Origin of the sequence: Streptosporangium jomthongense (assembly GCF_042650425.1) — a bacterium.
In the GTDB taxonomy this organism is placed as follows: Bacteria; Actinomycetota; Actinomycetes; order Streptosporangiales; family Streptosporangiaceae; genus Streptosporangium.
Genome location: NZ_JBHSBC010000021.1, coordinates 1 through 113,779, shown reverse-complemented (window position 1 = coordinate 113,779; position 113,779 = coordinate 1). Strand labels below are relative to the sequence as shown.

Annotated in this window: 103 protein-coding genes and 1 pseudogene (1 of these 104 cut by a window edge); 55 read left to right on the top strand and 49 right to left on the bottom strand. The window is 69.5% G+C overall.

Going from position 1 to position 113,779, the window contains the following annotated elements; all coding sequences use genetic code 11:
• The 8 genes from ACFOYY_RS21345 to istA all read right to left on the bottom strand — a co-directional run.
• A protein-coding gene (locus ACFOYY_RS21345; RefSeq protein ID WP_386191178.1) for a transposase crosses the window boundary here: on the bottom strand, nucleotides 1-435 show its 5' portion. It extends 165 nt beyond the left edge of the window; the window shows 435 of its 600 coding nt (coding positions 1-435); it begins with the start codon at nucleotides 433-435; the stop codon falls past the left edge of the window.
• On the bottom strand, nucleotides 360-905 hold the full coding sequence (locus tag ACFOYY_RS21340) for a helix-turn-helix domain-containing protein (protein ID WP_386191175.1): 546 nt from the start codon (nucleotides 903-905) through the stop codon (nucleotides 360-362). The genes ACFOYY_RS21345 and ACFOYY_RS21340 overlap by 76 nt, the downstream gene beginning before the upstream one ends.
• A 68-nt stretch (nucleotides 906-973) precedes the next feature.
• Nucleotides 974-1,180, bottom strand: coding sequence for a transposase (locus ACFOYY_RS21335; protein WP_386191172.1), 207 nt, complete (start codon nucleotides 1,178-1,180; stop codon nucleotides 974-976).
• 260 nt (nucleotides 1,181-1,440) lie between these two features.
• Nucleotides 1,441-1,680, bottom strand: coding sequence for a helix-turn-helix domain-containing protein (locus ACFOYY_RS21330; RefSeq protein ID WP_386191170.1), 240 nt, complete (start codon nucleotides 1,678-1,680; stop codon nucleotides 1,441-1,443).
• Nucleotides 1,681-1,977 carry a helix-turn-helix domain-containing protein gene (locus tag ACFOYY_RS21325; RefSeq protein ID WP_386191167.1) on the bottom strand — a complete coding sequence of 99 codons (297 nt, stop codon included), beginning with the start codon at nucleotides 1,975-1,977 and terminating at the stop codon, nucleotides 1,681-1,683. It abuts the gene before it with no gap.
• A gap of 236 nt (nucleotides 1,978-2,213) precedes the next feature.
• Nucleotides 2,214-2,594: a hypothetical protein gene (locus tag ACFOYY_RS21320; RefSeq protein WP_386191165.1), complete on the bottom strand. Its 381-nt coding sequence runs from the start codon at nucleotides 2,592-2,594 to the stop codon at nucleotides 2,214-2,216.
• Between the two features lie 106 nt (nucleotides 2,595-2,700).
• Nucleotides 2,701-3,522, bottom strand: a complete 822-nt coding sequence (gene istB, locus ACFOYY_RS21315) for an IS21-like element helper ATPase IstB (RefSeq protein ID WP_386191162.1) — start codon at nucleotides 3,520-3,522, stop codon at nucleotides 2,701-2,703.
• Nucleotides 3,522-4,757: an IS21 family transposase gene (istA, locus tag ACFOYY_RS21310; protein WP_386191159.1), complete on the bottom strand. Its 1,236-nt coding sequence runs from the start codon at nucleotides 4,755-4,757 to the stop codon at nucleotides 3,522-3,524. Before istA ends, istB begins: the two co-directional genes overlap by 1 nt.
• Before the next feature lie 541 nt (nucleotides 4,758-5,298).
• Between istA and ACFOYY_RS21305 the strand changes: the two genes are divergently transcribed.
• The gene (locus ACFOYY_RS21305; RefSeq protein ID WP_386191156.1) at nucleotides 5,299-5,958 is read left to right on the top strand and encodes a YdcF family protein; all 660 of its coding nucleotides are present in this window, start codon (nucleotides 5,299-5,301) and stop codon (nucleotides 5,956-5,958) included.
• A 132-nt stretch (nucleotides 5,959-6,090) separates the two neighbouring features.
• Nucleotides 6,091-6,573: a nuclear transport factor 2 family protein gene (locus tag ACFOYY_RS21300; protein WP_386191153.1), complete on the top strand. Its 483-nt coding sequence runs from the start codon at nucleotides 6,091-6,093 to the stop codon at nucleotides 6,571-6,573.
• Nucleotides 6,574-7,314: 741 nt separating this feature from the next.
• Here ACFOYY_RS21300 and ACFOYY_RS21295 read toward each other — a convergent pair.
• Both ACFOYY_RS21295 and ACFOYY_RS21290 read right to left on the bottom strand, forming a co-directional pair.
• Nucleotides 7,315-8,142 carry a hypothetical protein gene (locus tag ACFOYY_RS21295; RefSeq protein ID WP_386191150.1) on the bottom strand — a complete coding sequence of 276 codons (828 nt, stop codon included), beginning with the start codon at nucleotides 8,140-8,142 and terminating at the stop codon, nucleotides 7,315-7,317.
• Nucleotides 8,143-9,805: 1,663 nt separating this feature from the next.
• Nucleotides 9,806-10,177, bottom strand: a complete 372-nt coding sequence (locus ACFOYY_RS21290) for a YciI family protein (RefSeq protein WP_386191147.1) — start codon at nucleotides 10,175-10,177, stop codon at nucleotides 9,806-9,808.
• 1,649 nt (nucleotides 10,178-11,826) lie between these two features.
• Here ACFOYY_RS21290 and ACFOYY_RS21285 point away from each other — a divergent pair.
• The 6 genes from ACFOYY_RS21285 to ACFOYY_RS21260 are packed head-to-tail and all read left to right on the top strand — an operon-like array spanning nucleotide 11,827 to nucleotide 18,202.
• Nucleotides 11,827-13,521, top strand: a complete 1,695-nt coding sequence (locus tag ACFOYY_RS21285) for an ABC transporter substrate-binding protein (protein ID WP_386191145.1) — start codon at nucleotides 11,827-11,829, stop codon at nucleotides 13,519-13,521.
• Nucleotides 13,508-14,437 (top strand): ABC transporter permease, encoded by a 930-nt coding sequence (locus tag ACFOYY_RS21280; RefSeq protein ID WP_386191142.1) that lies wholly within the window; start codon nucleotides 13,508-13,510, stop codon nucleotides 14,435-14,437. Before ACFOYY_RS21285 ends, ACFOYY_RS21280 begins: the two co-directional genes overlap by 14 nt.
• Nucleotides 14,434-15,420 (top strand): ABC transporter permease, encoded by a 987-nt coding sequence (locus tag ACFOYY_RS21275; protein ID WP_362917408.1) that lies wholly within the window; start codon nucleotides 14,434-14,436, stop codon nucleotides 15,418-15,420. Before ACFOYY_RS21280 ends, ACFOYY_RS21275 begins: the two co-directional genes overlap by 4 nt.
• The gene (locus ACFOYY_RS21270; RefSeq protein ID WP_362917410.1) at nucleotides 15,413-16,447 is read left to right on the top strand and encodes an ABC transporter ATP-binding protein; all 1,035 of its coding nucleotides are present in this window, start codon (nucleotides 15,413-15,415) and stop codon (nucleotides 16,445-16,447) included. The genes ACFOYY_RS21275 and ACFOYY_RS21270 overlap by 8 nt, the downstream gene beginning before the upstream one ends.
• Nucleotides 16,444-17,343 carry an ATP-binding cassette domain-containing protein gene (locus tag ACFOYY_RS21265; RefSeq protein WP_352012887.1) on the top strand — a complete coding sequence of 300 codons (900 nt, stop codon included), beginning with the start codon at nucleotides 16,444-16,446 and terminating at the stop codon, nucleotides 17,341-17,343. The genes ACFOYY_RS21270 and ACFOYY_RS21265 overlap by 4 nt, the downstream gene beginning before the upstream one ends.
• Nucleotides 17,344-17,353: 10 nt before the next feature.
• Nucleotides 17,354-18,202 (top strand): alpha/beta fold hydrolase, encoded by an 849-nt coding sequence (locus tag ACFOYY_RS21260; RefSeq protein ID WP_352012888.1) that lies wholly within the window; start codon nucleotides 17,354-17,356, stop codon nucleotides 18,200-18,202.
• On the opposite strand, the gene ACFOYY_RS21255 is transcribed toward ACFOYY_RS21260, so the two are convergent.
• Both ACFOYY_RS21255 and ACFOYY_RS21250 read right to left on the bottom strand, forming a co-directional pair.
• Entirely contained in the window at nucleotides 18,189-19,151 is a 963-nt protein-coding gene (locus ACFOYY_RS21255) for a LysR family transcriptional regulator (RefSeq protein ID WP_362782421.1), read from the bottom strand. The genes ACFOYY_RS21260 and ACFOYY_RS21255 overlap by 14 nt on opposite strands.
• Before the next feature lie 247 nt (nucleotides 19,152-19,398).
• Nucleotides 19,399-20,133 carry a LysR family substrate-binding domain-containing protein gene (locus tag ACFOYY_RS21250; protein ID WP_386191136.1) on the bottom strand — a complete coding sequence of 245 codons (735 nt, stop codon included), beginning with the start codon at nucleotides 20,131-20,133 and terminating at the stop codon, nucleotides 19,399-19,401.
• A gap of 55 nt (nucleotides 20,134-20,188) precedes the next feature.
• On the opposite strand from ACFOYY_RS21250, the gene ACFOYY_RS21245 reads away from it, so the two are divergent.
• Nucleotides 20,189-20,563 carry a DUF5997 family protein gene (locus ACFOYY_RS21245; RefSeq protein ID WP_352012891.1) on the top strand — a complete coding sequence of 125 codons (375 nt, stop codon included), beginning with the start codon at nucleotides 20,189-20,191 and terminating at the stop codon, nucleotides 20,561-20,563.
• Nucleotides 20,564-20,584: 21 nt separating this feature from the next.
• On the opposite strand, the gene ACFOYY_RS21240 is transcribed toward ACFOYY_RS21245, so the two are convergent.
• The 3 genes from ACFOYY_RS21240 to ACFOYY_RS21230 all read right to left on the bottom strand — a co-directional run bounded on the left by ACFOYY_RS21240 (nucleotide 20,585) and on the right by ACFOYY_RS21230 (nucleotide 23,082).
• Nucleotides 20,585-21,040 carry a hypothetical protein gene (locus ACFOYY_RS21240; protein WP_386191132.1) on the bottom strand — a complete coding sequence of 152 codons (456 nt, stop codon included), beginning with the start codon at nucleotides 21,038-21,040 and terminating at the stop codon, nucleotides 20,585-20,587.
• Between the two features lie 219 nt (nucleotides 21,041-21,259).
• Nucleotides 21,260-22,336 (bottom strand): ParB/Srx family N-terminal domain-containing protein, encoded by a 1,077-nt coding sequence (locus ACFOYY_RS21235; protein WP_352012893.1) that lies wholly within the window; start codon nucleotides 22,334-22,336, stop codon nucleotides 21,260-21,262.
• A gap of 182 nt (nucleotides 22,337-22,518) precedes the next feature.
• A complete protein-coding gene (locus ACFOYY_RS21230) occupies nucleotides 22,519-23,082 on the bottom strand; it encodes a hypothetical protein (RefSeq protein WP_386191128.1) in 564 nt (187 codons plus the stop codon).
• 223 nt (nucleotides 23,083-23,305) lie between these two features.
• Here ACFOYY_RS21230 and ACFOYY_RS21225 point away from each other — a divergent pair, with 223 nt between their 5' ends.
• Both ACFOYY_RS21225 and ACFOYY_RS21220 read left to right on the top strand, forming a co-directional pair.
• Complete coding sequence (locus tag ACFOYY_RS21225) at nucleotides 23,306-23,998, top strand: DUF6461 domain-containing protein (protein ID WP_386191126.1); 693 nt, start codon at nucleotides 23,306-23,308, stop codon at nucleotides 23,996-23,998.
• A 313-nt stretch (nucleotides 23,999-24,311) separates the two neighbouring features.
• Nucleotides 24,312-25,928 carry an RICIN domain-containing protein gene (locus ACFOYY_RS21220; RefSeq protein ID WP_386191123.1) on the top strand — a complete coding sequence of 539 codons (1,617 nt, stop codon included), beginning with the start codon at nucleotides 24,312-24,314 and terminating at the stop codon, nucleotides 25,926-25,928.
• 148 nt (nucleotides 25,929-26,076) lie between these two features.
• Here the strand turns inward: ACFOYY_RS21220 and ACFOYY_RS21215 are convergent, their stop codons facing one another.
• The 5 genes from ACFOYY_RS21215 to lgt form a co-directional block, all read right to left on the bottom strand.
• Complete coding sequence (locus ACFOYY_RS21215) at nucleotides 26,077-26,514, bottom strand: nuclear transport factor 2 family protein (protein ID WP_386191120.1); 438 nt, start codon at nucleotides 26,512-26,514, stop codon at nucleotides 26,077-26,079.
• Between the two features lie 351 nt (nucleotides 26,515-26,865).
• Nucleotides 26,866-27,594, bottom strand: coding sequence for a dienelactone hydrolase family protein (locus ACFOYY_RS21210; protein WP_386191117.1), 729 nt, complete (start codon nucleotides 27,592-27,594; stop codon nucleotides 26,866-26,868).
• A 145-nt stretch (nucleotides 27,595-27,739) separates the two neighbouring features.
• On the bottom strand, nucleotides 27,740-30,589 hold the full coding sequence (locus ACFOYY_RS21205) for an ABC transporter permease (protein WP_386191114.1): 2,850 nt from the start codon (nucleotides 30,587-30,589) through the stop codon (nucleotides 27,740-27,742).
• Complete coding sequence (locus tag ACFOYY_RS21200; RefSeq protein WP_386191112.1) at nucleotides 30,586-31,347, bottom strand: ABC transporter ATP-binding protein; 762 nt, start codon at nucleotides 31,345-31,347, stop codon at nucleotides 30,586-30,588. The genes ACFOYY_RS21205 and ACFOYY_RS21200 overlap by 4 nt, the downstream gene beginning before the upstream one ends.
• A gap of 546 nt (nucleotides 31,348-31,893) precedes the next feature.
• Entirely contained in the window at nucleotides 31,894-32,895 is a 1,002-nt protein-coding gene (gene lgt / locus ACFOYY_RS21195) for a prolipoprotein diacylglyceryl transferase (protein ID WP_386191109.1), read from the bottom strand.
• Nucleotides 32,896-33,123: 228 nt separating this feature from the next.
• On the opposite strand from lgt, the gene ACFOYY_RS21190 reads away from it, so the two are divergent.
• From ACFOYY_RS21190 to ACFOYY_RS21180, 3 genes are all read left to right on the top strand, one after another.
• Nucleotides 33,124-34,473, top strand: a complete 1,350-nt coding sequence (locus ACFOYY_RS21190; RefSeq protein ID WP_386191106.1) for a hypothetical protein — start codon at nucleotides 33,124-33,126, stop codon at nucleotides 34,471-34,473.
• Between the two features lie 75 nt (nucleotides 34,474-34,548).
• Entirely contained in the window at nucleotides 34,549-35,787 is a 1,239-nt protein-coding gene (locus ACFOYY_RS21185) for an AAA family ATPase (protein WP_386191104.1), read from the top strand.
• Nucleotides 35,784-37,025: a vWA domain-containing protein gene (locus ACFOYY_RS21180; protein ID WP_386191101.1), complete on the top strand. Its 1,242-nt coding sequence runs from the start codon at nucleotides 35,784-35,786 to the stop codon at nucleotides 37,023-37,025. Before ACFOYY_RS21185 ends, ACFOYY_RS21180 begins: the two co-directional genes overlap by 4 nt.
• Before the next feature lie 88 nt (nucleotides 37,026-37,113).
• Here ACFOYY_RS21180 and ACFOYY_RS21175 read toward each other — a convergent pair whose 3' ends face one another.
• From ACFOYY_RS21175 to ACFOYY_RS21165, 3 genes are all read right to left on the bottom strand, one after another.
• Complete coding sequence (locus tag ACFOYY_RS21175; RefSeq protein ID WP_386191099.1) at nucleotides 37,114-38,343, bottom strand: cytochrome P450 family protein; 1,230 nt, start codon at nucleotides 38,341-38,343, stop codon at nucleotides 37,114-37,116.
• 183 nt (nucleotides 38,344-38,526) lie between these two features.
• Nucleotides 38,527-39,108, bottom strand: a complete 582-nt coding sequence (locus ACFOYY_RS21170; protein ID WP_362917440.1) for a signal protein — start codon at nucleotides 39,106-39,108, stop codon at nucleotides 38,527-38,529.
• A gap of 130 nt (nucleotides 39,109-39,238) precedes the next feature.
• Nucleotides 39,239-40,003 carry an IclR family transcriptional regulator gene (locus ACFOYY_RS21165; RefSeq protein WP_352012907.1) on the bottom strand — a complete coding sequence of 255 codons (765 nt, stop codon included), beginning with the start codon at nucleotides 40,001-40,003 and terminating at the stop codon, nucleotides 39,239-39,241.
• Nucleotides 40,004-40,283: 280 nt separating this feature from the next.
• Between ACFOYY_RS21165 and ACFOYY_RS21160 the strand changes: the two genes are divergently transcribed.
• The 10 genes from ACFOYY_RS21160 to ACFOYY_RS21115 all read left to right on the top strand — a co-directional run bounded on the left by ACFOYY_RS21160 (nucleotide 40,284) and on the right by ACFOYY_RS21115 (nucleotide 51,998).
• Nucleotides 40,284-41,435, top strand: a complete 1,152-nt coding sequence (locus tag ACFOYY_RS21160; protein ID WP_362917442.1) for an ABC transporter ATP-binding protein — start codon at nucleotides 40,284-40,286, stop codon at nucleotides 41,433-41,435.
• 50 nt (nucleotides 41,436-41,485) lie between these two features.
• Nucleotides 41,486-42,595, top strand: a complete 1,110-nt coding sequence (locus tag ACFOYY_RS21155; RefSeq protein WP_386191096.1) for an ABC transporter substrate-binding protein — start codon at nucleotides 41,486-41,488, stop codon at nucleotides 42,593-42,595.
• Between the two features lie 45 nt (nucleotides 42,596-42,640).
• Nucleotides 42,641-44,434 carry an ABC transporter permease subunit gene (locus ACFOYY_RS21150; protein ID WP_386191093.1) on the top strand — a complete coding sequence of 598 codons (1,794 nt, stop codon included), beginning with the start codon at nucleotides 42,641-42,643 and terminating at the stop codon, nucleotides 44,432-44,434.
• Nucleotides 44,431-45,447 carry a hypothetical protein gene (locus ACFOYY_RS21145; RefSeq protein WP_386191090.1) on the top strand — a complete coding sequence of 339 codons (1,017 nt, stop codon included), beginning with the start codon at nucleotides 44,431-44,433 and terminating at the stop codon, nucleotides 45,445-45,447. Before ACFOYY_RS21150 ends, ACFOYY_RS21145 begins: the two co-directional genes overlap by 4 nt.
• The gene (locus tag ACFOYY_RS21140) at nucleotides 45,444-46,517 is read left to right on the top strand and encodes an alcohol dehydrogenase catalytic domain-containing protein (RefSeq protein WP_386191087.1); all 1,074 of its coding nucleotides are present in this window, start codon (nucleotides 45,444-45,446) and stop codon (nucleotides 46,515-46,517) included. The genes ACFOYY_RS21145 and ACFOYY_RS21140 overlap by 4 nt, the downstream gene beginning before the upstream one ends.
• On the top strand, nucleotides 46,514-47,392 hold the full coding sequence (locus tag ACFOYY_RS21135; RefSeq protein ID WP_352012913.1) for a sugar phosphate isomerase/epimerase family protein: 879 nt from the start codon (nucleotides 46,514-46,516) through the stop codon (nucleotides 47,390-47,392). The genes ACFOYY_RS21140 and ACFOYY_RS21135 overlap by 4 nt, the downstream gene beginning before the upstream one ends.
• A complete protein-coding gene (locus ACFOYY_RS21130) occupies nucleotides 47,389-48,411 on the top strand; it encodes a Gfo/Idh/MocA family protein (protein WP_362782472.1) in 1,023 nt (340 codons plus the stop codon). Before ACFOYY_RS21135 ends, ACFOYY_RS21130 begins: the two co-directional genes overlap by 4 nt.
• A 39-nt stretch (nucleotides 48,412-48,450) precedes the next feature.
• Nucleotides 48,451-49,329, top strand: coding sequence for a BKACE family enzyme (locus ACFOYY_RS21125; protein WP_352012915.1), 879 nt, complete (start codon nucleotides 48,451-48,453; stop codon nucleotides 49,327-49,329).
• A gap of 8 nt (nucleotides 49,330-49,337) precedes the next feature.
• On the top strand, nucleotides 49,338-50,294 hold the full coding sequence (locus ACFOYY_RS21120; protein ID WP_386191083.1) for a fumarylacetoacetate hydrolase family protein: 957 nt from the start codon (nucleotides 49,338-49,340) through the stop codon (nucleotides 50,292-50,294).
• Nucleotides 50,295-50,630: 336 nt separating this feature from the next.
• Nucleotides 50,631-51,998 (top strand): glycerate kinase, encoded by a 1,368-nt coding sequence (locus ACFOYY_RS21115; protein ID WP_386191080.1) that lies wholly within the window; start codon nucleotides 50,631-50,633, stop codon nucleotides 51,996-51,998.
• 297 nt (nucleotides 51,999-52,295) lie between these two features.
• Here the strand turns inward: ACFOYY_RS21115 and ACFOYY_RS21110 are convergent, their stop codons facing one another.
• The 4 genes and pseudogenes from ACFOYY_RS21110 to ACFOYY_RS21095 all read right to left on the bottom strand — a co-directional run bounded on the left by ACFOYY_RS21110 (nucleotide 52,296) and on the right by ACFOYY_RS21095 (nucleotide 57,135).
• Nucleotides 52,296-53,069 (bottom strand): hypothetical protein, encoded by a 774-nt coding sequence (locus ACFOYY_RS21110; protein ID WP_386191077.1) that lies wholly within the window; start codon nucleotides 53,067-53,069, stop codon nucleotides 52,296-52,298.
• Between the two features lie 4 nt (nucleotides 53,070-53,073).
• Nucleotides 53,074-55,278, bottom strand: coding sequence for a hypothetical protein (locus tag ACFOYY_RS21105; RefSeq protein ID WP_386191074.1), 2,205 nt, complete (start codon nucleotides 55,276-55,278; stop codon nucleotides 53,074-53,076).
• Nucleotides 55,238-56,035 carry a hypothetical protein gene (locus ACFOYY_RS21100; RefSeq protein WP_386191071.1) on the bottom strand — a complete coding sequence of 266 codons (798 nt, stop codon included), beginning with the start codon at nucleotides 56,033-56,035 and terminating at the stop codon, nucleotides 55,238-55,240. The genes ACFOYY_RS21105 and ACFOYY_RS21100 overlap by 41 nt, the downstream gene beginning before the upstream one ends.
• Before the next feature lie 360 nt (nucleotides 56,036-56,395).
• A pseudogene (locus ACFOYY_RS21095) lies at nucleotides 56,396-57,135 on the bottom strand (transposase family protein).
• A gap of 890 nt (nucleotides 57,136-58,025) precedes the next feature.
• Between ACFOYY_RS21095 and ACFOYY_RS21090 the strand changes: the two are divergent.
• Nucleotides 58,026-59,483 carry an MDR family MFS transporter gene (locus ACFOYY_RS21090; RefSeq protein ID WP_352012918.1) on the top strand — a complete coding sequence of 486 codons (1,458 nt, stop codon included), beginning with the start codon at nucleotides 58,026-58,028 and terminating at the stop codon, nucleotides 59,481-59,483.
• A 94-nt stretch (nucleotides 59,484-59,577) separates the two neighbouring features.
• Here ACFOYY_RS21090 and ACFOYY_RS21085 read toward each other — a convergent pair whose 3' ends face one another.
• Nucleotides 59,578-59,841 (bottom strand): ABC transporter permease, encoded by a 264-nt coding sequence (locus ACFOYY_RS21085; protein ID WP_352012919.1) that lies wholly within the window; start codon nucleotides 59,839-59,841, stop codon nucleotides 59,578-59,580.
• A 4-nt stretch (nucleotides 59,842-59,845) separates the two neighbouring features.
• Here ACFOYY_RS21085 and ACFOYY_RS21080 point away from each other — a divergent pair, with 4 nt between their 5' ends.
• From ACFOYY_RS21080 to ACFOYY_RS21070, 3 genes are all read left to right on the top strand, one after another.
• Nucleotides 59,846-60,031 carry a hypothetical protein gene (locus tag ACFOYY_RS21080; protein WP_386191068.1) on the top strand — a complete coding sequence of 62 codons (186 nt, stop codon included), beginning with the start codon at nucleotides 59,846-59,848 and terminating at the stop codon, nucleotides 60,029-60,031.
• Nucleotides 60,032-60,289: 258 nt separating this feature from the next.
• Nucleotides 60,290-61,993: a tetratricopeptide repeat protein gene (locus ACFOYY_RS21075; RefSeq protein WP_386191065.1), complete on the top strand. Its 1,704-nt coding sequence runs from the start codon at nucleotides 60,290-60,292 to the stop codon at nucleotides 61,991-61,993.
• Nucleotides 61,994-62,172: 179 nt separating this feature from the next.
• Entirely contained in the window at nucleotides 62,173-62,568 is a 396-nt protein-coding gene (locus ACFOYY_RS21070) for a hypothetical protein (protein WP_352012922.1), read from the top strand.
• Between the two features lie 117 nt (nucleotides 62,569-62,685).
• Here ACFOYY_RS21070 and ACFOYY_RS21065 read toward each other — a convergent pair whose 3' ends face one another.
• The 3 genes from ACFOYY_RS21065 to ACFOYY_RS21055 form a co-directional block, all read right to left on the bottom strand.
• Entirely contained in the window at nucleotides 62,686-64,035 is a 1,350-nt protein-coding gene (locus ACFOYY_RS21065) for a hypothetical protein (protein WP_362917464.1), read from the bottom strand.
• A 58-nt stretch (nucleotides 64,036-64,093) separates the two neighbouring features.
• Nucleotides 64,094-65,326: an RNA-guided endonuclease InsQ/TnpB family protein gene (locus ACFOYY_RS21060; protein ID WP_386191057.1), complete on the bottom strand. Its 1,233-nt coding sequence runs from the start codon at nucleotides 65,324-65,326 to the stop codon at nucleotides 64,094-64,096.
• A gap of 364 nt (nucleotides 65,327-65,690) precedes the next feature.
• Nucleotides 65,691-65,885: a hypothetical protein gene (locus ACFOYY_RS21055; RefSeq protein WP_352012925.1), complete on the bottom strand. Its 195-nt coding sequence runs from the start codon at nucleotides 65,883-65,885 to the stop codon at nucleotides 65,691-65,693.
• 84 nt (nucleotides 65,886-65,969) lie between these two features.
• Between ACFOYY_RS21055 and ACFOYY_RS21050 the strand changes: the two genes are divergently transcribed.
• Nucleotides 65,970-66,404: a hypothetical protein gene (locus ACFOYY_RS21050; protein WP_386191054.1), complete on the top strand. Its 435-nt coding sequence runs from the start codon at nucleotides 65,970-65,972 to the stop codon at nucleotides 66,402-66,404.
• 185 nt (nucleotides 66,405-66,589) lie between these two features.
• On the opposite strand, the gene ACFOYY_RS21045 is transcribed toward ACFOYY_RS21050, so the two are convergent.
• On the bottom strand, nucleotides 66,590-66,985 hold the full coding sequence (locus ACFOYY_RS21045; RefSeq protein WP_352012927.1) for a ChaB family protein: 396 nt from the start codon (nucleotides 66,983-66,985) through the stop codon (nucleotides 66,590-66,592).
• Nucleotides 66,986-67,121: 136 nt separating this feature from the next.
• Between ACFOYY_RS21045 and ACFOYY_RS21040 the strand changes: the two genes are divergently transcribed.
• Nucleotides 67,122-67,985 (top strand): SDR family oxidoreductase, encoded by an 864-nt coding sequence (locus ACFOYY_RS21040; RefSeq protein WP_352012928.1) that lies wholly within the window; start codon nucleotides 67,122-67,124, stop codon nucleotides 67,983-67,985.
• 10 nt (nucleotides 67,986-67,995) lie between these two features.
• Here the strand turns inward: ACFOYY_RS21040 and ACFOYY_RS21035 are convergent, their stop codons facing one another.
• Nucleotides 67,996-68,904, bottom strand: a complete 909-nt coding sequence (locus tag ACFOYY_RS21035) for a hypothetical protein (RefSeq protein WP_386191051.1) — start codon at nucleotides 68,902-68,904, stop codon at nucleotides 67,996-67,998.
• Nucleotides 68,905-68,986: 82 nt separating this feature from the next.
• Between ACFOYY_RS21035 and ACFOYY_RS21030 the strand changes: the two genes are divergently transcribed.
• From ACFOYY_RS21030 to ACFOYY_RS21010, 5 genes are all read left to right on the top strand, one after another.
• Nucleotides 68,987-70,492, top strand: a complete 1,506-nt coding sequence (locus ACFOYY_RS21030; RefSeq protein WP_386191048.1) for a histidine kinase — start codon at nucleotides 68,987-68,989, stop codon at nucleotides 70,490-70,492.
• The gene (locus ACFOYY_RS21025) at nucleotides 70,482-71,144 is read left to right on the top strand and encodes a response regulator transcription factor (protein WP_352012931.1); all 663 of its coding nucleotides are present in this window, start codon (nucleotides 70,482-70,484) and stop codon (nucleotides 71,142-71,144) included. The genes ACFOYY_RS21030 and ACFOYY_RS21025 overlap by 11 nt, the downstream gene beginning before the upstream one ends.
• A 121-nt stretch (nucleotides 71,145-71,265) precedes the next feature.
• Complete coding sequence (locus ACFOYY_RS21020) at nucleotides 71,266-71,973, top strand: ABC transporter ATP-binding protein (RefSeq protein WP_352012932.1); 708 nt, start codon at nucleotides 71,266-71,268, stop codon at nucleotides 71,971-71,973.
• Nucleotides 71,970-72,770 carry an ABC transporter permease gene (locus ACFOYY_RS21015; RefSeq protein WP_386191044.1) on the top strand — a complete coding sequence of 267 codons (801 nt, stop codon included), beginning with the start codon at nucleotides 71,970-71,972 and terminating at the stop codon, nucleotides 72,768-72,770. The genes ACFOYY_RS21020 and ACFOYY_RS21015 overlap by 4 nt, the downstream gene beginning before the upstream one ends.
• 139 nt (nucleotides 72,771-72,909) lie before the next feature.
• On the top strand, nucleotides 72,910-73,635 hold the full coding sequence (locus ACFOYY_RS21010; RefSeq protein ID WP_386191041.1) for a hypothetical protein: 726 nt from the start codon (nucleotides 72,910-72,912) through the stop codon (nucleotides 73,633-73,635).
• Between the two features lie 6 nt (nucleotides 73,636-73,641).
• Here ACFOYY_RS21010 and ACFOYY_RS21005 read toward each other — a convergent pair whose 3' ends face one another.
• Nucleotides 73,642-74,319 carry a hypothetical protein gene (locus ACFOYY_RS21005; RefSeq protein ID WP_352012935.1) on the bottom strand — a complete coding sequence of 226 codons (678 nt, stop codon included), beginning with the start codon at nucleotides 74,317-74,319 and terminating at the stop codon, nucleotides 73,642-73,644.
• Nucleotides 74,320-74,348: 29 nt separating this feature from the next.
• On the opposite strand from ACFOYY_RS21005, the gene ACFOYY_RS21000 reads away from it, so the two are divergent.
• From ACFOYY_RS21000 to ACFOYY_RS20970, 7 genes are all read left to right on the top strand, one after another.
• A complete protein-coding gene (locus tag ACFOYY_RS21000) occupies nucleotides 74,349-74,498 on the top strand; it encodes a hypothetical protein (RefSeq protein WP_386191038.1) in 150 nt (49 codons plus the stop codon).
• 445 nt (nucleotides 74,499-74,943) lie between these two features.
• Nucleotides 74,944-75,075 carry a lasso RiPP family leader peptide-containing protein gene (locus tag ACFOYY_RS20995; protein ID WP_352012936.1) on the top strand — a complete coding sequence of 44 codons (132 nt, stop codon included), beginning with the start codon at nucleotides 74,944-74,946 and terminating at the stop codon, nucleotides 75,073-75,075.
• Nucleotides 75,076-75,235: 160 nt separating this feature from the next.
• Complete coding sequence (locus tag ACFOYY_RS20990) at nucleotides 75,236-76,999, top strand: asparagine synthase-related protein (protein ID WP_386191035.1); 1,764 nt, start codon at nucleotides 75,236-75,238, stop codon at nucleotides 76,997-76,999.
• Entirely contained in the window at nucleotides 76,996-77,268 is a 273-nt protein-coding gene (locus ACFOYY_RS20985) for a PqqD family peptide modification chaperone (protein WP_352012938.1), read from the top strand. Before ACFOYY_RS20990 ends, ACFOYY_RS20985 begins: the two co-directional genes overlap by 4 nt.
• Nucleotides 77,265-77,411, top strand: coding sequence for a hypothetical protein (locus tag ACFOYY_RS20980; protein WP_386191032.1), 147 nt, complete (start codon nucleotides 77,265-77,267; stop codon nucleotides 77,409-77,411). The genes ACFOYY_RS20985 and ACFOYY_RS20980 overlap by 4 nt, the downstream gene beginning before the upstream one ends.
• Nucleotides 77,408-77,821: a lasso peptide biosynthesis B2 protein gene (locus tag ACFOYY_RS20975; RefSeq protein ID WP_362782530.1), complete on the top strand. Its 414-nt coding sequence runs from the start codon at nucleotides 77,408-77,410 to the stop codon at nucleotides 77,819-77,821. The genes ACFOYY_RS20980 and ACFOYY_RS20975 overlap by 4 nt, the downstream gene beginning before the upstream one ends.
• Before the next feature lie 43 nt (nucleotides 77,822-77,864).
• Nucleotides 77,865-79,664 carry an ABC transporter ATP-binding protein gene (locus ACFOYY_RS20970; RefSeq protein WP_386191028.1) on the top strand — a complete coding sequence of 600 codons (1,800 nt, stop codon included), beginning with the start codon at nucleotides 77,865-77,867 and terminating at the stop codon, nucleotides 79,662-79,664.
• Nucleotides 79,665-79,706: 42 nt separating this feature from the next.
• Here ACFOYY_RS20970 and ACFOYY_RS20965 read toward each other — a convergent pair whose 3' ends face one another.
• Both ACFOYY_RS20965 and ACFOYY_RS20960 read right to left on the bottom strand, forming a co-directional pair.
• Nucleotides 79,707-79,889 (bottom strand): hypothetical protein, encoded by a 183-nt coding sequence (locus tag ACFOYY_RS20965; RefSeq protein ID WP_386191025.1) that lies wholly within the window; start codon nucleotides 79,887-79,889, stop codon nucleotides 79,707-79,709.
• A gap of 89 nt (nucleotides 79,890-79,978) precedes the next feature.
• Nucleotides 79,979-80,803 carry an SDR family oxidoreductase gene (locus ACFOYY_RS20960; protein WP_386191022.1) on the bottom strand — a complete coding sequence of 275 codons (825 nt, stop codon included), beginning with the start codon at nucleotides 80,801-80,803 and terminating at the stop codon, nucleotides 79,979-79,981.
• Between the two features lie 153 nt (nucleotides 80,804-80,956).
• Between ACFOYY_RS20960 and ACFOYY_RS20955 the strand changes: the two genes are divergently transcribed.
• The 8 genes from ACFOYY_RS20955 (at nucleotide 80,957) to ACFOYY_RS20920 (ending at nucleotide 87,698) form a co-directional block, all read left to right on the top strand.
• Complete coding sequence (locus tag ACFOYY_RS20955; protein WP_386191020.1) at nucleotides 80,957-82,135, top strand: low temperature requirement protein A; 1,179 nt, start codon at nucleotides 80,957-80,959, stop codon at nucleotides 82,133-82,135.
• Between the two features lie 118 nt (nucleotides 82,136-82,253).
• Nucleotides 82,254-83,015 carry an SDR family oxidoreductase gene (locus tag ACFOYY_RS20950; RefSeq protein ID WP_386191017.1) on the top strand — a complete coding sequence of 254 codons (762 nt, stop codon included), beginning with the start codon at nucleotides 82,254-82,256 and terminating at the stop codon, nucleotides 83,013-83,015.
• A gap of 3 nt (nucleotides 83,016-83,018) precedes the next feature.
• A complete protein-coding gene (locus tag ACFOYY_RS20945) occupies nucleotides 83,019-83,441 on the top strand; it encodes a cupin domain-containing protein (protein ID WP_362917494.1) in 423 nt (140 codons plus the stop codon).
• A 61-nt stretch (nucleotides 83,442-83,502) separates the two neighbouring features.
• A complete protein-coding gene (locus ACFOYY_RS20940; protein ID WP_352012947.1) occupies nucleotides 83,503-83,733 on the top strand; it encodes a hypothetical protein in 231 nt (76 codons plus the stop codon).
• Nucleotides 83,726-85,477: a ferritin-like domain-containing protein gene (locus ACFOYY_RS20935; protein ID WP_386191012.1), complete on the top strand. Its 1,752-nt coding sequence runs from the start codon at nucleotides 83,726-83,728 to the stop codon at nucleotides 85,475-85,477. Before ACFOYY_RS20940 ends, ACFOYY_RS20935 begins: the two co-directional genes overlap by 8 nt.
• Nucleotides 85,478-85,568: 91 nt before the next feature.
• Complete coding sequence (locus tag ACFOYY_RS20930; protein ID WP_352012949.1) at nucleotides 85,569-86,474, top strand: RNA polymerase sigma-70 factor; 906 nt, start codon at nucleotides 85,569-85,571, stop codon at nucleotides 86,472-86,474.
• Nucleotides 86,467-87,216 carry a hypothetical protein gene (locus ACFOYY_RS20925; protein WP_386191009.1) on the top strand — a complete coding sequence of 250 codons (750 nt, stop codon included), beginning with the start codon at nucleotides 86,467-86,469 and terminating at the stop codon, nucleotides 87,214-87,216. Before ACFOYY_RS20930 ends, ACFOYY_RS20925 begins: the two co-directional genes overlap by 8 nt.
• A complete protein-coding gene (locus tag ACFOYY_RS20920; RefSeq protein WP_352012951.1) occupies nucleotides 87,213-87,698 on the top strand; it encodes an Ohr family peroxiredoxin in 486 nt (161 codons plus the stop codon). Before ACFOYY_RS20925 ends, ACFOYY_RS20920 begins: the two co-directional genes overlap by 4 nt.
• 463 nt (nucleotides 87,699-88,161) lie before the next feature.
• Here the strand turns inward: ACFOYY_RS20920 and ACFOYY_RS20915 are convergent, their stop codons facing one another.
• Genes ACFOYY_RS20915 through ACFOYY_RS20900 form a run of 4 tightly spaced genes read right to left on the bottom strand, consistent with a single transcriptional unit; the run spans nucleotide 88,162 to nucleotide 89,631 of the window.
• On the bottom strand, nucleotides 88,162-88,683 hold the full coding sequence (locus tag ACFOYY_RS20915) for a peptidoglycan recognition protein family protein (RefSeq protein ID WP_352012952.1): 522 nt from the start codon (nucleotides 88,681-88,683) through the stop codon (nucleotides 88,162-88,164).
• Nucleotides 88,661-88,906 (bottom strand): hypothetical protein, encoded by a 246-nt coding sequence (locus ACFOYY_RS20910; protein ID WP_386191005.1) that lies wholly within the window; start codon nucleotides 88,904-88,906, stop codon nucleotides 88,661-88,663. Before ACFOYY_RS20910 ends, ACFOYY_RS20915 begins: the two co-directional genes overlap by 23 nt.
• A complete protein-coding gene (locus ACFOYY_RS20905; RefSeq protein WP_352012954.1) occupies nucleotides 88,903-89,220 on the bottom strand; it encodes a hypothetical protein in 318 nt (105 codons plus the stop codon). The genes ACFOYY_RS20910 and ACFOYY_RS20905 overlap by 4 nt, the downstream gene beginning before the upstream one ends.
• Nucleotides 89,221-89,631 (bottom strand): hypothetical protein, encoded by a 411-nt coding sequence (locus ACFOYY_RS20900; protein WP_352012955.1) that lies wholly within the window; start codon nucleotides 89,629-89,631, stop codon nucleotides 89,221-89,223.
• A gap of 239 nt (nucleotides 89,632-89,870) precedes the next feature.
• Here ACFOYY_RS20900 and ACFOYY_RS20895 point away from each other — a divergent pair, with 239 nt between their 5' ends.
• A complete protein-coding gene (locus ACFOYY_RS20895) occupies nucleotides 89,871-90,467 on the top strand; it encodes a TetR/AcrR family transcriptional regulator (RefSeq protein WP_352012956.1) in 597 nt (198 codons plus the stop codon).
• On the opposite strand, the gene ACFOYY_RS20890 is transcribed toward ACFOYY_RS20895, so the two are convergent.
• The 4 genes from ACFOYY_RS20890 to ACFOYY_RS20875 all read right to left on the bottom strand — a co-directional run bounded on the left by ACFOYY_RS20890 (nucleotide 90,454) and on the right by ACFOYY_RS20875 (nucleotide 94,618).
• Complete coding sequence (locus tag ACFOYY_RS20890; protein WP_352012957.1) at nucleotides 90,454-90,801, bottom strand: VOC family protein; 348 nt, start codon at nucleotides 90,799-90,801, stop codon at nucleotides 90,454-90,456. The two genes, ACFOYY_RS20895 and ACFOYY_RS20890, sit on opposite strands and share 14 nt — an antisense overlap.
• Nucleotides 90,802-90,838: 37 nt before the next feature.
• Nucleotides 90,839-91,633, bottom strand: coding sequence for a GntR family transcriptional regulator (locus ACFOYY_RS20885; RefSeq protein WP_352012958.1), 795 nt, complete (start codon nucleotides 91,631-91,633; stop codon nucleotides 90,839-90,841).
• 106 nt (nucleotides 91,634-91,739) lie between these two features.
• Nucleotides 91,740-93,215 (bottom strand): protein kinase domain-containing protein, encoded by a 1,476-nt coding sequence (locus ACFOYY_RS20880; protein ID WP_386190999.1) that lies wholly within the window; start codon nucleotides 93,213-93,215, stop codon nucleotides 91,740-91,742.
• A gap of 8 nt (nucleotides 93,216-93,223) precedes the next feature.
• Complete coding sequence (locus ACFOYY_RS20875; RefSeq protein WP_386190998.1) at nucleotides 93,224-94,618, bottom strand: DUF4407 domain-containing protein; 1,395 nt, start codon at nucleotides 94,616-94,618, stop codon at nucleotides 93,224-93,226.
• 236 nt (nucleotides 94,619-94,854) lie between these two features.
• Between ACFOYY_RS20875 and ACFOYY_RS20870 the strand changes: the two genes are divergently transcribed.
• Genes ACFOYY_RS20870 through ACFOYY_RS20855 form a run of 4 tightly spaced genes read left to right on the top strand, consistent with a single transcriptional unit; the run spans nucleotide 94,855 to nucleotide 101,103 of the window.
• A complete protein-coding gene (locus ACFOYY_RS20870; protein WP_386190995.1) occupies nucleotides 94,855-96,276 on the top strand; it encodes a hypothetical protein in 1,422 nt (473 codons plus the stop codon).
• Nucleotides 96,277-96,312: 36 nt separating this feature from the next.
• On the top strand, nucleotides 96,313-97,332 hold the full coding sequence (locus tag ACFOYY_RS20865; RefSeq protein WP_352012962.1) for a hypothetical protein: 1,020 nt from the start codon (nucleotides 96,313-96,315) through the stop codon (nucleotides 97,330-97,332).
• The gene (locus tag ACFOYY_RS20860; protein WP_386190992.1) at nucleotides 97,329-99,314 is read left to right on the top strand and encodes a hypothetical protein; all 1,986 of its coding nucleotides are present in this window, start codon (nucleotides 97,329-97,331) and stop codon (nucleotides 99,312-99,314) included. Before ACFOYY_RS20865 ends, ACFOYY_RS20860 begins: the two co-directional genes overlap by 4 nt.
• A 7-nt stretch (nucleotides 99,315-99,321) precedes the next feature.
• Nucleotides 99,322-101,103 carry a hypothetical protein gene (locus tag ACFOYY_RS20855; protein ID WP_386190989.1) on the top strand — a complete coding sequence of 594 codons (1,782 nt, stop codon included), beginning with the start codon at nucleotides 99,322-99,324 and terminating at the stop codon, nucleotides 101,101-101,103.
• 4 nt (nucleotides 101,104-101,107) lie between these two features.
• Here ACFOYY_RS20855 and ACFOYY_RS20850 read toward each other — a convergent pair whose 3' ends face one another.
• The 5 genes from ACFOYY_RS20850 to ACFOYY_RS20830 form a co-directional block, all read right to left on the bottom strand.
• The gene (locus ACFOYY_RS20850; protein WP_386190987.1) at nucleotides 101,108-106,882 is read right to left on the bottom strand and encodes an aminotransferase class III-fold pyridoxal phosphate-dependent enzyme; all 5,775 of its coding nucleotides are present in this window, start codon (nucleotides 106,880-106,882) and stop codon (nucleotides 101,108-101,110) included.
• A complete protein-coding gene (locus tag ACFOYY_RS20845) occupies nucleotides 106,879-108,774 on the bottom strand; it encodes an AMP-binding protein (protein WP_386190984.1) in 1,896 nt (631 codons plus the stop codon). Before ACFOYY_RS20845 ends, ACFOYY_RS20850 begins: the two co-directional genes overlap by 4 nt.
• Before the next feature lie 4 nt (nucleotides 108,775-108,778).
• A complete protein-coding gene (locus ACFOYY_RS20840; RefSeq protein WP_352012967.1) occupies nucleotides 108,779-108,955 on the bottom strand; it encodes an MbtH family protein in 177 nt (58 codons plus the stop codon).
• Complete coding sequence (locus ACFOYY_RS20835) at nucleotides 108,952-113,355, bottom strand: amino acid adenylation domain-containing protein (protein ID WP_386190981.1); 4,404 nt, start codon at nucleotides 113,353-113,355, stop codon at nucleotides 108,952-108,954. The genes ACFOYY_RS20840 and ACFOYY_RS20835 overlap by 4 nt, the downstream gene beginning before the upstream one ends.
• 1 nt (nucleotide 113,356) lies before the next feature.
• Nucleotides 113,357-113,779, bottom strand: a 423-nt coding sequence (locus tag ACFOYY_RS20830) for a phosphopantetheine-binding protein (protein WP_386190979.1), incomplete at its 5' end; no start/stop codon positions are given.

Below are 113,779 nucleotides of genomic sequence, written 5' to 3'. Positions count from 1 at the left end.
GGCCGGGTTCAACTCCGGGGCGTAGGCGGGCAGTCGGAAGACCGTCAGCCAGGCCCGCGCCTCGATCGCGGCGCGCATCGCCCGTGACAGGTGACGGCGGTCGTTGTCCCACACCAGCACCAGCCGCCCGCCGAGTTGAGCGTGCGCGGCATCCAGCAACCTCGCGAACTGCGCAGGCCCGAAGCCCTTGACCTCACCCGGCTGCCCGCGCCGGACCAGGACCCGGTACATCAGCCGGGTACGCTGCCCCGGCTTGGCGCACACCAGCCCGACCACCGCCACCCGGCCGTACCCCTTGCCGGTCACCGTGACCACCGGAGTGCGGCCGCACGGCGCCCAGGTCCGTGCCTGGGGCGGTCTCAGGTTCTGCCCGCACTCGTCTTCCCAGTACAGCCAGGTGCCCAGGTCGAGCGCCGCCCTTTTATCGCCGGCCACTCCTCGGCGACCCACGAGGTGATCACCCCCTCGCTGCGCTCAACGGCCCGCTGCACGGGGATCTGCGGACTCCAGCCCAGGCGGTGTAGCAGATACGACATCTCACGCAAGGTGTAGCGGACGTGAAACAACGCCGCGATCAGGTCGGCGATTCGGGCCAGCGTCCAGCGCTGGTCCTCCAGATATCCATGCGCGGCCGGACCGCGCTCCAGCTCGGCCCGCAGCCGCTGCAGGCGCCGCGCATCCAACCGGCATTTCTCCCCGCCCGGTCCCTTGGAGGCCAGTGCCTCCGGCCCGCCGTCCTGCCGGGTGCGGTACCAGCGATTGGCCGACATCCGGCTTACCCGAAACCGTCGCGCCACTTCCGGGGCCGGTACTCCTTGTGCGAACAGCTCCGTGGCCTCGAAGCGCAACCGCTCCCGCCGGGCGCGTTCCGCGGCGGTCAGCCCGCCGCCCTCGGCATACCTCATACCTCTGGGATAACCGATCGCCGTAAGCCATCACCGGCCGACCCCGTCGTAACACCGGCCTTTCAAGCTCAGATGCGTTTGAGCCGGTGCTTGATCAGGACGGTGAGCTCGTCGATCCCGTGGACGGCGAAGTTGAGCAGTGCGGCGCGCAGGCTGGACCAGATCGCCTCGACCGGGTTGAGATCGGGAGTGTAAGCGGGCAACTGGTAGACCAGCAGCCAGTCGGCGTGCGCTGCGATCCACTGCCGCATCCGGGCGCTGACGTGCTTGGGCATGCCTGTCCCACACCAGAGAGATCGGGCCGCCGAGCTGAGCATGAGCCGCCTGCAACAGCGCCGCGAAGTCCGCCGCGGTGAAGCCCTTCCGTTCGCCCTTGCGCTGGTGATACGTGATCGTGCGGTAGATCAACCGGACACGCCCGCCGGGCTTGATGCAGATCAGGGCGGCGATCGAGACCCGGCCGCGATCACCGTAGGACACCGGCAACACCGGGGGTCGCCCCCCCGGGGTGCCCAGGTTTTGCCTTTGGGCGGTCTCAGACTCTGGCCGGACTCGTCGGCGAACACCAGCTACGATCCCCAGGTCGCCCGGGTGCTTTTATCGCCGGCCACGCTCGCCTGCCCCATTCGGTGACCCGCGTCTCGTCGCGCCGGACGGCACGGTGGGCCGGCACCTGGAACGACCAGCCCAGCCGCCGCAGCAGATAGGACACCCCGCGCGAGGTGTAGGAGATGTGGAACGTCTCGGCGATCAGTACGGCCACGCGCGGTGCCATTCAGCGCTGGTTGTTCCATCCGTGAGCGGCGGCGCCCTCCTCCAACTGGATCAGTTGCTCCTCGGACAACTTGCCGCCGCCCCCCGCGGCACCTTCGGAGGCCAGGGCGGCCTTGCCTCCGGCCTGCCAGGCTCGATGCCACTCATAGGCCGACTTGCGCGTCACTCCCAGTAGTTGCGCCACTCGGGGCGGGCTGATGCCTCCGGCGAACATGTCCGCCGCCCGCAGCCGCAGCCCCTCTCGCCAGGCCCGGACCCGCGCAGACAGCCCCCGCTTCTGTCTGAATACCTCATACATCCAGGCTGTCATCTGCGGAAAAGGCCTGACAGGTGAGAGGCGAACTCGTCACGCCCACATTTCTCGCTCAGTACAGCAGCTCCATACAGCAACACCGTTTGACACGATCACGCGCCACTGACCCGCATCTACCGCCTGACCAGGGCGGGAGGGCGCTGGCGAGGCGTCTGCCCCTGCCTACGGATCAGAAGGTTAGGGGTTCGAGTCCTCTCGGCCGCGCAAGAAAAAAGCCCAGCTCACCACCCGGTGAGCTGGGCTTTTTCATGCCCCGAGTCAGGCAACGGTGTCCGGCTGCGTCCGCCCCTGACCGGCTGCGTCGGCTGGTTCTTCCCAATGCTTTCCCGCGGGGAAGAGCGCAAGACTTCGGAGATTCGACGCATGGCGATCTTGCCGTGATCGGTGAGGCACTTCTCATAGGTCCGGTGGAGAACCTCGGTGTTGTTGCCCGCCCACTCGGCGACCTGCTTCGGCGCGACACCGGCGTTGAGCCACGTGGGCAGGCAGGCATGCCGCAGGTCGTAGGGACGCCTGGCCAGCGGTGAGGCGTACTCCTCAGGGCTCAGGGCTTTCTTCCGCGCCTGTCGCCAGATCCGTAGGACTGTGCTCTTGGCCAGCACACCGCCGTGTGCTCCGTAGAACACGCGTCCATCGGGGTGTCAACGGCGGCTGAACCTTGACCCCCTGGCGTCGCCTGAATTCTGACCCCCTTGATGTGCTTGATCATTACTGCTCGTTGCTGTGGCCGGTCGCGGGGACACGGCCCAGATCACGGTTCTTGAGGCGATAACTGTCTCCCTTGAGACTGATGACCTCGGCGTGATGAACCAGGCGATCGATCATCGCTGCGGCCACCACATCGTCGCCGAAGACCTCTCCCCACCGGCCGAACGGCTTGTTACTCGTGACGATTACGCTCGCTCGTTCATAGCGGCTGGAGACCAGCTGGAAGAACAGATTGGCGGCCTCGGGCTCGAACGGGATGTAGCCGACCTCGTCGACGACCAGGACCGGGATGCGCGACAGCTTGGTCAGCTCGTCTTGGAGTTTCCCGGCGGCATGAGCCTCGGCCAGGCGGTCGACCCACTGGGCGGCGGTGGCGAACGCGACCCGGTGCCCGGCCTGGCAGGCACGAATACCCAAACCGATGGACAGGTGGGTTTTGCCGGTGCCGGGCGGGCCGAGGAAGACCACGTTCTCCCGGGCGGCGACGAAGTCCAACGTCCCCAGATGAGCGATGACCTCACGCTTGAGAGAGCGCTGATGGTCATAATCGAAGTCCTCCAGCGCTTTGCGGGCCGGGAACCGGGCGAACCGGATCCGGGCCTCGCCGCCATGGGATTCACGGGCCGATACCTCTCGTTGCAGGCAGGCGGCCAGGAACTCCTCATGACTCCAGGATTCGACCCGGGCCCGCTCGGCCAGCCGGTCGACGGCGGCGGCCAGTGACGGCGCTTTGAGCACCCGGGTGAGATAAGCCAGCTCAGCACCGATGTTGCGGGAGGCAGCGGTGGATGGCCTGCCCGTCGCGGGCATCACCTCACCCATTACGCCACCCCCTCGATGCCCAGCACGACGTCGTAATCGCTGAGCCGGCGCTGCTCGACGTCGGTATCAGCCAAGCTGGCGGTCGCGGCGGCCGCCATTGGCAGGCGCGTGCCGCGCAGCAAAGCGGCGGCGTGTTCATGGGCGGGGTCGGTGATGGTCTGATGTGGTGCCCAGCATCGCTCATGCCGGGCAACCACCTGCCCGGCACAGGTCACCCTGACCTGCCCCAGATCGGCGACAACCTCGACCATCCGGCCGATCACCGAAGGGTGCACCGAGTAGTCACACGAGGCGATCCGCACGTAGTGATCGCGCGGCAGCCGGACCGAGGCGCGCCGTCCAATCGCAGGGGCGACGGGCGGCAACGCCACCATCGCCGCCAGATCCGCGCCCAGCCGGTCCGCGGGCCGACACTCCAAGCGTCGATGATGACGGCTGTTGGCCTTGGCCAGCCAATCGGCGAGCTGAGCGTTGAAGTCCTGCGGGGAGGCGAAGCTGCGGCCGGGCAGAAAGGAGGTCTCCAGATAGCCGTTGGCTCTTTCCACCAGCCCCTTGGCTTCGGGGTCACCGGGCCTGCACTGGGCAATCCGGATGCCCAGAGCGCCGCGAAACGCGGTGGCGTCGGCGGTCAGCCGGGGTCTGCCGTGCTTCCACTGGCCGATCGCCGACTCGTTGTCCCAGATCAGCGTCTTGGGTGCCGCCCCCAGGTGCGATAGCAACGCCCAGTGCCCGGCGAACAGGTCCCCGGCCGTGCGAGAGGGCAGCATCCGGGCCATCAGCCAGCGTGAATAGCCCGACACCATGACCAGTACCGGTGGGCTGGCCCGGTGCCCGGCGCCGAGGGGGATCTTCACCGGCGGGAACCACAGATCGCATTGGGCCAGTTCCCCGGCCTGGTAGGTCGTCCGGGACGACGGGTCGACCGGTTTGTAGTGCGGCCGAAGCAGCCGCACCCGCTCCTTGAGCACGGTCAGCGACCGCTGCCAGCCGATCCGTTCAGCGATCACCGTCGCGGGCATGTCCGGGAACTCGGCCAGTAACTGCCGGATTCGCGGCTCGACCGCGTCCACGATCGAGCCTTTGCCGGCCCGTCGGTACTTCGGCGGTGTGTCGGCCGCCAGCGCGCTTTTCACGGTGTTCTTCGAGATGCCCATGCGCCGGGCGATCGCCTTGATCGGCATCGCTTCGGCTCGGTGCAACCGGCGGATCTCCGCCCAGTCCTCCACCTTGATCACCCTCCAGAGTGACTGAAGGGGGGTCAGTTTTCGGCCGTCGCCACAGGGTCAGTTTTCACCCGTCGCTGACACGGGGCCGGTGCCGTTCTCCGCGAGGTGCCTGCGCAGGATGGCGACCAGCTCGGGCGGGCAGGATCCTCGCCCTCGGCGCGGGGCTTCAGGCAGGTCTACGAGCGCGCACGGTTCGTCAAAGAAGGGAACTCCCACACATGCCTTGACGAGCTACTACCGCCCGGAGGATGTCCAGGGAACGCCGCTCGTGGATCCGACGCCTGGCCCTGCGGGCCGCAGAGGAGGTTTCGCGGTCCTTACCCTTCAAAGGCTGGAACCGGACAGTATGACCGAGACGATTCACGCGCGCATGCCGACACCGGATGATTCCGAGATGCTGGCGCTGCCAGCCGGCGAGCCGGTTGATCCTCCAGCGGCGCATGTTCACCCGTGAAGGCCGCCTGGTCGGGTTCGCCCGAGGCGTGTACGCCTCGTCGCGCTTCGCATGTTCTACACGTTCAAGATTCCCGACTGAGGACAGGTAGAAGCCATGGCTACCAGTGCCTCTGTCCCTGACGTGCTCCGTGCTGACGTCGAGACGTTGTGGGACTACCACGACATGCACCACACCGTACGGCCAGCGGGCGTCGGCATCGGCCTGGGAAGTCATGACCTCGGGGTTGCCACCCATGCCGCCGATCTCTACTTGCGAGGGTTGTTCCCGCTGATCGTGTTCACGGGGGCCAATGCCCCCACCACGGTCAGCAGGTTTCCGCGCGGCGAGGCCGTTCACTACAAAGAGCATGCCGTCGAGCGGGGTGTGCCCGATGGGGTGGTGCTGGTCGAGCCGCGAGCGACGAACACGGGAGAGAACTTCACCTACACCCGCGATCTTCTGGCCCAGCATGGGATCACCATCACGTCGGCGGTGCTCATCTCACGCCCCTACCAGCAACGGCGCGCGTACGCCACGTGCAAAAAGATCTGGCCGGAGATCGAAGTCACCTGCGCGTCGCTCCCACTTTCGCTTGACGACTACGTCGAGAACATCGGGGATGTGGATCGCGTGATCAACATGCTGGTCGGTGACACCCAGCGGATCACGGAGTACGCCAAGAAGGGCTTCGCCGTCGAACAGCCGTACCCGGATGAGGCCCGGGCGGCCTTCGAGCGCTTGGTGGATGCCGGGTACACGAGTCGTCTGATCTAATCCTCCGCGCCTGGTTGAGGCAGTGAACGCGAAGGGGCGGACTCCATCCAAGTCGGCCCCTTCGCCATGTCCAGTCCTCAATTGTCCGATTTCCGCCGGGTGCATCCGGTCCGGGGTGAACATGATGAGCGCATGATGGCAGAAGCAACGACGAATGACTGCCCGGCTTCGGAGGGCGACGAGGGCAGGAGCTCATTGGCAGTGCTGGAGAGGTTCTACCGGGCGGAAGTTGCCTATATCGCCGCAGGGGGCCTCGGCAAGGCCGATTTCGGCGAGCTTGCTGAGTGCCTGGACCCAGAGGTCGTGATGTATCAGGCGGACTCCCTGCCCTACGGGGGCACCTGGCGTGGACCGAGCGGCATCGAGCAGTTCATGGCCGCCATGAGCGAGGCATGGCAGTCCCTGGAGTTCCTGGAGCAGAAGTATGTGGTCGACGGCGGCAGCGTCGTGGTCTGGAACCGCGGCATCCTGCGCGCCCGCGCCACCGGCCGGGCCTTGGAGACCTCGGTGATGCAGCTGATGACGATCAAGAATGGTCGCATCGCCGAGATACACCCGTTCTACCTGGATACTTCTGCGGTCCTGCACGTCCTACGCCCGGACGGCGACGTCTAACCTGGCTGTGGAATGAGCAGCACGACCTCGGCTCGTGCAGTCTCAGTTCACCCCGTACGGAGGTGTTGGCCGAGGGCAACATGAGAGCCGACGCCATAGCTGGAGACCTCGACGACCTGCGGTGAACGACGGTCCGCAGACTTGGAAAGCATGATGGGGTAGTCCCCTCAAGAGTGAGAAGGGGCAAGTCGCAGCTTTTCCCAATGCCTTCCCACCTTTGGTAGTGGGGCGTGTTGTGTACAACATCCATGTTGGCGGCGTGCTGAACCTTCCTCTACAGATCAGAAGGTCTGGGCATTGAGTCCTCTTGGCCGTGTACAACGGAAGCCCTGATCAGCAGTGATGATCAGGGCTTTTCGCTTGGAGATCATGTTTCGGTGTTTGGCGGTTGTTGGGTGATGTCGGCTGATCGTCTCCAGTACCGCCCCGCACTCGGGATCCGGGTCTCGTTGGTCCGCCCGCTTGGCGAGGCCCCGTGAGGGCCTTTCTCGTGGGTTCTGTGAAGGACCTCCACACGCTCGGACCTGCTTCGACGGAATGCCCGCGTTGAGCCATGCGGAGAGGCAGGCAGTGAGGCGTGGTCCTCGGTTCTCCGAGCCGTCTCGCTGACCTTCGCCGGATCCGCAGGGACTGGCTCGGCCATGGATGAGAAGGCTCAGTGCCTCTCCGAAGGGGGCGCCGCTCAGATGGGAAGGACGTACACGGGTTCGCCTGGCGACGTCGGCCCCTTCTTGGCGTAGGTCAGAAGGGGCCGTCCTCCGGGTAGCCGGCCTTTGTGACGGCCTTGCGGGTCTTCGCGTTGAGTTTCTTTTCGCTGATGACCTTGCCGGCTGCCGGTGCGGAGATCTTCACCTTGGTGCCCCAGCCCGAATACCTGGTGTCGGTGTGGAAGGCCATCTGGTCATAGGCCGAGCTGCCGCTGTCCGGGTAGGCCGTCGTGTCGACGACCGTGCGGGTGAGCAGGTTGTGTTCGTCGAAGTACAGGTGGAACTCGACGTCGCCTTCCCCGGCGGACTTGTCGTGCCGGAAGTCGGTGAGTTTGGCGGTGCCCTGATATTCGCCGGTCGCCACTTCTGATGCGTTGTCCAGCATGAACTTCAATTCCGCTGGGGTGACGCCCAAATTAAGGATGGTGTTTTCGCGCTCACTGGTCTTCGACTGGATCCAGGAACGACCGGAGGGCAGTGCCTTGGCGATGTCGGCGTTGGTCACGTAGGCGTTTCTGCCTTCGGTGATGACGCGGTAGGGAGGTTTGGACCCTTTCAGGCGTGAGGACGTGCGGACACGGAGGTCGGCAGCCGCTATGTTGCCTTTGCCGAAAGCCACGGTGCCGGTCGAGCTGGTGTTCACCTGTACCTGCATGGCCTGGTCGTCGACGGTGAAATCGAGGGTGATGCCACCTGATTCGGTGATCTTTACGCCCTTGCCCGGGACCAGTTGGGCCTTCAGGGCTTTCACCGGGTCCACCGGAGCGGCCTGCACGGTTGTGGCGGATGCCGCCTGAGCGGGTATGGCCACCGCGCCCACGGCCGCGGCTGTCGCCACGATGCCTGCGAAGAAGAGTTTCATCAACGTCCTTGCTTAGGGGGATACAGCAGGGAAAAGAGTAGAGGGTGATGCAGATGAGACAAGGGATATGATGTAACAATCTTTGCAGGGCGGTGACCACCAAGCGGTGACGGCCCTCGATGAAGGCGGTCGGGGTGGTTCTTGCGTCCACTCTCGTGTTTTCGGTTAACCCAATCTCTCCCACGGGCTGACCTTGCCTTCCTCAGTAGATGAAGGGGCATTTCGCATCGTTGGCGGTGCTTATCGTGCGCGCGCAGTCCGATGTCTCGCGTTTGCCTGCCGAGTTCCGCCGCCCGCGCCCTCAGTTGGAGCATGCGCGCCACGATGACGGCCGCTCCCGCCGGCGCGGTTGCCAACGACGGGCCTGGAAACTGATGGACGTTCGTAGAACGTGATTGCGGCGAAGGCATCAATGAGCAGGCGTTTCTGACACTGGTAGACGCGGGCGGACGTTCTCGGACCGGCTACGGATCAGAAGGCGTTTTCTCGGCCGCGCAGCAGGTCGGAGCCCTCTGCACCCTCCCGGAAAGCCTCTTTCCTGTCCGTGCGGCAGCGGGACACGGCAACGCGGTCTCACACAGAGAACCATCCGTGGGTATCACGTGTTGAGGCTGGGGTTTTTTCAGGGCTGAGGATGCGAGGTCAGACTTCCGAGATCATCTCGGAGACGGCGGATCCACTCGATGGGGAAGGCCTGATCGAGTCGCTCCTTGCTGATCCACGGTGTCCCCTTCTTCGCTGGCGGGAGGCCACACCGTTCTGTACCGTCAGGTGGTTTCCAGGAGCCGGGCAGGTCAGTACGGCGAGGCGTTGGCACGTCCGGTGCGGCTTCTCGGCTCCGCTCGCTGGTGTGGATCACGCCCTTGATGGGCTTCCGTGCTGTTCGTACGGTGAGAGCCGCGAACGCTTCGAGAAGCGCCTCTCGCCTTTCCGGGATTCGAGGGTGACCGCTGTCGCGTACTCGGGTGTTCGGTCTGCGGTCTTGGAGGACCTCTCGATCAGGCCGGGCACCTCCAAGCTCGTCCGGCCGCGGCGTGGCCGGGTGCGAAGGCCGGCCGGATCGCCTCGTATGCGATGCCGGGGCGCGGCGGCTGGTCCTCGACGCGGTCGTTGGCCCCTTGGAGAAGATCGTGTAGGTGGCTTGGGCGTGCCGTCCACCCGCTCTCGGTGGCCGGCGGCAGCTTGGACGGCGCAACGGCCGTTCTCGTCCCGGGTGACGCGGGCCGGTGCGGGGAACGCGCGGGCGATCTCCTCGCTGGGCAGGCCACCGATCACGCGTGGGGTCGGCCCGCCCGGCCCCGGGGAAGAGCACGGGGCGGTAGCCGACGAACGTCGGTGCCGACACGCCGTCATCGGTCTTGCCGGGATCGGTTCTTCGTTGATGGCTGAGTTGACCGTCGAGTCGGCCGACGGCGGGGCGCATCGATTCTGGAAGGTGGTCGGATGGCGGAGCGGGTCGATCCTCCACGGTCCAGTTGGTCGGCCGGGTTCGCCGGAGGGGCGAGCGGCCATGACGTCACCGTCTCCCGGTCGAGGCTTCGGTCGGCTCGAAGTCGCCGGTGAACCGGGCCGACTCGACGACAGTCCGTGCCGACCAACCCGTAGGGCGGCCTCGGTGCCGGTCATGCCCATAGGATCCGGCCGCCGGTCCAGATCTGGGTGGTCAATCGTTGGTCTGCGGGACCTCGTCGTCCCCGGGTACCCGCCGAACCTCGATCTTGGACCCGCGAGCCACCGGGACCCGCTTGGCCCATTCGATCGCCTCCTGTTTCGAGGCGACGTCGAGCATGAAGAAGCCTCCGAACAGTTCCTTGGTCTCGCCGTACGGTCCGTCCGTGACCACCGGGGTCTCGCCGCTGAAGTCGACCACGACGCCCTGGCCCGGATCGTCCAGCCCTTCCGCCGCCAGGAGAACACCGGCCTTGACCGCGTCCTCGATGAATAGGCGGGTCGTGGCCATCATCTCGTCGATATCGGCCATCATGGCCGCGTTCGACTCGTCGGTGCCCCGCATGATCAGCAGGTACTTCGACATCGCGTTCTCCTCGTCCGTCGGGGCCGCCTCTCGACTCCCTCATCTACACGTCGAATGAGCGGCCCGCGAATCGACACGGCCTCGGGGAAATCTCTCACCGTGACGTGGCTGATCTTTCCGGTCCGCGTTTCACCCGCCGAAGTGACCCCTGCGCGATGGCCGCGGTGATTGAGCCCCGGTTTTCGGGGTGGGAATCCGCGAGCACAGCAGGATGCGCATCGCGACAGCGGGGGCGGCCAGGAGCGACGTGAGGGTGGCCGGAGGCGACGCGGGGGTGGCCAAGAGCGACGAAGGGACAGCCAAAGGCGATGCGTGGGAGTGATCGGAGATGAGGCGCGGGCCGGGTGGTGTGGGGATGGCCAGGAACGACGAGAGGGCAATTAGGAATGACACGAGGATGGCGGGGGTGCATCGGATGGTATGGGGTAGCCAGAGTGAGGCGCAGATGCGCCGGGTGGTGCGGGGGTGGACAGAAGTGACGCAGGGGTGACCAGGGGTGATGTGGGGGCGGTTGGGAGTGAGGCGCGGCGCGCCGGGCGGTGTGAGGGTGGACAGGGGCGATTGGTCAGAGACGAGGCGTGGGCCGGATGGTGTGGGGACGGCCAGGGGAGACGAGAAGGCGATCAGGAGTGACACGAGGGTGACCAGGGGCGACGTGGAGGCGATCAGGGGCGATGCGGGATTGGCTGAGCGAGGCGCAGGCGCGCAAGGTGGTGTGGAGGCGCAGGCGCGCAAGGTGGTGTGAGGGTGGCTAGGAGCGATGAAGGGACGGTCAGGGGCGATGCGTGGGGTGATCAGAGATCGGGTGGTTGCGTCCACGGACGTGGTGTATGAGTTTCCCCAGCTAGATGGCGTGGCGCCGTGAAATGAGGACGGCCAGAGGCGACGTGGACGTGGCCAGGAGCGACGCGAGGGTGACCAAGGGCGACGTGACCAGGGGTGTCGAGAGGGCGGTCAGAGGCGACGTGGAAGTGGCCAGGGGTGCCGCGAGGGTGTGTCGGATAGTGCGGGGTAACCAGGGATGAGGCGCAGGGCGCCGGGTGGTGGGCTTGGGTCGTTGGGCTGCTCGTCCGGGGGTAGTTGATTTTGAAGTTCTGGTTAAAGTTCTGCGGTTTCATTGGCTGCTGTTCCGCTTGGTGAAGACGGTGTCGCCGCTCCTGGTGGTCCTGTGCACGGCCTGTACGTGCCTGTGGTCACTTCATGGCAGGCCTGGATTTAAATATGGTTTTCACCATATTGGGGCATAGTTCACTATCTGCGTATTTAACTGCTTTATCCGGCGAATGAACGTGTCGTGAGGATGAGAACGGCATGACAGAAGCCTGACAACGGTATGAAAACAGCCCAAATATCGCTACAGGCAGGCGCGGTTCCATGGTCCAGCGCAGGGGGTCGGTGCGCGGAGGAGAGGATCCCGCCCGCGGGTGTGCGTCGTGATCTTCCAGCCACCCGGAGAGGGGGGTATCGTGGGTGTCACACGCGCAGGTCTCCGCGATCTATCAGATTTTCTTAAAGATCCCGTGTAGAACTCCTCGATGGACGGGTGCTCTCGCCCGCCAACAGACTCCCTTCCTGAGATCCAGCAGCGGACCCGAACGATTGGGACCGCCTCACAGGAAGCGCGATCTATGGCGAATCGATCCCGGAGAGTGGCGCCCGTAGGGCTCGCGCTCGTCCTGGCCCTCGTGACGGCGGGCTGCAACGCGAACTCGCAGTCCAGCTCGCAGTCCGCCGAGCCGACGAAGGACAAGAACGCGACGGCGCTTGAGTCCGTGCCGAAGGGCCAGACTCTGCACTACCTCTCGCGGCGCGCGAACGAGTCCTTCGAGACAGCCAACGCGCAGATGGTGCCGACCAGCCGGTTGCGGTGGGTGCACCGCGGGCTGACGTCGTGGCAGACGTTCCCGGACAAGGACACGGTCCTCGTGCCGGACCTCGCCACCGACACCGGTACGACGGACGACGGCGGCAAGACGTGGACCTTCACGCTGAAGGAGGGCCTGAAGTTCTCCGACGGCAGCCCGATCACCGCGCAGGACGTGAAGTACGGCATCGAGCGGTCGTTCGCGCCGATGTTCCAGGGCGGCCTCGGCTACCACAAGACGCTGCTGGTCGGCGGCGCCGACTACGACGGCCCGTACGACGGCAAGAAGCTCGACTCCATCGAGGTCGTCGACGACCGCAAGATCGTCTTCCGTCTGGCGCGCCCGTTCGGCAACTGGCCGTGGATCGTCAGCATGCCGGCCTTCGCGCCGGTGCCCGCCGCGGCCGACACCAAGCCGGAGACGTACGGCGAGCGCCCGGTCGCCAGCGGCCCGTACCAGGTGACGAGCTTCCGCAAGGGCTCGCAGGCCGTACTGGAACGCAACCCGAACTGGAAGGCCGACACCGACCAGGTACGGCTCGCCGGTCCGGACAAGATCGTCCTCGACATGGGCCTGAACAACGACACGATCGTGCAGCGCCTCATCGACGACAAGGGTGCGGACAAGAACGCGATCAGCAACGCGCTCATCTCGCCGTCGCAGTTCCAGCGGATCGAGTCCGACCCGTCGATCTCCAACCGCATGGCCAACAGCCCGTCGGGCTACTTCCGCTACCTCGCCATGAACGTCAAGCGCCCGAGCCTCTCCGACGTCCGCGTCCGGAAGGCGATCAACTACGCGATCAACAAGGCCGAGCTGCAGAGCGTGTACGGCGGTCCGAAGTTCGGCGGCCAGATCACCTCGACCATCATGACGCCCGGCATCCCCGGCCGCACCGAGTACAACCTGTACGACGGCGGCGAAACCGGCAACGTCGACAAGGCGAAGGAGCTGCTCACCGAGGCCGGGGTCTCCGACCTGAAGCTCACGCTCACCTACCCGACCGACGTGAGCGCGATCGAGGAGAAGGAGGCCCAGAGCATCAAGAACTCGCTGGCGCGGATCGGCGTCAAGGTCGAGCTCAAGGGCCTCGACGGAGACACCTGGTTCGAGCTCATCTCTTCCGGCGACGGCGACTACGACATGACGACGAACGGCTGGGGAGCGGACTTCCCGAGCGGCATGAGCACCATCCAGCCGCTGTTCGCGTCGAGTGAGATCGGCGACGGCGGCGGCAACGCCTCCAAGTACTCCAACCCCAAGGTGGACGCCGCGATCGACGCCGCCGTCGCGGAGCCGGACCTCGGCAAGGCCGCCACGATGTGGGCCGCGATCGACAAGCAGATCATGGAGGACGCCCCGATCGTGCCGATCCTCGTGCAGCGCACGCAGGCCCTGGCCGGTTCGAAGATCATGAACTACTTCATCCCCGCCTACCCACCGTTCGCGAACGAGTTGGTCGTCGGTGTCGGCAGCTGAGATCCGGCAGGCGGAGGGCCGGGGCACGCCGGCCCTCCGCCGCTTCCTCAGGAAGCGGTCCGGCGTCGCCGGCCTGGTCATGCTGGTCGTGCCGCTCGTCGCGGGACTCTGCGCCCCGCTGCTCGTGTGGATCGAGGGACAGGACCCGAGCACCCTGCACACCGACCTGCTCGACCCGGACGGCGGCCGTCCGCTGGGCGCCTTCGGCGGCGTCAGCGCCGACCACTGGTTCGGCGTCGTCCCGGTGACGGGTGTCGACCTGTTCGCCCAGATCGTCTACGGCATCCGCTCGTCGCTGTTCATCGCGTTCGGGGCGAGCATCCTGTCGATCGCCTTCGCCGCAGTCCTCGGTACGGCGATCGGCTACTTCGGCGGCTGGTTCGGCGCCGTCGCCGGGCGGCTGATCGACTTCATGTTCGGCTTCCCCGGCCTGATGTTCGTCATCGCGATCATGGCGATCGTGCCCGAGGAGATGCCTCGGGGCCTGGTCCTCGTGCTGGTGCTGGCCTTCTTCGGCTGGACGGTCCCGGCCCGGATCATCGGCGCCCAGGCCGGAGCCGTCAACGCCCGCGCCTTCGTCGAGGCGGCGCGCGCGACCGGGGCCCCGCCCTGGCAGATCATCCGCCGCGAGATGCTGCCGCACCTCTTCGGCCTGGTCGTCGTCCTGTTCGCGATGTCGCTGCCCGGCAACGTCAGCGTTGTCGCGGGGCTGTCGTTCCTCGGCGTCGGTCTGCGTGGTGATGTCCCCGACCTGGGCAAACTGCTCTCGGACTCGCTGCCGTGGATCTACAGCGGCGCGGACGTCTGGTACATGCTCTTCCCGGGAGCCGTGGTGTTCCTGATCGTGTTCGGCGCCACGCTCGCCGGTGACGCGCTCCGCGACGTCCTCGATGTGCGCACGGAGGATGCCGCATGATCGTCTACATAGCCCGCCGCATGGTCACCGCGGTGTTCATGCTCCTCTCGATCGCCTTCGTGACGATCTGTCTCTTCTTCGGGGCCTCGAAGGACCCGGCCCGCTCCATGTGCGGCAAGCCGTGCCCGCCCGAGACCCGGGCCAAGGTCAGCGCCTACATGCAGACCGACCAGAGCGTGCTGTGGCAGTACACCGAGTTCGTGAAGGGCCTCTTCGCCGGCCGTACGTACGGCCAGGGCGCCCAGCAGGTGCACTGTCCCGCGCCCTGCTTCGGCTACTCGTTCCCGAACCGCAGCGACGTCACGACGCTCATCGCCGAGCGGCTGCCCGTCACGTTGTCGCTCGCGCTCGGCGCGGCCGTCCTGTGCCTCGTCGTGGGCATCGGCCTCGGCGCGTTGTCGGCGATACGCAAGGGCGGGGTCGTCGACCGGTTCTCGACCGGTTTCGCGATGTTCGGGCTGTCGGTGCCGACCTTCCTCGTCGGTCTGCTCGTCCTCCAGGTCTTCGGTTTCATGCTCAACGCGCTGCCGTACTCCGGCTTCGTGTCGTTCTCGGAGTCGCCGGCGGACTGGGCCTGGCACCTGATCGGCCCGTGGATGGTGCTGTCGTTCATCCTCGCCGCCGGATACATCCGGGTCACCCGTACCCAGCTCCTCAACGAGCTCTCGGCCGACCACCTCGTCGCGATGACCGCGCGCGGCGCGTCGAACCGGCAGGTGAACCGGCACGCCGTCCGCGGTGTGATGGTGCCGGTCGCGGCGATGTTCGCGCTCGACGTCACCGCGCTGCTGGGCGGATCGGTGATCGCGGAGAAGGTGTTCAGCCTGCACGGGCTCGGCGACCTGCTGTTGTCCGGCGTGAACGAGTCCGACCTGAGCATCGTCGTCGGGGTGACGCTCTTCTCCGCCTTCCTCATCATCGTCGGCAACCTGATCGCCGATCTGCTGATGCCGCTTCTCGATCCGAGGATCCGCCGTGTCTGACCCCGTACTCCAGATCGAGGACCTGTGTGTCTCGTTCACCAGCGGCGGCGTCACCGCCGATGTGGTCCGGGATCTCTCCGTGAGCCTGGACGGCGGACGCACCCTCGCCGTGGTCGGCGAGTCGGGTTCGGGCAAGACGATCACCGGCCGGGCGATCATGCGGCTGCTGCCGCGCGGGGCGAGCGCCAGGGGCCGGATCGTCGTCGCGGGCCGGGAGATGCTCTCCGCCGACGAGCGCGAACTGCGCCGGGCCCGCGGCCGCGAGGTCGCCATGGTGTTCCAGGACTCGATGTCCGCGCTCAGCCCGTACCTCGACATCGGCGCGCACATCGCCCAGGCGCTCCGCCTGCACGACGCGTCGGTCACCCGCCGCGCCGCGCGGGCCCGTGCGGTCGAGATGCTCGACCGGGTCGGCATCCCCGAGCCCGCGGACGCCGTACGCCGCTTCCCGCACGAGTTCTCCGGCGGCATGCGGCAACGCGCGGTGATCGCGATGGCCCTGGTGAACCGGCCCGCGCTCCTCATCGCCGACGAACCGACCACCGCGCTCGACGTGACGGTGCAGGCGCAGATCCTGGCCCTGCTCCGCGAACTCCAGCAGGAGTACGGCATGGCGATGCTCCTGATCAGCCACGACTTCGGGGTGGTGGGGAGCGCGGCGGACGAGGTCCTGGTGCTCTACGCGGGCCGCCAGGCCGAGTACGGCAGCCTCCGCGACATCTTCCACCGGCCCGCCCACCCGTACACCGCCGGTCTCCGCGCGGCCACGCCGCGACTGGACGCCCGGCTCGAAACCGGAGGGCGGCGGACCCGGCTGCGCGCCATCCCCGGCGCGCCCACGTCGCTGCGCGACGCCGGACCGGGTTGCGCCTTCGCGCCGCGCTGCGGCCTCGCCGACCAGGTCGGCGAACGCTGCCTCGTCGAGGCGCCACTGCCCACCGCCCGCCCGACCAGCGAGGTCGGCGGGCTGCACCTCGCGGCCTGCCACCTCGATCGTCTCCCCGCACCGCAGGAGGTCGCCCGGTGAGCGAGCCGATCCTGGAGATGACCGACGTCAGCAAGCGCTACCGCACGTTCGGTGGCTTCGGCCGTGGGCGCGGGGGTTTCCTCGCCGTCGACGGCGTCTCGCTCCACGTCGAGCGAGGCGAGGCGCTCGGCCTGGTCGGCGAGTCCGGCTCGGGCAAGTCCACACTGGCGCGGATGGCCAACGGCCTGGTGGTGCCGACGTCCGGCACCGTCCGTACGGGCGGGCAGGACCTCGCCCGCCTCGGCAGGCGAGGACTACGGCGGCTGCGGCGCAACGTCGCCATGGTCTTCCAGGACCCGTTGGCGTCGCTGAACCCGCGGCAGACCGTACGGCAGACGCTGGAGAACGTCTTCCGCGCGCACGGCGAGACGACGTCGACCGCCGAGCTGGTCACACTGCTGGAGTCGGTCGGCCTCGGCGCCGAGTACCTGGGGCGTTTCCCGCACGAGGCGTCCGGCGGGCAGCTCCAGCGCGTCGCCGTGGCCCGCGCGCTGGCCCTCAAACCGGATCTGATCATCGCGGACGAGCCGACCTCGGCGCTCGACGTGTCGGTGCGCGCCCAGATCCTCAACCTGCTGGCCGACCTGCAGCGCGACCAGGGGATCTCGTTCCTCCACGTCAGCCACGACCTGGCGGTGATCCGGCTCTACAGCGACCGCGTCGCCGTCATGCAGCGTGGCCGTATCGTCGAGACCGGTCCGTCCGACGAGATCTTCCGCTCCCCGCGGCACCCCTGCACGCGCGCGCTGGTCGAGGCGACACCGGAGGCGGAGCCGCCCCCCTGGCCTGCGGGAGCGTTGCGCGACGCCGACGAGGCGTGCCACGATCACGACCATGTCTCACCAAACGATCACCCTGTTGTGAGCCGGCCGGAGGCCGGCGCCACAGAGCACTGAATGAGGACACGTGGGAACCGACCTGTTCGTCCGAGAGTACGGGCGGGACGCAGCAGATGCGCCCGCCATTCTCATCCTGCACGGCGCCGTGGAGTCCGGCGCCTGTTACGGTGACGCCGTCGACCGCTGGGGAGGCGACTACCACATCGTGGCGCCTGACGCCCGGGGCCACGGGAAGTCACCCGGCCGCCTGCCCGAACACGAGGGTGTTCCGTCGACCGACGTGATGGTGCAGGACGCGATCGACATCCTCAAGGACATGCTCGACGAGACCGGGCGCAGGACGCTCGTCGTCGGGCACTCCATGGGTGCGCGGATCGCCGCATTCGTCGCCGCCGACGCCCCGCACCTCGTGGCCGGCGTCGTGCTTGAGGACCCGCCGTGGTGGGTGCCCGAGGCAGGTCCCAACCCGTGGCTCAGCGTTGAGCAGACCATCAAGGACCCCTTCGACTACGCCGACACGGCGTCGGTCGAGGAACTCGTGGAGATACAGCGCGAGCTCTATCCCCACTGGGCGGAGCAGGAGCTGCGTCCGCTCGCCGAGGCGATGAAGGCCGTCGACACCGACTACATGGAGCAGCGGCTCCACGAGAAGCGCCGGATCTGGACGCCGACCGCGCGGCAGATCACGGTCGGCCCGGCGGGCGTGCCCGCGCTGCTCGTCACCGGTACCGGCGACGTCATCGTCGACAAGCACTCCCGTGAGCGTCTCACGGCCGTCGCGCCCGGCTTCGACGTCGTCGTGATCGAGGGAGCCCACCACTGTGTGCGCCGCGACAAGCCGGACGAGTACCACCGGCACGTCGACGCCTTCCTCCGCGAGAACGCGCCACCGGCCGGAGCCGTCACTCGACACTGAAGGTGTCGGACCGCGCGAGCGGGCCGTAGATCTCCGCGTCCGGCGAGGCGACGGCGGCTCGCATCGCCTCAAGCCCCGCGCGTACGACAGGATGACCCTGGTTGTCGCGTCGCGTCGTCATGATCACCTTGCGCAGCGGCGCGACGCCGCGCGTCGGCAGGATCGCCACCCAGTCGGCGTCGCGGGCGGAGAGCGCGGACTCCGGCGCCAGGCAGATTCCCGCCTCGGCGGCGACCAGCGCCAGCGCGGCGCGGTAGTCGTCCGAGACATGGGTGATCGACGGGTGGAAGCCGAGTTCGGCGCACGCCTGCAACACCATCGTGCGGCACGGGTTACCGGGTGAGGGCATGATCCAGTTCTCCTCGGCGAGCTGGGTGAGCCCGACGCCCTCCTCCCCGGCCAGCGGGTGCGTGTGGGGGAGAACGACCTTGAACCGCTCGATGTAGAGCGGGAACTTCACGATGTCGGGGGAGTCGCGCTCGGGGCTGGACTCGTACTCCATGGTCACGGTCACGTCGATGTCGCCGCGCATCAGCATCCGGTGGCTCATGTGGGCCTCCGCGTCGACGACCGTGACGTCGACGCCCGGTGCCTGACGGCGCAGTTCGACGATGGCGGGCGCAACCAACCAGCTGATCGCCGTGGGGAAGGCGCCGATCCTGAGCTGCCCCAGGACACCGCCCGCGTGCGCGGCCAGGTCGGCCTCGGCGATCTTCAACCGGGAGCTGATCTCCTCGGCGTGCTCGGCGAGGATGCGCCCGGCCGGGGTGAGCGCCAGCTTGCGCCCCGCGCGTACGACGAGCACGTGACCGACCTCGCGTTCGAGCGCCGCGAGCTGCTGCGACACCGCGGACGGCGTCAGGTGCAGCGCCGCCGCGGTCGCGGTGACCGAGTCGGACAGCACGAAGGCGCGGAGGATGAGGAGACGGCGGGGATCGATCGTGGGCACGCGGGCTCCGTCGCGAGTCGGCCGGGCGTCCGTCGCGGTGGGAGCGTCCGCGAGGCGGGACCGGGGAACCCCGATGCTAGCGGGCGCCTCAGGACGTGAAACGTCCCGGCCTGGGCTTTTCGCCGCCCACAAGGGCCCGGTCCTTGATCACTAACCCTGCCGGGGCGCTCCTCTCGCGTCGGCGTGGGTGACCACGACGGGCACGGTCGGGAGGCGCCGCCGGGACCGATCGACGCACCGGGCTCCGTTACCGGCGGTGGCCCTTCTTCTTACGACCGGCCGGTACGGCCCGGCGGCCGGAGCCGTTCTGCGCGGGTTTCTGCGCCTGCCGCTGTGCCGGTTTCTTCGCCGAGGAGGCCGGGGCTTCGGGGGTACGGCCTCGCGAACTGTTCACCGTACGGCCGCGGACGATGCCGATGAAGTCCTCCACCAAGTCGGTGGTCGCGTCCGTGGGCCAGCTCAGCGCGACCTGGGACTGCGGCGCGTCCGACACCGGCCGGTAGGTGAGGTCCTTGCGGTGGTGGAGGCGCGCCAGCGACAGCGGTACGGGGAGAATCCCGGTGCCGCTCGCCACCAGCTCGACCGCCTCCGCCGTCGTGGCAGGGCGGGTGAACGCGGGCTGCCCGGGTCGGACCGCCCACTCGATGGTGTCGTCAAGAGGGTGGAACACCTCGTCGTCGGCGAGATCGGCGACGGTCACCTCGTCGGCGGCGGTCACCACGTGCCCCTTGGGCACCATGACCACCGTGTCCTCCACATAGAGAGGAATCACGCTGAGCCCGTCCCGGTCGATCGGCAGCCGGACGAACCCGGCGTCGGCGCCGCCGTTCCGCAGGAGTTCCACCACCTCGGCGGCGGGAACCGCGACCAGGGTGAGCGGCACCCCGGGCATTCTCTCGTTCCAGATGTTGACCCATTTCGCGGGTGTCACCCCGGGCACGTACGCCAGTCGGAACACCCTGCCGGTCTCTCCATCGGTCACTTCCCCAGGGTATCGATGTCAGGAGAACCCGTTCCGGCTGGCTACTCTTGACGCCATGACCTCGCCCAAACCGAAGACCACCCAGACGATGAAGCCTTCGACGGCGGCCAAGAAGCTGGGTGTCCCCCTCTCGGCCACTCCCGCCGAGTTCCAGGCGAGTGTCGTCTCCAGGGACGAGCTGAACGAGCTGCAGTCGACGCCTCCCGCCTGGCTCGTCGACCTGCGCCGCAACGGCCCGCACACCAAGCAGGTCATCGCCGCGAAGCTCAAGGTCTCCGTCGCCGGTCTGCTCAGGAACGGGATCACCGAACCGCTCACCACCGCCGAGATCGACGCGCTGAAGGCGGAGAACCCGGAGTGGCTGGAGCGCGAGCAGGCCCTCCAGGTCAAGGTTCGCAAAGAGGCGCTCCGCCTCAAGCAACAGGGCTAGACAGCTGAGATCCGGGGACGGTCAGGTGTCGTATGAACCGTCCCAGGGTTCGTAGAAGCCGAGGGTGTCCGGGTAGAGCTCGGCGTGTTCCGTGCCTTCGAAGGTCTCGATGACAAGGCCGAACAGCACGTCGTCGACCTCGTGCCGGAAGGGCCGGATGGCGATGTCGCCGTAACGGTGGCCGGGGAGGGCGTCGAGCCACCGCGTCAGCAGGTTCTTGGCGGTTTCGACGGCTGTCCGGTGGTTCTCGTCGGTGCCGGTGCGTTCGACGCGGGAGCCGAGGTGGTGACCGGCGGCGTCGAAGGTGTGCAGGACGGCGTGCCAGCGCTTGTGGGCGGGCCAGTCGTCGGTGACGGTGTAGCCGTTCGGGAAGGCGGCGACGACGGAGCCGAGGAACTGCCCGCCGTCCCAGTGGCCGATCGTGTCGGTGTGATAGCCGGGTTCGTGGGCGATGGGGATGACCTCGGGGACCGTCATGCGCCGAAGAGTAGCCACCGGGTACGACAACACGGCGCCCGCCCGACCCGGCCACGGCGCGGGGATCTCCGGGACGCCGCGGTGACGAGCGAACGGATCGCCGCGCCCCGCCTGGCCGTTCGTGTCCTGCGAGCGGGTGAGAACCGACCCCTGGCCGAGACACCGGCCGGGCCGTCGAGCACGGTCGCCCGGCGGCCCGGCCGTACGGTCCCGGAGGTCTCAGCCCAGGCCGTGCGCGCGCTTGTACTCCAGGGTGTAGGCCAGCTTTCCTGGCTTGGCGTCGGAGTACGGCTTGCTCAGCTTGTCGAACTCGCCCTTGTTGGCGGCCTTGCCGTTGTTCCACTGGGCCAGCGCGCCCAGTTGGGCGGCGGTGAGGCCGTTGTCGACGACGGTGCCCTTGGGCAGCGCGGTGATCGCCTCGGTCAGCGCCTTGACGGTGGCCAGATAGCTGCCGTGGTCGTTCTGGTTCCAGCCGGCCAGGTCGATCGGCTTGGCGTCGCGGACCCAGCTGCCCCAGTAGAACTCCTGGAACGGCAGCCCGTTCTGCTCGTAGCCGATGTCACGGCCGAAGTAGAGCAGGCTGCGGTACTTGTCGTCGGTGAAGTTGGCCAGGCCCACGCCGGTCGGCAGCTTGTTCACGGTGACCGGCTTGCCGTTGGGGCCGCGCAGCCACACCCACTTCCGCGCCTGCATCTCGTTCCAGAACCTCTGCCGGGTGAAGGTGCTCAGGTTGGCCTGCACCCGCAGCCGTACGTGCAGGTCGGCGCCGCCGTCAGGGGTCTCGAAGAAGGAGGTGAGCGTGTGGTGCCCGTCGGTGAGGAACGGCTCGCCATGGGGGCCGATGACGACGGTCTTCATGGCGGCGACGCTGTCCGGCGTCTCCGCGCCGACCGGGATCTGACACGTGAACGAGGACGGGTCGTCCAGGCGCGCGCCGGGCGAAACGGACGCCGCCTCCTCCCGGCCGTCGGCCTCGCACCAGTCGTCGAACTTCTTGTTGATCGCGTCCTTGCCGAGGGTGTAGCGGCCGAGCTTGTAGTACACCTCGTCGTAACCGAGCGACGGCTGGGTCGGGTGCACGTCGCCGATGCGGACGTCGAGCAGGTCACCGGGCTTGGCGCACAGGTACTTCGCGAACGGCGTGTCGCGGTTGTCGTGCTCGCAGAAGGACGGCCGGGTGCCCGGCGCACCGGGTGCGGCCAGAGCGGATGGCGCCAGGGCGGCGCCGGAGCCGACGGTGACGGCGACGGCTGCCCCAAGTGCCGAGGCCAGGCGGTACGGAGAACTGAAGCGCATAACACGTGCTCCTCGTCGGCATTGCGTCTATCGACGGTGAGAGTGCCGGTAACCAACCAACGTACGAGTGCATGTTCATGACATCCAGGGGAACCGGCGGCGAACTTCGTGTTCTTCTTCGGGGAACGAAGGAGGTGCGGACTTTCACCGGCCGACGTCGACGGCTCCCGGACGGCCGGATCTCAGAAGGCGCTCACCGGGTGGTCCGGCTTGAGAGGTCGCCCGGTCCCGGGGTCCAGGATGATCACCTGCCCGCCCCAGGGCGCCCGGTCGTCACCCGGCCTGTCGTCCAGGCGCACGTGTGAGGGATCGACCCAGGTCACCGTGGGCAGGCCGTCGGAGTGTTCGGAGCTGAAGCGCTCGACCAGGGGCCACTCACGCGTCAGCAGGCCGTCGTTCCTGCGAACCACGAGCGCCCAGTCGGGGATGATCCAGTCGTCGTACAGGACACGCACCTCCAGCCCGCTGCCGGTCGGGCCGGGGATCCGGGCGTACACCTGCCAGCTGTTCACGTAGGTGACCAGCCCCACCGTCGCCCAGATCATCCCGAGCGCGACGGCGGGGCCGCGGGGCCCTCCGCCGAAAACGAGCGCTCCGGCGAGGACGACCAGGCTCACGGCCAGGGTTCCCAGCAGGACCGGCCGGTCGAGAACCGTGTAGTGCCCGAGGGCGCCGACCAGGGCGCCCACCACCGCGAGGACCGCCAGAACGAAGAAAGCACCGGCGACCCGTGTGCGTAGACTCATGGCGGCACGCTATGGACCGGGACTTGTGATCCACTGGGAACCGAGCCCGAGCGCGACCCGGACGGCGGTGTGGACGACCGGGTGACGAATCCCGTTGTGGCGCCCGCTCCCACGGTGACTGTCGGGGATGTCTGATTGGGTCGCCTCAGTAACGAGTGCCGAGCAGGCGGGGACGGGAATGCGGCGATCAGAGCGTCTTTGGCATCTTGTCCGGTCCTACCGCATGGGCGAATGGTTCATGGCGGCCTGGGTCGAAGGGCTGGAGGTGTGGGAGGCGGCACGACGCCTGGGGGTTTCGGTCGCCGACGTGGATGACGCGGTTGAGTGCGTCTGGGCGGACGCCGTACGCGGGAGGCCCGCCGACGGTGACGCGGGGGTTGTCTGGGCCGGTCGGCTGACGGCGGACTGGACGCAGATCATCCAGGTGCGGGGGTTCGACTGCGATCGGGCGCTACGGGAGCTTTCGTACGGCGGGCGGGCGCTGCGGATGAGCTGGGACATCAACGGGCCACGTGATCTTGAGTATGCGGTCAACGGTGACCACGTGACGGGCTTCGGCGTCACCGTTCCCGGAGAGCGGTGGGGACGCGATCCGCAGGCGCTCGACTCCTACGCGCGGGGACTGCAGTTCGACCTGAACGACACCGGCTGGACGAGCGATCCGGAGCTGCCGGCGGGGTGGCTGGAGTACTGCGCGTGGGAGGAGGCCCGCCTGGAGAGCGGGCAGGAGGACTACGAGGACGACATTCCCGACGGGTGGCAGGACTTCATCTCGCTCGCTCTCAACGGGTACAGCCCGCCCATGGCCACCTGCCTCACATCAGCTCTGGCGCTCGTCGGCAGGGTGACGGGCCGGGAGATCGACCGGGAGTGGATGGACGGGGCCCACACCCGCTACGTGATCCGCGAGCGGTGAGACCGCCGAGAGGAACGATCCGGCTCGGTGGAGGCAGCCGCGGCCGGCCGGCGGTACCGGGTCACCGGGTGCGGCTGTTGGGGGCGGTGGGCGTCACCGCACGACGATCGGGCGCACGGCGGGGACGCCGAACCTCCGGATGTCCGAAGCCGAGATCCGAGCTCCGCCGGCCTTCACCACCGCGGCACGCGCCGACAGCCGACACCCAGCCCCTGAATGATCATTTCAAGTCGTGTTCCTGAGCCGTTCAGTCCGGCGCCTCCCTGGACTTCTAGCCTGCGCGAGCACGTTGAATACTCTGATCAGGAGCGTCATGCACGTCCTCCCCCGGCTTCGCGCCGGTGCCGTCATGCTCGCGGCGGCCACCGCCGTCTTCGGCACGATGGTCATCTCACCTTCACCCGCCGCCGCGGCCAGATCCCCCGAGCAGATCGCTCGCGACTGCCTCAACGTCACCTATCGGCAGGCGGGTGACCTCGTGTACGAGGTGCCCGAGTGCAGGCTCACCTACAAGAGTTCCCAGCAGGTGCTCGGTGAGGCGGAGATCCCCGACGCGATCGGCGACTCCAACAAGCCTCGCCCGGTCGCCCGTTCGTGCGGGGCCGCGGGCGGCAGCGTCGGGGTCGCGGGAATGAAGAGCTCGTCGACCTCCTTCTCCTTCGGGCTCGACATCGGCGGGAAGAAGAAGTTCGGCGACTGGGAGGCGTCCGTCGGGCCGAAGCTCGGCTGGTCGTGGAGCTGGAGCACCAGCGACACCTACACCAACACCGCGAACGTGCCCGGCTGGGGCGTCGCGTGGATCACCGTACGCCGGCCGCTCATCAAGGCCGTCGTGGACATCGCCGCCGACTACGACGACGGCAACGGCATGCAGTACGGCAAGAACCTCACCGTGTACGTGCCCGACAAGAGCCGTTCCTACGACTGGGCGCTGAACTCGCGGCCGATGAGCGACTGGGAGATCTCCAAGTACTGCGGCAGCGGCGGGGGCGGGGACAACGGCTACACCGAGTCGACCTCGTTTGAGTCGTCCTATGGGGACTTCCGTCTGTGGCTGCCGAGCCAGTACCGGCTGTTCAACGCGCACAGCGGCAAGTGCATGGTGGTCAAGGACGACAGCAGGACGGCGGGGGCGAGGATCGTGCAGCGCGACTGCCCGACCGGGACGTCCTCGGCGTTGCGCTGGACCCGGGTCAAGCAGGCCGACGGGTCGTTCCTGCAGAAGAACGACGCCTCCGGCAAGTGCGCGGACGTCACCGGCGATGAGATGGCCGACTGGCTCAGCCTCGACCAGCAGAACTGCACGCCGTCGGCGCCGCAGCAGAACTGGGCGGTGATGCGGGTGACGGTGAAGATTCCGCCGCACTACGACGCGCAGCCTGCGTTCTATCTCTACAACCGCAAGAGCGGTAAGTGCATGGCGCTCGACCACAACAACCTGCTGAGCAACGACGCGCCGCTGCAACAGTACGACTGCGGCAGCCTGCCCAAGCCGAAGCCCACCGGGGCGTACGACCTGTGGTCGGTGAACACGACCGCCTACAAGAACGTGCTGAGCGGCAAGTGCCTCGACCGCGGTTCGACGATTTCCGGCGGCGGCATGGTCGTGCAGCGCTCGTGCAACGGCAAGTCGTCGCAGAAGTGGACCGCCGCCCCGCGCAACGGCGGATGGTTCAACATCAAGAACGCCAACGGCTACTGCCTGACCGCGCCGTACAACAACGGCACCCCGCCCGGGGAGAACACGCAGCTCATGTGGTGGGGCTGCGAGACCCGCTGGGACTCGGCCAACCAGTACTGGTCGGTCAACCCGATGCCGGGCGGGCGCTACACCTTCTCCAACCAGTGGACGAAGCTCTGCCTGGCCCCGCATTCCAGCGATGTGACCAAGGACGGTGGCCGGGTGGCCCTGCGCCGCTGCGTCTCCTGACCCGATGACCGGCTGGTGCGCCTGCCCGCGCTCGATCGTCGACCCCTGAAAGGGGGGAACGGAGAAGGCGAGGGCGCACCAGCAGGGTCCGGCGGAGCCACCCGGCGCGCCCACCGGCATGCCGCCGGAGGCCGAAAGGGGAGGCGGATCACGCCCTCGGCAGATCCCGGGCAGGCAAGACCACCGAGCTGTTGGCGTGGTCGTGACGCTCTGGAGGCGGGTTCCAAGGCGCGTAAAGAGGGGTGAGGTCGACGAATATTCGGTAGTCGGAGATGAGGCCGTTGTCGTGGGTGCGCCAGATCGACACGGCGACGACGCCGGTCTCCCTGCCGTCGAGGCGTTGGTAGGTCACCTCGGTCTCGGCGATGATGTCGGCGTCGACCTGCCAGCTTCTGACGATCCGGTGCCGCAGGCCGCCGATGGTGGAGAAGAACGCCCGCAGCCCGGCGACGATGGCCGTACGGCCCACCAGCGGTTCGGCGTTGCCGAACACGAACCTGGCGTCCTCGGTCAGCAGCCGCACGAACTCCTCGGGGTCGAAGGAGTCCACCGCCTGGAAAACGCGTCGCACCACGTCGTCGGTCATACCCTCCCTTTCCCACACGGCTGTGATCACTGGTGAGGACGATACGGGGCGAGGAAGGACGCACAACTATCCACAGGGTGGGGATCATGTCGCCGATGGACGCGCCGGAACGGGCGCCCCGGCTCACCGGAACGGGCGCCCCGTCTCGCCCGAACGGGTGCCCCGCCCACTGGAACGGGCGCCCTGACTAACCCGAACGGACACCCCTCCCCGCCCGAACGGGTGTCCCCGCTCTGTCGGAGCAGGGACGTGCCGGGTGTCCCGGCTTGGCCGTACCGGGCGCGCACGTGGTTCGGCCGTACCGGTGCGCGCCGGCCGGAAGCGAGGGTCCGGCCGGTGCGTCCTGGCAGGTCAGGTCAGGTGCCGGGCGAGGAACCTCAGGGCGCTGTCCACCTCGAACGACGGCACGTCCCCGTGCGCGCCGGGGTTGACGTGCAGTGTCTTCTGGGGGGAGGCCAGGGCGTCGAACAGGGCCAGGCCCTGGTCACGCGGCACCAGCCGGTCGTCCCACTGCATCAGGAACCGCACCGGTACGGTGACCCGCGCGGCCTCTTCGGCCAGGCCGTACACGCCGAGCAGGCCCAGCACCGCGGCGCGGATCCTGGGCTCCGCGGCGACGAGGGGGATGCCGAGCCCGCAGCCCATCGACACGCCGCAGTAGCCCACCGGGCCGACGCCGACCCGGTCGAGACGCTGGACCTCGGTGAGGACCGCCCGCCAGTCCGCGACGGACCGACCGGCCAGGTGGCCGTGCATGCCGGCGACCGCGACGCCCGGGTTCTCGCCGGAGGCCATACCGGCCCGCATCTCGGCCACGACGCGGCCGAACTCCTCGTCCTTGGGGCGGTCGCCGTGGTTGGGCGCGTCGATCGCGACGACCGCGAAGCCCTCGGCGGCGTAGCGGCGAGCCTGGGACACGATGGCGGGAGCCGTTTTGTGCTGCCCGCCGCCGTGGCCCAGCAGGATCAGCGGCCGCGTGCCGGGGGTGTCATCCGGCGTCCACAGCACGCCGGGGATCTCGTCGAGGGTGAAGAACTGCTCGGTGACGCCGTCCGACGACGTCTGGGAGGTAAAGCGCATCAGCGTTTCGGACCTTTCGGGATGCCTTGTGCGGGCGCTCCCTAGGCCATGCGAAGGAGGGAGCCCCGGCCTGTCACAGCGTTGATCGGACTCACCTCCTCGAATTCGCAATAATGCACGGCGCCGCCGAAGGTATCACAGTGGTTCAGATGAGAAGGCCGGAGTGGGACGGCCGGAGCGCTTCGGCGGAGACGGCGCGTCCCGCCCGGACGGCGAGCAGGGCCGCGGCCAGGGCTGACAGCGCCAGCACCACGAGGAAGGCGACCGGCACCGTGAGGTCCGTGAGGTCCGTGAAGCCGAGGCCGCGAGCCGTGGCGGTCCGCGGCGCCAGGACCTGCCACACGCTCAGCACGCCCAGCCCGGCGCCCAGCACGGTGCCCTGGACGCCGACGAACGACACCTCGACGAGGAGGGCGTTCCTGAGCGCGCCGGGCCTGAACCCGATGGTCCGCAGCATCGCGAACTGCCCACGTCGTTCGCGGACGCCGCGGACCAGCACGACGGCCAGCCCGGCCATGCCGACCAGCAGCCCCAGACCGATGGAACCCCGCAGGGTCTGAACGAACGCCCCCGTCTTCGCCGACTCGGCGGCGACGTCCGCGGCGAAGGAGTGGGCGTCGGCCCCGGCGGTCACGTAGTCGGTGTTCAGCGCCTCGACGAGGGCGTCCGCCGTCGTTCCGGGCGCGGCCGCGACGTACTGACGGCGCAGGGGCGGCACCTCGGTCAGGAGCGATCCGGCCTGTTTCTCCGAGACGTACAGCCCGGCCCCGACGAGCCGGTTCCAGTCGCTGAGGCCGACGACCTTCAGCTCGGCCGGACGGTTCGACCGGTCGACGAGCCGCACGCTGTCGCCGACTTCGAGGCCGACGTACTTCGGAACGATGACCGCGGAGGCGTCGGCGGCGACGTGGGCCCAGACCTCGGCGTCGGAGCCGAACTCCTGCGAACGCTCCGTCAGCCTCGGGGGGCGGTTGCCCGCGAGTTCGGGCGTGACGAGGGTGACGGTCCTGCGCAGCGGCCGGGGCGTGCCGGAGTCCCAGGCGTGCCGGTGGCCCTGCGCGGCCTCGTACCTGTCCAGGGCGGCTGAGGTGATCATGGCGTAGCCGTCGGTCAGCCTGATCGCCGACGCGACGTCGCTCCGAGCTCTCAGCTGCTTCGTCGTCACCGGGGACAGACGGCTGCTGAACAGGACGACGTCGTAGCCCCCGCCCGCGCGGGCGACGTCGTTCGGCTCCTCCTGCCTGAGGACCGTGTTGAGGATCGCGGTGAAGGTCAGCGCGAAGGCGACGAGCGCGTACAAGGAGGTGAGCAACGCGGTCCTGACCGGTCGCGCCAGTACGGTCGTCAGACCGAGACGGGGCGCGACGAACCTCCGGGTGACCGCCAGGATCGGGGCGACCAGCCATCCGTCGAACACCGCGACGACGACCGACGACAACCCCACCAGGACGACGCCCCGCACGATGAGCAGCTTGAGGTCGACCTCCTCGAAGGTGCCGGTCAGGATGCCGAAGACGGTGCTCGCCCAGACGAGGGCCAGCCCGCAGCAGAGGGTCACGGCGACCTTGCGGCCCATCCTGTCGATCAGCAGCGGGAGGAAGCCGAGCACGAACACGATCGGCGCGGCGAACGCCGTGAACTGACGGTCCGACGTCAGCAGCCAGCCTGCCGCCGCCACGCAGGACAGCGACAGGCCGAGGACGATCCAGCGCCTTGACCCGCCGGAACCGTGTGGCGCGGCGTCCTGCATCGCGGCCATGATGTCGGCTCTGGTGGTCCTCAGGGTCGCGGCCAGCACGGTGAGCTGCGAGACGGCCAGCCCGATGAGCGCCCCTGACAGCAGGGCGGCGGGCTGGACGTCCAGGTGGAGCCGGAGGTTCTCGTCCACCCCGAACGAGCCGTGGCTCACGCGGACGACCAGGGCCGCGACGCCCACCCCGGCCCCGAGTCCCAGGAGGGTGGCGGGCAGGCCGAGGACCAGCCCCTTCACGGCGAAGATCCTGCGGATGTGTCCCCTCCGCAGGCCGATGGCGCGCAGGGTCCCCAGCTCGGCCCTCCGCTCCGTCACGAACATGACGAAGAGGCTGATGACGAGGAGCACGGCCGCGGCGAAGGGAAAGCCACCGGCCATGCCGAACCGGTTCTTCGCCTCGTCGCCGATCCGGTTCGCCCGGTCCAGGGCAGGCGACTTCACGGAGACGACGGGGGTCCGGTCGCCGAGCGCCGCGACGATCCAGAGTTCCGCCTCGACGGTCCTGTCCGCCCCGCCGTACGTGCCGCCGACGTTCGAGACGGCGATCATGTCCCGGACGACGCCGGGCCGGTGGGGCAGCGCGTCGCTCAGTGTGCCCTTCGTGACGATGATCGGTGCGTATCCGGCGATTCCCCGCTCGCGGAGCACTCTGGCGACGCGCAGTTTGACGGTGGTCGGACCGGCGGTCAGTTCGAGGTCGTCTCCGGGGGTGAGGTCCAGGCTCCGGGCCAGACGTGTGTTGATCGCCACCTCGTCGCGTCCGAGCCTGGCGGGCAGCCGCGTCAGGCCTGAGGCGTCGAGGTCGTCGCCGAACGCGCGTGCCTCGGCGGGCTCCAGCTCCCAGAACCTCGTGCGGGGACGCGTCCTTCCGTGGCCGTCTGTGGCGGTGATCTCTCCTTCGCGCACCGCCATGACCGACTCGATCGGGCTGCGGTCCACCAGGCGCGACGCGTCCAGGGTACGGAGGTCGTCCTTGACGTTCTCGGACGTGACGAGCAGGTCCAGCGGCCCCAGGTGGGTCTCCGCCCGGACGCGGTAGGAGGTCCCGAAGGAGTCACCGACGACGAACGACCCGGTGATGAGGGCCGTCGCGAGCATCGAGCCGAAGACGACCAGGGCCGCCGCTCTCGGACGCCGCAGGACCTCACGCAGCCCGATCCTTCGGATGGCCGGGCGGAACACGAGGTCGAAGACGATCGGCGGGACGAGCAGCGCCAGGACGGCGATGGCGGCGTACGTCACGACTGCCTCCAGTCACCCCAGGTGACCGGGACCGTGGCGACACGGCCGTCGATCAGCTCGATCGTCCGGTTGGCGCACGTGGCGACCGTGTCGTCGTGGGTGACGATGACGATCGTCTGCCCGCCCTCGTTCAGTTCGGCGAACAGTTCGACGACGGCCGCGGCGGTCGAGGAGTCGAGGTTCCCGGTCGGCTCGTCGGCCCAGATCACGGCGGGGCCGCCGACCAGGGCGCGGGCGATGGCCACGCGCTGCCGCTGGCCTCCGGAGAGCTGGCCGGGCCGGTGTCTCGCCCGGTCGGCCAGGCCGACCCTCGCCAGCATGGCGTGGGCGCGTTCGCGTGCCTCGGCCGGTCTGACCGACGCCGCCAGGAGGGGGAGTTCGACGTTCTCCACCGCGTTGAGGACCGGGATCAGGTTGAAGCCCTGGAACACGAACCCCATGCGCCTGGCCCGGTGCTCCGTACGCCTCCGGTCGGAGAGCGCGTGGAGGTCGAGGCCGTCGACGATCACCGTGCCGGAGTCGACGGTGTCGATTCCGGACAGGCAGTTCATCAGCGTCGACTTCCCGGTGCCCGAAGGGCCGACGATGGCCACGAACTCACCGGCCTGGATTTCGAGGCTCACGCCTCTGAGCGCGGGCACCGACATCTCGCCGGACCGATACGTCTTGACGATGCCGTTCGCGCGGATCAGCGTCCGGCCGGTCTCGTCGGGCCGCGGGCCGGTGCCGTTCGCGCCGCCCCTGATCGTCGACCACACCTTGGACGCCGCGGGCCACCTTCGCCGATCACGTCTCGGAACCTGCGCGGAGCCCCTGCCGAGGGAGGCGGCATTCCTCGTCGCCGGTGATTTCGTGCGGTTATCGGTGGCCATTGATTCCTGTTTTCTTTGACTCGTGACTTTTCTGTGAATCCAGACCCCGCCGATGTACGGCGTGGCGTTGTCGGCGGCCCGGGGGGCCATGGCGACAACAAGAGCACAAGCACCGGAGGTGAAGGCCTTTTTCATCGATCCGTCGACGGGTTGGTGAGTGGAGCGTCCGCCGATGGGGGATGACGCGTGACTGATCGCGTCAGGCTGCTTGGCTTACGGGCGAGTATAAGGACGGCCCTGACGTCCGACAAGTGGAATAATGTATGTCACTTGATGTGGTGAATGGAATGTGAGAGGCATGTTCGATGGCTTGTCCACATTCGCAGGAATGAGAGGAAAGATTCCTGGACGGCGACCGTTCTCTTCGGTCTGTTCAGGAAATCGACACAATCGTTCCGGTCATGAATTGTCGTTGAAAGAGTAAAGGGGTCGTCAGTTCTTGGCCTGTGCCCCGTCCGGCTCGTCCGCGGGGGCGGAATCGCCGGTGCCGGTCCGGGGTCCGGCCGCCCTGTGGGCGAGGAACTCCGCCTCGGTGACGGTCAGGAAGCCCTCACCGCCGGGAGCGGGAACGAGATGGTCCCTCGGCCCCCTGCGCAGTACGAAGTAGGCCAGGGCGGACAGGAACACCACGATCGCGACCCAGAAGTTGAGACGCTGGCCGAAGAGGATCAGGGCCTCGTCCGTCCTCAGGGTCTCGATCCAGGCCCGGCCCGCGGTGTAGGCCATCACGTAGAGCGCGAACGCGCGGCCCTTGCCGAACCTGTGTCTACGGTCGAGCCAGTAGACGAACCCGGCCACGCCGAGGTCCCACACCATCTCGTAGAGGAACGCGGGGTGGTAGAGGCCCTCCAGCAGGACCGGCCTGCCCTCGGCGTCGACCGCCGCGCTGCCGATCGGTGGTTCTCCCGGGCCGCCGCCGGACATCCTGTGCACCTCAAGGCCCCACGGCAGGTCGGTCCTGCCGCCGTAGAGCTCGTTGTTGAACCAGTTGCCCAGCCGGGCGATCACCTGGCCGATCGGGAGGCCGACGGTGATGCAGTCGGCGAGGAGCGTGAAACTCAACCGCGTTTTCCTGCAGGCGATCCAGGCGCCGAGCGCGCCTCCGGCGACGGCGCCCCAGATGCCGATGCCGCCCTCCCACACCCTGAGGGTGCCCATGACGCCCTCGCCACCGGCGCCCCAGTATTTCTCCGGGGTGGTGACGACGTGGTAGAGGCGGGCGCCGACGATGCCGAAGGGCACCGCCCACACGGCGATGTCGAGGGCGGCGGTCGCGGGCGCGCCACGGCTGCGCATGCGTCTGTTCGTGATGAGGCTCGCGGCGACGACCCCGGCGACCATGCACAACGTGTAGGCCCGGATCGGAATCTCGAAGAACCCGAGATTCACGTACCAGACCGCTGTCGCCGGGCTGGGAATGCTCGCGAGTATCACGGTGGAGAACACTACAGGCGCGCCACCGGGGCGTACAGGAACGACCAATCTGTCCACAGGACCGGTTTATGGTCGCGCGGAAAACGGAAATCCCTCCGGAAAATCGTCCCCCTTCCGGTGGGGCCGGTATTTCGTGCATGGCGGATCCGGTGGGGAAGGCTTTATGCTGGCCGGGATGAATACCTACTCCTGTGGATTGGGGGTCTCGTTCCGGCAAGGTGAGTGCTGATGCGCCCCTTGACCGTGACCGAGGATTCCCGGCTCTCCCTCTGGCTGCACGTGCGCGAGTTCGCCGTGCCGCCCTCCATGATCGAGACAGCGACCGCCCGCCGTACCGTCGGAGACTGGGCGGGGGCGTGCGCGGCGGCGCACGTCGACATCGATCTGAACCTGCGCTCCACGGCTCGCACCCACGGCCGGGAGCTCATGGCCCGAGTCCGGGACGACCTTCGTCACCTGGCTCCTGACCTGCTGCGCTGGCACATGCCGCGGATCGTCCCCGACGGTCTGCTGCGGCCGGGCCTGACCGTCTCCCTGGCCCGATACCTCCCTGCGTCGTACGGCGGCGGCGCCACGGTGCACCTCGTGGCCCGGACCCCACCCGCCTGGGCGGGCGCCGGGCAGCGGATCAGCCTGGCGCTGTGGGACGGGTCCGGGGCCGGACGGCACCCGCACCCCCGGCCGAACCGGCGTTTCCGCCTCGACCTGCACCGCCACCTGTGGGACGCCCGCAGGGCCGGTGAGCTGCGGGTCCGCGCCGGGGCCGGCGACCCTCCCTCTCAGGATCCGGGGGTGCCGCTGGAGCCCGGCTGCGCCGTGGACCGGTGGGCGGCCGAGGCGTGGACCCTTCTCCAGGAGGAGAAAGGGGACGCGGTCGCCGTACGGCTCGGGAGGCGGCGCCTGCTGGTGCTGGACCTGACGGCGTTCCCTGAGGTACGGATCACGACGGCTCCCACACGGGGCGGCCGGTCGGCGCTGCCCGTGCTGCCGGACGCGGCGACGTGGGTGCCGCCCGACCTGATGCTGCTCCGCGCCGGACTGATCGAGGCCGACCGGCTGCACCCGCTCGTCGCGTCGGCGCTCGCACCGGACCACTTTCCGTCCCGCCCACCGCGAACCGGTGGCCGGGAGGCGTGGCGGCTGGTCGAGTGCCGTGGCGCCCGGCACCGGATCGGGCTCGTCGACGGGGTGCTCGTGCCGCTTGACCACGACCCCGCCGAGATACACCGCGAGAGGTTGCTGTCCGCGCTGACCGGTACCCCGCTGCCCTGCCTGCGGGTGATCGAGGAGGCGCACCGTGCTCCGGAGGGCCTCCCCGGCATCCGCGCGCGGCTGGAGCACGGCGACGTCGCCGGTGCCCTGGCCGCCGTCGAGGACCTCCTCGGCCCCGGCGCCGCACTGCCCGAGGGCGCCCTGCGGGGCGAGCTTGAGGCGGCGGCACGGCGACGGGTCGCGCACGGGCGGTTCCGGACCGGACTGACCGGGCCAGGCAAGGAATCGGTCATCTGGCCTGGTCAGGTGCCTCAGACAGGCGCCAAGGCCGACCACGCGCGTTCGCGCCGCACGACGTCCCGCTGAACGTCCCCACCGAACATCCCCACCGAACGTCAGCGGACATCCCGCTGAACCCTTCTCAGACCCAGAGGTGATCCGATGCTCGAATTCTCATCCCGTACCGCTCACGCCGGCGATCTGGAGGTCGCCGCCGACCTGATCGCCATGCTCGGCGACACGACCACGGAGCCGCGTGCCGACCCGCAACTTGAGGCGCTGACCCTGGCCGTGGCGGCCGACCTGCCGGTGCTGCTGTGGGGGGAGCCGGGGATCGGCAAGACCGCGGCCCTCCAGCAGCTCGCCGACGCCCTCGACCTGCCGCTGACCACGGTCATCGCCAGCGTGCACGAACCGTCCGACTTCTCCGGCCTGCCGGTGGTCGGCGACGACCCCGCGACCCAGGGCGTCCCGATGGCCCCGCCGGACTGGGCCGTACGGCTGGCCGCGGCGGGCAGGGGGCTGCTCTTCCTGGACGAGCTGTCCACGGCACCGCCCGCGGTGCAGGCCGCCCTGCTCCGTCTCGTGCTCGAACGCCGGGTCGGCGCCCTGCGGCTTCCGCCCGGGGTGCGGATCGTGGCGGCGGCCAACCCGCGTTCCTCGGCGGCCGACGGCTGGGAGCTGAGCGCGCCCCTGGCCAACCGGTTCGTCCACCTGTGGTGGGCTCACGACCACGACGTGGTGGTGCGCGGTCTCGGCGGGACCTGGCCGAGGGCGACGCTGCCCCGGCTCGACCCGGAGCTGTTGCCGCAGGCCGTGACGTTCGCCAGGCGCGCGGTGTGCGGGCTCCTCGCCGCCCGTCCCACCCTCGTGCACCGGCTGCCGAGCGAGGAGACCCGCAGGGGCGGGCCGTGGCCCTCGCCCCGCAGCTGGGAGATGGCGCTGCGGCTCACAGCCTTCGCCACCGCGGCGAACACCTCAAGGGAGGTGCTGTCCACGCTGGTCAGGGGCACGGTCGGGGACGGTCCCGGGCTGGAGCTGCTGGCCTGGACGGACAGGATGGACCTGCCCGACCCGGAGACGCTGCTGGCCGACCCGGCGGCGGCCTTCCTGCCGGAACGGGGTGACCTGCGCCAGGCCGTACTCGACGGGGTGGTCGAGGCGGTCAGGAGGCGGCCTGAACGGGCCAGGTGGGAGGCGGCGTGGGCCCTGCTGGTCAGGGCGCTGGAGACCGGGGCCCCTGACCTGGTGGTCGTGCCCGCGTCCACGCTCGCCGCGTTGCGTCACGCCGACTGGGAGGTCCCGGCGTCGATCGAGAGGCTCGCCGGGGTGGTGTCGCTGGGCGGGCAGGCCGACAGGGCGGCGGCACGGATCACCGCCGTCGCGGGGCGGGGCCGATGACGTCCGTCGCGACGGGGAGGCTGGACCTGGAGAAGCTCTTCGCGGCCCGGCTGCTCGCCGTCCGGGCCCGGCCCTACCTGGCGACGGCGCTGTTCGCGCTGCACCCGGTCGAGTCACGGCGGGTGCCGACGATGGCCGTCGACAGGTACTGGCGCTGCTACGTCTCGCCGCCGTTCGTCGCCGCGACCTCCGTGGAGGAGCTGGCGGGCGTGTGGGTGCACGAGGTCTCCCACCTGCTGCGCGACCACCACGGACGCAGCGACCGGGTCGCCGTGGAACGGGGCCTGACCGGGCCGGGGGAGCGGCTGCGGATGAACATCGCCGCGGACTGCGAGATCAACGACGACGTGTACGGGGACGGGCTGGTCAGGCCCGAGGACGCCGTCGATCCGAAGGCCCTCGGGCTGCCCGAGGGCAAGCTGATGGAGGACTACCTGCGCCGGTTCACGCTGGGGCCGTACACGCAGGGGCTGGTCTGGCTGGACTGCGGCAGCGGGGCCGACGGGCTGGAACGGGAGTGGGAGCTCGGGCCGGACGGCGCGTACGGGCTCAGCCCGCAGGAGCGGGACGCGGTGCGTTTCCGGGTGGCGGAGGGCATCGTCGGCCGTCCCGGCGACGCCCCGCAGGGGTGGCGCAGGTGGGCCGAGGAGGCGTTCCACCCGCCGCAGCCGTGGCGCGAACTGCTCGGCGCCGCGGTCCGCTCCGCGCTCTCCGGCCCCGGCGCGGGTGAGGACTACGTGTACGGCAGGCCGTCGCGGCGCTCGACGAGCCTGCCCGGCGTCGTGCTGCCGAGCCTGCGGCGCAGACCGCCCAGGGTGTCCGTGGTCGTCGACACCTCGGGGTCGGTCAGCGACGCCGAACTGGGCGGCGCGCTCGTGGAGATCGCCGCGATCGTCCGGGCCGTGGGCGGCAGGCGTGACCTGGTCGGCGTGCTGTCGTGCGACGCGGCGGTCCAGGCCGTGCACGGGTTGTGCCGCGCGGAGGGGATTCCGCTGGTCGGCGGTGGCGGGACGGATCTGCGTACGGGCTTCGCCGGAGCGCTGCGGACGAGGCCCGCGCCGGACGTCGTCGTGGTCCTGACCGACGGGCAGACCCGCTGGCCGGAGGTACGGCCACCGTGCCGGACGGTGATCGGGCTGTTCTCCAGGAGGGGGCGGCTTCGCTCGTGGGAGGAGGGCGACTCCTTCTACGTGCCGGATCGGCCACCCGAGTGGGCGCGGGTGGTGACCATCGGCTGACCCGGTCGTCGCCGGCCGGGCCTGCGCGGGGCGACCGGCTACCCGCACGGGTAGCCGGCCCAGAGGTCCTCCGGGATCGTACGGCGGGCTACTCGGCGGCGCGCAGGCGCACGGGGAGTTCCTGGTGGCCGTTGCTGATGAGGCTGGGGACCGGCCGCAACGTGTCGGCGGGCGCCGCGAGCGACATGGCGGGGAAACGCGAGAAGAGCTGCCGCAGGGCTTCGGCGACCTCAAGGCGGGCAAGGGGGGCGCCGAGGCAGAAGTGCACGCCGTAGCCGAACGTCAGGTGGTCCTTCGTCGCCCGGGTGACGTCGAAGGTGTCGGCGTCCTGCCCGTGCCAGCCGGGGTGGCGGTTGGCGGCGCCGTACGCGGCGAGGATGGGGTCTCCCGCGGCGATGACCTGCCCGCCGGGCAGTTCGATGTCGGTCACGGCGAAGCGCAGCGGCAGGTATTTGACGGCGGGTTCGGCGCGGAGGGTCTCCTCGACGACGTCCTCCCAGGTGGCCCGGCCCTCGTGGACGAGGTGGAGCTGGTCGGGGGAGGTCAGCATCGCGAAGACGGCCTGGTCGATGACGTTGACGGTCGTCTCGTACCCGGCGCTGATCATCAGGATCATGGTGTCGCGCAGTTCGGCGCCGGTGAGGCCGGTGCCGTCCGACTCCTCGTCGCGTGCCGCGATGAGGAGGGAGGTCATGTCGTCGCCGGGGTTGTCGCGTTTGTCGGCGATCAGCCGTTCGATGGTCTCGAAGAGCAGCGCGGTGTTGGCCTGGGCCTGCTCGGGGGTGAGGGTGCTGTCGAAGATGTTGTCGACGAGTTGCCGGAAGTCGTTGCGCCGTTCCTCGGGGACGCCCATCAGGTGGCCGATCACGGCGATGGGCAACGGGTAGGCCAGCCGCTCGCGCAGGTCGACCACCTGTCCCGGGGGAACCGCGGCGAGGTCGTCGACCAGCCCGGTGACCATGGCCTGGACGGTCGGCCTCAGCTCGGCGATGCGACGCGCGCTGAAGGCGGGGGCGATCATGCGGCGTAACCTGCGGTGGTCGGCGCCGTAGGCGGTGAACATGTTCTGAACCCCGATCCACAGGGCGAGCGGCCAGGTCTCCATCGTCCGTTGGAAGGCCGGGTAGTGAAGGCGGCCGTCCTTGGAGACGTCGGGGCTGGTGAGCAGGGTCCTGAGCAGGGCGGGGTCGGTGACCGCCCAGACGCGCAGGCCGAGGACGTCGACCGGGGTGGCCGGGCCTCGGTCCCGCAGGGCCCGGTACTCGGTGTACCGGTCGGCACCGGTGGGGTCGATGACGAACGGGAGGGGGTGGGACACGTGCCTTCTCCTAACGGTCGCGACGGCGAAGCACACTGAAGATCGATTCTCCGCGCACAGTTGACAGGGCAGCCCGGCCATCTGTGACAGAGGACCGCTCAGTACATCCCCCGACCGGCGGGAAAGGCCACCGTTCCCCTCCAGGACGATCTTCACCGTGGCGAGGGCCCACGGAACAGGTCCTCAGGCCTGGGGGCCGGGAGGATCGACGATGAGCGTGTAGTCGACGCCCGTGCGGAAGTCGTCGGAGGAGCCGCGGATGGTCAGGGTGTGGCGGCCGGGCTTCAACGGTCGCAGCCGTACCCAGATGCCGCACGCGGGGGAGAGCATCCTCCCCTTCCGGCCGGTCAGCGGGTTGCCCGCGACGCCGGTTATGGCGACGCGACCCTCGGTCAGCCGTTCGGACGCGACCGGCGCGCCGTCGAGGACGGCCTCACCCTTGGCGGCGGCCATGAACCTCCGGCACTCGGCCCTGGTGGCGGTCCGGTTCACCAGGGGGAACACGATCGGCCGTCCCTCGGGAACCTCGCATGTCCGCCGGGCCGTACCGCCGAAGGTGCCGGCGAGGAACCACACGTCCTGCGGCTGGTTCCGGTGGCAGAACCGTCCGCTCGGGTCCGTGACCGGATTCGTGTTCTCGGGCTCCGAGGACGCCCAGGTCCACCAGCGTCCCTGGATCGACGTCTCCGCCCCGGCTCCGCGAAGCCCGCAACCGGCGACGAGCCCAAGGACCAGCAGAAGGAACGGAACGGATCTGAGGGGCATCCCGGAATCATAGGACTCCGGATCTCGGGCCGGCGGTGTCGTCCGTGACGTTGGTTTCTCCGGGGAGGGCGCGGTGCCCGCTGGGTGACGTTCGGCGAGGGCCGTCCCCGATGTGGGCGCTCGCCGAAGGTCAGAACGTGTTCGCGATCTCGCCGACCAGGAAGGAGCCGAGCTCGACGAGGCGGTCCTTGGGCATGCGGGAGGTCGGTCCGGACAGGGCGATCGAACCGATGCACCTGCCGTTGTTGTTCAGGGGGGCCGCGACGCAGGACGCGCCGACGAGGGTCTCGTCGATGTCGAGGGCGTAGCCGAGGAGCCGGGACTCCTCGACCCGTTGGCGCAGGTCGAGCGGGCCCTTGGCGGCGCGGTCCGTGCCGCCCGAGTAGCTCAGGGTGCCGAGGACCTCGTCGAGGGCGACGTCGTCGAACGTCGACAGGTAGGCCCTGCCGACCGCCGAACAGTGGATGGGCCGTACGGTGCCGAGCCGTTCGCGCAGGGTGAGTACCTCGGATGAGGGCTGGTACTGCACGTAGACCATGTTTCCGCTGGCCGGGGCGGCGAAGAGGGAGGCCTCGCCGGTCCCGCCGGTCAGCCGCTTGAGCAGCGGGCCGACCTTCTCTATCAGCTGTTCGTGCGCGGGATGGTTGACGATCAGCCCGTAGAACCGCTCCGGGCGGATGGTGAACTCCTTGGTGGCGTCGTCGCGGGCGACGTAGCCGGCGTCCACGAGATCGCCAAGTATGCGCAGCGCACTGCTGCGGTTCACGTTGACCAACCGCCCTACCTCGGCCGCCGTCGCAGACTTGGTGGCCAGTTGCTCAAGAACCATGAGACCGCGCCTGATGTGCGACATGCTCCCGAGGTCGCTGTTGTCCCGTGATGGATTGTCTGGCATAGAGAAATTCTCTCCTTACCAAGATCCTGGACTGACCGTCTTCTCGGAATCTTCTCAGTGTGGGCAGGGGTGCGCCGCGCACTGAGGTGTGTTGCGCTGCCGACAACATAGCACGCTCAAGTTGGGCCAAGGAAGCGCCCGATTTCGCAGCTGGACCGGTCCAAGGTGCCGGATCTGTACTGTTTCACCCCTGGTTGACCCCTTGACATGCCTTGCGGGGCTGCCTAAGTTCGTCAGCCATACGCGTTGCATTGATTGCAACTTTACCGAGGAGTTGAGGATGTCCGAGGTGTCGGAGGGCGTCCAGGTCGTCGACCAGGTCGCGACGGGCGGTGAGGTTGAGCTGGACGGCCTGTCGAAGAAGTACGGGACCGTCGAGGCGGTGCGCGGTGTCTCGCTGAACATCCGACGCGGTGAGTTCCTGGCGATCCTGGGTCCCTCCGGTGCGGGAAAGACGACGCTGCTCAACATGCTCACCGGCTTCGAGGAGCCGACGAGCGGTGCGATCCGCATCAACGGCCGGGACGTCGCGCGGCTGGCGCCGCACAGACGCGAGATCGGCGTCGTGTTCCAGCACTACGCCCTGTTCAAGCACATGACCGTCGCCCAGAACGTGGGCTTCCCGCTGCGGATGCGGCGGATGCCGCTCCGGGAACAGCGCGGCCACATCCAGCACGCCCTTGAGCTGGTCAAACTTGAGGACTACGCGACCCGCTTCCCCGACCAGCTCTCCGGCGGTCAGCAGCAACGGGTCGCGCTCGCCCGCGCGATCGTGTTCCGGCCCGCGCTGCTCCTCATGGACGAGCCGCTCGGCGCGCTCGACAAGCGGCTGCGCGAGCACATGCGCGTCGAGATCAAACGCCTCCAGCGCAACCTCGGCGCGACCGTCATCTACGTGACCCACGACCAGGGCGAGGCCCTCACCATGGCCGACCGCGTCGCGGTGATGAACGACGGCGCCGTCGAACAACTCGGCACGCCGACCGACCTGTACGAGAGACCCGCGAGCGCCTTCGTGGCCGACTTCGTCGGGGAGACCAACTTCTTCACGGGCCGTTCCGTCCTCGACGCCGACGGCCAGGTCCGGGTCGTCCTCGACGGCGACTCGTCGCAACACCGCCGTGAGGTGGCCAACGCGGCCTCGCTCAGGCCCGACCGGGGCGTCGAGGTCGGGGTCCGCCCGGAACAGGTCTCGCTGCTGCCCCCCGACGGCGCCGACGGCACGGGCGCGCAGGCCGTACCGGGTGTGGTGAGCGAGGTGCTGTACGAGGGCGCGACGGCGCTGCACGTCGTCGAGACCGCGATCGGGAACCTCAACGCGCGCCTGTCGTTCAGGAACCTCACCGAGACCAGATGGGCCGTCGGCGACCGGGTCGCCGTCCACTGGGACCCCTACGCCGCACGCGGCTACCACGCGGACGGCCGGCGGTAAGCCGCAGGTCAGGACGCGTCAGAGATGTGCAAGACAGAAAGGTTCGGCTGATGAAGTTCTCCCGGAAGACCGTGCTGGGGGCGGCGGTGACGGCCGGAGCCCTGCTCACGACCGCCGCCTGTGGAAGCGGCGACGACACCGGCGGTGCCCCCTCCGCCGGTACGGTCGTCGTCCCCGACCCCGGTGGTGACCTGGGCAAGGCGATGAAGAAGGCCTTCTTCGACCCGTTCGAGAAGAAGACGGGGATCGACGTCGTGCTCAGCCCCGGCGAGTTCGACGCCGCCGTGGTGCTCACGGGCGTCAAGGCCGGTGCCCCCGCCTTCGACCTGGTGAACATCAACGGCGCCGTACTCCAGCGGTTCCGCGACGGCGCCGCCCTCGAACCGGTCGACTACACGCTGTGGAAGGCCGGGGACCGCGAGAAGATCTCCCCGGTGAAGGCCGCCGACGACGCGGTGCCCGCCTACTACATCTCCGTCGTCCCGGCCTGGAGCACCGCCAAGCTCGGCGACCAGGCGCTGACCTCGTGGGCGGACTTCTGGGACGTCGCGAAGTTCCCCGGGAAGCGGACCCTCGCGCCGGGCGCCTGGGGCGCGGGCGGCGCGACGTTCGAGATCGCGGCACTGGCCGACGGCGTCGCGCCGAAGGACCTCTACCCCATCGACTACGACCGGGTGTTCGCGAGCCTGGACAAGCTCAAGCCGAACCTCGTCAAGTACTGGGAGACCGGCGCCGAGCCCATCCAGCTGCTCACCGGCGGCCAGGTCACGGTCGCCAGCGCGTGGAACGGCCGGGTCGCGGGCGCCAAGGAGAAGGGCGTGCCGGTCGCGAGCACGTGGAACCAGTCGATCCTGCAGTACGACAACTGGGCGATCCTCAAGGGCGCCAAGAACGCCAAGAACGCGCAGAAGCTCCTGGCCTTCATGATGGAGCCGCAGGCCCAGGCGGACTTCGCGAACGCGATCACCTACTCGCCGGCGAACTCGGCGGCCTTCGACCTGCTCCCCGAGGACCGCGCCGCCCTGCTGCCGACGTCACCGAAGAACGTCGCCTCCGCCGTGACCCAGGACTACGACTGGTGGACCTCCACCGCCCCCGGGTCGACCAAGTCCAATGAGGAAGTCGCCATCGAGCGCTGGCAGGCGTGGGTCTCCAAGTAGCCCACGGCCCGTCCGCGATCGAGACGACCTCGACCTAGGAGATCCATGTCGGTCGACAGCTCCCCGGAGCGGTTCACCGGTGATCCGGCCGCCCCCCCACGGCACAGGCCGGATCGCCGGTGGCTCACCCTGGTTCCGCTCCTGGCGGTCCTGATCCTGCTGTTCGTCGTCCCGCTGTGCTCACTGCTGGTCGACAGTTTCCGCGGCGGGCAGGGACTCACCCTGGAGAACTACCACGAGCAGGTGACCTCGCCGGTCTTCTGGCGGGCGATGCGCCGCACCCTGGTCATCGCCGCGCTCTCGACCGGCATCTGCGTCGCCCTCGGGTACTGCATGGCCTACGCGCTCACCCGGATGCCCAAACGGCTGCGCGGCGCGCTGATGGTCGTGGTGCTCGTGCCGTACTTCACGAGCATCCTGATCCGCTCCTACGCGTGGATCGCGATCCTCGCCCCCAGCGGGCTCGTCGCCAAAACGCTCGCGCTTGTCGGCATCGACAACCCTCCTGACCTGGTGTTCAACCAGACCGGCATGCTGATCGGCACCGTGCAGATCCTGCTGCCGCTGGCGCTGCTGCCGATCTACAGCGTGATGAGCGGCATCGACCGCGCCGCCGTACGGGCCGCGCAGAGCCTGGGGGCCTCGCCGGCGGTCGCGCACTGGCATGTGTACCGGCCCGCGACCTCCTCGGCGGTCCTGGCCGCCGCCGCCCTGGTCTTCATCAGCACCCTCGGCTTCTACGTGACGCCCGCGCTGCTCGGCGGCCCCGGCGACACGCTCATCGCCCAGTCCATCCTCGTCCAGTTCTCCAACCTCGTCGATCCCGCCGGGGCCGCGGCGCAGGCCGTACTGCTCCTGCTGGTCGTCCTGGTGCTGTTCGTCGTCCTCTTCCGCTACCTCGCGCCCTCGCTCTCCATCGGGAGCACCGCCGCGAGCCCCCGCCGGGAGTCCACGAAACAGGACGAACGGTATGAGCGGCTGCGTGACCTGCGTGCCCGGGTGCTCGACACCGTCCTCGGCGTCGTCGGACGGCTGCGCCTGCCCATCCTGGTCGGCGGCTGGCTCGTGGGCGCCGCCCTGCTGGTCACGCCGCTGGTCGTGGTGGCCATCTGGTCCTTCAGCGACGCGACCTACCTGATCTTCCCGCCGGAGGAGTACTCCACCCGGTGGTTCGCCGACTACCTCGCCGACGAGTCGTGGATCGGCTCGACCTTCCTCAGCCTGGGCATCGCCTCGCTCTCCGCGGCGATCGGCGTGGTCATCGGCGGTCTCGGCGCCTTCGGTCTCGTACGGGGCCCACGGCGCTCGCGGGTGCCGGTCGCGGTCCTGGTCGCGATGCCGATGATCGTCCCTCCGATGATCTACAGCCTCGGGTTCTTCGTGCTCGTGGCGCCGCACGGCCTCGTCGGCACCCCGCTGGGCCTGGTCCTGCCGTACGTGGTGCTGGGGCTGCCCTTCGCGGTGTCGATCACGGCGGCGGCGCTGCGCAACCTCGACGTGCGGCTGGAGAACGCCGCGCGCAGCCTGGGCGCCGGACCCCTGTCGGTGCTCAGACACGTCCTGCTGCCCGCGCTGCGCCCGGCGCTGGTCAGCGGCTTCGTGTTCGCCTTCCTCGCCGCGTTCGACGACGTCGTCGTCGCGACCTTCATGTCCGGGCCGACCGCGGTGACGCTGCCGCTGCGGATGTTCCAGGACATCAAACTCGAAGTGAGCCCGAGGACAGCCGTCGTCGCCGTCGTCCTGCTCGGAGCAGGGGCGGCCGCGGTCCTCCTCCGGTTCGTCATGGCCTGGCTCGTGCGCGCCGTACGGGTGGCGCTGAGCCGGATGGGAGCCTCATGAACACCCCCTCGGTCGTCGCGGAGATGACCTCCCCCTATGTCGAGAACCAGGAGTTTCCCGGCATCGTCTACCCGACCTCGGTCACGGCGACGCTGGAGGCCTTCCGCCGGTCGTTCCCCGACGCCGAACGGCTCGCGCCCGAGGAGGACGGCGGCGCCGCGGCGCTGACCGTGCACAGCCCCGAATACGTCGACTTCGTCAAGGAGGGCAGCGGACGGCAGGAGGGGTCCACGAAGTTCCCGCTGAACGTCATCGCGGTCCCCGCCCTGAAGGTCTCCGAGCCGCGCACCTTCGTGGGACGGCACATCCAGTACTTCTTCGACGAGATCACCCAGGCCACCCCCTCGGTCTGCCAGGGGGCGCTGCACAGCGCGGCGGCCGCCCAGCAGGGCGCCCGCAGGCTCGCGCGGGCCGACCGGTCCTCCCCGGGGCTGGTGCTCGTGCCGTCCCGCCCCCCGGGCCACCACGCCCTGCCCACCGTGGGCGGCGGACTGTGCGTGTTCGCCAACGCCGCCATCGCGGCCCGCGAACTCTCCCGAAGCGGCCGGGTCGCCGTGCTCGACATCGACCAGGACCACGGCAACGGCACCCAGGCCGTGTTCTACGACGACCCGTCGGTCCTGACCGTCTCGATCCACGCCGAGGGCTGGCCGCACGTCGCCGGGTTCGCCGAGGAGACCGGTGGCCCCGGCGCCCCCGGCGGCAACCTCAACCTGCCGTTGCCGACCGGTTCGGGCTTCGACGCCTACCTGCCCGCGTTCGAGACGGCGCTTGAGGCGATCACCCGTTTCGAACCCGACCACCTCGTCCTGGCCCTGGGCTACGACGCCCACCGGGAGCAGGGGTTCGGGCTGCTGCGCCTGGACGTCGCGGACTTCGGCGTCCTCGGCCGCCGCATCGCCGGGCTGCGCCTGCCGACGCTGGTGACCACCGAGGGGTGCTACGGCTACTACGACTCGACCGCCGAGGCCGCCGACGCCTTCTTCGCGGGGTGGGCCGAGGGATGGCGGTGAGCGCCACCATGCGCGCCGCGCTCCTGACCCGCGTCGGCGGGCCGCTGGAGATCCGCGAGGTTCCCGTCCCCGAGATCGGGCCGGACGAGGTCCTGGTACGGACTCTGTCCAGCGGCGTGTGCCGTACCGACCTGCACATCCAGGACGGCCTGGCCTACGTGCCCGGACTGCCGCACATCATGGGCCACGAACCCTCGGGCGTCGTGGTCGAACGCGGCCGGGACGTCTCCGGGGTCGAGATCGGCGAGGTGGTCGTGCCCCACCTGTTCGTCGCCGAGCGGGAGTGCCGCTTCACCCGGGCCGGGGCCGACGCGCAGGCGCTGCACCTGCGGGGGATCATCGGTGTGACGCTGCCGGGAGGCTTCGCGGAGTACTTCGCGGCCCCCGCGAGGAACCTGCTGAGGGTTCCCGAAGGCCTCGACCCCAGGATCGCCGGGCTGTCGAGCTGCGCGGTCGTCACGGCGGTGCACGCCTACCGGCGCGGCACCGTGACGCCGGTGCGGACCGCGGTCGTGATCGGCGTGGGCGGCATCGGGCAGATCATCCTCCAACTCCTGGCCGGTGCCGGGATCTCCGCCGCGGCCGTCGACGTGCGGCAGGAGAACCTGGCGCTCGCCGTACACAACGGGGCCGAGTACGTCGTGCCCGCGTCGTCGGCGGACCGGGTGTCCGCCCTGTGCGCCTGGGCCGCGTCCCGGGCCGGTGACGAGGGCCCCGCCGACGGCGCCGACCTGGTGATCGACCTGGTCGGAACGTCGGAGTCCATGGCCGACGCCGCGCGGTACGTACGCCGCAGGGGCCGGATCGTCGTGGTCGGCGAGGAGCCCGACCTCCCCGGCGTCAGCTCGACGGTCCTCGCCCAGCGCGAGCTGGAGATCGTCGGCTCGCGCAACGGCGACAGGAAGGACCAGCACGACGCGCTGCGGCTGCTCGCCGAGGGCGCCATCACCCCGGCACTGGACGAGGAGTACCCCCTCGACCACGCCAACGAGGCACTCGCCCGGCTGCGAAGCGGTCAGGCACGGGGCCGGGTCCTCATCACGCACAACGACCAGCGAGGAACGAGATGAAGATCGCGACCGACACGTGGATGCTGCGTCCACACCCCATCGACACGGTGTTCTCGACCGTACGGCAGGCGGGCTTCGAACACCTGGAGCTCTCGCCCCGGCCCGACGTGATGCCGAGCTACGGCGGCAGGCGCGCGTCCAAGGCGAAGATCGCCGAGATCGCGACGGCGTCGAAGACCCACGGCGTCGGGATCGCGTCCATCTTCATCGAGCAGGCCTGGGGAAGCTCGGAGGAGGACATCCGCCAGGCGGCGGTCGGCTACTGGAAGCAGACCGTCCAGCTGGCCGTCGACCTGGGCTGCGACCGCATCAACTCCGAGTTCACCGGACGGCCGAGCGCCCCGCAGGCCGGTGAGGCCGCGATGCGCCGCTCCCTGGAGGAGGTGCTGCCGCTGGCGGAGTCCGAGGGCATCACGATCGCGCTCGAACCGCATCCCGGCGACTGGCTTGAGTCCGGCATCGGGGCCGTCGACTTCATCAGGGGCCTGCAGAGCGACCACGTCACCTACCTGCACTGCGTGCCGCACACCTTCTACCTCACCGGTGTCGAGGACGAACGCGGCCACCTCAAGAACGTCAACCGCGACATCATCACCTACGCCGGCGAGACCATGGACCACGTCCACCTGGCCGACACCCTGCTGCCCGGCCGTACCTTCCTCAACCCGGGAAGCCCCGGGGTGCGCAACCACCAGCACCTCGACATCGGGCACGGCGACATCGACTGGGACGAGGTGTTCGACGCCCTGCGTGAGGTCGCCTTCGACGGCGTCCTGTCGGTGGCCGTCTTCCGGCACGAGTCACGGGTGATGGATTCCCTCACCCACAACCTTCGCATCATTCGCGAACGTCTCGAAGGGAGCGTTGCCCAGTGACCGGATCGATACGCTTCGGCGTCGTCGGCCTTGGAGAGATCTACCAGCTCGCCCACCACCTCGCCTACCAGCGGGCCGACGGCCTGGAGGCCGCGGTCGTCTGCGACCTGGACCCGGCCGTCGCCGAGCGGACGGCGCGGTCGCTCGGGGCGCGGGCGTCCACCGACTACCGCGAACTGCTCGACGACGACCGGATCGACGCCGTCGACCTCGTGCTTCCGCACAACGTGCACTACGAGATCGCACGGGAGTTCCTCGAAGCGGGCAAACACGTCCTGATCGAGAAGCCCATGACCGTGGACGCCGGGCACGCGCGTGAACTCGTCGCCCTCGCCGCGAGCAAGGGCCTCAAGTTCACCGTCAACGAGAACACCCGGTTCATCCCCGCCTACCAGGCCGCCCTCGACGCCATCAACGGCGACGAGATCGGGGACGTGACCCTCGTCCGCACCCTGATCAGCGGCAACGAGTTCGAACGGCTCGGCAACCCGAAGCTGTGGAAGGGCCGCCAGGACGGCTCGGGCGGCGGCACCATCATCGACGCCGGTGCCCACTCCTTCTACCTGCTGAAGTGGATGTTCGGCGAGGTCGCCTCCCTGCGGGCCATGTCCGACCGGCTCGTGGACGTCAGCCAGGTCGAGGACTGGTCGCTGGTGTGCGGCCGGACGCGCTCCGGCGCGCTCTTCTCCGTCGAGTCCACCTTCACCTCGGGAGGACCGTGGAACGAGCGCCTCGAAGTGCACGGCACCAAGGGCCTCATCGTCGTCGACCAGCACCAGAACCCCCCGGCCATGATCTTCCACGGCAAACGCGACCACGAGGGGTCGCCCCTGCCCGGTACGGCCTACGAGCCCACCACCTGGAAGTACAACTCGATCGCGGCCGGGATCGAGAGCTTCGCCCGTTCGATCGCGAAGGACGAGCCGACCGCCGTCGCCCCCGAGGACGGCGCCTACGCGGTACGGATCATCGAACTCGCCTACGAGTCGGTGGCCACCGGCCGTCCCGTCTCGCTCTGAGATTTGTCACCCCGTTCCACAGAAAGAGGAGAAACCCCCATGGACCCGCTCGTCATCACCGTCACGGTCGACAGCACGATGTCCTATCCCGGCTACAAGGGCATGCCGGCCATCGAGGACACCGACAAGGTCGGCCAGGAGTACATCGACTCGGTGAACGCGGGCGCGACACTGTGCCACCACCACGGTGTCCACTACCTGGAGGACGCCATCCAGGAAGACGGCAAGAAGCTTTCCAAGATCGACTTCGACGGTTGGCGGGATCTCACCGAGAAGATCCGGACCGTGGGCACCGATCCGATCATGCAGTTCGGCATCGCCAGCGCCCGGCTGCCCGAGAAGGTGGAACTCATGTCGCTCAAGCCCGACATGATGTCCTACGCGTTCAACGTGCACGACGAGTACTTCCAGCCCGACCCGGCCTACCCCGCCAACGAGATGTACTCCCTGCACCCGAGGGACGAGCTCGTCGAGTTCGTCACCGCGGCCGAGGCCAACGGCGTGAAGCCGGAGATCGAGTGCTTCTACACCGGCGCGTTCTGGAACCTGGAGTACGTCCGGCGGCAGGGCCTGCTGAAGGAGAAGGCCTGGGCGACCCTGTTCTTCGGCTGGCAGGGTGGCGCGTGGACGCCGCCGACCCCGGACGCGCTCATGTACATGGTCAACCACCTCCCCCCGAACACGAACTGGAACATCAGCGTCATGGACCCGGTCGCGCAGTGGCAGCTGCTGCCGCTGGCCATCGCGCTGGGCGGCCACGTCCGCGTCGGCTGGGAGGACAACCCCTACCTGCCCAACGGTGAGGCCTCGCGCAGCAACGCCGAACTGGTCGAGGTCGCGGTCACCATGGCCCAGCAGATCGGCCGCCCGATCGCGAACGTCGAAGAGGCCAGGCGCATCGCCGGGGTGAGCAGGTGACCGGCCTGATGAGTGGCGGTACCGCACAGGACCCGGTGCAAAGCGGTACCGCACAGGACCCGGTGCGCGGCGGTACGGCACAGGACCCGGTGCGCGGTGGTACCGCACCGGAGCCGGTGCGTGCCGTACGGGGTCTGGCGCGTGCCCGGCTCGGCGACGGCCGGGTCGTGCTCGTCAGGATCGAGTCGGAGGAGGCGACGGTCCTCGCGACCGAGTCCGACCACCCGGCGGCCGACGTGCTGAGGGAGGCGCTGCACACCGGCGCGTGGCGCGCCGACGGCGAGCCGGTCGCGGCCGGTGACCTCGAACTCCTCGCCCCGATCGCGAACCCCTCGAAGATCGTGTGCGTCGGGCTCAACTACCGTGACCACGCGGAGGAGTCGGGCGTCGAGCCTCCGGCCAGGCCGTTGCTGTTCGCGAAGTTCCCCAACGCGCTGCGGGCCTCCGGCGCCGTCGTCGAGGTGCCGGAGGACCTGTCCGGCCAACTCGACTACGAGGGCGAACTGGGCGTCGTGATCGGGCGCCGGGCCAGGGACGTCGCCCTGGACGAGGCGCTCGACCACGTCCTCGGCTACGTCGCGGCCAACGACCTGTCGGCCAGGGACGCCCAGTTCTCCGACGGCCAGTGGCTGCGCGGCAAGTCCGCCGACGGGTTCTGCCCGGTCGGGCCGGTCGTGACGCTCGCCGAGGACGTCGAGGACCCCCAGGCGCTGCGCATCGTCACCCGGCTCAACGACCAGGTCGTCCAGGACGGCTCGACGGAGAAGATGATCTTCTCTGTCGCGGAGATCGTCTCCTACGCCTCCCGCTACCTGACGCTCGAACCGGGGGACCTGATCCTGACGGGTACCCCGCCGGGTGTGGGTTTCGCGCGCACGCCCCCGCTGGTGGTGGGGGACGGCGACGTGGTGACGGTGACCGTGGAAGGCGTCGGCGAGGTCGTCAACCGGGTACGCGTCATATGAGATGACCGCCCGGCCGCCCTCCAGGGAAGTCCTCCAGGAAGGGCGGCCGGCCTGTCACCGGTTTGCCGGAGTCGGGCTGGTCGGTCCGTCGTCGGTTCGCCGGAGTCGGGACGGCCGACCTTGACCGGTTCACCAGAGCCGGGCCGGCCGACCCGTCGTCGGCTCGCTGGAGTCGGGCTGGTCGGTCCGTCGTCGGTTCGCCGGAGTCGGGACGGCCGACCCATCGCCGGTGCGCCGGAACCGGGCCGGTCGGTTCGCCATCGGTCCGTCGTCGGCTCGCTGGAGTCGGGCGGGTCGGGACGGAGCAGCGGGAGGTACATCGGGGAGGGACACGGCATGACAGGGCTCACAGCGGGACTCACGGCGGGACGGATCATCGTCGCGCCGGACAAGTTCCGTGGGTCGCTGACCTCTCCCGAGGTGGCCGCCCACGTGGCCGCCGGACTGCGCGCCGCCGCTCAGGGGCGGGTGGCCGTGGTCCGGCTCCCGGTCGCCGACGGCGGTGACGGCACCGTGGAGGCGGTGGTCGCGAGCGGGTTCACCCGGGTCGAGACGGAGGTGACCGGACCGGTCGGCGCGCGGATCCCGGCGGCCTACGCCGTACGCGACGAACGGGACGGCCGGGTCGCGGTCGTCGAGCTGGCCGAGGCCTCCGGCCTGCGGAAACTACCCGGTGACCCGGCGCCGCTGACCGCCACGAGCCGGGGCGCCGGCGAACTCATCGCCCACGCCGTACGGCACGGCGCGCGGCGGATCGTGCTCGGCCTCGGCGGCAGCGCCTGCACCGACGGCGGCGCGGGCATGCTCCAGGCGCTCGGCGTGCGGCTGCTGGACGCGGCAGGGAACGACCTGCCGCCGGGCGGCGCCGCGCTGCGCGACCTGCGCACGATCGACGCCTCGGGCAGACTGCGCGGCTTCGAGGTCGTCGTGGCGAGCGACGTGGACAACCCACTGCTCGGACCGTACGGCGCCGCGACCGTGTACGGCCCGCAGAAGGGCGCAACCCCCGAGGACGTGGCCGTCCTTGAGGCCGGCCTGACCAGGCTGGTAGCCGTCACCGAGTCCGGCGGCGTCGCGTTCACGCCGGACGCGCCCGGCTCGGGCGACACCGCGCACACGCCAGGTGTGGCTGTCCCCGGCGGCGTCGCGTCCGTGCCGGACACGGCCGGGTCAGGCGGCGCCGTACACGCGCCGGACACGGCCACCCCCGGCAGTGCCGTACACACGACGGGCGTGGCTGTTCCCGGCGGGGCCGTACACGCGCGGGACACGGCCACCCCTGGCGGGGCCGTACGCGTGACGGGTGTGGCGAGCAGGCCCGGGGCGGGGGCGGCGGGTGGGGTGGGGTTCGGCGCGCTGGCCTTCCTCGACGCGGAGATCCGGCCCGGCATCGGCTACCTGCTTGACCTGGTGGACTTCGACCGGCACGTGAGGGGCGCCCGGCTGGTGATCACCGGTGAGGGCTCGATCGACGAGCAGACCCTGCGCGGCAAGGCCCCCGTGGGCGTCGCGGCGGCGGCCGCCAGGCACGGCGTGCCGGTCGTGGCGGTCTGCGGCCGGCGTTCGGTGAGCGAAGCGGAGCTGCGGGCGGTCGGGATCGAGGCCGCCTACGCGCTGACCGACGTCGAACCCGACGTACGACGATGCATGACCGAGGCGGGTCCCCTCCTCGAACGCCTCACCACCCGGATCGCCACCCCCTGAGACGGTGACCGGTCGATCGACCCGTTGAGCGTCGCCAGAACCGTGCTACGCACGGCCTCTGTGGCCCGTGCCCAGCGACTGAACCGTACGCGCGTTGCCATCAGCCACGCGGACTGATGTCTTAACGGTGACGTTGCCAGTACGGCGGAGCACGCGAACCGTAGGCGATGTAGGGACACCCGGAACGGGACAGGCTGTCTCCGGCTTCGGACGGTGGGCTTGACACTCGATTGAACCTTGGCGCTGTTGAGCGGCTGAATGCTCTGGGAAAGGGCGGTGGCCACACGAAACTTCAGATCAGGAAATTTCATCAAGAGGAGCGAACATGGAATCAGGATCAGCTAGTGGTATCGGCACTCCAAGCCGCTCGAAAGCCTGACGTAACGCACTGTCAGTAGCGAGCACGAGATCGTATATGCCTGCCGTTCGCTGGGCAGCCACGATCTCTGCGACGAGCTTGAAGAGCTTCTCTGCTTCTTCCCGGCGGGCGTCGAGCATCTGTTCGAAGATGTCAGCCACGTTCTCGGGATTCTCGGTAAGTCGTACGGCGTAACGGGCGAACGCGCTGCCGGTGGCTTCGGACAGGAGATCCTCCCAAACCGCACCCGTTTCACGAAGCTTTTCGACGCGCAGCTTTGCGGCCTCAGCACGTGCTTCGATCGCGTGCATGTCGAACAGATGAGTGCGTCTGACCTCCTTCACCTCCTCGGGAAGCTCTAGCTCGGCCCTCGCGCTCCAACGAGAGATGATCTTTGCGTCCGTACGTGATACCCCCGATAGGCAGCGGTCAAGGGCTATGTTGACAGCTGTCTCCGCGGCGTCCGGTTCGAATATGGAGTGTCGTCGCGTAGTAGCGCGAATCGTCTGCCGTATGAGGCCGTTGACGTGGTTGGCTTCTTCGCTGTCAGGCGTCCACTGGCTACGCCTGTTGTTCCGCAACCAGGACAGGTGGACTTTTACTGTGAAGTCGAAAGCTTCTCCAAGGGCGGGTGAAGTGAAAGGTGGAGTGTCGCTTTCCTCGGAGATGGAGGGGGGAGGAGTGGCATTTAAGCGTTGAATAAGGAACGTCATCAGTTCACCTGTCTTTTAGGATGCGGATCAGATATCGGAAGAGCTGGGTAGATATGGAGCCATTCTGCTGCCATATCAAGAGATAAATCTGGTACGTGCGGCGTAGCCGCAAACTGCCTGTGCTTGCAGTGCTGAAGATGCCCTCCAGGATTGGCCGTAGCGATGGACGCCTGTCCCACTCCTTCATCCAATCGGCGAACAGCCGCCACAGTCGGTTGGCCAGGCTGGATTTCTGCCCCGTCATCTCGTCGGTGGACAGACTCAGTTCCAGGGATCGACTCCACAAGGTGACTAGATCCGTCTTGTCGCAATGGTCGGCCAAGGCGGGGCGGGCGCCGTCGTGAAGCAACGGGCCAAGTCGTACAAGGGCAAGGGCGGAGGAAAGCTGCCCTCCGAATGCATCATCTCGCGCCCACCGAGCTAGTTCCGCCACAATGGGACGCGCGGTGTCCGTCGCATAGATGTCGGCAGTGGATCGCGCCACGGCATCACAGAGCCAGTAGCCTTTTGTCTCCCGGGTGATCTGCCGGAATGATGCGAGCACTTTATCAAGGTTTCGGATGACTGCTCGTGATCCATAGGATATTGCCGCTGTCGTTCGCTGATCATAAGGGCCGAAACGGGACCAGTTACTTAGGAGTGCGTCTACCCGGTCGCTTATCCCCGGATCGCTGGCGGCAGCCTCCAGTGCCCATGCGGCGAGCTGTTTCGGCCTGACCTTGGAGTCTCTACTCCACTTGTTGAGAAATTCCTTTTCGATGTGGTCGAAGTCGCATGTCATGAGCAGGCCGACTGCATGGGCGACCTTGATTCGTATATGCTCGTCCTGGCTTTCTCCAAGGTTATGTAACCAGGTGTATAGATGTCGGCGGACGGCGGGTAATTCCTCCCAGATCATCGGCAGGAGCATGGGAGCAAGCTCGTTACGTAGTTGAACGCGTCGTCCCTCGCCACGCCGGTCGCCACTTGCCATACTGATCCCTGAGTAACTGAGCCAGTTTTCAAGTTTCTCCCATACCGGTGTGTCGTCGCTCTCCTCTTCTTCCTTGTTTTCCTCGTGAATCTGCCGGACGAGATCGAGGGCTGCCGCCGATACGACTGGCTCCGGCAGTTCGTGCAGTACGGCGCTGCTCACCAGGAAACACCGACCGGATCTCGTCGGAACTTTGTCAAGGTGCTCACGAAACCGCTTGTGAGTGAACAACGGTTGCTTGGTCAGTAGTTCGGCGACGTCTCGATCCTGCTGAACGCCGTCCGCCAGCCATGATGCGAGATGGATGGCCTCAGCTGGTTGGCAGTCGGTCAATCGGCTGACGATGTCGTGATCATCTAACTTGTACGTGTTCCAAGCGTTCGGGTCACCAAGGCGGTGGATGAAAGCCTTACGGAAAACTTCGCTGGCGACCGGCTGTATGTGATCCACTACCCGATGAGGAAGGTCACAGTTCGGGCGACCCAGGATGACAATGTGGCACCTGCTGCGCGTTGCTATATCCGACAGATGATCCGCGACCTCCTCCAGTCGCGTCACCCACGGGCTCCCGTCCGCGAGAAGGAAATATCCGGTACCCCTCTCCAGGTGAGTTACGTCTACCTGGCTGGGATCCTCCTGAACCATCAGTCGATGGCATGATTTGGCAACGTCCAGTAAAGCTGCGATGGCGGTCGTTGTCCTACCAGTGTTCGGGGAGCCCCGTAGGAGCAGGAGTGGTTCGACGGCCAGTAAATCGGTCAACGCGGTCTGCGACTTGGTGATGACCAGGCTGTCTCTGATCCGCTGTACATACTCTTTAGGAACCGGCGGGGTCTGCACGGACAGGTTCTCTGATGAGACGATGTAGAGATCGCGGCCCGCTCCATAGGATTTGGCGTTGTCGCTGACATGGGTTACGGGGCCGCCGAACCAGTCCCGTCCCGCCGCCGGCCCTGATCCCCCATTAAGTTTTTGCAGGCTGATTAGCCGTAACCGCAGGCTTTCTTCTTCCTGTTGGACGCGTTCTACCAGCGAGTCATCGTCATCGGGCTCGTCCTGGTCCTTGGGGTCACTCTGTGGATCACGGTCGTTTCGGTCGTCCTGGCGTGGTTCCCGGGGCGGGGATCCGCTTGCCGAGGACAAATCTTTCTCATTGTTTTCTTTTCTGTCTGGAGTCTCGGGTTCAGGAGCGGGCTCACTCATCGGGCAGTCTTCCCTTTCGGGAATCTCGGTCAAAAAATGCATCCCTGCCGGCTGTGTAAATTACGCCGTTGCCGCTCACTGTATTTTTTGCGCCACCGTAGTAGTCTCGCCCCACGGTGATCTCGCCATGCTGGGCGCCTTTACTCTGATCTTCGTCATTCTGCTTTTCCCCTGACTTGACGTCATATTCGTCAAGCTCGGAAATTCGGTGCACATTGTGTCCGGGTAGGTGAATGTAGGCCCTGTATTCATTTGTCTTGGATTTCGCGTGAACGTAGCGGAACTCCTCAGGTGAAGGGCCACCGTACCCCTGTCCTACGAAGTCATCAAAGATGCGGTCCGAAATGATTACTCCGAGATCAGCGTCCTTGCACGCGCCCATGGCGGCGCGTAACGAGTCGGCACCCACGAGCCGTCCAGACTGCACGGCGTGGCGTCCTGGAGATCCAGCGGCTCCATCCACATGGATGGGGCCGCCGTGCACTGCTACCCGCATACGCATGCGTCGTCGCACGTCTTGCTGGTTGACCGTTTCGATACCCCGTGCGAGTGCTGTGAGGAAGGGGCCTAGAACCGTTGGGGCGTCAGTTTCGGGCGGTAAGACGGTGAACTCGCCATCTCCCTGCGGCTGCCGCTTCCACTGGAGAAGTGCCAAGCCGGCTGCTCCGGCAGCCATGTCGAGCAACCGGATAAGTGTCCGTTGTAGCTCCACCTGGTCACTGTCGCAGCGATCCCCGTAGTTTTCGATGTCCGATGTGATCATTAGGCGGTATTCCCGCTCGTCGGCCATGTGGTCCTCCTGGTCTTTGGGCTGGCGATGCGCATCAGCCTTGATTATGAGGACGGTCATTTCTGGGGAACCAGTATTATTATGGATTTGCCGAAAGTCTTTCCATGGAGGACAGGGCGAGATTGGTGAAGAACGTCAGGGCGGGCGGGCCGTGACGTCATGACGGATGGGTGGAGGTGGCATCAGTGTCTGCATGCACGCTCGCGCTGATCCCGCAACTGTTGATCTTTCCGAGGCGCGGGGCGAGTCACGGCGAGAGGGGCGTGGCTTCAGGAAGGCGGTGTCGTCGATCACGCAGCCGTACGGCCCAGTCGTGGAGCACATGGTTCCTGCTCCAGTGGGCTTTGCACTGAGCCCTTTTCATCTCACTTCACGGAGTTGAAGCGTGAGGATCGCTTTGACGAGTTGACCTGCGCGAAGAGGGCAGCAGCGCAGGATGCGCCAGGCCGTCAACTGCGCGTTCGCTCGCTCACCGGGGCCGCGAAGCCTGGCGTGGACGGAGTCGGCGCCCTTCTGCGAGGCGGGCTTGTTCCTGCCCTTGTACGGCACACGGACGTGTTCACCGGCACCTGTAGCCCTTGTCGGCGAGGGTGATCGACCGGTGGCCTTCAAACGGCGAGGGAGGTCCTAGATCCGGGCGGCCGTCAGGGTCGTGTGCCGATTCCGATAGCGAGCCGGAGCTCCACAGCAGAGAGCCGTCCGGTGCGGCCAGGACCTGGATGTTCATCCCGTGGTGGCGATGTTTGCCGGAGTAGTAGGGCTGATCGGCGGCCACTCGATCGATCAGGATGAGAGTGCCGTCCAGGACGACGAAGGCGTATCCGGCGCGCTTGGCGGCTTGCAGAGCTCGGCAATCGACGGGCGGGCAGGGTGATCGCCTCGCGAATATAGCGTCAGGCGGTGCTCACGCCCACCCCGAAACCGGCCGTGACCTCGGCGAGTGCCTCTCCTTTACGCAGGTGAACGAGGACAAGCAGGGCTTGACGTCCGGGGTCGAGGCGGCGCCAGGGCGAACCGATCGTGTGGCGGTGGCGGAAGAGGCCGGACAAGTAAGACAGTGTCTGATGTGACAACGACAGCGCGGCACGGTGGAACAGCAACTCGGAGCCTCTGGTATATAGGTTGATCTTGGTCGACAACCCTTCCACCAGGGGATTCTTCCTTTGTCGATCAGATGTCACACGCCGCACCACAACCATGACCTGCGACTTCAGGTTGAAACGCTCATTGTGATTGCGTATCCCATCGGAACCGCGTTTGTTTCCGAGCGGTACGTGGCTCAGGAGCCACATTGCTTACCGGTCTGGTCATACGGTCGAACGGGCGTGGCCGGTTCACTGCTGGTCGCACGTCGCCTGTGTGGGTTGCCCGGTGATCGAAGATCACCGGATGCGTATCGCAGACAGACGTATATTCCGGCCGGACCGGGTGCCGTGGCCTCCGGTTCCCGCCGTGGAGCCGGTCACGGACACGCGGGAACACGCCGGGTACACGGAGGAACGCGGGGCCGTCGTCGCTCCCTTTCACGAGTTCGGCCACGTCGGGGCACGCGGAGACACGTGGGGGCCTCGGTCCCACCGCCTCCACGAGTTCGGTCATGCCGGGGCACGTAGGGGCCTCTGCCGAAGGGCCTCCGGCTTCGCCGTACCGAGGTGGCGTGTCCTGACACCTGACGACCACTCGGGGGAGGCGCCGTTTGGGGAAGTGTCATTCGGGGGATAGAAGGATGTTCCGGCCTGTGATGTCCGAACTTGGTCACTGAGTGGCATTCGCCCAGCTCGTAGGTGGTTTCGGGGAGCTGTGCAGGGCTCTGGGAGCCCCCATCGGTGGTGAAAATCGGGTGACATTTCGCGTCAGATGGCGGAATGTTGAGCGTGAGCGATGAGTTTTGTCGGTGGCACCCGTCAGTCTTTGTACGAACACACTTTCGTGTGTCTCACGGCTGGAACGCCAGCAACGACGTCCTGTCCGACAACCCGATTGAGGTTCCGTGCCCAGCACACAGCTCGACTCACCAGTCAAGCCCGTGACCGTCACCAAGGTGCGCACCCCTGCCGTGATCCGGCTGTTGGTGCTCGCCACGTTCGTGGTCATCCTCAACGAGACGATCATGATCAACGCGATCCCGCGGCTGATGAGCGCGATGAACATCACCGCGCAGACCGCGCAGTGGCTCTCGACGGCCTTCATGTTGACCATGGCCGCCGTCATCCCGATCACCGGTTGGTTCCTGCAGCGGGTGTCCACCCGCACGGCCTACACCGCCGCGATGGGCCTGTTCCTGATCGGTACGGCCCTGGCCACCGTCGCACCGACCTTCGAGGTGCTGCTGGGTGCCCGCATCATCCAGGCGTCCGGTACGGCGGTGATGATGCCGCTGCTGATGACCACGCTGATGCAGGTCGTGCCCGAGGGCAACCGGGGCCGGGTGATGGGCAACGTCACCCTGGCCATCTCGGTCGCGCCCGCGATGGGTCCCACGGTCTCGGGGGTGATCCTCCAGTTCGGCTCCTGGCGGCTGCTGTTCGCCGTGGTGTTCCCCATCGCCGCGCTGATCATGTGGGGTGGGCTGAGGCAGCTCCAGAACGTCGGCGAGCCCAAGTTCAGCACCGTCGACTGGCTGAGCGTGCTGACCGCCGCGGCGGGCTTCGGCAGCCTGGTCTACGGGCTCAGCGGGTTCGAGAGCGGCGACACCCGTACCGCCGTCGGGTTCGTGGTGGCCGGCCTGGTGGCCATCTCCGTCTTCGTCTGGCGCCAGCTGCGCCTGCAGAAGCGCGGCACGCCGCTGATGGACCTGCGCACCCTGCGCCACCGCACCTACACGATCGCGTTGATCATGATGGCGGTGGCCTTCCTGGCGATGATCGGCTCGATGATCCTGCTCCCGCTGTACCTGCAGAACGTCCGTGGGCTCACCGCCCTGCAGACCGGGCTTCTCGTGATGCCGGGTGGTCTCGCGATGGGGCTGCTCGGCCCGACCGTGGGCCGGCTGTTCGACCGCTTCGGCGCCCGGGTGCTGATCGTCCCCGGTGCGATCGGCATCGCGGTCGCGCTCGTCGGGTTCACCCAGGTCACGATGACCATGCCGTTCTGGCTGCTGCTCGGCCTGCACGCGCTGCTGATGGTGAGCCTGGCCGCGACCTTCACCCCGGTGTTCACCCTCGGGCTCGGGTCGGTTCCGGCCTCGCTCTACTCCCACGGCAGCTCGATCCTGAGCACGCTGCAGCAGGTCTCGGCCGCCATCGGCACCGCGCTCGTGGTCACCCTGATGAGCGTGCGGGCCGAGGCCCTGAAGGCGACGGGCGCCAGCGACGCGCTCGCCAACCTCGGCGGCATGCGCACGGCCTTCATCGTCAGCGCGGCGCTGTCCGTGATCGTGGTCATCACCGCCCTGATGCTGCCGGCCAGGGCCGCCACCACGACGGAGCACCAGGCGGCCCACGTCTAAGAAAACCGCCTGGGAAGACCGTCTAAGAAGACCGTCGCCGTGGCTCTTCGGGGGTTCGCCGTCACCGAGCGGCGAACCCCGGAGCCGTTGGCGCCTACCTCCCGATCCGCTGATACCGGCGGGTCGCCAGGGGGACGAAGACGACAAGGATCGCGACCGACCACAACAGGACGGCCGCGATCGGATGCTGTAGGGGCCAGGCGTCCTGCGGTACGGCGGCGCCCGGATCACCGAACAGGTCGCGACAGGCGGCGACGAGCGCGCTGACCGGGTTCCACTCCGCGACGAGCCGTAGCCACCCGGGCATGCCGTCGGTGGGCACGAAACCGTTGGACAGCGCCGAGATCGGAAAGATCACCGGGATGAACGCGTCCGCGGTCTCCGGACGGATCGACAGGCCGGACGGTCACATGGATTCGCCATCAGCGATCTGGGCACGCGTCTCGGAGCCGCAGCGTGCCCGTGAGCGCCTTCTCGACTACGAGATCATCACCAGGGCCTCGGTCGCCATCGCCGGCCTCGACGGCCTCGCCCTCAGTCTGCGGTAGCGCCAATTGTCATATAACGCCCAGATCTGATGATAAGCGACCAATCATGAGGGGTCCACATATTTCGGTTGGACCGGATTATGCTCTGGGCAGTTCGAAGTGGATCTCCGGAGGTGTCCATGAGGAAGATGACCGTCCGTCGCAAGGGCGCGCTGCGCCTGCTGTCCGGCGCTCGCCGTCTCTGGTTCGAGTGGTGCTGGTAGTTGCCGGTACGGCGGGCGCCCCCGGGTGCCCGCCCCTGCGGCGACCGGCCCGGTTGTGACCGGCCCCTCTGAGACCCACGAGGACGGCTACGACTGCCACCGCGACGGCGGGCCGTACGCCGGGGTCGCCTCCTTCCTCACCCAGGTCGCCGCGGAACGGCCCCGCCTGGCGGCTCGCCACCGGGTCGAGCTGCACGCGATCGCCCCCTGGCTCGACCGTACGGCGCGCCCCGCCGCCGAGGAGGAGCCGATCCGCTTCCACCCCGCCCGGCGCACCGCCTGCCTGGCCTACGGCGCGGCGGAGTTCGTCACGGCCTGGGCGGACACGCTCAAGAACCCGGTCACCGTACGTTTCGACCACGTCGGCGACGCCGACGAGACCACCCGCGAACTGCTGGACGCGCTGGTCCGCGCGGAGCCGTCCACGCTGCGCCTGGACCTGCGGGACGGCGGCTCCCCCCGGCGGGCGGCGGCTGAGCCGACCCCCGAGGAGACGCGCAGGGCCCTCGGCGACAGCCTGGCCCGCGGTTTCTACCACCACGCGGCCAGGACCGCCCGGCGCGGGCGCGCGACGGTTACCCCGGACGGCGACCTGCGGCACTGGTGGGCGTTCACCACCGGCCTGGCCACCGCCCTGGCCGCGCTTGAGCAGGCCGAGGAGGCACTCGACCTCTACCACGAGGCGCGCGCCGTCACCGACGACCCGAAGATCACCACGTCGGCCGCCTACTCCACCGCCATGCTGTACGCCAGGCACCTGCCCACGGCCGGGCAGGACCCGGGGCGGGCCAGACACTGGCTGGAACGGGCACTCGACCTCGCCACCAAGCTGGACGACCCACGTCAGCGGACACTGTCCACCGTCTTCTACGAGCAGGGACTCGCCCTGCTGGACGCCAGGGACGGCGAGCACGCCCGCGCGCTGCGGCTGATCGACGACGGTCTGGCCCGGCTGGCGGCGGTGCTCAGGCCGGGAGAGCGTCCGCAGGACCTGGCCAGGCTGCGCCACAACCGGGCCCAGGTGCACCTGGCCATGGGAGACCGGGACCGGGCCCTGGCCGACCTCGACACCGTGATCGCCCACGACCCGGACAACTGCGAGTACTACGTGGACCGGGCCGCCCTGTACCGCGCGGCGGGACGGTCCAGGGCCGCGATCGAGGACTACGGCACCGCGATCCGCCTGGGGCCGCACCTGCCCGAGGCGTACTACAACCGGGCCGTGCTCCAGCAGGAGCGGGGCCGTACGGCACGGGCCCGCGCCGACCTGGAACGCGTGCTCGCCATCGAGCCGGGGCATCTGGACGCCAGGATCGCCCTGGTCAACCTGCTGGTGGAGCGCGGCGCGCTCGACGAGGCCGAGGCCGAGGCGCGGGCCGGGCTCGAACCGGCCCCGGAGGACCCCGCGCTGCTGTGCACCCTCGGGCTGATCCGCTCGGAGCGCGGCGACCTCACCGAGGCGGACGACCTCCTCACCCGGGCCCTGGCCGGGGACTCCGAACTCGTCGAGGCGTGGACGAACCGGGCCGCCGTACGGTTCGAACGCGGTGACGTGGCCGCCGCGGTGACCGACCTGGACCGGGCGGTCGCGCTGTCGGCGGCACCGGTGCCCCGCTACAACCGAGGGAAGGCGCTGGTACGGCTCGGCAGACTTGAGGAGGCCGCGCGGGACTTCGCCGACGCCCTCACCCAGCCGGGCCTCGACCGGGCGCTGCGCCGTGACCTGCGCGCGGAACTGGCCCGCTGCCGTCGCGCATGACGGGATGACCCCGAGGCCTCGTTTTCCGGCCGGGTCGAACCCCACTTTGTACGGTTGCCAATTCATCCGGGCATTACATGCGGATTTATCCGTACACCGTCTGGTTGCGTGTTGTTAAACCGGCCTTGTCAGGCTTTCTTGCTGAAACGAACGTTCCGCACGAACTACAGGAGGTTTGCATGCGCGTGCTCAAGTCCCTGTCGATCGTCGCCGCCGTCGTCATGGCCGTGTTCACCGCCGTCCCGGCACAGGCCGCCACCGGGTGGTCCATGGAGTGGGGTGCGACCGTCACCCAGTCCACCATCGACTGGACATCCGGATATTCCGCCTATGTCTCCGGCCACATCAAGGCGGTGAGCGGCTACCGCGAGGTGTGCTTCTGGGGCCAGAACGGGTCCGAGAAGACCGGCAAAGTCTGCAAATATTCCACCAACGGCACGTACTCCTGGTCCAACGAGCTGCTTCGGATAACCGTCGCCGGTGGTGTGCAGCGCATCTACGCCGACCTGATCGTGGACGGCGACATCGTCCACGAGGTCTGGTGCACCCGCAACGGCTGCAGCCGTAACTGGTAGGACAGGGCGGTTCGGGTACGGCCGCGCGGCGCGAGGAGAAGGCGCGTCGCGCGGCACCCAGCGGTGGTACGCGGCGTCCGGCGGTGGTGTGCGGAACCCAGTGGTGGTGCGCGGTGTTCAGCGGTAGTGGAGCGCCGGGAAGCACTCGGGGAACGGCCGCCGCCAGCGGTGCCCGTCCGGCGGCACGTGCGCCTCAAGATGCTCGCGCACCGGCGGCACCATGGCCTTGAAGAAGCGCCGTGGCGTGGCGCGCGGGTTGGTCTCGGCGAGATGGCACAGGGCGTCGGCCCCGGTCAGCAGCGTGTAACGACCCTGGCCCCGGCCGTAGAAGACGTAGGTCGGGGTGCTCCAGCGCCAGGCCGACCTGCCGGTGTTGCGGTTGCGGACGGCGGTGGCGATCAACCGGCCCCCGGTCCGCCAGGCGGGCAGCGACGGCCTCCCGGTCCGCTCGCCGATCGGCCAGGCGTCGAGCCAAACACGGTGCCCGTCGAAGATCCAGCGCACGTCCCAGCCGTGTTCCCGCAGGATGTCGGCGTGGTCGTCGAACACGGTCGGGTGGGGAGGCCGGTGCGCGGGGCGGTGGTTGCGCGGGTCCTGCCGCGCCTGCTGGACGAGTTCGGCGTACTGGACGGGATACCGCTCGACGAGGTGGCGGTGGACCGGCGCCTCGGCCCGGCGGCTTCGCCGGTCCTGCTCGACCAGCGCGGCCCGGACATGGGTGAGGAAGGTGAGCTTGGACGCCCACTTCTCGCGGGACGCGTCGTGACGGGCCTGGATGAGGTGCGGGTCCGGGACGGCGAAGAGGTTGCGCACCCGCACGGGTGTCACCTCAAGGCCGATCTCGGTGAACGCCATCGTGCCGATCGCCACCAGGGCCTCGTACCAGCGGGACAGCAGCGCCGGATGGCGGAGCGGGTGGCACACCCCGCTGTCCTTGATGTCGTTGCCGACCAGCTCACGGAAGGCGGTCGTGCCCATCGCCAGCATCCTGGCCACCTCCGGAGGCAGGCCGTCGCCGGCCCCGCCCGGACGGAGCAGCGAGTCGGCCTCCTCCCGATGGGCCGCGACGAGCGCCGCGACCGCCGACGCCGCCGCCCGGTCGGTCGTCAGCCCGGCGTGCGCCTCGACGGTGAGACGCGCCTCGACGCCGCGCTGGCGGATGCGGGCCAGCCGCCGTTCGGCGCGCCGGGTCAACGGATCGTCGAAACCGGAGCCGAGCACGTTGTTCCACCACGACAGCTGGTGGAGCCCCTCCTGCCGGATCAGCACGTCCTCCCAGACCTCGCAGGTCTCGGCGGAGGACAGCCAGCGGCTCAACCCGGAGGGAACCCGGTTGAGGGTGGCCTCGGCCACCGCCAGGAGGCTGATGGTGTCGGGATCGTCTCCGTACCGCTCCCGCAACCCCTCGGGGGTGATGTCGGGATCGAGCTGCGCGACGTCGGCCAGTCGCATTCGCGTGCCGCTCACCTGATCTCCTCGCCGTAACGGTAGGGGTACGCGCATGTGGATTGACTTCCTCTCGGTCCTAAAGGACCGGGATTCCCCGTGCCGCTGACGTGGAATGCTGCCGCGCTCGTGGCCGGGGCGGTTGACGCTTCACAGACCGCCTGATGGCGAGGTCTCCACGTCCTGAGACCGCCTGCCCGGCGGCCTTGATGTTCTTGGCGGCGTTCACGTCGGCATGCTCGACATGACCGCAGGAGGTGCAGGCGAACCGCGCTTGGCTCTCACGCGATGCCGCATCCACCACCCCGCAAGCCGAGCACGTTTGAGACGTGTACGCCGCCGGGACCTTGATTACCTTGCTGCCGGTGTGCCGGACCGCGTTGTTAACCGCGAATTCCAGCCCGTACCAGCCCTTATCCAAGATCGACTTGTTGAGGCCGGACTTCTGAGCGACCCGCGAACCGGGTCGTTCGACGGTGCCCTTCGCGCTGGCCGTCATGTTCCTCGTGTTGAGGTCTTCCAGCACGAGGGTGCCGTACCGGACGGTGAGCGTCGCGGCGAGCTGGGCGTTGAAGTCCGCGCGGCGGGACCGGACCCGCCGCATGACCGCGCCCAGTTCGGCCACCACGCGCTTACGCCGATTACCGCCCTTACGGGTGCGGGCGAGCTGCTGCTGGAGGCGGCGGTACCGTTGCGTCTCGCCGCTGGTGATGAACGGCCGGTCGTGGAACGTCCCGTCGCTCGTGATCGCGGCGACCACCACTCCCCGGTCGATCCCCACAGCCGGGCCGGGATGCGTCTCAGGGGTGGTCTTGCCGTCCTCGACGAGGAACGACACGAACCAGTTCCCGCCGTCGCGGGTGATCGTGGCGGAGCGCAGGACACCGCCGAGTGGACGCGACCAGCGGAATCGGACCCAGCCGAACTTCGGCAGTTTCACCCGGCCCCACCGGCGGCCGATCCGTTCCACGACGATCTGCTTGGCGTCGGGGAACCGGAACGACGGCGACCACCTGCGGTGCGACCGCCACCGGACCTTCCAGGCCCCGTGGGTTTTGACCGCCTGGTCCAGATCCTTGAGCGTCTGCTGGAGCACGTGGGACGGCGCATCCGACATCCAGCCGAAATCCCGTTTGGCGTCGGCGAGTTGCCTGCACTGCTCGGCGTACCCGATGAACGCGCCGCGCCGCCGATACTCCCGGCGCTGCTGCAGACCGGTGTTCCACACCGACCGGCAGATACCGCCGATCTGTTCGGCGAACGCGGTCTGTGCCGGGGTGAACTCGATCCGATACCTGCGGCCGGACAGCATGAAACACCTTTCTCCGCGGAACATCCAAGCCATCCAATGACACTCTGCGAGATCATGATTGAGCGTATGAACGTTCGGGAACTCCGAGACAACCTCGGCCATCGCGTCGGAGCGGCGCACCTGGCCGGGGAGCACACCATCGTGGAGACCAAGCCGTCCTTGTCCCCTACACGTGATGGGCCGAACGGCAGGACGAGCGGGGCGGTTCCGGGCTTACCCCGCCCTGAAGGACAGGGCTTGCGCCCTTCAACGAGAGCGGTCAGCAGGACCGTACACCGGTGACGGCCGATCACATCGGCGATTAGCGCACACCGCCTCCTTTCGGATCGATCAGGTAATCCATATATCCAGAAATATCGGTGTATCAGCGGGCACTGGGCAGCACCTGGGCCTCGGCCTCCTCAAGCCAGCGGAGATACCAGCGGGCGAACCCGAGGGGCGCGCCGTCGTCGTCGAACAACGGCTGGAACCCCTCGTCGCTCATGATGCCGTTGGCCCACATCCGGCCCCGCGCCGGACCCGTGACCACCAGGCCCTCCAGATGGGAGCAGCCGGTCATACCCGGCACCTTAAAGGACGGACACGTGAGAAATCGGGCCTGCGATCATGGTCGTCCGGCTCGGTACGGCGGAAGGCGGACGCGGTGTCCATGCGGTTGACGCTGGTGAGGATCGACCCCGAGGTGCTGCGGGCCGTACGGGCGAGGCCCGATCTGGCGGGGGAGATCCTCTCCGGGCACTCCCGGGAGGAGGACGTGTTCACGGACGACTACCTGGCCCTCGGCGACATCGCGGAGGGCAGGGCCGAGGCCGAGCACGGGGACGCGCGATGGGGACGGCACTACCCCTGGCTCGCGGCGGCGACCGGCGCGGACGGTGAACACGACCTGCCAGGCCACACGTTCGGGTACGGCCCGCCGTTCGCCCTCGATCCGGAGCGGGTGGCGGAGGTCGCGCGGGGCCTGGCCGGTGAGGGGTGGGGTTTCGCCGCCGCCGGGCAGGACGGGTTCGCGGGCCTCGGCCCGTTCTACACGGCGGCGGCACGGGAGGGTGGGGCGGTCGTGGGAGGGGTGAGCTGACCCTCACGGGAGCCGACCCTCACGGGTGCCGACCCCGTGGGAGCCGACCCTCACGGGACTCGGTTCTCGCGGGAGCCGGCCTTCGCGGGCGATCCGGGCTCTCCTGGAGCCGGTCGTCGCGGCGGCCGGGTCCCCCCGGAGGCGCCCCTCGTGAAGGCCGGTCGCCCCTCCCGTCGCCCCGTGTGTCAGGAGCGCGCCTTGGCGGACGCCCTGCGGTTGGCCTTCTTGATCGCGTCGACGAGTTCGGTCTTGGTCATGGACGACCTTCCCGGCACGTCCAGCCGCCTGGCCACGTCGTACAGATGCTGCTTGGAGGAGTTGGCGTCGACGCCTTCGGCGGTCTTCCCGCGCTTGGGAGTGTGCCGGGCCGCCTGCCTGTCGGAGGGGCCTTTCCTGCTCTTGGGCTCCCAGTGGTCGCCGATCTTCTCGAAGGAGTGCTTGAGGGCGGCGTTGGCCGTCCGGTGGGCGCGTTCCCCCTCGCCGTACTCCTTGACCGCGGAGTCGTGGGCCTTGATCCACGTCTCCTGGGCCTTCTTGGGAGAGCGTTTGAGTGTCTCGGGTAGTTCCTGACGGACGGGCATGATCGTCACCTCTTCTCCGGGTCGGATGTTGGCCTCATCCGGGCCATACCCCTCAATCCATCCCGAAACATCATTCAATTGTGAAATCAACAGTTATGTCCTGTTAGCCGATCAGGGGGTGGGGCACGTGGGGGAAATGCCTGATGAACCACGCCAGACACCACCAGAACAGCAGCAGCCGTACCCGGGCAGCAGCGGCGACATGACCCCCGCTCCCCGGGACGAGATGCGCGACTACGAGGGCCGTGGCCTGCTCAGGGACCGGCGGACACTGATCACCGGGGGTGACTCGGGAATCGGCAGGGCCGTCGCCGTGGCGTTCGCGAAGGAGGGAGCGGACGTCGCGATCGCCTACCTGTCCGAGCACGAGGACGCCGAGCACACCCGCAAGCTGGTCGAGGAGGCCGGACGGCGGTGCGTACTGCTGCCGGGAGACCTCTCCCAGGCCGCCCACTGCGCCGACGTGGTGGACCGTACGGTGAGCGAACTCGGCGGGCTCGACGTGCTCGTCAACAACGTCGCCTACCAGCAACCGGTCGACTCGCTCGACGAGCTGGACGACGAACAGTGGGAGTACACCTTCGCCGTCAACATCCACAGCTACTTCCGGGTCACCAGGGCGGCGCTGCGGCACATGGGCGAGGGGTCGGCCATCGTCAACACCTCCTCGATCAACGGCCTGCGCGGCAACAAGACCCTGATCGACTACGCCACGACCAAGGGCGCGATCAACGCCTTCACCTACTCGATGGCGCAGAACCTGCTCGAACGCCGCATCCGGGTCAACGCCGTGGCCCCGGGGCCGGTGTGGACACCGCTCATCCCGGCCACCATGCCACCGGAGAAGGTGGGCAAGTTCGGCGAGCAGGCGCCCATGGAACGGGCCGCCGACCCCGACGAGATCGCCCCGTCCTACGTCTTCTTCGCCTCCGACCGCCTGTCGTCCTACTACACGGGCGAGATCCTGGCCCCGGTCGGCGGCGAGACCCTCCCCGGCTGATCCTTCGAGGTCATCGGGACGGAACGTAGGAGGAGACGACCAGCCAGACGGCGCAGAGGACGACCACGGCCGTCACGGCGACGGTCCGCATCCTGGCGAGGGACCCGGGCCCGACCTCCAACCGGGCGGGCCGGGCGGTCCAGACGACGAGGAGGGCGGCGAGCGGCAGGTGCGACCGTACGAGGAGGAGTTCGTCGAGCAGGAAGACGTCGAGGACCGGGAAGAGGAGAAGGACCGCCGCGACCGTGGCGCCGATCCACCGTGACAGGCCGGTGGCGTGCGCGATCGCGGCCAGGGCGACGAGGGTGACCGGCAGGCCGATCCTGTCGGCCTGGGTGAACCACTGGAGAGCGGCGCAGAGCCACTGGGGGACGTCTCCTGAAGACCCCGGCGCCACGTCGAAGAAGACGGTGAACGAACGTTCGTCGAACGCGGAGACGGGCCGGTCGCACAACGCGCCCCACGCGGCGGGGAGGACGGCCGCCCACGGGGCGAAGCCGTACCGCCTGGTGGGCAGGGGATGGCGGGCCGCCAGGAGCAGGGCCCCGACGGCCAGCGGGTAACAGACGAGCAGAGGCCAGGGGGAGGCCGTACGGATCTGGCCGGTGCACGGGTCGGGGCCGGAGACGAGAAGGCCGAGAACGAGGACGGCGCCGGTCACGAGGGCGGCGGAGAGCACGGCCCTGCGCGAGCCGTACGAGACGAGGCCGGCGACGACGACCGGCAGCAGCAGGACCCCGAGGAACAGCGCCTCCGCGGGGACGCTCCCCAGCGCGTACGGACCCTCCGGCAGGTAGGGGCTCTCCGAGGAGCAGAACCAGGGGAGGTCGCCTCCGCCGATGCCGAAGGCCGTCAGGACCACCGGCCCCGAGACGGCCAGGACGGCGTAGAGGCGCGATGCCACCGCGAGTTCCGGCATCGGCACGTCCTCTCGGCGTCGACGGGCTTAGTGATCTTCAGCGTAGTGGCCGTCCCGGGAGTCCGTCGCCTACGGTGCTGGGGTGCGGAGTTGGGGGCGGGGGGTTGGGGCGGACGTCGTCGCGGCGGTCGCCGTTGTCGGGATGTTCTGGGCGTTGCCGACGGCTCAGGCCGTCGCCTGGCCGTACGTCGCCGTGGGGGCGGTGCTGGCGGTGGTGACCGCGGGGGCGATGGTCCTGCGTGGGAGGCTGCCGTTCGCCGCGACGGTCACCGCGGGGGCCGCGACCGTCGTTGGCGGTGCCCTGGGGGTCTGCCAGGACCCGATGCTGGCCGCGGCCTGGTGCCTGTATCCGCTCGCGGTCGAGCGGGCGCGCCGTACGCGGGTGGCGGTCGTGATGCTGGCGGCCATGTTCGCGGCGCTGGCGCTGGTCGTCGCCGTTCCCGAGGGGGCCGCTCGCGGCCTCGGGGAACGGGTGGTCATCGCGGTGGCCGCGCTCAGTGCGTCGTGGCTGTTCGGCACGACCACCGGCAGGCAGATCGAGTCCGCGCGGGAGACGGAGCGGATGCGCGTGCAGCTTGAGGTGGCGCGTGACGTCCACGACGTGGTCGGGCACGCGCTGGGGGTGACGCTGGCGCAGTCAGGGGTCGTCCTGAGCCTGCCCGACGTCGGGGAGGCCGAGCTGCGCGAGACCCTGGCGGAGGTGGAGACCCACACGCGCCGGGCGCTTGAGGACGTGCAGGCGCTGGTGCGGACGCTCCGCGACCCGGACGGCGGCCCGGGGCCGGGCCTCGACGGCATCGCGGCGGTCATCACCGCGACCCGCGCCGCCGGAATCGACGTCGAGACACGGATCAGCCGGGAACTCGGCCCGGGGATCGGCGCGGGGCCCAACCGGGGGCTCACCCGGGAGGGCGGTACGGAGACGGGCGGGAAGCTTGGCGCGGGGCCCACCCGGGAGGGCGGTACGGAGGGCGACGCGGGGCTCGGTCCGGGAATCGGTCCGGAGACGACCGGGAAGGTCGGGGACGTGGTGGGGGCGGTGGCGTTCAGGGTTGTTCAGGAGGCGCTGGGCAACGTGGTACGGCATGCCCCCGGCGCGACATGCGTCGTTGACCTGCACCGGGAGCGCGACGCCCTGGTGGTCAGGGTCGCCGACGGCGGGGCGCTCGCAGGCCGGGACGCGGCCCGGTCCGCCGGCGCGGGGGTCGGGCTGCGGGGTATGCGTGAACGGGTCCGCCTGGCCGGTGGGACGGTGACCTGGGGCGCCCGGCCGGAGGGCGGATTCGCGGTCGAGGCCAGACTGCCCCTCAACGACCAGGGCCAGGCCACGACTCAGAGGAGAAACCAGGCCGGCGTTCAGGGACAAAGCCAGAACGGTGTTCAGGAGCGAGGCGAGGACGACGTTCAGGGCCAAAGCCGGACCGGTGCTCCGGGGCAAAGCCAGGCCATGGCTCAGGAACAAGACCGGGTCTCGGCCCAGGGGAGAAGTCAGGCCGCGGTTCGAGGGCGAGACGAGGACGGCGTTCAGAGGCAAAGCCAGGCCGGTGTTCAGGGGCGGGGTTTCGAGGGAGGTGATGATGTCCGCTGAGGTGGTGTCGGTCTTTCTGGCCGACGACGACGCGGGCATGCGTGGGGCCTACCGGAAGCTGTTCGAGCGTACGGCGGGCTTCCGGTTCGCCGGGGAGGCGGCCGACGGGCTTGAGGCGGCCAGGCTGGTCACCGCGCTGCGACCGGATGTGGCGCTGCTCGACGTGCAGATGCCGGGAACCGACGGGATCGAGGCCGCGCGGCGCATCGTGGCCGACACGACCACCAGGGTCGTCATGCTGACCACCTTCGACCTGGACGAGTACGTGCACCGGGCCCTCACTGTCGGGGCCTCGGGCTTCCTGCTGAAGAACGCCTCTCCGGCGGAGATCCTGCGGGCCGTCCGTACGGTCCACGAGGGCAACGCCATGCTCGCCCCCGAGGTGACGGCGCGGTTGCTCGACCGGTTCGCGCCCGAGCGGCCCGTCGAACGGCACCCCTTCGCCGAGCACGTCCTGTCCGAACGGGAACTGCAGGTCATCCGGCTGGTCGCCAGGGGCCGTTCCAACCAGCAGATCGCCGACGAGCTGTTCCTGAGTCTGGAGACGGTCCGCACCTACCTTCGCCGGATGTTCGCCAAGCTGGGGGTCAACGACCGTACGCACCTGGCGGTGCTCGCCCACGAGGCGGGACTGCTGCGCGAACCCCGGTAACCGTCCGCTCTCGAACACCACGGGTCGGGGTGGTCGGTGGATGTCCACTTTCGGGTGACGCGGGGTCGGGGTGACGGGGAGCACGCTGGACGTCCGGATCCCAGGCGACGCGAGGCGGGCGATGATCGAGGTTTCACGGCTCAGCAAGCGCTACGGCGCGAAGACGGCGGTCGACGACGTCAGCTTCACCGTACGGCCGGGCACGGTGACCGGCTTCCTCGGCCCGAACGGCGCGGGCAAGTCCACCACGTTGCGGGTGCTGCTCGGTCTCGACCACCCGACGAGCGGCACCGCGCTGATCGACGGCAGGCCGTACCGCGACCTGAGCCATCCGTTGCGCAAGGTCGGGGCGCTGCTCGACGGGGCGGGGCCGGTGCCCGAGCGTCGCGCGATCGACCATCTCACGTGGATCGCGCAGAGCAACCGCATCCCCCGGAGCCGGGTACGGGAGGTGCTCGACCTGGTCGGCCTCGGCGACGCGGCCAAGCAGCGGGTCAAGAAGTACTCCCTCGGCATGGGGCAGCGCCTCGGCATCGCCGCGGCGCTGCTCGGTGACCCGGAGATCCTGGTGCTCGACGAACCGGTCAACGGGCTCGATCCGGACGGCATCCGCTGGGTGCGCACCTTCCTGCGGGAGTTCGCGGCCTCCGGCCGTACCGTGCTGTTGTCCAGCCACCTGATGGCGGAGATGGCCGAGACGGCGGACGAGGCGGTCGTCATCGCCCAGGGAAGGATCGTCGCGCGCGGCTCGATCGAGGAGATCACCGAGGGGCACGCGTCGCTGGAGACGGCCTTCTTCGCGCTCACCGGCGGCCAGGTGGGGTGGTGAGCGCCGTGTTCGCAGCGACCAGGGCCGAACTGACGAAGATCGTCACCCTGCGCACGGTGTGGATCGTCACCGGTGTGATCCTCGCCCTGCACCTGCTGGTCTCCTACGCGAACGTGGGGATCAACATCGAGGCGGTGCGCGCCATCACCCCGGACGGCATGATCGAGCTGTTCGCCGACGACCCGCAGCCCGCCAACCGGGCGATCGTCGACTTCCTGGTGGCGTCGTCGTTCCAGATGGGGCTGTTCCTGCCCGGCCTCGGGGCGGTCATCGCCGGACAGGAGTTCCGTACCCCGCAGCTCGGGCAGACGCTGCTCGCGGTGCCGCGCCGGGGGCGGCTGATCGTCGCCAAGACCGTCGCGGCCACCGTCTACCTGCTGTTCGTGGCCGTGGTCGTCGCCGGGGTCAGCACGGCGTTCATGTACGCCGCGGTCAGGGACTGGAATCCGGGCCTGCTGGTGAGCCCGGGAGCCTGGATCGGGCAGGGGAAGTTCGTCGCCTTCGCGGTGCTGACCGGCCTGATCAGCTTCGCGATCACGGTGATCGCCCGCAGCACCCTCACGGGTGTCGCGGTCACCGTCGGGCTGATCGCGGTCACCATGACGCAGCTCCTGGCCGTGTTCTCCCCGGCCCTCGACGCGCTGTTCCCGCTCAGCGCGGGCCGCAACCTGCTGCTCAACCCGGTGGAGAACACGCTCTCCGCGGGGCCGGGACACGCCATGGTGGTGCTGGTCGCCTGGCCTTCGGTGACCACGGTCGTGGCCGCCTTCCTGCTCGCCAGGAGGGACGCGCGATGACGAACCTGCCACGCGACGGGGAGCACACGCGACTCCCACGCGGCAAGGGGAACGGGCGACCCCCACGGGGCGACGTCCCCGCGCGACTCCCGCGCGCCGGAGAGGAAACGCGGCTCCCCCGTGACGAGGAGAACGCGCGATGACCGGTCTCTCCGAACGGCGGGAGGCGATCGGGCTGGCCGACCTGGCGCGCGCCGAGTTCACCAAGATCCGCACCCTGCCCGCGACCTGGATCGCGCTGGCCGTCACCCTGGTGGCCAACACGCTGCTGGGCCTGCTCGCGGCCTCCGACACCGTGCGCGTCGCCTCCCAGGGCGGACCGGTCGCCATCGCCCAGCTCGGCACCGTGATGCTGGCCCCGGTCTACGCCTTCGTCGCCGTCCCGGTCTTCGCCGCGGGCAGGGAGTACGGCGGGCAGTTGCGGGTCAGCCTCATCGCGACGCCCGACCGCAACCGGTTCTTCCTGGCCAAGCTCCTGGCCGGCGCGGGGACGGCCGTCGTGGCGGCGACGGCCGTGCTGCTCCCCGGTCTTCTCGTACGGCAGGCGGTGGACGGCCTGCCCGCCGAGGTGGCGGCCTATCTGCTGCTCGGCCTTCTCGGGTGTGGTTTCGCGGTTCTGGCCAGGACGGTCGTCACCCCGCTGGCCGTACTGTTCATCCTGCCGATCCTGGTCTCCCCGATGCTCGCGGGCCTGCTGCCCGGCCTCGTACGGCTGTTGCCGCACGAGGCGACGCTGAGCTTCCTCGGCACTCCCACGAGCCCGGTGCTGGCGCTCAGCCGCCCCGCCGGTTTCGGGGTGCTCCTGGCCTGGGCCGCGGTGTTCGTCGGCGCCGCCTGGGTGGTCACCGTACGGCGGGACAGCTGAGGGGTGTCACGACTGGTGCAGCAGGTTCGCCCGGATGACCACGGCGACGAGCGCGTCCCGGCCCGCTCCCTTGGGGAGCCGCAGCTTCTCGCTGACGTACTTGATGTGGGCGTCGACGGCACGCGGGCTGATGGACCGGTAGCGGGTGCGCAGCTTGTCGGCGATCTCCACGGAGGTGGGCAGGCTCGCGTCCATGGTGCCGTTCAGCCTGTCGCGACAGAGTTCGGACAGGACGGAGAAATAGGTTGAACGGCGGTCGAGCAGCGGACGCGGTGGCGGCGACTGGCACATCACCAGGCGGTCCTGGGAGGTGTACTGCGGCTCGTAGCCGAAGACGGCCACTTTGGGGGCGTTGGGTGAGGGGGCCAGTTCGATCTGCGCCAGTTCGAACGGGACGGGCACGTCGCGGCGTCCGGGTTCGACCACAAGGTACTGGTACCAGTCGTCCATGTTCGTCACGGTCATCGGTGCCTCGCCGGACAGGTTGCTCAGCGACCAGAATCCGGTGTGGGCGGTGACGCGGCCGATCGCCGGTGGCAGTTCGTCGGTGTCGATGCGCAGGTCGACCCTGCAGTGCCCGCAGCGACAGGCTCCGATCGTGGCGGACTGCCCGGCGGTCAGGCTGATCTGGGTGGCCGTCTCACCGATCTCGGCGGGGCCCTGGATCGTGATCTTCTTGTTCATCGCTTCCCCGTTGTTCTTCATGGCTCCCCGTGCTGATCAAGAAACTCTGGGGTGTGGCCGTACGCCGCTCCTCGGATCGTCTCGTCGGTGTCCTCGGGCAGGCCTACGGAGGAGCCGACGCGGTGGCGACGCCGACCGGCCGGCTGCTGTGCGAAGCGAGAATCGTCACCTCCCGATGATGTCGTCCGGCCTGGACAGATCGCAGCGTCCTTTTTGTAGTTTTATGCCAGCCTGAAAACGGGCGAACGGCCGGAGAATTCACCATCAGGCAGCCGAAAATCACCCTTAATGTAAGACATGTGCGCTCATGGCTACAAGGGTGGCCGCAGGGGTGAAGCGGCTGATCGGGACGCACTGTTAATGGGTGTTCTCGGACGCGCCGGAAGCTGGGAGAACTCCATATCCGTTCGCATTGACTACGGAGAGTCATTGCGGTCACGTGCGACAGTGAACCAGATCACTAATCGGTCGGCACGCGCGCGTGTATCAATGTTTTTCCCCAACGGCAACCGGACGACTTCTCGGATCGCCGAGATTACCCCGGGCGGACGGGCGGCTTAGCTTTCTGTGTGGGCACCGGCCGGTGCCGACGCACCAACGACCCACATGAGAGAGGAGTACACCGTGAGTGACTACACCGCGCCCACGCTGACCCGGATCGGATCGTTCGAGGACGTCACCAAGAGCCTCGGCAGCGCCCGTGAGCACGACATCCTCGGCTTCCGCGCGCTGATCGTGATCCACCCGCCGGCGTAACCCGCGAGGGACGGCTGAGCGCGGGCACGGAGCAGCAGACACCTGCTCCGTGCCCGTCCAACCCTACCCAATTCCCATCGACGCGGAACACGATGAAAAGGCCGGGAATTTCGCCATGCCTGTGGTAGTCCTGCCAGACATCCCTTTGCGTCCCGCACTCGTGAACGAGATCGTCGAGCACGCGGGAGAGATCCTGTTCCGACATCCATCGGGATTCCCGTGGATCATCGGCGGCGACGGCCGTGGGATCGTGCGGGCGGGAAACAGGGATATCGACGTCATTCTCCTGGGAAACAGCGGAGCGGCATTCACAGAAAGCGATCTTGCCCGGCTCGTCGGCGACAGGAAAACGGTCAGGGAACTCGATTCGGTCGCCGAGCGGCTCGTCGAGGGCGACCTCCTGCTCTTCGCCAGAGAGAACACGCGCATGCGCTCGCAGGGCCCGCTCCTGCTCACCCGCGCCCTGTGCTGGGCCATGGTCGACGGGGTGCCCCTGATCTCCGACGACCAGCACACGCTCAGGACCCTGGCCCGGCTGCGCCCCGACCCGGCCGTCCTGGCGAGCAGGCTCACCGACGCGGAGATCACACACGCCTACGGACTCAGGAGCGTCTGGGAGGGCGTGCACGTCACCGGCCCCGGCGAGTGGCTCGACTCCTGGAACGACCGCGCCCCCGCCCGCACGGTGTGGTGGCGACCGCCCCACCCCGGCCGCTCCGTGGACGACCTCGCAGAGGAGTTGCGCGGGGCCGTCACCGAGGCGCTACGCCTCAGAACGGCGGGACACCAGGAGATCAGCGCCGACCTGTCCGGCGGCCTCGACTCCACGACGCTCTGCTTCTTCCTCGCCGACCTCGGCCTCAAGCCGCACACGCTCTTCCTCGCCTCGGCCAACGTCGCCAACAACGACCACCGATGGGCGGGCCGCGCCGCCGCGGAACTGGGCGTCGACCACCACAGCGTGCCGTACGGCTCGGTCATCCCGCACCTGCTGGACGAGAGGACGGGCACGGTGGCCACGGCGCCGGAGGGGCCGGGCATCGCCAACGCCGCGCTGGCCTCGGTCTCCATGATCGAGGAGGTCATGAAGGAGACCGGGACCACGCTGCACCTCAACGGTCATGCGGGCGACGCCCTGTTCGGCTCGGTCTCCACGATGCTCTGGTCGCTGTTCCACTCGCGGGAGAAGGGGCGCTACCGCCGTACGTGGCGGTTCCGGGTGCTCAACCGGCACCCGCTCGGCCAGACCATCCGGATGCTCGCCGAGCGGGGCTCCTACCTGGACGACCTGCGCAGGATCGCCCGGCACGACTTCGGCGTCCGTGACGAGGGGGTGGCCGCCTACTCCCGCTGGGTGCCGCTGCCGAAGGTGCACCCGGCGCTGACCGAGACCGCCCGTGAACACCTGCGACGACTGGCCGCCGACGCGGTGCTCGGGGAACGGGGAGCCTTCTCCGAGGACCGTACGGTCAACCAGATCCTCGACTACCTCGTGGTGCACGGCAACGTCGTACGGCGGATGAACCAGGCCGCGACCCCGGGCGGGATCATCTTCGACAGCCCGTATCTCGACCGGCGCGTCGTCGAGGCCGCCCTGGCGCTCGGCGTCGGCGCGCGCAGCCACCAGTACCCGGCCAAACCGCTGCTCGCGGCGGCCAGGCCCCCGGCGATGGCGCTCGACTACTTCACCAGGCCGGACAAGGGCGACTACACCGCCGAGGTGTTCGCCCAGCACCAGGCGGTCAAACCGGTGCTGCGAAGGCTCTTCGCCGACGGCTCCGCCCTTGAGGACCTGGGCCTGGTCTCCGCCGAACGCGTCCTGCGCCTGGCCGAGCGGTACACCACGAGCGGGACCGCCTACACCGACCTGGACAACATCGTGATCGCCGAGCGCTGGCTGCGCTCCGTGGGACAGGGGGAGTGACGACCGTGGTTCACCTCAGGCAGGGCCTGTCGATCGTCGAGGTCGAGGACGGCAAGGTCATCCTCGACACCAGACGCGGCGTCTACTGGCACCTCAACCAGACGGCGATCACGATGGTCGAGGAACTCGGCCGGGGCCGCGCCCTCGACGACCTGGTCGGCCAGATCGCCAGGGAGACCGGGGCCGACGCCGAGCGGGTCCGCTCCGACCACCTGGCCCTGTTCGACGAACTGCGCCGCGCCAAGCTCATCGAGGGGAAGCTGTCGTGAACGGCCTGCCGAAGGAGCCCTTCACGAGCCCGCCGACGGGATCGCCCGCCATGGAAGGCCTGTTGGCGGGATCGCTCGCGACGAACGGCTTCCTGACAGGTTCGCTCAGGATGAGCGGCCTGCCGGCGGGGTGGTCGTCGTGAGCGCGCCGATCATGCCGCAGCGCCGGGTACGGCTGCGCCGCAGGCCCGCCGTCGCCGCCAGGACCGCCGCCGCGCTCGCCCTGCCGCTGTCCAGGCTCTCCCCGCACCTGCTGCGCCGCGTGCTGAACCTGCTGGTCAGGGGCACCCGGCCACCCGTGGCGGCGGACGTGCTCGCCTGGCGGGACGCGGTCAACAGCGTCAGCCGTCGCTGCGCGGGCGAGGGCTGCCTGCAACGCTCGGTCGCGGTCATGCTGCTCGGCCGCCTGTACGGCGCGCCGCCCGCGTGGAAGACCGGCTTCCGGCCCGACCCCTTCGTCGCGCACGCCTGGGTCGAGGTGGACGGAGTGCCGATCGGAGAGCCCGAGGTGGTGGCGCACTTCCACGCCGTCATGTCGGTCCCCCACCGCTGACCCCCACAACTTCCTGAAATTTCCGGAAACGAGGTCGTATACCGTGACCACCGTAGTCGCGCAGGAGACCGTGCCACCGGACGTCACCCCCGGGTCCGGACAGGCGGCACCCCAGGTCGCCGGGTTCCGGCAGGCGCTGGCCCTGCTGAGGCCGTACCGCCCGAGCATGGTCGTGGCGTTCGCGTTCGGCGCCGCCTCGACCGTGCTCGCGGCGCTGCAGCCGCTGCTGGTCTCCTCGACGGTAGACGGGTTCGCCGGGGGCGTGCCGTACGGGGCGCTGGGGCTCATGTTCGCGCTGCTGGTGGCCAGCGCCACCCTCAACGGGCTCGAACAGTACGTCCTGCAGCGCTCGGGCGAACGCTTCGCCTTCGACACCAGGCAACGGCTGATCAGGCACGTCTACCGGCTGCCGATCGGCGTGCTCGAACGGCGTGAGCGCGGCGACCTCGTCTCCAGGATCACCACCGACGTTTCCCAGACCCGGTCCATCCTCAGTTCGGGACTGGTCGAGCTGGCCACCAGCCTGATCACGGTGCTGGTCTCCATCGTCATGATGGCGCTGATCGACTGGGTGTTGCTTGCGCTCGCGGCACTGGCCATCTTCGTGGTCATCGTGGCGGTCTACCTGATCGGACGGCGTACCCGCCCGGCCGGGTTGCGCGCGCAGAACGCCGTGGGCGACCTGGCCACCGTCGTCACCCGGGCACTCGGCGCGATACGGACCATCCGTGCCACCGTCTCGACCACCCGCGAGGCCGACTCCGCCGTGGAACGGGCCCGCGAGGCCCTCGACGCGGGCTTCGCCGTCGCCCGGCTGCGGGCCGTCGTGCAGACCTTCTCCGGCGTCGCCGTACAGCTGCTGCTCGTCGCGGTCGTCGCCGCCGGGGCGATCCGGGTCGCCGCGGGCTCGCTCACCATCGGCCAGCTCAGCGCCTTCATCATGTATCTGCTGCTCATGGCCACCCCGATCACGGTGTTCGGCGGCCTGGTCTCCCTGCTCGGCGAGGCCTTCGGCTCGCTCACCCGGATCATGGAGATTCAGGCGATGGAGCCGGAGACCGACACCCCGCTGACGGCCCTGCCCGCACGGACGACCCCCGGCGAGCCGGTCTTCACGCTCAGGGACGTCTCCTTCCGCTACCCGAGGCGTACGGAGAACGGCTCCGACGGCGAGGCCTGGGCCCTGCGGAACGTCACCCTGGACTTCCCCGGCGGCAGGACGACGGCCGTGGTCGGCCCCTCCGGCGCGGGCAAGTCGACGCTCTTCGCCCTGCTCGAACGGTTCCACGACGTCACCGAGGGGGAGATCGGCTTCCTCGGTGAGGACGTGCGGCGGCTGTCACGCGACGAGCTGCGCGGGCAGATCTCCTACGTTGAGCAGGACGCGCCCGCGCTGTCCGGCACCGTACGGGACAACCTGTTGCTCGGCGCGCACACCGCGAGCCGGGAACGGTGCCTTGAGGCCCTGCGCCGGGTCAACCTGCCCGCGACGGACGACTTCCTCGACGCCCAGGTCGGTGAGGTCGGGGTGCTGCTCAGCGGTGGCGAACGGCAGCGGCTGGCGATCGCGCGGGCGTTCCTCGCCGACGCGCCGATCCTGCTGCTGGACGAGGTCACCTCGAACCTGGACAGCAACAACGAGAAGGTCGTCCAGGACGTCCTGCGCGCCAAGGACGGCACCCAGTCGATCATCGTGATCGCGCACCGGCTCTCGACCGTGGTCGCGGCCGACTCGATCATCGTCATGGAGAACGGCCGGGTCGTGGCCCAGGGCAGGCACGAGGAACTCCTGAGGATCTCCCCCCTCTACCGCGAACTCGCCCACAACCAGCTGCTCGCCTGACAGCCGAGGACCCGCGGGGCCCCCTTGAGGTTCTGAATGTTCTCAGGCGTACAAATGGTCGAGGGAGATGAGCTCGGCGGACTCCTGTTGGGCCACCTGGAGGAGTTCGCCGGTGAAGCCCGACCCCGAATAACACACCAGGCGGGTGTGAGAGGTGTCGTACCGGTCGCCCTGACTGATGAGATCACGGATGCGCCGCAGCCGTACGAGGTGGCTGTTTCCCATCGTCTCGTTCCATTTGACCTCGCCGATCGCCAGCAAAGGCGGTTTGCCGCCGTCGGCTCGGCCGACGTCAGAGGGTACGGCGTGCCAGGTCAGGCCCCGTTCCGCAGGAACTCCCGTGCGCCGCGCAGTCTCGTTCGCAGGTGTCGCCGGGTCGGGGAGCAGTCCAGGCGGACGTCGAGGGGGCGGGGCGAGGGGAGGTCGGCGCTGCGGCCGGAGGGCAGGCGAGCCGGGTCCAGGCCGTCGCGTTCCGCGATCAGGAGACCGAGGTCGTAGCGGCTCACCGCGTCGGCCCCGGCCACATGGTGGACCCCCGAACGGCCGGAGGCGGCGAGCTCCAGCAGGGCCGAGGCCAGGTCGGAGACGTGCACGGGGCAGCGCACCTCGTCGGTGAACAGCGCTCCGGGCGTACGGCCCGCGGCCAGGGAGTGGACCATGGCCTCGTGGGAGGAGCCGCCGTCCCCGACGATCAGGGACGTCCTGGCGATCAGGGCCGAGGGGTCGATCACCTGCACGGCCACCTCTGCTGCCGCCTTCGCCGCTCCGTACGGGGTGATCGGGTCGGGGACGTCGTCCTCGGTGTAGGTGATCGCCCTGCCGGAGAACACGGCGTCGCTGGACACGTGCACCAGGCGCCCGCCGTTCTCCCGGGTCGCGACGGCCACGTGGGCGGCGCCGAGCGCCGTGGTCGTCCAGTCGGCCTGGTCGTAGGCCGCGTTGACGACGACGTCGGGGGCGAAGGCCCTGACCAGGTCGGCCACGGCCGTACGGTCACGGACGTCGAGCGGCAGCCAGTCGGCCCCCGCCGTCGTTCCCGGGCGGTTCAGATAGGTCGCGGCGACGACATGGCCGGTGGCGGCCCGCCGTAGGAGTTCGCCGCCGAGAAAGCCGCTGGCGCCTACGATGCAGATTCTCATGGGCCGTCACCGTAACCGGAGACGGTGAGGTGTCACAGACCGGGACGCCGCCCTGTCTTTCAGGCAGGTCAGACTATGGCGAACCAGTCAGGTGCGAACGACAGGAGCAAGACCGTGCCACCAGCCAGCACGTCCGTCCGGATCCGGGTCCGGATGACCGCTCGCGCCATCGACGAGCCGCACCGCGTCTCCAGCCAGCTGGAGCTGCTGTTCGACCTCACCTTCGTGGTCGCGGTCGCGGCCGTCACCGCCCAGCTCGCGCACGCCGTCGCCGCCGGTCACGGCCTCACCGGGCTGGTGCCGTTCCTGCAGGTGTTCTTCGCGATCTGGTGGGCGTGGATGAACTTCACGTGGTTCGCCTCGTCCTACGACACCGACGACGTTCTCTACCGGCTGCTGACCATGGTCCAGATGGGCGGGGTGCTGACGCTCGCCGCCGGGGTGCCCGCCGCGGCCGACCACTCCGACTACGGGATCGTCACGCTGGGCTACATCATCATGAGGATCGGGCTCGTCGCCCAGTGGGTGCGGGCCGGTCTCGAAGATCCGGCCGGTCGTCGCACCGCGCTGCGCTACGCCGCCGGCATCACCGTCCTGCAGGTGGGATGGGTGCTGCGGCTCGTCCTCGCGGACACGGGTGTCCTGCCGGAGTCCGCCTGGCTGCCGGCCTTCGTCTGCCTGGTCGTCCTGGAACTCGCGGTGCCGAGGTGGGCGGAACGGGTCAGGTCCACCAACTGGCACCCGCACCACATCGCCGAACGCTACGGCCTGTTCACGATCATCCTGCTCGGAGAGAGCGTGCTGGCCGCGAGCCGGGGGGTCGCGGGGGCACTCGAAGCGGCGGAGATCAAGGCGTCCTTCGTGGTCATCGCCGTCTGCGCCCTCGTCCTGCTGTTCGCCCTGTGGTGGCTCTACTTCCTCACCGAGGCGGGGGAGGGCCTCAGCGACCGCCGCGACCGGTCGTATCTGTGGGGGTACGGCCACTATGTCATCTTCGCGGCCCTGGCGGCCCTCGGCGCCGGGCTCGAAGTGGCGGTCGAACAGAGCGGGCACGCGGTGGCGGCGTCGCCGTCGGCCCTCGGCTACGCCGTCGCCATCCCGACCGGGGTGTATCTCGCCATGCTCTGGGCCCTGCACAGACTCATCACGGCGGAGCCCGTCATCCGTCCCGTCCCGGCACTGGGCGGTGTCGTCGCCGTCCTGGCGCTGCCCCTCGCGGCGCCCGCGATCGGGGTGGCCGCCGTGGTCGGGGCGATCACGGCCGTCTGCGTCCTGCTGGTCGCGGTGACGATCACCACCGCGAGGAGGGCGTCCCGGCAGGAGGCGGCGTAGCCGTCAAAAAAGATTTTCGCGACGGCTGTCACAGGCTCGGGGGCTGCCCTGTCTTAGCTGGCGACCGGTTGGCACACGGGTGCCCCGGCGGACAGAGGACAAGCGGAAAGGGTCTGCCATGAAGATCGTCGTGGTCGGTGGAACCGGCCTGATCGGGTCGAAGCTTGTGGCGAAACTGAACGAACACGGTCACCAGGCGGTGGCGGCGGCGCCGAGCACCGGGGTCAACACCCTCACCGGTGAAGGGCTTGCGGAGGTGTTGGAGGGCGCCCAGGTCGTGGTCGACGTGTCGAACTCCCCCTCCTTCGAGGCCACCGCGGTGATGGAGTTCTTCACGACCTCCACGGGCAACCTGCTGGCCGCGGAGGCGGCGGCGGGCGTCGGTCACCACGTCGCGGTCTCGGTGGTCGGCACGGAACGGCTGCCAGAGAACGGCTACTTCCGGGCGAAGATCGCCCAGGAACAGCTGATCGAGAAGTCGTCGATCCCGTTCTCCCTCGTCCACGCGACCCAGTTCTTCGAGTTCGTCCGGCACATCGCCGACGAGGCCACGGACGGCGACAAGGTGCGGGTGGCGCCCGTGCGCTTCCAGCCCATGGCGGGCGACGAGGTCGCGCAGGAGGTCGGCAAGGTCGCGGTCGGCTCGCCGATCAACGGCAGGATCGAGATCGCCGGTCCGGAACGGTTCCAGATGGACGAGTTCTTCCGCGGCGTACTGGCCGAATGGGGTGACCCCCGCGAGGTGGTCACCGACCCGCACGCGCGCTACTTCGGCAGCGAGCTGGAGGAGCGGACCCTGGTGCCGGAGGAGGGCGCCACCCTCGGCCGGATCCGCTACCGCGACTGGCCAGGCCGTACGGCGCAGGCCCAGGGCAGGTGACCCATGTCCGAGGGCACGCGGAAACCAGGATCGAACGCATGGCAGACGGCGCTGACCATGCTGCAGGAGGCGGAACCGCCGTTCATCCCGCGGGGCGCGCACGCGATGACCGTGGTGATCGAGTTCCCGCCCGGTGACCCGGGCACTCCGCCACACCGCCACTCGGGACCGGCGTTCGGCTACGTCCTGGAGGGCGAGATGCTGTTCGAGATCGAGGGCGAGCCCGAGCGTGTCGTCCGCGCCGGGGAGGCCTTCTGGGAGCCCGGCGGCGACGTCATCCACTACCAGGACGGCAACAACCGCGACGACGTCCCGCTGCGGTTCACCGTCACGATGCTGTGCGAGCCGGGCAGACCGATGCTCACCCTCGTGGACGAGGACGAACTCGCCCAGCGCGGGGACCGTCGCGCCCCGCGCCCCGCCTGACCCCGGCCCACACCGCCCGCACGCCGTACGGCGGAGCGTTCGAACCACACGCGGAGGAAAGATGAGCACCCCGAACGCCGAGAACGAGTTCCTGTACGAACTCCAGGCCGAGGTCGAGATCGAACTGACCCAGGTCGAGGCGAGCCATCCCGAGGAGGTGGCCGGGCTGCCGGTCACCGACTGGCTGTTCGACCCCACCGACGCCGAGCGCGAGGAGATCGGCCTGCGGGGTCTGCTCGAAGCGGTCGAGGTGCTGGAGGACGACTCCCGGCCCGGCGGTCACGGTGCCTGAACACCCGGTCCGGGACGGCCGGGGCGTCAACGGGGGGATCGACACGCTCGACAGCCTCAGGGAACACCTGCAGTGGGCGATCGAGCTGGAACACGCGACGCTGCCGCCGTACCTGTGCGCGCTGTACTCGCTGGACCCGGAGCGCAACCGGGAGGCCGTCGAGGTGGTGGGCAGCGTCTTCGCCGAGGAGATGCTGCACCTGACGCTGGCCGCGAACCTGCTCAACGCCGTCGGCGGCAGACCGCGCCTCGACACCCCGGAGATGCTGCCATCGCATCCCCGGCGGCTGCCCCACAGCGACATCGAACTGTCCCTGGTCCCCTTCGGGCCGGAGGCACTGGAGATGTTCCTGCGGATCGAACGGCCCGCGCCCGCCGGTGCCGTTGCGGAGAGCGACGGCTACGAGACGATCGGGCAGTTCTACGCCGCCGTCGAACAGGGACTGCGGCTGCTGTGCGACCGGCTCGGTGAACAGGAGGTCTTCAGCGGCGACCCCGCACGCCAGGTGCACGCGGCCCACTTCCGGCACACCGCCGGGCGGCTGGTCGTCGTCGACGGCCTGAAGTCCGCGCTGACGGCGCTGGCGGAGATCGTCGAACAGGGCGAGGGCCTGGACCACGACGAGGTCTGGGACGGAGACCGGGACGTCTTCCACCCGGAACGGGACGAGGTCGCGCACTACTACCGGTTCCAGGAGCTGAAGGCGGGCCGCCGCTACCGACGTGGCGACACCCCGCAGTCAGGGCCGACCGGTGAGGCCGTCTCCGTCGACCTGGCCGGGGTGCGTCCGATGCGGCGCGACCCCAGGCCCGCGCCGCCCGGCAGCCCCGCCCGCGCCGCGCAGGAGGAGTTCAACCACACCTACTGCGCCCTTCTGCACCTGCTGGAACAGGCGTTCAACGGCAGCCCGAGGATGCTCTCGGTCGCCACCGGCACCATGTACGCGCTCAAGGCGCAGGCCCAGGCCCTGATGGAGACGCCCGACGCCGGTCCCACCTTCGAGTACGTGGCGCCCGAACTGCGCCGGTGGAGCGTCGGCGGCCGGCGGCGGATCGTCGTCCTGCGCGACGGCCCCTACGTGGTGTACGGCGGCGTGCCCCTCAGACGCAAGCGGAAGATCGTCTCCGCCGGGAACGACGCGCTGACCTGGCAGACCCACGAACACCTGGAGACCGAGGACACCTACGCGCTGTGCCGCTGCGGGCACTCCTCGTCGAAGCCGTTCTGCGACGGGACCCACGCGGCGGTCGGGTTCGACGGCACGGAGGCCGCCGTCGCCCCGCCGTACAGGGAGACGCAGCACGTGCACGACGGGGTGGGCATCTCGGCCCAGCGGGTGGGGGAGCTGTGCGTCCACGCGGCCTTCTGCGTCGGGCGGACCAGGCCGATCGCCGAGATGCTCGCCGACACCGACGACAGCGACGTGCGCTCCGACATCATGGGCCGCATCGACCACTGTCCCTCCGGCTCCTACAGCTACGCCCTGAGCCGTGGCGGCGAGACGGTCGAACCCGACCTCCCGCAGGCCGTCTCGGTCCTGGAGGAGGAGAACGGCCTGGCCGGCGCGCTGTGGGTCACCGGACGGGTGCCGGTCACCCGCTCCGACGGACAGCCGCTGGAGACCCGCAACAGGATGACGCTGTGCCGTTGCGGCCACTCCGGCAACAAACCGCTGTGCGACGGCACCCACCGGAGGATCGACTTCCGGGAGGAGCCGGGGCCGCTGTGCGACGGCGGAGCGTAGGCCGTTTTGGCCGGTCGTGTGACGGATCACCGGCCGGCCGGGGAATCAATGTGGACAGGTTGTCGCCGATGCAGCGAAGGCACGGGTGAACATGCGTACGGAATCCCTGGAACAGGTCGCCTCCGCGTTCGTCGAGCTGCGTCCGCGCCTGTTCGGCATCGCCTACCGGATGCTCGGCAGCGTGACGGAGGCCGAGGACATCCTCCAGGAGGTCTGGATGCGCTGGCAGAACACCGACCGCGCGACCGTCGAGAACCCCTCGGCCTTCCTGGCGTTGATCACCACCCGCCTGTCCATCAACGTCATCCAGTCCGCCCGCTCACGCCGTGAGGCCTACATAGGGCCGTGGCTCCCCGAACCCGTCGACACCAGCCTCGACCCCACCCTGGGCGCCGAACGCGGGGAGGCACTCGAATTCGCCTTCCTGCTGTTGCTGGAGCGGCTCACCCCGACGGAACGGGCCGCCTACGTGCTCCGTGAGGCCTTCGTCTACCCCTATCCGCAGATCGCGGAGATCCTCCAGCTCAGCCAGGTCAACGTCCGCCAGCTCGTGAGCCGCGCCCGTAAACGCCTGACCGCCGAGCGCCGCGAGCCCATCGACAAGACGGAGCACCGGCGCCTGCTGAAGGTCTTCCTCGCCGCCGCCGAGACGGGGAACGTCGCCGCTCTCGAAGATCTCTTCGCGGCGGACGTCGTCAGCTCCTCCGACGGAAACGGCATCAGAGGGGCGGCGCGCTTCCCCATCACGGGCGGTTCCCGGGTGGCGAAGTTCGTCGCCACCTACGCGCCGCGGTTCTGGCCGGGCGCCGACATCACCTGGGTCGAGGCGAACGGCAGGGCCGGGGTGATCGTCCCCCGCAACCACGGCACCACCTTCCTCACCATCGACGCCTCCCCACAGGGCATCCACCACGTCATGTGGGTCGTCAACCCGGCCAAACTCGACGCGTTCGAACGCTCACGGCCTCGCACGGTCGGGGCGGTGGGACATGGCTGAGGTGAGCGCCGGGACGCTGACGGAGATGCTCAACGAACGTCGGCACCTGATCGAGATCGCCCTGTGGATGCTGGGCTCGGAACCCATGGCCGACCGGATCGTCCAGGAGACCTACCGCCGCTGGTACACCCTCGACGAGGCGGAACGCGGCGCCATCACGGTGCCCCGCGCCTGGCTGACGAAGGTGGCCGGAGGGATCTGCCTCGAACTCCTCGCCGCCCCGGCCCCCGCTCCCGTCCCCGGCGTCGCCGCCCCGGAGCACCGGCCGGAACCCGTCGGCCCCGCGCGTCCGCCCGCCCTCACCGCCGAACCCGCGCGCCCACGGGCCCTCGCCGTCGGCTCGGCACACCCGCGGGCCCTCGCCGAGCACGACCGTGTCGTACGGCGGTTCGCCCAGGTCTGGGGCCTGGGGGACGTGACGGCACTGCGGGAGATCCTGGCCGGGAACGCGACAGCCGTGAGCGACGGAGGCGGCAAACTACGCGCCGCCGTACATCCCGTTCACGGGGCGGACGCGGTCGCCTGTTTCGTCGTCGCCCTGCTGACCGGCCAGTCCGGCACCGAGGTGACCGCCGAGTCGGTGAACGGCCGGACGGGCCTGGTGCTGCGCCAGGCGGGCCAGGCCGTGGCGGTGGTCGGCATGAGCGTCGCCGGAGCCCGGGTCACCGCCGTGTGGATCGTGCTGAACCCCGACAAACTGCGGCCGTGGCATCGTCCGCTGCCACGGAAGGCGTACCGGTGAACGACCCGATCCTGTCCACGGACCACGACTACGACGGCTCGGCGTTCAAACCGCTCTACGTCACGAGTGTCGAGGTGAGCGGCGGCAGCTCCGCCCACGGCCGGGCCACCGGCCGGGCCCGCTCCGCGGACGGCGCCCTTGACCTGGAGCTGCGGATGCCCGAGGAACTGGGTGGCGACGCCACGGGGCCGAACCCCGAGCAGCTCTTCGCCGCGGGCTACGCCGCCTGCTTCCACGGCGCCCTCAGCCTGCTGGCCCGTCAGCACCACCTCGACCCCGCCGCGATCACGGTCGAGGCGACCGTCGCCTTCGGCCGCGACCCGGCGGACGGCGGGTACCAACTCCGCGCCGACCTCGTCGTCAACTGGCCCGGAGCCACCCCCGACAGGGCCAACCCCCTCCTCACCCAGGCAGCCGCCCTGTGCCCCTACACCAAAATGACCCGCCAAGGCATCCCCACCACCCTCACCCTCGCCCCCTGAGCTCCTGAGGCCGGTACGGCGGGCGGTGGAACGTCGCCCCGCCGTACCTCCTGACGTGCGGCTCGGGCACGCCACCGCGGGCGGCTTCCGTGCGCCGGGGACCCGTCCTCCGCGAAATGCCCGGCCTCTCCGAACTCCGGCTCCTACACGGCCTTGTGCGGGCTTATGTGAAGGCTCACGGTCGCTCCGAAACCCGGGACTCACGGTCCGAATGAAGAACCTCGGAAATTTCGGCCCGGACGAAAGTTCCCGGGAATTCCAGCCCAGGTGAGGAGTCCCGACTTCACGGATCGAACGACGTGTGTTCCCGCCCGCCGTCCGAACCGGGACGACCATGACCATCAGCGCCCACCGGGCCCGGCCTGTCTCGGTGGCGGGCCGTCCGGTGTGAGCCGTCGCGGCTCGACCGGCGCGGGCCCGGGGCCCCGGGGCGTGCTCCCCGCACGTGCGGGGAGCACGTCGGTCAGTGGGACTCGTCGGTCTTGGGGCGGGGGGCGCCGGCTTTGAGCCAGTTGTAGAGGGCTTCGCCGGGGCAGTCGGTCGAGTAGCCGTCGCGGTGGCCTTTGACCTCGTTGCCCGCGCCGCCGTGTTCGCGGAGGTAGTCGATCGCGTCGAGGATGCCCAGCAGCATGTCGTCGGGCGGCTGGGTCAGGCCGGAGGTGCCGACAAGCCCCAGGACGGCGTAGTGGTCGGAGTTGAGTCCGGCGCCGTTGGCGGCGGGCAGGTGCCCGGCGCCCCGGCCCTGGAAGATCGTGCGGTGCGGGCAGACCACCAGCGAGTAGCCGATGTCGATCCAGCCGTTGCCGTCCATGTGGTGGTCCTGGATCGCCTTGACCGTGGCCACGCACCTGGCGTGCTCCCTGGCCAGGGCGGGATCGACGTGGTCGCCGGTGTAGTGGATCTTGACACCCTTGGTGTGGGTGAGCGTGGTGTAGGCGTCCTTGGGGGGCCTGGCCCCCCAGTCACGGCGGCTGAGCATGCTCATGGGCATCTCCTCTGTCGGTGTTCGGACTCACGGTGTTGCTCCGGATCGCGGTCTGGTCCTGGGGCGAGGCCCCGAACGAGCTCGCAGTGTCGTCCTGAGGTGTCATTCCGCACAGGTTCGCGGTGTCGCTCCAGGTCACGGCCCTGCTCCGAGGCGTCGCCCCGAACAGGCCCGCGGCGCCGTACGAGCCGGGCAGGCCGTACGCGGTGGTGGGCAGGGTCACGCGTGTTCTTCCTCGTCGTCGATGTCGGGGACCAGGCCCACATGGGTGAGTTGCCGGGTCAGTCTGGCGACCTGCCGTTGCAGGGTGCGGATCTGCTCCGCCTGGCGTGCGATCTCGGCCTGCATGCGCATCTGGGTGTCCACGTCGAAGGCGCTCGCCCGTTGGTAGGCGCCTTGTTCGACCTGGCGGAGCGCCGCGCGTTCGGCGGCGGCCTCCTGGTCCTCCGCGGCTCTTCTGGCCTGTCGGGCGGTGTAGACGGTGGAAAGCAGGCCGGCCAGCGCGCCCGCAGCGCCGACGATGACGCCAGGGTCCATTCAGTGCCCCCGTTCTGTTGGCTCGGGCCAGCGCGACAGGCGCAGGATGAGGCTCGCGACCGCCACCTGCACGACGCAGGCCCAGTACGCCTGGGGGATCGCTCCCCTGACGCCGCCCACCAGGTGGATCACGGCCCAGGCGACCAGGACGCCTGCGGCGAGGGCGAAGGCCACCCAGTCGGTCATGGTGAAGGCCTGGATGCCGCACATGATCGCGCAGGCGGCCCAGGGAACGGCCAGCATCCCGAGTGGGGCGACGCTGGCGAGGTAGACGTAGGTGGGGGTCCTGGTGACCAGGGGGTCGGGCCAGGCGAGCCGGATCGCCTGGCTGGCGCTCCACAGTGCCAGGAACAGCAACACCGATCCGCGGAAGCCGACCCGGCGGTCGAATCGGTGAATGAGCCGGCGCAACACGTCAGTGCCGTCCCCGGGGGCCGCTCCAGAAGGAGACGGAGCGTGGTCCGGTCGACATCGGCTTTCCTTTCCTAGGGCGTGCCGTGCACGACGTCTATACAGAGAGTGACTAATGTAATACGGAAAGTACAGATAGCGAGCCGATTCTTGGGCTTCCGGTAAGGGGCCAGTGACTCTTCCGCCACGCACTGCCACGCACCGTGGGGGTCGTGTTTCCCCACCCGTATTCTTGGGCCGTGGGAAGACCGTCACAGCACGATGTCGACCGGCTCCTCGACGCCGCGGTGCGGCTGGCGGCGCGGTCGGGGCCGGGGAGCGTCACCATGGCGGCGGTCGCCCGTGAGGCGGGGGCGCCGAGCGGTTCGGTCTACCACCGCTTCCCCAGCAGGGCGGCTCTGCTCGCCGCGCTGTGGCTGCGCACCGTCGACCGTTTCCAGGAGGGTTTCCTGGCCGCGACGCACGAGGAGCCGCCGGAGCGGGCCGTCATGGCGGCGGCCGGTCACGTCGTCGCGTGGAGCCGGGCCAACCCGCTCCAGGCCCGTGTCCTGTTGTACGGCCCCGCGGACTTCGGCGAGTCCGACTGGCCGCGGGACGCCCGTGAACGGCTGAGGACCGGCAACCGCCGGATCGAGGAGGCCCTCGTCGCCCTGGCCAGGCGCCTCGGGCCGGGCACACCGCCGGAGGTCGAGCGGCTGGTGCTGGCGACCGTCGATCTCCCCTACGCCACGGTGCGCCGTCACCACCAGGCGGGCGGCGCGATCCCCGCCCACGCCGAGGACCTCGTCGCCCGCTGCGCGGGCCTGCTGCTGGCCCAGCCGGTCACCGGTGGCTGACGACGTTGACGACCTTGCCGTTCGGGTCGAGCACGAAGAACCGGCGCACCCCCCAAGGTTCGTCCCGCAGGGAGTGCACGATCTTCGCGCCCCGCGCGACCAGCGCCTCGTGGACCGCGTCCACGTCGTCCACCTCGACGCTGACGTCGGGGTGCACCGTGGCGCTCGCCTCCGGTCCCATCAGGATGACCTGCGCCGTCGGGTTGGCCGGTGAGGCCATCGTCACGACCCACCCCAGGTCCATGACCTCGACGAGGCCGAGCAGGCCGTAGAAGTCACGGCTCTGTTCCATGGACTCCGTATGGATGTCCGGCACGACACGGCGAACGCTCATGGTTTCCTCCCCGAAGGACGGTCTCCTTCATACCGGATCAGCGGGTACGGACCATCCTGAACCGGATGAGGGAGTCGTCGACGGTCTCCTCCGAGTAGGCGACGGCCTCGTTGCTCGCCGCGTAGTGGACCTCCCGCATCGCGATGTACGGCGTGCCCGGCGCCATGTCGAGGCGGAACCCGGCGGCCTGCGGCACCACGGCGGGAACCAGTTCGACGAGGGAGTGGTCGATCTCCCGGCCCGGCCATGACCGGCTGAACTCGAAGATGGTGTCCGGGGGGTCGAAGCGGTGCCCCGCGACGAGCCTGCGCCGTACCTCCTCGGCGACGAAGCCGAGCGGCACCTCCTGTGACAGGTGCACCGCCGGGCGCCCGTCGGCGAAGATGACCTTGTCGTGCGCCACCATCGGGGTGTCCTCGCCGATGCCCAGGGCCGTCATGCCCGCGGGGGTCGGGTGTTCGCGCACCTCGAAGCGCTGTTCGACGCGCACCTCGTCGTGGTTGGCCTCAAGCAGTCCGCGGAAGCCGACCAGGCGGTGCAGCAGGATGCTCTCACGCCCGACGTGGGGGCGGATCTGGGTGCCCCTGGCCGGCGCCCTGCTGACGACGCCGAGCCGTCCGAGCGTCTGCAGCGCCGTACGGATGGTGGTGCGGCTGACGCCGAGCTGGGCGGCGAGGTCGGGTTCGTTGGGCAGGCGGTCGCCGGGGAAGCGGCGCTCCATGATGGCCTCAAGGAGGGCACGGGTGGTCCGTTCGGCCAGGGAGCCGTTGCCGACGCGGGGTAACCCACCCGCGGCGCCACGCGGGGTGCGGCGGGCCGGCGAGCCGCTCATCCTCTTGTTTCCCCCTTGGGTCGGCATTCGCGGCGGACTACCACTGACCGGGACATTTCCATTGATCGTATCGAGACCGTCGCCCCTCGCGGGTCCGTTCCACGGCTCAGGGGCGTTTCAGGTGGTGCAGGACGAGGCCGCGGGTCCTGTCGTCCAGGCCGTCGAGCAGCCGTTCGGCGAGCCCGGAGGGGAGGTTCCGCAGCGCCGTGGCGACGACCGCGGGCGGCACGTAGCAGAGGACGTCGCAGGCCCGGCGTAGCGGCATGGCCTCGACGAGCCGGACGGCGGCCGGGGTTCCGGAGAGTTCCCTGACGATCCCGGCGGCGGTGCGGACGTGGGCGTGGGCGAGGATACGCGCCGCCTCACCGGAGGGCAGCGCGCCGACGATCGCGGAGGCCTCCTCAAGGCGGATGTAGTCCACCACGCGGCCCGCCCTGGCGGCGGACATCATCTGCAGCACCGAGGCGGCCCGCGCGGGGACGACGGCCATTCGTTCCAGCAGACCGCCGACGTCCCTCACCTGTAGCCCCACGAGGACGGCGGCGGCCTGGCTCTCGGGGAGCTCCAGCAGGATTCCTCCGGCGGTCCGCGGCTCAAGCAGGGACACCACCTGCTGGGCGGTCTCCTTGGGCAGCGTCTCCAGGAGTCTCGCGGCGGGTCCGGCCGCCATGGCGCCCAGGCGGCGCGCGGCCTTCCGCGGGTCGACGGCGCGCCGCTCCGTGACCTGACGGTTCTGGCGCTCCGGGGGTTCCCGGCGTTCCTGTCGTTCCCGAGGCGGCGGCGGGGGGATCGGGCCCGCGACGACCGACCTCAGGACGCGGGCGAGTTCGTCGGCGCCCATCCGCCTGGCCGGGTCCTTCTCCAGCAGTCGTACGACCGCCTCGGACAGCCGTCCCCCGCGGGAGAGCGGCGGCGGTGGCTGGGTGAGGACGGCGCCCATGGTCGCGGCGGCGTTGTCGCGGCGGAAGGGGGAGTATCCCTCCAGGGCGTGGAAGAGGGTGACCCCCAGGGACCACAGGTCGGCGGGCGGGCCGGTCCGTCCGCCGTTGACGCGTTCCGGCGCCATGAAGTCCGGGGTGCCCGCCAGGGCGTTGTGGGTGGTGAGGCCGCTCAGACCGTTGATCTGGGCGATGCCGAAGTCCACCAGGAACACCTCGCCCTCCTCGCTGATCACGATGTTGGCGGGCTTGACGTCGCGGTGCACGACACCGGCGCGGTGCGCGGCGCTCAGCGCGTCGAGCACACGGACGCCGATCCTGGCCAGTTCGCGCTCGCCGAGCCCGCCGTCCTCGATCAGGTTCAGGAGCGAGCGGCCCTTGATGTAGTCCATGACGATCCAGGGCCTGCCCTCTTCGAGGAACACGTCGTAGATCTTGACGATGCCGGGGTGGCCGACGCTCGCCGCGGCGCGCGCCTCACGCAGCGCCCGCTCGGTGCGTACGGACAGGTCCTCCCCGTACGGCGTCAGCACGACCTCCTTGAGCGCCACATGGCGGTCGAGCACCACGTCCCTGGCCAGCCAGATGGCGCCCATGCCTCCCTGGGCGAGCGTGGACAGCAGGCGATAACGGCTTCTGATCAAATGACGGCTCACTCGTCGTCGGGGAACAGCTCGAATCCGCCGGATCGCTCCGCGCCCTGGCCGGAGACGGTGGTGCGGGTCACCCACGTGTCCGGCATCTGACGCAGCGCCTCGTCCTCCAGGGAGACGTGCCCGTCGTCAGGATCGAGGGTGTCCGGCCGGGTCTCGAAGGTGGTGGAGCCGTCCCGCGCGTCGGACCGGGGAGGCGGCATCGGGACGGTGCCCGGGGTGTCGGGCTTCGGGGAGGGGGCGGCGTCCCGGCGCCAGATCTCCCCCATGGCCGGGGACGCCCCGGCTCCCTCGGTCCGGACGCCCGGGACGAAGCTGTCCTTGACGGAACGGAACTCGTGTCGTGCCGCCAGGTCGAGGATCTTCTCGTAGTTGCCGGGTTTCTGCATCATCTTGACGGTCACCGGCAGGCACTCGATCAGCAGGAACAGCAGGAACAGCAGGAGACGGGCCGCGTTGAGGGTGAGGTCCCTGCCGGAGACCTCGTTGAGCGCCCGCAGCCTGATCAGCAGTCCGTTGGCCGACCTGTTCTCCGCGTCGAAGGACTCCTGGAGGTCGCTCTGCCGTCGTACGGCGGCGTCGAGCTGCTCCTGGACCTTCGGCAGTTCGGCCTTGGCCGCCTCGAACCGGATCTGCTTGGTGGTCTCGTCGTTGGCGGTCAGCTCCCGCTTGCGCTTCTCGACCTGCTTGTTGAGGGCGTCGAGCCGGGAGTTCGCCTTGTCGTAGGCCGCCTTGCTCGCCTTGGCCACCACGCCGTCGCCCTTGCGGGGGCAGGTCGGCCCGCCGTACAGCTGGCACTGCCACTTGTCGTAGTACTCGTCCGCCTGTTTCTTCTGCGCGTCGCGTTCGGCGGTCAGCGCCTTGATTTTCGGGTCTTTCGCCGGGTCCTGCGGCACGTCCCCCTGGGAGGCGATCACCTTCCGCAGATCGGCGACGGACTGGCGCAGGGCGGTGACGTCCTGGCCGATGTCGCCTTTCTTCTGCTCGCGGGTGAAGCTATTGGCGCGATCTTGTCTGATCTGGACGATCTGGGCGTCGATCTCGGATTTGAAGATCTGCAGAACGAGGGGGGTCGAGATGACCGCGCCGAGCAGCACGGCCATGAGGATTCTCGGTATGACCAGTCGCCATCGGCGTGGCCCGTCCGTCTGGATGGAACCGACCAGCCACCGGTCGAGGCTCATGATGGCCAGGCCCCACAGGACGCTGGCGGGTACGGCGAGGAAGATGCTGACGCCGAGCGCGCTGTACAGGGCGAACGTCATCGAGACAATGGCCAGCACACCGGTGGTGAGGACCGCGCCGCCGATACCCTCGAACTTGCCGTGCTCGGTCGGGCAGCTCCTGACGATGTCGGGCTGGGCCCCGGACAGGGTGATCAGAAACTTTCTCACATGTTTCCTCTCGGGAATGGCTCCCCTGCTCGGATCGTGAGCACCATGATTGCCTCGTATCAGATCTACCAGTACAGGGCCAGGATAGGCTATGCATATTGCCAAATATGAGCACGGTGAATGACGGCGAAATATAGCAAAATTTCTGACTTGTGTCGTTTTTTCGGTTTGACGGCATAGGTGACTATTCGGGGAACAAGACCGGCTTTGGGGAGATGTGGCAACGGGAGTCTTAGTTGACCGAATCGAGCTTGCTCCGCAAGACCTTCACCGAAGCGGTCGCCGAGCTGGGCGGCACCAGGCGCCTGTGCGTGGCGGAGGTCGCGGCTCAGGGCGTCACCGTCTTCGACCTGCACCGTGACGAGGCGGGAACACCCCGTGGCCAGGGGAGAGAGGTGGTCCGCTGGACCGACTCGGAGGACACCCCAGGAGGTCCCGGGGACAGACAGACGGTTCTCGACGCCGTGCGGGCCTCCGCCGAAACCACGGTGGTGCTGGTCGGCTCGGCTCCGGGCGACTCCCGGGCCGAGGAGGCGATGGAGTGGTTGAGGGCGGCCCATCCACGGGCCTTCTCCTTCACCCGCTCCGGGGTGCGGGTCGAGACGCTTCTCCGTGAGGTCGTCGCCGACGAACCCCTGTGCCGGTCCTACGAGCTCGTCGTCCTGAGACGCCACCCGGCGACCAACCGGCTCGAACTCACCTGCGCGCCGCTGTTCGCGATCGACACCCAGCGCGGCAGCTCCTCCGCCGTCACCGTCCGCTGCGAGCCGAGCGACGAGCAGGGCACGGCGTTCGTGGTCGTGGCGTGGCAGGACCGGCGGCCCACACCGCTGTCCGTCCACACGGCGAAGGTCCCACCGGGACGCTACGAGATCACCGCCGAGCTGGAACGGCCCGGCCGGGTCCGCTTCTCCGGTCTGCCCGGTCTCACCAGAGGCGGCCGGAGCTGGACCGAACTGGTGGCCGCGGTGCCGTACCGGCTCGAACCGTCGGTCGGGCCCGCGCATCTGATCTGCGCCGTCGAGGTCAGCGGGGCGGCCGAGCGGGTGCACGAGAGGCTGCGGCGCGTCAGCCAGATGATCACCACGATATCCGGCGAACTGGACGACCGGCTCCAGGTGTCGCTGGTCGCCTACGGCGCGCACTCCTTCCAGCGGAAGGTTCTCGACGATCCGGTCGACGTCGCGGACTGGCAGGTGCCCGCAGAACGCGCCCGGCGGTCCCTGGAACTCCTGGAGGAACGCGTCAGGGAACGCGAGGCCGTCTACCGGGGTTACACCGGCGCGGCGATGGTCGAGGACATGCTGGCCGAGGTGGCGAGCCGCCTTCCCCCGGCCTTCCAGGGGCGTACGGCGCTGCTCACGGTCGGCGACGGGCCGCCGCACCCGCCCAGGGCGCACCACTCGGAGGTCCTGCCCTGCCCGCGCAGGATCGACTGGGAACAGCAGGTGCGCAGGCTTGAGCAGTACCCCGGCCTGGTGTTCGGGGCGATCTGCGACCGGCCTCCGGGGCGGGAGGGCTCCGCCTGGTCCCGCCTGGGCCGGGACGGGCTGGTCCGGCTCGACGACGCGGTGGACGTCCGGGAACTCGGCGCCGGGCTCGGCCTGATGGCGTCGCGGACCCAGCGGATCCCCTTCCCCCTGATCGAGACGCCGTGAGTGAGATGTCAGCGAACAGATGGAATGAGGCTCACCGTGCACCCTGACCTGGGACAACCGGCACGTTCCGATCACAACATCGCCATATGGGGGGCGCCGGGCAGCGGGAAGACCACGTTCCTCGCCGCCCTCGACATCGCTCTCATCCTCAAGAAGGGGCCGTGGCGGGTCATCGGGGCCGACGGTCCCTCGACCGACTTCCTCATCGAGATGACCACGGCGCTCTCCCACGACCAGCGCTTCCCCCCGGCGACCGGGGCACTGGGCCACTACCGCTGGTTCCTGAGCAAGAAGCCGGAGCCGCAGCCCAGACGATGGGGGCGCAGGCGCAAGGAGGAGCGCGCCTGGAAGATCGGGATCGACGTGCTGGACGCGCCGGGCCGTTCGTACCACTCCAAGCGCGGGCGCGGGACCGACCGGGAGGACCTGCTCGACAACCTCGCCTCAAGCAGGGGCATCGTCTTCCTCTTCGACCCGATCCGGGAGTTCGAGGACGGGGACGCCTTCGCCTACCTGCACGGAGTGCTGGCCGACCTCGCCCAGCGGATGCTCGCCACGGACGAGTTCGCCGACGGCATGCTGCCGCACCACCTCGCCGTCTGCGTCACCAAGTTCGACGAACTGCGGGTTCTGAAGACCGCGCAGAGCCTGAGCCTGCTGAGCCCCGACCCCGCCGACCCCCACTGCTTCCCCCGGGTCGGAGAGGAGGACGCCGAGGAGCTGTTCCAGGCCCTGTCCACCGTCTCGGCCAGCGGAAACGCGAACATGGTGCTGCCCACCCTCAAACAGTTCTTCCACCCCGACCGGATCAAGTTCTTCGTGACCTCGTCGATCGGCTTCTACCTGAACCCGATGAGGGGGACCTTCGACCCCGACGACTTCCAGAACCTGATCCCCGAGGCGCTCGGAGGCGCGGGCGGCGTACGGGACCCGCACACCCCGCCGGGAAGCGGCTACCAGATCCGCGGGCAGGCGCACCCGATCAACGTGGTCGAGCCGATGCTCTGGCTCGGGCAGCAGCTGTCGTCGAACGGGGACGCGAAGGGAGTCCGATGACCAGGGGGGAGGTGCGGCTCGCAGCGGAATGGGCTCTGTGGGGCAAGCTCTCCGACACCAGGGACGACTACAACATCCTGGCGTGCAGCAGGGGGCGGCTGGGTCACGACGACTTCGTCAAGATCGTCACCCGCTACGCGCCGGGGACCCCCACGGACCTGCCCCAGGTGACGGTCAGCTGGGTCGGGGGAATCGACACCCCCTACATCGGCCTGGCCATCCAGGAGTGGTCGGACCGCAGGGACCGGCTGGGCAGGCCGATCGCCGACACCCGCTACTTCTGCGTGCCCTACGGTCAGGTCGCCGACGGCCCGGTCTCCTACGAGGGGCTCTACGACGCCCTCGTCGGCCGCACGCTGCCGGTCGACGGTCCCCTCAACGTGAGCGTCCCCGTCCTCGACCCGAGGGTGATCGCGGACCGGGTCGACAGGACGGCGATGAACGCCGCGGCGCTGCTGCTGACGGACGAGCAGGTCTGCGTGCTGCGGGGCGAGGCCGTCTCGATGCGCGAACGGCTGCGCTTCCTCGACACGGTCGCCGCGCTCCTGCCGTACGGCCTGCGGGCACGGCTGACGGTCTCGACGTGGACCGACAGCTCCGCCGAGCACCGGATCAAGCTCTCGTTCGCCAAGCACACCAGGGAGGGGGCGTACTCCGTCACCTGGGAGGCCGACGACGCCGTCGCCGCCCGCCGTGACATCGCGGGCCGGTATGTGGAACTGCTCGACGCGTTCTCCCCGGAGGAGGCCGTGACCAGGCTCGCGAGGCAGACCGAGCCGCTGTCGTTCAAGGACGCCCAGCAGCGGGTCCTCACCCTGCTCGACGAGGCGAGCCGCGCGACGGCGCTGATGCCCGTCAGGTGGTCGTCCGCGCAGGTCGGTGAGGCGTTGAAGGCCTGCGCCGACCTTCTTGAGCAGGAACGGTACGACGAGCTTGAGGCTCGCCTGGGAAGGCTCAACGCCGCCGCCGGTCTCCTCGACGGGGACCGGCGCCTCCACCGGGAGACCATCAGGGTGAAGCGGCTGCTGTGGGAGTACCCGAAGCTGCCCAAACGCCTGGAGACCTTCCTCTACGACACCGTCCTGGCCGTCGGGTACGGCCCCGAGCTCACCGTCGAAGGCGTGGGGAGGATTCAGGAGGAGCTGGGCGGGCTGAGCAAAACGCTGGTCAACGCCATGCTGCGCATGCCCGCCGAGCCCGGCGTCGTGGTGAGACTGCTGCCGCTGTGTTCCGACAACGAGCGCAAGGCGGACGTACTGCGGAAACTGCAGACCGGGGACCTGGTCAGGGCCGCTGCCGCGGAACCGTTCGACCCGCCGATCGTGCAGCTGGTCTACCGGGAGCTCGTCATGAGGGGCGGCGACGCCGCCGAGGACCCGGCGATCGCCCCGGCGCTGCGGGAGCACGGCTATCTCGCCGCCGCGATCGGGGCCGTCCATCCGGACGACGGGGAGATCCGGTTCGCCTGGTTCAAGAGCCTGCTGGTCGCGGCCTACGGCCGGTCGTTCGGGCGCGCCGAGCTTGAGGAGGTGCTCAGGTTTCCCCTCCCGCCGGAGTCGGCGGGGCTCGTCGCCGCCGCAGTCGACCTGTACGGGCCGGGCGCGCGGAACGTCGTGATGAGCGCCTTCTGCGAGTTCCTTGAGCGGGCCCGGCTCTCCACCAAGACCCTCAACCGCGTGGTCGGCCAACTGCTGCCGCCACCCGAACCGAATCCCCAGCCCGTCAGCCCCCAGCCGGTCAAGCCCCCGGTCGCCCACCTCCCGGCTGTCAGGCCGCTGGAAGGACTGAGCCCCGCCTCGTCGTCCCCCTCGCACCAGCACCAGCGTTCGCATCCGCGAGAAGGCTTCCTCTCCCGGTTCCGGCCGGCTCCGGAGCGCCGGAGCTCCGAGCCGCTCATTCCCCGGCCGGTTCTCTTCGTGCTCTTTCTCCTGCTCTTTGGCTTCATCGGGGCTGCCATCCCCTATTTGATCATGTATCGGTGAGGAAGCGTTGACCATACGACTGACCGCCGAGTGGGCGCTGTGGGGCAAGGAGCCGGGGACGCGGGACGGGGAGAAGGTGCTCGCCTGCAGCGACGGGAAGGTGGGCGGCGGTGACTTCAGCAAGATCATCACCCGCTACGCGCCGGGCACCTCCACCGAGCTGCCCCAGGTGACGATGAGCTGGTTCGGCGGCAGGGACAGCGCGCACCTGGGCCTGGCCGTACAGGAGTGGTCCGACGAGCGGGACGGGCTCGGCAGGGACATCGCGATCACCCGGTACTTCTGCGTGCCCTACGAGCGGGCCGCCGAGGGGCCGGTGTCCTTCGAGGGGCTCTACCGGGCGTTCGCCGAACGCGCGCTGCCCGTCACGGGGCCGCTCCTGGTGGACGTGCCGACGCTGGACCCGCAGGTGACCGCGCGGGCCGCCGACGAGACCGTGGTGGGCGCGGCGGCGCTGCTGCTGACCGGGCAGCCGGTCTGCGTCGTGAACGGGGAGGACGTGCCGCTGCTCGACCGCCTGCTGTTCTTCGACGCGGTGACGGCGCTGCTGCCGTACGGCTTCAGGGCGAAGATGACCGCCTCGACCTGGACGGACAGCGCCTCGCGGCACCGGATCAGGTTGTCGTTCGCCAGGCACGCGCCCGCGGGGGCGTATCCGGTCTCCTGGGGACGCGGGGCGGAGATCCCCGAGGACCAGGACGTCGCGCGTGTCTACCACAACGCGCTCCTGGGCGGCGACCGGCTCGTGGAGCTGACGGCGCGGTTCGCCCGGGACACCCGGCCGAGGTCCATGAGCGCGGAGAACCTCGCCACGGTCCTGCCGGTGCTCGGTGAACTCGGCCTCCTCTTCGAGTTGCCTGACATATCCGATATATCGGATTTTGAGGAGTGGTTGGCGACCGGGGGAGACGAGGTGCTGACCTCGTGCGCCGACGCCCTCGGGCAGGGGAGGCTCGACATGCTCCCGCAACACCTGGTCCAGCTCAACATCCTGGCGGCGCGGGCGCGTGAGGGAGGCGAACAGGAACGCCACCGGCAGATCATCGGCAGCCGCAGACTGCTGGTGCCGGACCCCACGCTGGACCAGACGATCCAGGAACGCCTCTACGACGCGCTGCTGAGCCTGGCCTACGGGCCCCGGCTCACCGTCGACGGCCTTGACCGGATCGTCCGTGACGCGGGACGCCGGATCCCACCGCCGCTGGTGGCCGCCCTGCGCCGGATGACGGCCGCCGAGCCGGCCGTCACGGTACGGCTCACCCGCTACCTCGGCGCGGCCGAACGCGCCGCGCTCCTCGCCTCGCTGTCGCCGGACGACCTGGCCGACGCGGCGGCCAGGGAACCCGTCGATCCGCCGGCCGCCAGGACCGCCTGCGACGAGCTGGTACGGCGGGGCGCCGACGAGACCGGGCGGACGGCCGTCCGCGCCGCGCTGCGGCGACGCGGGCAGCTCGTCGAGGTGGTCCAGCGACTCCACCCGGGCGACCAGGAAGGCCAGATCCGGCGGCACCGCGACCTGCTGACCGCCGCCTACGGCCAGGAACACGGAGAGGAGGCGCTGCGGGAGGTGCTCTCCGTCGGGCTTCCTCCGGCGCCGTTGCTCGCCGCGCTGGCCCTCACGTGCGCGTGGGACGTCCGTCCCCTCCTCATGAGGGAGGTGTTCCTGACGCTGCTCGGACAGGGGATCACCCGTGAGCTCCTCGACGACGTCGTGCGGGAACTCGGTGAGCCGGGACGGGACCCGTCCGAGCGGCGGAGGAACACCGCCCGCCGCTCGGGACGGTCCTGACGGGTCACACCTCGGAGAGCAGGGCCGTCCAGCGGGCGTGCAGCCGTTCGACCAGGTCGCGGTCGAACGGGGCCCGGTAGGTCACCTCGACCAGGCCCTCGTCGGCGACCGGGATGACGTCGAAGAACAGCCCGTACTTGGCGTGTCCCGCCTTCGGCGCCTCGATCTCGACGTCGAGGCCGGGCCACGACAGCTCGGGCACCGCCGGGTTGAGGTCGAAGACGACCTCGACCGGTGTCCCCTGGTCGCCGGGCACGCCCAGCAGGGCGCCGAGCCGTCCCTGGAGCCCGGCGCGGTAGTCCTCGAAGGAACCGGCCGCGGTGCTGGGGACGGCCACCACGTCGAGGAAGTGCCCGGCGAAGGCGTGCTCCCGCTCGGTCGTCCTGCGGTCCACGTGGACGCCGACGGACAGCTCGGCCCTGCCGGTCACCTCGTGCAGCGCGTGGCCGAACGCGCAGAAGGCGAGCGTGAACGGCGTGCACCCCAGGCTCCTGGCGCGTTCGGCGACCGCCGCCCACAGCCCCTCGGGCAGGCGGGAGGTGTGCCGGGCCGCCGGGGCGAAGTCCTCCTCGGCGACCGGCGCCACGGCCCCGACCGGCCCCGCGTCCCCCGTGCGGGCGGGGACGGACGTGACGACCGGGGTCAGCGGAAGGCCCTTCTTCGCCTGGGCGTAGGCCTCGGTGAGGTCGGACAGCAGGAGCGTGGCGGACACCCCGTCCATGACGACGTGGTGCGCGCACAGCACGAGCGTGTGCAGGCCGGGACCGCGGTCGAGCAGCGCGGCGCGGAACAGCGGCCCCCGGTCCAGCGGGAACGGCCTGTCGGTCAGCTCCCGGATCACCTCCACCGCCGTGCCCTCAAGGAGGGGCACGTCGAGCGTGGCCTCAGGGTCACACCGCAGCAGTGTCCCGTCCCCGGAGAGTACGGCCCGCAGCGCCGGGTGACGGCGCCAGACCGCCCTGACCGCCGCGACCAGGGCGTCCCTGTCGAGGTCGCCGCGCAGGTGCAGCAGTACGGTCTCGTGGTAGGCGCTCCACTCGGGGCCGTGCTCGTTCTGGAGCCGTGCCAGCCGCCGCTGCTGCGGGGTCGCGGGCCATTCGAGGGGCTTCCTCGCGGGCAGGAAACCGGCGGAACGCAGCCGGTGCACCCCCCGCTGGACCGCCTCGACCAGCTCGTCGGCGTCCCGGTCGTCGTGGGCGGTCGACAGGAAGAACGTCCGGCCCTCCCAGACGTAGAGCCCGTCGGACAGCAGGCTCTGGTACAGCATCTCCAGCTGCAACGGCTGGTAGAAGTTGGACGCGCCCCGGTACTCGAACCGCCACAGCGAGCCGAACGAGGCGATGGTGTACGGCAGCTCCTCGGCCTGGATGATCTCGGAGAGCGCGTCGGTGATCCGCTTGGCCCGGCCGTTCAGATCCTCGTAGAGCGCCGGTCCCCGGCTCTCCAGGTGGTCGAGTACGGCACGGGCCGCGCTGACCGCCAGCGGGTGCTTCTGGAAGGTCCCGCCGAACAGGGTCGTCGCCGCCGTCGGCGCGCTGTCGTCGCCGTAGCCCCAGCTGCCGCCGTCCATGCCGTCCATCAGGTCGGCGCGGCCCGCGATGGCCGCGATCGGCAGGCCGCCACCGAGGATCTTGCCGTAGGTCGCCATGTCGGGCGTGATGCCGAAGTAGCCGGCCGCGCCCCGGATGCCGATCCGGAACCCGGTGATCATCTCGTCGAAGATCAGCACGATGCCGTTCTCGGCGGTGAAACGCCGCAGCTCGGCCAGGAACTCCGCGGGCTGCACGGACGGGTTGCGGTTCTGCACGGGCTCGACGACGATCGCGGCCAGCTCACCGGCCACACTCCGCAGGTGGGCCAGCGATTCGGCCTCGCCGTACGGAAGCACGACCGCCTCGCCGATCGCGCCGGGGGACAGGCCGGGGGCGATCGGCATGGACTGGCCGGGCTCAAGGCCGCCCCGGGCCAGGACCGCGTCCACCAGCCCGTGGTAGGACTTCTCGAAGTAGGCGATCTTGTGACGGCCGGTGGCGAGCCTGGCCAGCCGGATCGCGCCCATCACGGCCTCGGAGCCGGTGTTGCAGAACGTCACCCGGTCGTGGCCGGTGATCCGGCAGAACTGCTCGGCCAGCTCGTAGCTCTGCCGTAGCTGGTAGCCGAGGGAGAAGGCCCGGTCGAGCTGACGCCGTACGGCCTCGGAGACGAACTCGGGGGTGTGGCCGAAGAGCTGGACGCCGAACCCCATGCAGTAGTCCGTGTAGGGGTTGCCCGACTCGTCCCAGATCCTGGCGCCCTGGACCCGGTCGGCCACGATGGGGACGAGCAGCTCCTTCACCTCGGGCCTGAAGTTCGCCCACGGGCGGCTCTCGGCCAGACGAGACCGGTAGGCGCCCGCCAGCTTCTTCGACGCCGCGTCCCGCGCGTCCATCCGCGAGGCCAGCTCGTCCACGTAACGCTGCTGGTCGTCGGTGAGCCTGCCGGCGGGACGGGACGCGGGGGCCGTGACCGGCGGAGCGGCGGCGGGCCTCACCACGGGAGGCTCGGGAGCCTGCGGAAGTTGCGGGGCGGCGCCGTCGGCCACGGGGGCGGGGGCGGGGAGAACGGAAGGCGCGGGGGCCCCACCGGGGGCGAGCGCCCGCAACTGCTCCCGCATGAGGGCGAGCTGCTCGGCGACGACATGGGCGACGGTCGCGTCGACCGGCCCCGGCGCCGTGTTCTGCGCCAGGCCGTACACCAGGTTCTGGGCCGTGTTCTGCATCGTGTTCTGCACCGTGTTCTGGGGCAGGGGCGAGACCGGGACCACCGTCTGGGTCGTCGCCGTGGTGACCGCGACCGTCGTGGTCACCGGCGGGGTCTGCGCCGGGGCCTGCGCCTCGACGGCGGCGGCCAGCGCCCGCACGGTCGGGTGCTCGTCGAACAGCATCGTCGGCTGGAAGGCGGTCCCGTACCGCTCGTTGATCTGCGAGACGACCTTCAGCAGAACCAGGCTGTCTGCGCCCAGGTCCAGGAACCTGGCGTGGTCGGAGAGCTCGGCGGGACTCAGCTTGAGGTGTCCGGCGAGCAGCGTCCTGATCGTGGTGACGACGTCGTCCCTCATGCCGCTTTCCTTCGAGTTCTCGGTGAGCGCCCAGTGACGGGTCCGCTGCCAGGGATAGGTGGGGAGGCCGGGCAGGAACGCGCCGCCGGGGGAGACGGCCGTCCAGTCCAGTTCGGCCCCCGCTAGATAGAGATCGACGAGCGTGGGGACGGTGCCGCCGTCGCGGTGCGCCTGCACGACACGGGCGGTGCCGCCGTTGCGCCGCGCGGTCCTGACGATCCCCGACGCGAGGGTCGGCTTCGGGCCGATCTCAAGGAAGGCGCCGAACCCCATCTCGACCAGCGCCTCGACCGCCTCCTGGAAGCGGACGGGCCCGGTGATGCCCTCCGCCCAGTAGTCGGCGTCGAGCCGCACGCCGTTCACGATCGCGCCCAGCGAGGTCGAGCAGAACAACGCGGTCCCGCCGGGGGCCGTCGGCGCGACCCGCGCCCGCCGCATCGCCTCGGCGGCGGGCCGCATCAGCGGGCTGTGGAAGGCGTACTCGCCGGGCAGCGGCGTACAGGTGAACCCGGCCTTCCTCAGCGCCTCGGTCGCGGCGGTCAGGGCGGGCCCGGGGCCGGAGACCACGAAGGCGCCGGGGCCGTTGTGGGCGGCGACCACGACCTCGTCCCCGAGGTACGGCGCCGCGTCGGCCATCGGACCACCCACGGCGACCACGTGACCGCTCCCGTGGGCCAGCCGCATCGCGGCCCCGCGCGCGGCCGTCAGCCGGGCCGCCGACTCCAGGTCCAGCAGCCCCGCCGCGTAGGCCGCGGCCGTCTCTCCCGCGCTGTGCCCGACGACGGCCGCCGGGACGATCCCCAGGGAACGCCACAGCTCGTACAGCCCGGCCTGGAAGGTGAACAGCGTCGCCTGCGCCACGTCGGTGTACGGCGGCAGCGCCTCCTGCCCGGTGAGCAGCTCCCGCACGGAGACGTCCAGCTCGGCGCGGAAGACCGGCTCGCAACGCGCCACGACCTCGGCGAAGGGGGCCCGGTCCATCAGGTGACGGGCCATACCCGGGTACTGGGCGCCCTGACCGGAGAAGACCAGCACCGGGTCCCGCCAGGGCGGCCCGTCGTCCGAGGTCCTCGGCAGGTCCCGCAGCTCGTCCAGGAGCCGCGCCCTGCCCTCGGCGCCGTCCGCCACGACCAGGGCGGCCCGGTGCCGGTGGTGTGCCCGCCGCACGGCCGCGCTGTGGCACAGGTCGGTGAGGGAGACCTCCTCATGCGCCGCGACGAAGTCGGCGTAACGCCCGGCCAGGACCCGCAGGGCCTTCGCGCCGCGCGCGGAGAGCGGCAGCACCAGCGGCCCGCCCCCGGCCTCGGCTCCAGCCTCGGTTCCGGCCTCGGTTTCGGTTTCGGCCCTGGCTTCGAGTTCGGTCCCGCGGGCGGTGCCCGGCGGTTCGGGGGCGCGGGCCGTACGGGTGGGGGCGGCGGAGACGACGACGTGCGCGTTGGTGCCGCCGAAGCCGAACGAGCTGACCGCCCCGACCAGCGGTCCCTCGCCGGTCCAGGCGAGCGGTTCGGTGACCACCCGCATCCTGGTGCCCTCAAGCCTGAGCCTGGGGTTGGGCGGGGTCGAGTGCAGCGAGGCGGGCAGGTGGCCGTTGCGCAGACACAGGACCAGCTTGACCAGCCCCGCGATCCCGGCCGCCGCCTCGGCGTGCCCGATGTTGGACTTCACCGAGCCGACGTGACACAGGCCCGCCTTCCGCCTGCCGTACGTGCGGGTCAGCGCGCCCATCTCGATCGGGTCACCCAGCGCGGTGCCCGAACCGTGCGCCTCGACGTAGGAGACCGCCTCGGCGGGCAGGTCCGCGTCGGCGAGCGCGGCCCGGATCACCGCATCCTGGGCGGGACCGTTGGGCGCGGTCAGGCCGTTGCTCCGGCCGTCCTGATTGACCGCGGAGCCCCGGATGACGGCCAGGATCTCGTCGCCGTCGCGCACGGCCGCGTCGAGCGGCTTGAGCAGCAGCAGGGCACAGCCGTCGGAACGCACGAAACCGTCGCCGTCCGCGCCGAAGGAACGGCACCGTCCGTCCGAGGCCATCATCCCGAACCTGGACAGCGACACCCAGTTCTCCGGCGCCAGCACGAGATTGACCGCCCCGGCCAGCGCCACCGGGCAGGAACCGCGCCGCAGGCTCTGCACCGCCATGTCCACCGCCACCAGCCCCGAGGAACAGGCGGTGTCGACCGCGACACTCGGCCCGTGCATGTCCCAGGCGTAGGAGATGCGGTTGGCCGCGATGGACAGGGCCTGACCGGTGCTGAAGTACGGCCCGATGGCCGACAGGTCACCGCCCAGGGCACGGCCGTACTCGCTGCCGCTGATGCCGACGAAGACCCCGCAGTCACGGATCAGGTCGTGGGTCGGCGGCAGCCCGGCACGTTCCATCGCCTCGTAGGCGACCTCAAGCAACAACCGTTGCTGGGGGTCCATCTGCTCGGCCTCGGCGGGGGAGAGACCGAAGAAGGCGGCGTCGAACTCCTCGATCCCGTCGACGCAGCCCGCCCACCGGCTGCTGATCTTCCCGGCCTCCGCCGGGTCCGCCGAGTACAGCCTCTCGACGGACCACCGGCTGTGCGGCACCTCCCCGACGGCGTCCACCCCGTCGACCAGGAGCCGCCACAGCTCCTCGGGCGAGGTGACACCGCCGGGGAAGCGGCAGGCCATCGCGACGACGGCGATCTCCTTCACTCTGATTCCAGTGCTTTGGCCAGGTCGGAGATGGTCGGGTAGTCGAAGACCATCGACGAGGGGACCGGCGTGCCGAGCAGACGCTCCAGCTCCCCGGCCAGCTCGTGGGCACCCTTGGAGTCGAGACCGTAGTCGGCGAAGGGGACGTGGTCGTCGAGCTGGGTGACCGGGACGCCGACCACCCTGCCCAGCAGGAATCTGAGCATCGGCTTGGCCGCGGCGGCGCTGACCCGCGCCGAGACCACGGTCCGCTCCGCGCGGTGACGAACCCGCAGCTCACCGGCGGCGAGCCTGCGACCGCACTCGTTCCTGCGGACCTTGCCACTCGACGTCTTCGGCACGCTGCCCGGCTGGACCAGGGCGATCACGTCGAGCTTGAGCTGGAACGTCTCGGAGATCGCCCGCTGGATCGTGGTCGCCGTCGCCGCGAGCGCCTCCTCGGACTGGTTGCCGCGAACCTCGCAGACCATGCCGACCGAGTCACCGTCCTGGAAGGCCGCCAGGCAGCCGGGACGGATCTGCGGATCGGCCCGCTCGGCCACCTGCTCCAGGTCCACCGGGTGGTAGTTCTGGCCCCGGACGATGATGACGTCCTTGAGCCTGCCGGTGACGTACAGCTCACCCTCGTGGAAGAAGCCCAGGTCACCGGTGTACAGCTCGGTCATCTTGGCCGGGTCCCCGTGGAAGCCCCGCGCCACGCCCCACCCGGTCACCCGGATCTCGCCGACGGCGTCCTCCGGCAGCTGCTCGCGGGTCGTCGGGGAGACGATCGAGACGTTGATGCCGGGGATCGGGCGTCCGCAGGACAGGAGCGTCCGCCCGGTCGGCGACAGTTTGACGACGCTCTCGGCGAGCGCGTCCCGGTCGGCGACGACCCGGCCCGGCATCTCGTGCAACGGGGGAGTCGTCACCGCGAGCGTGCACTCGGCCAGGCCGTACGAGGGGCGCATCGCGGCGGGGTCGAAGCCGTACGGGGCGAAGGCCTCGGCGAAACGGTCGACGGTCTCGGCCCGCACCGGCTCGGCGCCGTTGATCGCCACCCGCCAGGTGTCCAGCCGCAACCCGGCCCGCCTGGCCTCGGGAATCCTGCGCAGGCACAGGTCGTAGGCGAAGTCGGGGGCGGCGGCGTGGGTGCCTCCGAAGTCGGAGATCGCCCGCAGCCAGCGCTCCGGGTCACGCACGAAGGCCTGCGGCGACAGCGTCACGATGCGGGCACCCCGCAGCAGTGGGACCAGGGTGCCCAGCACGAGGCCGAGGTCGTGGAAGACCGGCACCCAGGTCACCAGCACCGACTCGGAGTCGAGGCCGAGCGCGGCACCGAAGTAGTCGACCTCGTCGAGCACGTTGCCGTGCGTGATCTCGATGCCGCGCGGCGAACCGGTCGAGCCCGAGGTGTACTGCAGGTAGGCGACGTCGTCCCGCCGGGCCGTACGCTCACGCGCGGGTCCCGGCTCGCCCGGTGCGGTGTGGCTGAGCCACGTCACCTCCGACAGGCGCGGGCTCAGCGCGACCACGTCGGCCACGGCCACCTGACGGGCGGCCGCCGCCGCGGTGATCCCGGCGTCCTCGACGATCCTGGTGAGGCGTTCGGCGGCCCGGTGGTAGGGGATCTGCGGTTCGGGCGCGGGGACGGGAACCGCCCCGGCCATCAGACAGCCGAAGAACTCCACGACGAAGTCGACGCCCGCGTTGTGCAGCAGCATGACGTGCTGCCCGGGGGCGACGACCGCGCTCAACCTGGTGGCGAACTCGGTGGCTCTGGCGTGGAGCTCGCCGAAGGTCACCTCCAGCTGCCTGGGCGTGTGCCCGGCCTCGAAGTCAAGATGGGTGACGGCCAGCCGGTCCGGCCGTAAGCGCGCCTGGTGCGCGAGGGCGTCCTCGATGAGCTGCACGGGCTCAGATCCGTTCACGCAGGCTGCGCGGGCGCATGTCGGTCCACACCTTCTCGATGTGGGCCAGGCACTCGTCCTCGGACCCCCGATGGCCGGCGTCGGCCCACCCCGGGGGGAGCGTCCGTTCCGCGGGCCATATCGAGTATTGGTCTTCGTCGTTGACCACGACGACGTGGGTCATTGGAGCTCCTCGCGGTAGTTGGAGTACGGCTGGGAGGTCATGGCGTGCGCGGCCCGCAGGAAGGAGTCCGCGTATTCCGCGGCGACCGTGTGCGGCAGTTTCGAGGCCGGATAGTCGGCGATGATCAGGGCCCGGTCCGTGGACGGGTCCTGCACGAACCCGATGCTGAGCGTGAAATGGTTGGGTTCGTACCGCATCGTCGGCGCGCACCCGATGCGTTCGTCGTCGATCCGGACCCCGGCGAGCGCGTGGAACCGGTTGAATCCGAAGTTGGCGTCCAGATTCCAGTCGCGCATGTGACGGGCGAGCGTCGCGAACGGCACCCGCCGGTGAGGCATGATCGCCGTCTCCTCCCGGTGCACCCGCCGTACCAGGTCGATCCAGGTCCCGCCGTCGAGACTGACGGAGAAGGGGACCGTGTTGAGGAACAGACCGAGCGCCTCGGTGCCCGCCTCCTCCTCAACCCTGCCGTTGACGCCGAGACCGGTGACGACCTCCGTGCGGCCCGACACCCGGCCGAGGGCGACCAGGTGGGCGGTCAGGGCGACGCTCTTCCTGCTGGTGCCCGCCGTCACGGCCAGCTGGGACATCGCCCGGAACAGCTCGCCGTTCACCTCGCGGTCGATGCTGTGCGCCACGGTCGCCGTCTGACCGAGACCGGTGAACAGGGTGCCGTCCACCCCGGACAGGCGTTCCTTCCAGAACGCGACCGATTCCGCCGAACCCGCCGCGGCCCGTTCCAGGGCGATGAACCTGCTGAAACGCGACTTCGGCGGTGCCGCGGGCGGTGTCTCGGGGTGGTCGCGCAGCAGGGTGTGCCGCTTGAGGATCTCGGCGACCAGGGAGGTGAAGCTCCAGCCGTCCAGGATCGCGTGGTGCTCGGTGAGTGTGAGCTGGAAGGCCGTCGGGGACAGCCGCTGGGCCGTCACCCGGAACAGCGGGGCCGTACGCAGGTCGAACGGGGTCGCCCACTCCCGTTCGACGAGCGCGGTGATCGCCGCCTGCTGGTCGGCCCCCTGGAGGTCCTCGACGATCAGCGGCGACGGCGCGGCACGGTGGACGAGCTGCATGGGCTCGCTGAAGGAGGCCAGGTCGAGGGAGGTGCGCAGCACCGGGTGCCGCGCCACGGCCTCGGTCAGGACCCTGGCGAGCGCCTCCTCGTCCAGCGGCGTCGCCACCCGGTAGCTGTTGACGTTGTGGTACGGCCGCCGCTCGGGTTCGAGCTCCATGTGGTAGACCATCGCCAGCTGCATGGAGGTCATCGGGTAGGCGTCCACGACGTCGTCGAGCGCCTCGACCCGCCGCCGGTCGGCCTCGCCGAGCAGCGAGAACGGCTCGGGAGGCGGCCCGTCCTCGGCCGGCGTCATCAGGGCCGCCGCCTCGTGGACCGTGGGGTGGGCGAACAGCACGTCGAGCGGCAGCGCGTAGCCCGACCGCCTGAGCCGTCCGGCGACCTGCACGCTGCGCACCGAGTCGCCGCCCAGCTCGAAGAAGTTGTCGTCCCTGCCGACCCGGTCCAGCTTCAGCACCTCGGCCAGGGCGTCGGCCAACGCCTGCTCCGCCGGGCCGCTCGGCGGGTCGTAGGGCCGCTCCCCGCGTCCCGGGTCGGGCAGCGCCCGCTGGTCCACCTTGCCGTTCGGGGTCAGCGGGATGCCCTCCATCGGCACGACCGCCGACGGCACCATGTAGTCCGGCAGCCTGGCCGTCAGGTAGGCGCGCAGCTCGGACGCCCCCGGCCACCCGTCGCGGGGCACGACGTAGGCCAGCAGCCGCCCCTCCCTGACCACGACCACGCAGGAACGCACCGCGTCGTGCCCGTCGAGGACCCGCTGGATCTCACCCGGTTCGATGCGGAAACCACGGATCTTGACCTGGTCGTCGATCCTGCCGAGATACTCCAGGTCCCCGCCGGGCAGTCTGCGGACCAGGTCACCGCTGCGGTAACGCCGCGCTCCCGGCCTCGCCGGGTCGGGCACGAAACGCGAGGCGGTCAGCCCGGGACGGCCCACGTACACGCCGGTCACCCCGTACCCGCCGACGTAGAGCTCCCCGGGCACCCCGTCCGGTACGGCCCGGCCGTGCCGGTCGACGATCTCGGCCGACAGGTGGGGCAGGGGCCGCCCGATCACGCTGCGGTCGAAGGGCGTCTCCGGGGTGATGTCGTAGGCCGTGACGTGGACCGTCGTCTCGGTGATGCCGTACATGTTGCACAACCGGGCGTTCGGCCCCGCCCCGGTGGCGAACCACCGGCGCACGTGGTGCGGCTGCAGCGCCTCACCGCCGAAGACGATCAGCCTGAGGTCGTCGAGGACCCTCGGCGCCTCCTCGAAGAGGCCGACGAGCTGGCCGAACGCGGAGGGCGTCTGGCTGAGGCAGGTGACCCGCTCCCGCTGCAGGAGGTCGGCGAAGTCCTCCGGCGACCTGGCGACCTCCTTCGGCACGACCACCAGGCGCCCGCCGTACAGCAGGGCACCCCACATCTCCCACACGGAGAAGTCGAAGGTGTAGGAGTGGAACAGCGTCCACACGTCCCCCGGGCCGGGGGTGAAACGCTCCTCGGTCGCGTCGAACAGCTCCGCCACGTTCGCGTGGGTGACGGCCACCCCCTTCGGGCGGCCGGTCGAGCCCGAGGTGTAGATGATGTACGCGGTCGTCCCGACGGGGACGGCCAGGCCGAGGTTGTCCGACGGGTGGTCGGCGATGGCCTCCGCCTCCTCGTCGAGCCCGACGGTGACACCCTCCCCGGCCCGATCGGCGACGACCACCTTGGCGCCCGCGTCCTCAAGCAGGAACGCCACCCGTTCCGCCGGGGTCTCCGGGGCGATCGGCAGGTAGGCGGCGCCCGCCTTCAGCACCGCGAGCACAGCCTCGACCTGGCGGGGAGTGCGTTCGAGCAGCAGGGCGACCCGGTCGCCCGGCCGTACGCCACGGGCCCGCAGGTGACGGGCCAGCCGGTTGGCCCTGGCGTTGAGCTCCTCGTAGGTGACGTCGGTCGCGATCCGCTCCCGGTGCAGGGCGGTGACCGCCTCGAAACGCTCGTGCAGGCAGGCCCGGGGCTCACGGCTCACCGGTACGGCGACGCCGTGCCCGGCACCGGAGGTCAGGGGCAGCTCGGAGACCGAGGTCCCCGGCGCCTCGACGGCGGCGCTCAACAGGGTCAGCCAGTGCCCGGCCAGCCGTTCGACCGTGGCGGCGTCGAACAGGCCCGTGGCGTACTCGACCTCGCCCCGCATGCGGCGCCCGTCGTCGAAGACGGACAGCAGCAGGTCGAACTTGGCGGTGCCGGTGGTCATGACACGCGGGGTCCCGCTCACCTCGCCGAGCCGCATCGGCCCGGTGTCCTGCGCGCCGTGCGCGCCGAAGGCGACGTTCATCAGCGGCCGGTCGACGACCATGTCGAGCGGCGCCCGGTGGTGGTCGAGGTCCTCCATGACGTCACGGCCGACCGCGGCCAGCAGCTCGTGGAAGCTCTCCCCGCCGTCGATCCTGGCGCGCAGCGGCAGCACGGTGACGAAGTGGCCGATCAGGTCCTCGATCTCGATCCGGTCCCTGCCCGCGACCGGGGAGCCGATGACCAGGTCGTCCTGACCGGTGTAGCGGTGCAGCAACACCGCGAACGCGGTGAACAGCACGACGAACGGGGTGACCTCCTCGTCCATGGCCAGCACGCGCACCCGTTCGGTCACCTCGGGCGGCAGGTCGAACAGGTGGGTCGCCCCCTCCGTCAACCGCACCGGGGGACGGGGCCGGTCGGTGTGCAGCGTCACCCGTTCCGGCGCGCCCGCCAGGCGCCGCTGCCAGTAGTCGAGGTCCTCACGCGGGTCCTGCTCCCGCTGCCACGCCGCGTAGTCGGCGTACTGGATCGGCGGCGCGGGCAGCCGGGGCGTACGGCCCTCGGCCCGCGCGGTGTACAGCACGGCCAGTTCGTGCTCGAAGACCGGCAGCGAGAGTCCGTCACAGGCGATGTGATGGAAGACGACCACCAGGACGCACCCGTCCTCGGCCCAGCGCAGCAGCCGCGCCCGGACCGGCAGGTCACGCTCCAGGTCGAACGGCCTGCGCGCCTCGGCGAGGACCAGGTCGTCGACGGCCTCCGGCGCGCACTCGGTCACCGCCAGCCCGAACGCCGTCCCCTGCCTGACCACCTGGTACGGCTCCGACACCGAGGCGAGGAACGCGCTGCGCAGGATGTCGTGCCGCCCGACGATCGTCCCGAGGCACTCCGCGAGCAGGTCGGCGTCGACCGGCCCTTCGAGCCGCAGCACCCAGGGGATGTTGTGCAACGCGGTGCCCGGGGTCAGCCGGTCGAGCAGCCACAGGGCACGCTGGCCGTACGTGAGCGGGGCCGTCTCCAGGTTCCCCGGCCTGAGCGGCTGCCAGCCGTGTTCGACGGTCGTCATGTCAGTTCTCCCCGTCCGTGAGGCCGGCCACGGCCGCCGCCCACTCGTGGTCGGTCATCTCCGGCAGCGCGGCGACGGCCGCGGCCCGGCGCAGTACGGCCTCCGGCGAGGACGCCTTCTCCAGCAGCACCGCGGCCTGTTTCGCGACGGTCCTCGCGGTGAAGAACACCCGGGGCGGCAGGTCGATCCGCAACGCCACCGCGACCCGCGCCTTCACCTTGGCGATCGCGAACGAGTGCGCCCCCAGCTCGAACACGTCGTCCTCGGCGCCCACGGACGCCAGGCCGAGCACCCGTCCCCAGATGTCGGCGAGGGCACGGAGCACCGGGTCGGCCTCCCCGGCGGGCTCCGCTGTGGACTTCTCCGTGGCTGTCCGGTCGTTCGGTAGGGGGGTGAGGGTGTGGGGTGGGGGCAGGGCGTTGCG

What these genes read in the sequence shown, in the direction of transcription:
- ACFOYY_RS21220 (WP_386191123.1), top strand. Translation starts at nt 24,312, where the DNA reads ATGCACGTCCTCCCCCGGCTTCGCGCCGGTGCCGTCATGCTCGCGGCG.
- ACFOYY_RS20835 (WP_386190981.1), bottom strand. Translation starts at nt 113,355, where the DNA reads ATGACGACCGTCGAACACGGCTGGCAGCCGCTCAGGCCGGGGAACCTG.
- ACFOYY_RS21125 (WP_352012915.1), top strand. Translation starts at nt 48,451, where the DNA reads ATGGACCCGCTCGTCATCACCGTCACGGTCGACAGCACGATGTCCTAT.
- ACFOYY_RS21180 (WP_386191101.1), top strand. Translation starts at nt 35,784, where the DNA reads ATGACGTCCGTCGCGACGGGGAGGCTGGACCTGGAGAAGCTCTTCGCG.
- ACFOYY_RS21040 (WP_352012928.1), top strand. Translation starts at nt 67,122, where the DNA reads ATGCCTGATGAACCACGCCAGACACCACCAGAACAGCAGCAGCCGTAC.
- ACFOYY_RS21240 (WP_386191132.1), bottom strand. Translation starts at nt 21,040, where the DNA reads ATGACGGTCCCCGAGGTCATCCCCATCGCCCACGAACCCGGCTATCAC.
- ACFOYY_RS21120 (WP_386191083.1), top strand. Translation starts at nt 49,338, where the DNA reads ATGAGTGGCGGTACCGCACAGGACCCGGTGCAAAGCGGTACCGCACAG.
- ACFOYY_RS21055 (WP_352012925.1), bottom strand. Translation starts at nt 65,885, where the DNA reads ATGACCGGCTGCTCCCATCTGGAGGGCCTGGTGGTCACGGGTCCGGCG.
- ACFOYY_RS21045 (WP_352012927.1), bottom strand. Translation starts at nt 66,985, where the DNA reads ATGCCCGTCCGTCAGGAACTACCCGAGACACTCAAACGCTCTCCCAAG.
- ACFOYY_RS21185 (WP_386191104.1), top strand. Translation starts at nt 34,549, where the DNA reads ATGCTCGAATTCTCATCCCGTACCGCTCACGCCGGCGATCTGGAGGTC.
- ACFOYY_RS21290 (WP_386191147.1), bottom strand. Translation starts at nt 10,177, where the DNA reads ATGTCGAAGTACCTGCTGATCATGCGGGGCACCGACGAGTCGAACGCG.
- ACFOYY_RS21160 (WP_362917442.1), top strand. Translation starts at nt 40,284, where the DNA reads ATGTCCGAGGTGTCGGAGGGCGTCCAGGTCGTCGACCAGGTCGCGACG.
- ACFOYY_RS21245 (WP_352012891.1), top strand. Translation starts at nt 20,189, where the DNA reads ATGACCTCGCCCAAACCGAAGACCACCCAGACGATGAAGCCTTCGACG.
- ACFOYY_RS21100 (WP_386191071.1), bottom strand. Translation starts at nt 56,035, where the DNA reads ATGGCCGACGAGCGGGAATACCGCCTAATGATCACATCGGACATCGAA.
- ACFOYY_RS20885 (WP_352012958.1), bottom strand. Translation starts at nt 91,633, where the DNA reads ATGAGCGGCTCGCCGGCCCGCCGCACCCCGCGTGGCGCCGCGGGTGGG.
- ACFOYY_RS21080 (WP_386191068.1), top strand. Translation starts at nt 59,846, where the DNA reads ATGAACGCGTCCGCGGTCTCCGGACGGATCGACAGGCCGGACGGTCAC.
- ACFOYY_RS21010 (WP_386191041.1), top strand. Translation starts at nt 72,910, where the DNA reads ATGACCGGTCTCTCCGAACGGCGGGAGGCGATCGGGCTGGCCGACCTG.
- ACFOYY_RS21295 (WP_386191150.1), bottom strand. Translation starts at nt 8,142, where the DNA reads ATGAAACTCTTCTTCGCAGGCATCGTGGCGACAGCCGCGGCCGTGGGC.
- ACFOYY_RS21155 (WP_386191096.1), top strand. Translation starts at nt 41,486, where the DNA reads ATGAAGTTCTCCCGGAAGACCGTGCTGGGGGCGGCGGTGACGGCCGGA.
- ACFOYY_RS21340 (WP_386191175.1), bottom strand. Translation starts at nt 905, where the DNA reads ATGAGGTATGCCGAGGGCGGCGGGCTGACCGCCGCGGAACGCGCCCGG.
- ACFOYY_RS21330 (WP_386191170.1), bottom strand. Translation starts at nt 1,680, where the DNA reads ATGGCACCGCGCGTGGCCGTACTGATCGCCGAGACGTTCCACATCTCC.
- istB (WP_386191162.1), bottom strand. Translation starts at nt 3,522, where the DNA reads ATGGGTGAGGTGATGCCCGCGACGGGCAGGCCATCCACCGCTGCCTCC.
- ACFOYY_RS21170 (WP_362917440.1), bottom strand. Translation starts at nt 39,108, where the DNA reads ATGCCCCTCAGATCCGTTCCGTTCCTTCTGCTGGTCCTTGGGCTCGTC.
- ACFOYY_RS20950 (WP_386191017.1), top strand. Translation starts at nt 82,254, where the DNA reads ATGAAGATCGTCGTGGTCGGTGGAACCGGCCTGATCGGGTCGAAGCTT.
- ACFOYY_RS21145 (WP_386191090.1), top strand. Translation starts at nt 44,431, where the DNA reads ATGAACACCCCCTCGGTCGTCGCGGAGATGACCTCCCCCTATGTCGAG.
- ACFOYY_RS21325 (WP_386191167.1), bottom strand. Translation starts at nt 1,977, where the DNA reads ATGTATGAGGTATTCAGACAGAAGCGGGGGCTGTCTGCGCGGGTCCGG.
- ACFOYY_RS21025 (WP_352012931.1), top strand. Translation starts at nt 70,482, where the DNA reads ATGTCCGCTGAGGTGGTGTCGGTCTTTCTGGCCGACGACGACGCGGGC.
- ACFOYY_RS21115 (WP_386191080.1), top strand. Translation starts at nt 50,631, where the DNA reads ATGACAGGGCTCACAGCGGGACTCACGGCGGGACGGATCATCGTCGCG.
- ACFOYY_RS21070 (WP_352012922.1), top strand. Translation starts at nt 62,173, where the DNA reads ATGCGCGTGCTCAAGTCCCTGTCGATCGTCGCCGCCGTCGTCATGGCC.
- ACFOYY_RS21305 (WP_386191156.1), top strand. Translation starts at nt 5,299, where the DNA reads ATGGCTACCAGTGCCTCTGTCCCTGACGTGCTCCGTGCTGACGTCGAG.
- ACFOYY_RS21215 (WP_386191120.1), bottom strand. Translation starts at nt 26,514, where the DNA reads ATGACCGACGACGTGGTGCGACGCGTTTTCCAGGCGGTGGACTCCTTC.
- ACFOYY_RS21210 (WP_386191117.1), bottom strand. Translation starts at nt 27,594, where the DNA reads ATGCGCTTTACCTCCCAGACGTCGTCGGACGGCGTCACCGAGCAGTTC.
- ACFOYY_RS20860 (WP_386190992.1), top strand. Translation starts at nt 97,329, where the DNA reads ATGACCAGGGGGGAGGTGCGGCTCGCAGCGGAATGGGCTCTGTGGGGC.
- ACFOYY_RS21335 (WP_386191172.1), bottom strand. Translation starts at nt 1,180, where the DNA reads ATGCCCAAGCACGTCAGCGCCCGGATGCGGCAGTGGATCGCAGCGCAC.
- ACFOYY_RS20925 (WP_386191009.1), top strand. Translation starts at nt 86,467, where the DNA reads ATGGCTGAGGTGAGCGCCGGGACGCTGACGGAGATGCTCAACGAACGT.
- ACFOYY_RS21150 (WP_386191093.1), top strand. Translation starts at nt 42,641, where the DNA reads ATGTCGGTCGACAGCTCCCCGGAGCGGTTCACCGGTGATCCGGCCGCC.
- ACFOYY_RS20960 (WP_386191022.1), bottom strand. Translation starts at nt 80,803, where the DNA reads ATGAGAATCTGCATCGTAGGCGCCAGCGGCTTTCTCGGCGGCGAACTC.
- ACFOYY_RS21275 (WP_362917408.1), top strand. Translation starts at nt 14,434, where the DNA reads ATGATCGTCTACATAGCCCGCCGCATGGTCACCGCGGTGTTCATGCTC.
- ACFOYY_RS21060 (WP_386191057.1), bottom strand. Translation starts at nt 65,326, where the DNA reads ATGCTGTCCGGCCGCAGGTATCGGATCGAGTTCACCCCGGCACAGACC.
- ACFOYY_RS20940 (WP_352012947.1), top strand. Translation starts at nt 83,503, where the DNA reads ATGAGCACCCCGAACGCCGAGAACGAGTTCCTGTACGAACTCCAGGCC.
- ACFOYY_RS21225 (WP_386191126.1), top strand. Translation starts at nt 23,306, where the DNA reads ATGGGCGAATGGTTCATGGCGGCCTGGGTCGAAGGGCTGGAGGTGTGG.
- ACFOYY_RS21190 (WP_386191106.1), top strand. Translation starts at nt 33,124, where the DNA reads ATGCGCCCCTTGACCGTGACCGAGGATTCCCGGCTCTCCCTCTGGCTG.
- ACFOYY_RS20890 (WP_352012957.1), bottom strand. Translation starts at nt 90,801, where the DNA reads ATGAGCGTTCGCCGTGTCGTGCCGGACATCCATACGGAGTCCATGGAA.
- ACFOYY_RS21230 (WP_386191128.1), bottom strand. Translation starts at nt 23,082, where the DNA reads ATGAGTCTACGCACACGGGTCGCCGGTGCTTTCTTCGTTCTGGCGGTC.
- ACFOYY_RS21300 (WP_386191153.1), top strand. Translation starts at nt 6,091, where the DNA reads ATGATGGCAGAAGCAACGACGAATGACTGCCCGGCTTCGGAGGGCGAC.
- ACFOYY_RS20915 (WP_352012952.1), bottom strand. Translation starts at nt 88,683, where the DNA reads ATGAGCATGCTCAGCCGCCGTGACTGGGGGGCCAGGCCCCCCAAGGAC.
- ACFOYY_RS20965 (WP_386191025.1), bottom strand. Translation starts at nt 79,889, where the DNA reads ATGGGAAACAGCCACCTCGTACGGCTGCGGCGCATCCGTGATCTCATC.
- ACFOYY_RS21135 (WP_352012913.1), top strand. Translation starts at nt 46,514, where the DNA reads ATGAAGATCGCGACCGACACGTGGATGCTGCGTCCACACCCCATCGAC.
- ACFOYY_RS21165 (WP_352012907.1), bottom strand. Translation starts at nt 40,003, where the DNA reads ATGCCAGACAATCCATCACGGGACAACAGCGACCTCGGGAGCATGTCG.
- ACFOYY_RS21110 (WP_386191077.1), bottom strand. Translation starts at nt 53,069, where the DNA reads ATGACGTTCCTTATTCAACGCTTAAATGCCACTCCTCCCCCCTCCATC.
- ACFOYY_RS21020 (WP_352012932.1), top strand. Translation starts at nt 71,266, where the DNA reads ATGATCGAGGTTTCACGGCTCAGCAAGCGCTACGGCGCGAAGACGGCG.
- ACFOYY_RS20840 (WP_352012967.1), bottom strand. Translation starts at nt 108,955, where the DNA reads ATGACCCACGTCGTCGTGGTCAACGACGAAGACCAATACTCGATATGG.
- ACFOYY_RS21235 (WP_352012893.1), bottom strand. Translation starts at nt 22,336, where the DNA reads ATGCGCTTCAGTTCTCCGTACCGCCTGGCCTCGGCACTTGGGGCAGCC.
- ACFOYY_RS20905 (WP_352012954.1), bottom strand. Translation starts at nt 89,220, where the DNA reads ATGGACCCTGGCGTCATCGTCGGCGCTGCGGGCGCGCTGGCCGGCCTG.
- ACFOYY_RS21035 (WP_386191051.1), bottom strand. Translation starts at nt 68,904, where the DNA reads ATGCCGGAACTCGCGGTGGCATCGCGCCTCTACGCCGTCCTGGCCGTC.
- ACFOYY_RS20955 (WP_386191020.1), top strand. Translation starts at nt 80,957, where the DNA reads ATGACCGCTCGCGCCATCGACGAGCCGCACCGCGTCTCCAGCCAGCTG.
- ACFOYY_RS20945 (WP_362917494.1), top strand. Translation starts at nt 83,019, where the DNA reads ATGTCCGAGGGCACGCGGAAACCAGGATCGAACGCATGGCAGACGGCG.
- ACFOYY_RS21005 (WP_352012935.1), bottom strand. Translation starts at nt 74,319, where the DNA reads ATGAACAAGAAGATCACGATCCAGGGCCCCGCCGAGATCGGTGAGACG.
- ACFOYY_RS20930 (WP_352012949.1), top strand. Translation starts at nt 85,569, where the DNA reads ATGCGTACGGAATCCCTGGAACAGGTCGCCTCCGCGTTCGTCGAGCTG.